A 115,343-nucleotide genomic window follows, 5' to 3' on the forward strand; every position below is an offset into this window, starting at 1 on the left:
AGCGGTTATGACGTGGTATCGGTCGGCTTTCCCGGCGTCGTGCGCAAAGGGGTGATCATCACCGCGCCGAATCTCGGCACCAAGCAATTGAAAGGCTTCAATCTACAGATGGCGCTCGAAAAGCAGCTCGGCAAGCCGGTGCGCGTCCTCAACGATGCCGACATGCAAGGCTTCGCAGCGATCAAGGGCGAAGGCGTCGAGATGGTCATCACGCTCGGCACAGGCTTCGGCACGGCGCTCTTTCTGGATGGCGAGCTGGGGCCGCACCTTGAGATTTCGCATATCCCGTGTCGCAACGGCGAGGATTTCGACCAGCAGATCGGCAATGAAGCGCGCAAGAAGATCGGCAAGAAACGCTGGAACCGTCGCGTCCAACGCGCCATCAAGGTGATGCGCATCCTGACGAATTTCGACCGGCTCTATATCGGCGGCGGCAACTCTGATAAGTTGACCTTCAAGCTGGAACCGGATGTCGAGGTCGTCTCGAATGAATATGGCGTCCGCGGCGGCGCATGGCTGTGGCGATCAAAAGTGACAAGTGACAAGTAACGAGTGACAAGACGGTGTCGCGCCGCATCCTGGTGAGCTTTGGCCGGCGCAATTCTTCTTGTCACCTGTCACTTGTCACTCGTCACTTGAGTTAAGGGGTGGAGGGATGTCTACGAAGATGTTGAACCGTTCGGACGCGCAGGTGCGCGTCTACCGCGACGCGCAGGAAGTGGCGCTAAAGGCAGCGCGCCACTTTGCGCGGCTGGCCGATCAGTATGTTGTCGGCTCGGGCCGTTTCACCGTGGCGCTGTCGGGCGGCTCGACGCCGCGCGCCATGTTTGCCCTGCTAGCGGAAGCGCGGTTTGCCGATACCGTCCCGTGGGAAGCGATCCATTTCTTCTGGGGCGACGAGCGCTGCGTGCCGCCTGACCACGCCGACAGCAATTACCGCATGGCCAACGAGACCTTGCTTTCACGCGTGCCGGTGCCGGCGGAAAACATCTATCGCATCCCGGCTGAGATGCCCGACCCCGAGCGAGCCGCCGAGGAGTACGCCGAAACCTTGCGCGCTTTCTTTGCCCGGCAGGCGTCCGCGTCAGGCACGGCACCGCTCATCGATAGGCCGCGATTCGATCTAATCTTTTTAGGGATGGGGCCGGACGGCCACACGGCGTCGCTCTTCCCCGGCACCACCGCCTTGCAGGTCACCGACAAACCGGTCGTCGCGAATTACGTCGAAAAGTTCAGCGCCAACCGCGTCACGCTGACCGCGCCGACGATCAACAACGCCCGCAATGTTACTTTCGTGGTTGCCGGTAGCGACAAGGCCGAGCCGCTTCACGAAGTTTTGGAAGGCGACTACCAGCCGGAGCTTTACCCGAGCCAGCTTATCCATCCGCAACACGGCTCGCTGCTCTGGATGGTTGACGAAGCGGCAGCCGCGCGGCTCGCGCAGCCACACGCGGCAGAATCTTAGCAGCTCACCACCTGGGCATCATGAATCGAGCGATTCGATTAATGGCTTAACATAAACCCACAACGTACCGCCGCCGGCGGCAAAGAGGATGACAATTATGACTGCACAGAGCAAACCTGAACTCGCCAAAATTGGGATGGTCGGGCTCGCCGTCATGGGCGAAAACCTCGCCCTCAACATCGCCCGCAACGGCTATCCCATCGCCGTCTTCAACCGTGACACCACCAAGGTGGACAAGTTCCTCGACCGCGCCAAGTCGCACGCCGAAGGCCAGCAGGTCATCGGCGCTTATTCCATCGAGGAGTTCGTCGAATCCATCGAGCGCCCGCGCAAGATCATCCTGCTGGTCAAAGCCGGCGGTGCCGTGGATGCGGTCGTCGAACAGCTCAAGCCGCATCTCGATCAAGGCGACATCATCATTGACGGCGGCAACTCGTATTTTAAAGATACCGTGCAGCGCGAAAAGACGTTGAAGGGCGAAGGCTTCAACTTCATCGGCTGCGGCGTCTCGGGCGGCGAGAAGGGCGCGCTCTGGGGGCCATCTTTGATGCCCGGCGGCGACCGCGAAGCTTACGAAGAGCTGCGCCCGATCTGGGAAAAGATCGCCGCGCAAGTAGACGACGGCCCATGCGTCACCTACGTCGGCCCGAACGGCGCTGGCCATTTCGTCAAGATGGTTCACAACGGCATCGAGTACGGCGACATGCAATTGATCGCCGAAGCCTACAGCATTCTGCGCTCGACGCTCGACCTCGAAGCCGCGGAGCTTGGCGACATCTTCGCCAAATGGAACGAAGGCGAGCTGAACTCGTTTCTGATCGAGATTACCGCCAAGATTTTCCAGGTGAAAGACCCGCAGACCGGCCATGCGCTGGTTGATCAGATTCTCGACGTCGCCGGCCAGAAGGGCACAGGCAAGTGGACCTCACAGGTGGCGCTCGACTTCGGCGTGGTGATTCCGACCATGCAGGCGGCGGTCGATGCGCGCGTGATGTCGGGCCTGAAAGATCAGCGCGTCGAAGCGAGCAAGCAATTGCCGGGGCCGACGACGCGTTACGATGGCGACAAGCAGGCGATGATCGACGCGGTTCACGACGCGCTCTATGCCTCGAAGATTTGCTCGTACGCGCAGGGCATGAACTTGATCCGCCGCGGCTCGGAGGAGTACGACTGGGGGATCAATCTCGGCGAGTTGAGCCGCATCTGGAAAGGCGGCTGCATCATCCGCGCCCAGTTCCTCGACAAGATCAAGCAAGCCTATCAACGCCGCGCCGATCTGCCGAACCTGCTGATTGACCCGGATTTCAAAGCCTGGGCACTGGAGGCGCAGCCGCGCTGGCGGCAGGCGGTGACGACCGCCCAGAACATGGGGATTGCGGTGCCGGCGATGTCGGGCAGCCTCTCTTACTTCGATATGTACCGCACGGCGAGCCTGCCTTTGAACCTGACGCAGGCGCAGCGCGACTTCTTCGGCTCGCACACCTACCAGCGCGTGGACGACCCGAACGGCCAGTTCGTTCACACCGAATGGGAAGAAGACCTGGAGAAGCAGTAGCTAGCGGCCAGGAGGCAGGAAGCAGGAGGCAGGAGGCAGTCCTGAGGACTTGCAAACTGTACTGATGACCAGTGGCGAGCAACGACCGGCATCCACTGCCTCCTGCCTACTGCCTCCTGCTTCCTGATCACTGACAACTGATAACTGATCGAGGATTGAAACCATGTCGAGCACGAATACAAACGACAATCCATTGCGCCAGGGCATCCGGCTTGAGAAGACGGCAGAGCCGTGCGTTGTTGTCATCTTCGGCGCGTCGGGCGATTTGACCAAGCGCAAGCTGGTGCCGGCGCTCTACCGCCTGGTGCAGCAACGGCTGTTGCCGGCTGAGTTCGGCATCGTCGGCGTCGCCCGCTCGGCGATGAGCGATGACGAGTTCCGCAACAAGATGAAAGATGCGGTGATGACGTTTTCCGAAGCCAAGAGCGTAGACGAGTCGGTCTGGCAGAGCTTCGCGCAGGGCATCTACTACGTCGCCGGTGACATCAACGACCCGAAGACCTACCAGCAGCTCAAGGAGCGGCTCGAACAGATTGACGGCGAGCGCGGCACCGCCGGCAACCGCGTCTTTTATCTCTCGACCGCGCCGTCGCTCTACAGCGAAGCCATCGAACAGTTCGGCGCGGCCGACCTCGCGCGGCCCAAGGAAGGCTCGTGGGTGCGGATCATTATTGAAAAGCCGTTCGGCCATGATCTGCAAAGCGCCAAAGATTTGAACAAGGACGTTGCCAAGGTCTTTGACGAAGAGCAGGTCTACCGCATTGACCATTACCTCGGCAAAGAGACGGTGCAGAACCTCTTGGTCTTCCGCTTCGCCAACGGCATCTTCGAGCCGATCTGGAACCGCCGCTACGTTGACCACGTGCAGATCACCAATGCCGAGGCGCTCGGCGTCGAAGGGCGCGGCGGGTATTACGATCAGTCGGGCGTGCTGCGCGACATGATTCAGAACCACGTCTTCCAGGTGCTGTCGCTGGTGGCGATGGAGCCGCCCATCAACCTGTCGGCCAACGCGGTGCGCGACGAGAAGATTAAAGCCATGTACGCCGTCCATCCCATGCCGATGGAGCAGGTCGAACAGTTCGCCGTGCGCGGCCAGTACGGGGCGGGATCGGTCGCAGGCAAAGAGGTGCCGGGGTATCGCGAAGAGTCGGACGTGAATCCTGAGTCGAACACCGAGACTTACGCGGCGCTGAAGCTTTACTTCGACAACTGGCGCTGGGCCGACGTGCCTTTCTACATTCGCTCAGGCAAGCGCATGCCGAAGCGCGTCACAGAGATCGCCATTCAGTTCAAGCAAGCGCCGCTGCAACTGTTCAGCAACATTCCCGACCAGCAGTTCGAGCCGAACGTCTTGATCGTCCGCATCCAACCTGACGAAGGCATCACGTTGAGGATCGGCGCCAAGATTCCCGGACAGACGACCAGGATTCGCTGGGTCAACATGGATTTCCGCTACGGCGCGTCGTTCGGCGTGTCGTCGCCGGAAGCCTATGAACGCCTGCTGCTCGATTGCATTCTCGGCGATTCAACGCTCTATGCGCGCCGCGACATGACCGAGCGCGGCTGGGAGATCGTCCAGCCCATCCTCGACGCCTGGGCCGCTAAGAAAGCCGGCTTCCCGAATTACCCGGCGGGCACCTGGGGGCCGAAAGAGGCCGACGAGCTGATTGAGCGCGACGGGAAAGAATGGCGGCGTCCTTGACGATTTGAAAACTTCGGCTGAAGGCTTCAAATTGTTATCGAGGGGAAACACATGAGTGCTACATCTACTATCAACGTCGGAGCCATCGAGAAAGAATTAACCTCGCTGTGGAAGCAGGCGTCGGAAGACGAGACCGGCGGCGTCGTGCGCGCCTCGATTCTCAACCTGATCGCCTTCGTGCCCGACCCGGCAGAGATCGCCGCGGTTGACGACATCGTGATAGACGTGACGGCGTCGCATCCCTGCCGCGTCATCGCGCTGGTCGCCGACCGCGCTTCTCAGGAGTCGAAGCTCACCGCCGAAGTCACGTCGCGCTGCACGCTGCCGACGCCGACCTCGAAGCAGGTGTGCTGCGAGCAGGTGACGATCACCGCCAGTCAGGATCACCTGGACGAAGCGCCGAGCGCCATCGTGCCGTTGCTGATCGCCGACCTGCCGGTCTACCTCTGGTGGCGCGCCGAGCCGCGCGCCGAAGACAAAGAGCTTTACGGCTGGCTCACAGACATCGCCGACCGCGTGGTCATCGATTCGGCGAAGTTCAACGAGCCCGAAGGCGACCTGGCGAAGATGGCCGCGGTGCTGGGCGGCGGGCATCGCGGCCCTGCCCTGAGCGATATGAACTGGGCGCGGCTGACTGCCTGGCGGGCGCTGATCGCAGGCTTTTATGACGTGCCGGAGTATCGCCCGCTGCTCAAGCAGATCGAGCGCGTGACCATTGAATACGCGCCGCCGGCGGCTGACCCTGCGGCGATTTCGACGCGCGCCCTGTTGCTCGGCGGCTGGCTGGCGAGCCGCCTCGGCTGGCAGTTCAACCCGGCGGCGACGGTGCGAGAAGATGGCGCGGCGCGATTCGAGTTCAGCGCCTATGGCCGCACGGGTCAACTTGAGTTCCGGCACACCGAGCGGGCAATCGAGCCGGGCCATCTGGCGCTAGTGACCATCGCCAACGCCGATGACTGCGATAAGGCGTGCGCCTTCACCGTGCGCCGCAGCGCCGACGGCACGCGCATCGAAACCGGCGTCACCCTGGATGAAGCGAAGCGGCCCAAGCGCGTCTTGAGTTATGAAGGGCTCGACGAAGGCGCGCTGCTGGCGCGCGAGCTTGAGATACTCGGCAACGACCGCGTCTATGAAGAAACGGTCAAGGCCGCGGGCGCGATGATTAGAAATCATGAGGTATAAATGATGATGATGAGCTACCGGAGCGAGCGCCCATCACAGTAGGACTTGTCTCTTTAATTCACCAGTCATCATTTATGCTTCATCATTTTGGGGACACTGAATGATCCTTGCCGGAGACATTGGCGGAACCAAAACCAATCTCGGTTTGTTTGACACAGCGGACGGCGCGCTTTCCCTCGCCGCGCAACAGAGCTACCCGAGCCGCGGTCACGTCGGACTGGAAACCATCGTCAGCAAATTCCTCGAAGACAAGACGGTGCGCATTCGCGCCGCCTGCTTTGGCGTCGCCGGCCCGATTGTTGACGAGCAGGTGGTGACGCCGAACCTGCCGTGGATCGTCAGCGCCGACGGCCTGTCGCGCGCCCTCGGGCTAGAGCGCGTGACGCTGATCAACGACCTCGAAGCGACGGCGCATGGCATTGCAGCGCTCAAGGCCGACGAATTTTTCACCCTCAACGAAGGCATCGCGACGCCGGGCAACGCGGCGCTGGTGGCCGCGGGCACGGGCATGGGCGTCGCTTCGCTCTTCTGGAACGGCTACAGGCATGTGCCCTCGGCTTCTGAAGGCGGCCACATCGATTTCGCGCCGCGCAATCCGATGGAAAGCGAGATGTTCCGCTACATGCTGAAGAAGTACAGCCACGTCAGCGTCGAGCGCATCGTTTCCGGGCCGGGATTGTTTAACGTTTACGAATTCCTGCGCGATTCCGGATACACGGCGGAGTCGGCAGAGGTGGCGGCGCGCTTTGCCAATGAAGACCCAAGCGGTGTGATTTCGAAAGCGGCGCTCGCCGGCACGTGCCGGATGTGCGCCAAGGCGCTCGATATGTTCGTGGCGATTTATGGCGCGTTCGCCGGCAACGTCGCGCTGGTCTTGAAAGCGACGGGCGGCGTCTTTATCGGCGGCGGCATCGCGCCGAAGATTTTAGAGAAGCTGAAAGACGGCACTTTCATCGGCGCTTTCATGGAGAAGGGCCGCATGTCGTCGCTGGTGGCGACCATCCCTGTGCGCGTCATCCTGAACGACAAGACGGCGCTGCTGGGGGCCGCGCGCGTCGCCGCTGAGAACCAGTAGGCAGGAGGCAGGAAGCAGGAGGCAGTCCCGTAGGGACGCCATGTTTATAGTCACCGGCGCAGGCAAGAACCCAAGCCCCGTAGGGGCGCAATGTTGACATTCCGCTCCTAACGGAGCTTGAAGAACAAGCCAACCCGTTAACTATAAACATGGCGCTCCTAACGGAGCTTGGTAAACTGCCTCCTGCCTCCTGCTTCCTGCCTCCTTTTACTGACTACTGCCTTATGAAAAAGCTCGCCCTACCGATCACCGCCAGCCTGCTGCTTCTGGTCACTTATCAACTGCTGAAGTATCTCTATCCCGGCATGTCGGACATCATCTGGTTGAAGTACGTGCTGGCGGCGGCGCTCGTCGGCGTGACCATCATGTTCGTGCGCGCCATCGGCTACGTGATCTTCGATGTCGCCTTTGTCAGGCGCAAAGGCCGCGAAGCGCCCGACCTTTTGCGCGGCGTCCTGTCGCTGGTGCTCTATTCTATCGCCTTCTTTTTCATCTACAGCCGGGTGATCGAAGGCGGGCTCGGGCTCGGCATCGTCGCCACGTCAACGGTGGTTTCGGTCGTCATCGGTCTGGCGCTGCAAGACACGCTGGGCAATTTCTTCGCCGGCATCTCCATTCACATCGAGCAACCATTCCACATCCTCGACAGCGTGCGCATCGGCACAGAGATCGGGCGCGTCGAAGCCGTCACCTGGCGCACGACGACGATTCGCACCAACAACAACACGGTGATCATCTTCCCCAACAGCCGCGTCGCCCGCGAGCAGATCGAGATTTTCCCGTTCAACAATCTCAACCGCCGCGTGCTGCGCTTCCCCGCACCTTATGGAATCGCGCCGGAGACGGTCATCCCGCTGGTGCGCGATAGCGTGCGCGCCATGCCGAATGTCGCGCCCGAGAAAGTGCCCATCGTGCGCATCGCCGAGTTCCATGATTCGAGCATCACCTACGAAGTCCTCTACTGGATTCGCGATTACATGCTGACGCCCGACATGGACGCCAAGATACGCGAGCACATCTGGTACGCCTACCGCCGGCATGGCATCCAGATTCCCTTCCCCATCCGTCACCTGCTGATGGAGCAGATCGAGTCGAGGCCGCAGCCTACGGGCCACGACTCCGAAGACAACGAGCGATTCATCAAGTCTGTGCGTCTGTTCGAGCCGCTCACCGCCGAAGAGCGCGCCCGCATTGTTGCGGCGCTGGTCAAGCATCTGTACGCGCCCGGCGAGTTGATTCTCAGGCGCGGCGACGCCGGCGATTCGATGTTCATCATCAGTCAGGGGCGCGTCGACGTGCGCTTGCCGCAGGCCAATGGCGGCACGCAGCAAGTGGCGGTGCTTGAGCCGGGCAATTACTTTGGCGAGATGGCGCTGTTTACAGGCGAGCCGCGCACGGCGGACGTTTATGCGCTGGAAGAGGTCGAGGTATTGGAGATTCGCAAAGCGGCCATCGAGCCGCTGATGCACGACAACGCGCGATTGGCCGAAGCCATCAGCCAGCGGGTCGCCGAGCGCCAGGCCGAGCTGATCGCCCACACGCGCAATGTCCCCGAAGAAGAGAAGCAGCAACAGAGCGCCAACATCCTCAGGCGCGTCAAGCGCTTCTTCAGTCTGAATTGACCAACCGAGGGATGACCATATTGATAGCTACGGCTGCGCTTAGTATATCAATCATGGTATTGTAAGCATCCCTATGCTGCCCCCTGGACCTCATCCTATAGAGATTCGGACCTACCTGACCGCCGTGCGAGCTCTCGCCTGTCTTTGGGCGCTGCTCGGCTTGAGCCTCTGTACGCCGAGCGCCCGCGCTCAGTACCGTTTCGATCACTGGACGGCGGACAACGGGCTGCCGCAAAACTCCGTGCGCGACATAGTGCAAACCCGCGATGGCTATCTCTGGTTGGCGACCCTGGACGGATTAGTGCGCTTTGACGGGGTGCGCTTCACCGTCTTCAACAAGAGCAATTCACCCGGCATCATCAGCAACCGCTTTTTGCAGCTTTACGAAGATGGGCAGGGCGATCTGTGGGCCAGCACAGATCGCAGCGACTTGACGCGGCGGCATCAGGGGCGCTTTACCACGTATACGACGGCGGACGGCTTGCCGGACTACGCCATTAGCAGCATAGGCGGCGATGGGCAGGGCAATCTGCTGATGTTTTTCGGGTTGCGCCTGATCCGCTGGATCGATGACAAATTCCAGCCTGCCGATGACCTGCGCCTGACCGGCACCCCTTTGCCGTCGGACATGGCGCAGCACCCGCCTGGGTTTATGACCGCGGGCCAAGCTGTCTTTTTCGTGGGCGGACAGTTGCACCGCTGGACGACAGGGACTGACTTGCAGTTCCGCCTGCGCACGCCAGCGCAAGATCACAAAGGCAATCCCTGGTTCGGCTCGCCGACAGGCTTGCTCCGCTTCGAAAACGGGCGCGCGGTCAGAATCCAGCAACGGGATGGTCTGCCGGACGCGCAAGCGCAGTTCGTTTACGGCCAGACACCAACTTTGCAAGCCTTCTCCCGCAAAAAAGATGGCAGCCTCTGGCTGACTGATCTGGATTCCATGCAAAGCCAGCTTGTGACGCAAGAGTCCCCTGAGGGGCTCGACATTTTCATGGCCTATGCTGATCGGGAAGGCAATTACTGGTTTGGCACGTGGCTCAACGGACTGTATCGCGCGCGCCGCCAGGCCGTCACGCCTTACACAAAAGCGCAGGACCTGATGGCGAGCGAGGTTTATCCGATTCTCGAAGACCGCGCCGGAACGATCTGGATTGGCAGTATCGGAGATGGCCTGTTCCACTATCAGAACGGCGTGTTCAGCCAACTCCCTGACTCTAGTCGGCTTCAAACTTCTCTGTTTGAGGATCGAGCCGGGCGTATCTGGGCAAACGGGCAACAGCAATACGTTGACGGGCGGTTGGGGCGCGGCCCCACGCCCGAAGCTTTGCCGCCGGAAATAAGCAATTGCTGGACAATGTACGAAGACCAGGAGGGCGCGTTCTGGTTCGGCACTGAGCGCGGCGCGGTGCGCTACAAAGATGGCGTGCGAACCTACTTTACGATCAAAGACGGGCTGGCTGGTGATGATGTCAAAGTCATTATCGGAGATGGCGCAGGCGGCCTCTGGCTAGGCAGCTACGGCGGCTTGACTAAGTTCAGCGATGGACGCTTTACCGCCTGGACCGAAACGCACGGGCTGCCGGGCAATAACGTGCGGGCGCTCAGACAGGACAGCGATGGCGCGTTGTGGATTGGCACCTATGACAGCGGCCTGGGTCGCTTCAAGGACGGGCGCTTCACGCACTACACGACGAAAGAGGGGCTTTTTGACAACGGTGTGTTTCAAATCCTGGAAGACGACTTCGGACGGGTCTGGATGAGCTGCAATCGCGGCATCTATCGCGTGCGCAAACAGGAATTGAACGAGTTTGCCGAGGGGAAAATCAAAACGATCACGTCGGTCGCCTTTGGCAAGAGCGACGGGATGGAGAACGTCGAATGCAACGGCGGGCGCTGGCCCGCAGGCATCAAGGCACATGACGGCAAGCTCTGGTTTCCGACGATGGGAGGCGTCGTGGTAATTGACCCGGCGACCATTACGACCAATGCGCAGCCGCCACCCGTCGTGCTCGAAGACCTAAAAATTGATAACCGCTCCGTGGCGCTTGAAACGTGGGAGGCCGCGCTTGGCGGTCCGCGATCTGCAATCGAAATCAAGCCGGGACAGGAGAACTTCGAGATCGAGTATACGGCGCTCAGCTTTATCAATTCCGCCAACCTGCGCTTCAAATACAGGCTGGAGGGGCTCGACCAGGATTGGGTGGAAGCGGGGACGCGGCGCACGGCATATTATTCTTATGTGCCGCCGGGCGCTTACACTTTCACCGTCATCGCGGCCAACAGCGACGGCGTGTGGAATAAAGAAGGCAAAAGTGTCCGCATCACGGTGCTGCCGCCGTTTTATCGCACGTGGTGGTTTCTGACGCTGGTCACGTTGGCGGCGGGCGGCGCCGTCTTTGCCGCTTTCAAATCCCGCGTCGCGCAGATCGAACGGAGACAAGCCCTACAGCAAGCCTTCGCGCGCCAGTTGCTCGAATCGCAAGAGGGCGAGCGCAAACGCATCGCCGCCGAATTGCACGACAGTTTGAGCCAGAATTTGCTGGTCATCAAAAACCGCGCGCAACTCCGGGCGCTGACTTTGCGGGACGAGCAAGCCCGGACGCAATTCACGGAGTTCAGCGATGCCATCTCGCAAACGCTCGACGAGGTGCGCGCCATCTCTTACGACCTGCGCCCGTCGCATCTCGATCAACTCGGCTTGCGCACGGCCCTCGTGGCGATGATTGAAAAAGTCAGCGCCAGCTCGACGATTCAATTCACGTACGCGGTTGACGACTTGGATGGTCTTTTGCAGCCCGGTGACGAAATCATGCTTTATCGTATCGTGCAGGAGTGTCTCAACAACATTCTCAAACATTCCGGCGCGACCAAAGTGGCGCTCACCCTGGCGGTACACCCCGGCGAGCTGGCGCTCACGATTCATGACAACGGGCGTGGCTTCACGCCGGAAGACATACACCAGCGCGCTGGACTCGGCTTGCAGGGCATTCGGGAACGCGCGCGCATTCTGGGCGGCACGCATGCAATCGAATCCGCGCCCGGACAAGGCACGACCGTCACCTTGAGGATCGCGTTAAAGGACAAGCAACGATGAATAACCCGATTCGCATTCTGATCGCCGACGATCACCCGGTCTATCGGCAGGGCTTGCGCCAGATCATCGAGACCGATCCGCAACTCAAAGTCAGCGCCGAAGCGGCTGACGGCGAACAGGCGCTCGCCCGGTTGCAAGATACACCTGTGGACGTTGCCATGCTGGATCTGACCATGCCGCTCAAAGACGGCTTTGCCGTCGCGCGGGCGGCCAGGGAGCTACGCCTCACTGTGCCGCTCGTCTTTCTGACCATGCACAAGGACGAACATTATTTGTATGCCGCACTCGACCTGGGCGTCAAAGGCTACATCCTAAAAGACAGTTCGATCACCGAGATCGTCAGTTGTCTGAAGGCGGTTGTCGCCGGGCAGGATTACATCAGCCCGGCGCTTTCTTCGTATCTCATCCGGCGCAGCAGCCGCGCCGCCACGCTCGCCTCAGCGAAACCCGCGCTCGAACAACTCACGCCCAGCGAACGCCGCGTCCTGAAACTGATCGCTGAAGGACAAACGAGCCGAGAGATCGCGGCTGAACTGGGCATCGGTATCCGCACCGTCGAACATCACCGCAACAACATCGCGAGCAAACTCGAACTGCACGGCAGCCATGCGCTGGTCAAGTTCGCCCTCCAGCATCAGGCAGAGCTTTGAAGGGATGAGGGCGGAGGGATGAGGGATGAAGGTAGGATGCCGAAGCCTTTTCATCCCTCTGCCCTCATCCCTCTGCCCTCATCCCTACGCCCTCATCCGTAGAACTACCCAAAAAATTCGCAGACCTACCTATAGATTTTTCGTAGAACGCTCCATTCACGCCGCCCGCCGGTTAGCGCATACTCCCCCCGTCAGAGAGATTCCGAACTGGCTATGAGATGAAAATCATGATCGTCGAAGACAACCCGCAGATGCGCCAAATGATTCGCGAAGTCGTGGCCGACCTGGCCGAAATCGTGATCGAATGCGCGGATGGCCGGGAGGCGGTCGCGGCTTATAGGGCGCAGCAGTTCAGCGAGGACGACCGGGTGCTGATGGATTTGCAGATGCCAGGCGGCGGCGGGCTGGAGGCGACGCGGCGCATTCGGGCAGCCTTTCCTGATGCGCAAATCATCATCGTCACGCAGCATGACGATCAGCACTGGCGCACGGCGGCAACCGAGGCGGGAGCCTGCGGCTATGTGCTCAAGGGGAACCTGCTTGAACTGCGCGAGATGCTGAAAAAGCCGCCCCAAGACACAATTTGAGAAGACTATTCAAATACCTGATTGACGCTGTGTGTTATGCGGCGTGAATGGGTAAAGTCGAGCTTAGTTCTAACAATGTGGTTTGTTTACCAACGGCTCTTGTTTTAGGAGCCCTAAAAGGAGGAGCGACATGGCGGACCCTGGACTCGAACAAGTCAATGAGAACATCTCCCTGATGATGTTACACGCGCAGTCACAAATGCAGCCCGAACAGGCAAGCGCCTTCGCGGGTGCGGTAAGTCAGATACAGATGAAATATGAGGACGCGGTGAAAACATTAGCAGACAAAAACGCGTCTGCTGACAAAAAGAAATATGCGAAGGATGTCACGGACGCAATAAACAAGAACTTGCCTAACATGACCAAGGCTGTGTTGTCAGCGGCCTCGGCCTTCAAGTCCGGCGATTACATCAACGGCAGTGCCGCGATCATGGACATTTGCGCCTCCGGGGCGCAGATGCTCGGCAGCTTGTCTGCGGCGGCCGGCCCTTATGGTGCGGTGTTCGGGGCAATCTTCACCATAGTCGGTCAGCTCCTGACCTACTTTGGGCCGAAACAACCCTCTTTGAAGGATCAGATTATAGAGGCGATAAGAGGCATGGACGCAGATAAGAGGCTCCAGCACACCAAGGCGGATGGCGATGCCGTCGAGGAATATACGACTACGATCTACAGGCTGAAATCCTTATTGCCCAAACATCTGAACCTGCCTCTTAAGAAAGAATCGGACCTCTCGGATTTCAGGACATATCTCAAAGATGACCTGATATCAATTAGGGCAGCCTTTGATAAAGTCTCCGCGCTCTATAAAAAGTGGGAGACAGCAGAATGGCTAAAGGACGAGAAAACCCAGGATCTGGAAAAATGGCCGGAGATCTTAGGGGTTTTCTGCCGGACATATTCCGATTCGCTAGTTGCCAATATGGCGCTAGCTTCCATGGCCAACAAGCAGTTGTTGGATCAACGGTTAGAAGATACCTCTAGCAGTAACCCTATCTACGAACAGCACAGGCACGACTTTGACAAAATCAACGATTTGTTGATTGATCTGAGGGCCATCGTGCTCGCACTTCCCGAGGTATGGGACGATGGTAACGACATGATGCGGCAATTTCTTCAGAAGGTCAGGCCGGTAGCTCAGGACCGGGGGCTGTTCGTCATTCTTGGCAACGATCAGAACCTATATGCTGCCACCGGGAGAAAGGGGATTCAGTCTGACACGTGGAAGCCTCTACCGATAGGGTACGGCAATCGTGGTCGCAGGTTCTCAATCACCGTTCCCAAGGAAGATGCGGGCTCACTTAAGCCAGAGTACCACGTCTTTTTTTGTCAGAAATGGATTGCTTCAGACAACGGCGACGTCGAGCACGGAAGGATTAAGCCGTCCTCTCTAGAAATTTCTGGTCAGGGCATGATCACCGGCGATCAGTATTCCGACGTCTGGGCGCTCCCGTCCCCTCGCGGTGGGGGAGCCAGCTTCGTTTACGCCGCACACAATGGTGGGGCCGATGGCAATGTGAAGCTTTTTGAGATGGACGCGAGAAACCAATTGACGGATGGGAACTGGCAGCCTGCTACCAAATCCGGGGTGGTGAATGTTCGAGCTGTAACCCATCCGCCAGCAACATTATCCGATGATCCTGACAAAGATGGGATGCCGCCGGGGTCTTTACTGTTGGGAGGTGTCAACCACTACAATTCCATCGTCTACGGAGCACTTGGCTCTTCATCTGAGATTTACGTTGACCAATCAAACACGCGTTGCTACGTGCCGTCTCCATGGGCGACTTACAGCGGAATAGATGTTGATCCGTACTACCTGTGGGTATTCAGACCGCAGGGTTTCGCGTGTGCCACGCACGCCTCGGTAATAAGCTGCATACTAGGTAAACGTCAGACTCCCAGGTGGATGGAATACTCCCCCACTGAACTCTTGGGAGATCAGTCTAATCAGGGCAACGGAAACTTTTGGTTGGTGAATGGTCAGGAAACAAAGCCTAGGCCTCCTCTGGTAGGGCTGACCTCTTTGTCCCCGTGCCAAGATGGAACCCTTTTCGCCAACATCTTTACACGAACTGTTAGTCGGTATAGCACCGGAGACCATTGGGTATTTGCGGCGACGGATAGTCCTGCCATGTATACTGCGGTTTACAGCATCGATCTTAAAGAAGGGAGGATCAATGTCGATCCCTGGGTGAAAACTGGAGGCCATGGGCCTCAGAGCCAAAAGATGCCGATTCCGTGCTGGTCACTGTTTGAGAGTTTGAACGCAGATCTGCAACAAAAACTGAAGACGCAATAGAAGACGTGAGCAGCTCTAACATTCCTCAAGCTGCGGCAGTAGACTAAAGCGTTAGAGCCTGGGGCGTATGCTCCAGGCTCTAACGCCACCCTTCGCCCAATTCCGATGGCGCCGAGCCGATGTGCTTGGCCAACTCCGAAAAAAGGATACCGCCCGCCGCTCAAACCTCGTCACTTGAGGGGGTCGGTGTGGCGCGTGCGCGTCTGGGCTTCATTCCAGAGAACTTCGAAAATCTGCACCACGTGGGCCTTGCCTTTGACATAGACCTCGCCCGCCGGGCGCACAGGGAAGTCATCGCCGATGATGTCGCGTGTCGAGCGGCTGATGATGATCTGCCCGGCCTGCGCCTGCTTCTCTAGTCTCGCCGCCAGGTTCACGGCATCGCCGATTGCGGTGTAGTCGGTGCGCTCTTCCGAGCCGATGTAGCCGACCGTCACCGTGCCTGTGTTGATGCCGATGCCGATAGCGATGTCCGACATGCCCATTGTTCGCAGGTCGCGGTTGACCGCCGCCATGCGTCGCTGCATGGCGACGGCCGCGGCAACCGCATTGGTCGCCGCGTCGGCGCATTGCAGCGGCACGCCGAACAGCGCCATCAGCCCGTCACCCATATACTTGTCGAGCATGCCGCGATGCTCGAAGACGATGGGCGTCATGTCGGCGAAGTATTCATTCAAGATCTGCACGACTTTGTCCGGCTCAAGGTCTTCGGACATCGTGGTGAAGCCGCGCACGTCGGAAAACAGCATGGTCACACACGAGTTCGTGCCGCCGAGGTTCAAGGCGTCGGGGTTCTTCAATATCTCGTCAACGACATGCGGCGCCATGAAACGCCGATACTTGGCGCGCGCCAGCTCTTCCCTGACCAGTTGCTTGTGCGTGATGGCGTTGTCGACGGCGATTGACGCCTCGGCGGCCACCGCGTTGAGCAGGTCGAGATCGTCTTCGCGCAGGATCTTCATCGGCTCGGTACAGTCAACGTAGATGACGCCGAGCGCCCCGGTCCTGCCGAGCAACGGCGCGCACATGACCGAGCGAATGTTGTGCATGATGATCGACTGCGCCGCCACCAGCCGCTGGTCGAGCGTGGTATCGAGCGAAAGCAGCGAAATGCGCTCCTGCAAGACGCGGTCAACCACGGTGCGGCTGATGCTGATCTCGCCGGCGGTGGCGCGCGCCGGGTTGCGGAACTCGGTGGCGATGCGGTCCAGCCCGCCGCTGTCGGCGTCGCGCAGCAGCACCAGGAAGCGGTCTGCCGGTGTCAGGCGGAAGACCATCTCGCTCACCTTCTTGAAGATCGCGTCGAGCGCGAAGTCGCCGCTGAGCATCTGGTTCAGCTCGTAGAGGCGCGACAAGGTTTCGGCCTTCTTGCGCAGCGTCTCGATATACGTGTAAAGCGATTGCCCGCTCGGATCAGCAGCGCCCAGGGCCGTGCGGTCAAGTTTCGGCACGCTGCCGGCCAGCTCATCCGGCTTGCGCATAAAGACCGTGCCGCCGATGGCCTGGTTCTCGTAATTGATCGAGGTCGTGTCGCCGCCAAGCTTGAACTCGAAGTTGTACTTGCTGATGGTGAACTTGTCACCGTTTGAAAGGGGCTTTTCCTTGACGCGCTGGTCGTTGATCCAGGTGCCGTTGGCGCTTTCGAGGTCAACCAGCGTATAGCCGTTCGCCGTGCGCTTGATGAGGGCATGGGCGCGCGACACCTGGCCATCGTCCAGCACGAGGTCGCTGCGGTCGCCGGCCCGCCCGATGCGGATTTCGGCGCGCGTCAGTTGAAAGTCAAACGATTGATTGGTTCGGGTGTCCGTGACGATCAGTTTTGAGGCCATACTTCTTCTACGATAATAAGAGTGGTTTCGCTTACCATTCGTACACGCGGTCAATTTCGCCGACGCCGACCTTTAGCATTTGCAACTCGCCGAGCTGACGAATCACCTCTTGCCGGTTGGTCGGTTTGATATGGACGGCAAAAACTTCGACGTCGCGGCCGAGCTTGCCCAGCTCAGAAGCCAGCAACTCGGGCGTCAGGTGCTTGGACGCCTCGGCCAGCCAGCCCAGCTCATTCGGGAACGACACATCAACAAAGACGGCGCGCAGGTGCGAGCGCTCTTTCGCCGCCGCCCATAGCTCATCCGTGCAGTAGGTGTCGGAGGTGAACAGCACCGCCGCGTCGTCATCTTCGACAATCAGCCCGGCGTTGGGGACGACATGATTGACCGGGATCGGCGTCACGCGCAGGCCGGCGATCTCGACGGTTTCGTGCGGCACCAGGACGCGAAACTCAATCGTCGGCTGATCGCTCGCGGGCAGCAGGATATTGCGAAAGTCCGGCCATATCTGGTCATTGAAGACATGCTCTTTGAGCGCCTCGACGACCGGCTCCAGCCCATAAATGACCACCGGCCCTTCGAGCACGGTGTAGGCTTCGGCGACATAGATGGGCAGCGAGGCGGTATGATCGCTGTGCGCGTGCGTGATGATCACACAGTGCACCTGGCCCATCTCTTCGGGCTTGAGCGCAAAGCCGAGGCTGCCCGCATCAACCGCCAGGCAGTCATTGATGAGGAACGAGGTCAACGCTTGCAACTGTGACTTGCGTCCGGCGGCGCTCGGCAGTAGCCTGACTTTCAAACGGCTTCTCCTTCATCTCGGGGTGGCGCAGGGCTTTCGCCCGTACATCTTCGCAGGTTTCATGGCAGAATGCCACAGCGCTCAACCGATCTTGATGCCCAGCCCTTCGAGGAACTTCGTCGGCTTCTCGCCGCCGATCAGCGCAAAGATGTAATCGTTCTTCAAGCGTTCTTTCTCCTCGTTCGAGCGCGAATCAACGAGGATGACTTCGTCGGCCTTGATCTCTTTGATGGCCCGCCGAACCAGCATCTTGATCTTGCCGGCATCGATGCAGTCATAGAGGTTCATCTTATTGCCGAGCTTCAAGTCGCCTTTCAGGTCGCTGCGCACCAGCAGGGTCACTTCGTTGTCGCGAGTGAAGGTGATCTGGTCGCCGTCGCGCTTGAATCCCGACAGGTCAACCGCCGCCTCGATGGCCGAGTTGCCAGCGCCGACAATGATACAGCGCTTGCCTTTATAATCGTCCGGGTCAGAGAGTTTGTACTTGACCTTCGAGTCGTCGAAGGCCGGGCGCACCCGCGACGGGAACGGGCTGCCGCACTTGGGGCAGAACTGCTGATTGCCGGTGCGCGACGTGCCGCACTTCGGGCAGTGCTTGGCGACGATGGGTTCTGCCGGCACGGGAATCTTCATCTCTTCGCCGGGGACGCGCAGCTTCTGCGGCGTGCCGCGATTGCCGATGGCCAGGATGACGCGCCGTGCTTTGTAGCTGACGATCTCTTTCTCTTTGCCCTTTTCGCTGGTCACGGTAAAGATGCCGTCGGCGCGCTTGATGTCTTTGCAGCTCTCTTCCTGGTTGATGACCACGCCATTCGACAGCATCGTCTTGGTCCAGCCGTCGAGCATGGATTCCTTCTTATCGCCGACGCCGGGCAGCGGGATGCCGCCTTTGGCATCGACGGTATCGGGCTTGAAGAAGACGTACTTGCCCGCCGGGTAATTGGCGATGGTGGCAACGATCTGATCCTGTTCAAGCGCCACGTAACGCAAGCCGCGTTGCTTGGCAAGCACGGCCGCCGACAGCCCCGCCGGGCCGACGCCGATGATGGCCACGTCGTAATCGGCGTTGCCATTCGCGCCTTCTTTCTTGAGATCCTCGACGACGTAATCGATCACCTGGCCGCCTTCGTTGATGGCGTTCTTGATGAGCGGCACGCCTGACACGTCGCCGACCATGTAGATGCCCTCGACGTTGGTCATCAGCTTCTGATCGCGCGCCGGCACTTTGCGCTTGGCAATCTTCTTATCCGTGTTGATGACGATGCAAGCCTTTGGACTGGTCGGGCACTCAACCGTGCAGGCGGTGTCTTCCATGCACTGGTCGAGCGCGATGGGTGTCGAAACCCCATTGACGATGGCCAGCACATCGTGCGGGCAGGCTTCGACGCAGGCGTGACAGCCGATGCACAGCACAGGGTCAACCACAGGGTGCGGGTAGGCCGGCCCTTCGGCTTTGGCTTTCTCCAGATCAATCGAGCCGGTGCGCGGCAGCGGCACGGTCGGCTGCTTTACGACTGCCGTCGCCGCCGCCAACTGCGACTTGCGCCGCGCCGTGCCATAAGCCATTACCGCCAGCGCGGCAATCGGCACCAGGCCCACGAGCCCCGCCCAGACGTACCACGGCAAGCCGCCGAACTGCCGCGGCGCGCGGGTGTTGATATTGGCCTTGTTCTGGCGCTGGACTTCAGCCGGCCCCGTGCCGGCAAAGACTTTATCTATTACCTTCGGCTGCTGCTCTGCCGGCGGCACCTTGGCGTTCAGCGTTGCCAGATAGGTCTTTAGCTTCTGCGGGTCTTTGCCGCTGTCTGTGACGACGCGAGCCAGGTCGTTCTTCTGCCCGTGCTGAACGTGGCAAGTATTACAATTGACCTGCGCCGTGGTGGCGCTGGTCGCCGCAAAGCTGACGCCGTGACACTTGGCGCACTCGTCTTTCGGCGATCTGAGAAACGCTTCGTCGCCGGTTGCGCCGCGCGTGTGGCAATCGCCGCAGCTCATGCGCCCGGCCATGCGGCCCCATTGATGCAAGGCATGGAACTGGTCGCGCGGTTCGTACTGCGCCCAGGCGTCAGGATAGCCTTTGCGCTTGACCTGATCCGGCGTCAGCTTCCACTGCCACTTGTCGTAGACGACCGGATAGCCCACCTCGCCGCCGTGCGGCACGGGAAGCAAACGGCCCGCGCGCTCGCCGGTTTTGATCGTGTAGTTGCCGTTGTGGCAATTGGCGCAAAGCTGATAAGCCACCAGCCCTGCGTGAATGTCTTTGCCCTGATGCTCTGTGTGACAGCTCGAACAGACCATGCCTTCGCGGTCGTGCGCGTCGTAGATGGTCGGCGCAAAGGCGGCAAGGGGGGGCGAAGCCTGTGTGCGGTGACAATCGATGCACTTATCCTGCATGCCCGTGGTGACGCCGTGACAGTTCGAGCAGGAATTGCTATTCGACTGCATGGCGATGTTGCGCTTGCCGAGATCATTGGGCGCGAACAGGCTGGCGTGGGCCGAAGAAACCGGGCCGGGCGAATAAGCCGACTCGTAGATCAGGAACGCCGCCAGCGACAGCAGCAGGACGGCCGCCGCCCCGACATAGAAGTAGGACTTGCGCCACAGCCGCGCCAGGTCGCGCGTCGGTCGCCAGTTGAACTGGAACTTGCCGAGCCGCTGGCCGCCGCGCGGGTGCAGTAATGTGCGGGCGGCGATCTTGCCGGCTTCGCGCTTGCGGTTCTTCCAGAAGAGGTCGAGCGCCTGTTCGTCCTGCGCCGGCATCACGGCGCGCAGCAGCCCCGTGCCTTCCTGTCGCTTGGTGCCGGCGAAGGTCATGCTTTGCGACCCGGGCTTCGGCGGTCGCTTCATGATGATCGTCGAAACGCCTTCTTCGCTGAGCCCCGGCCCTTGCGCCTGCGGCACGGCCCCGGCCTCCCACTCAGTGGTGGAGTCGACGGCGCGCTCGACGGCCAGCGCCAGAGCGTTCTGCACGTAGTTGACCTGAATCAGGAACGGGCCGATGCGAAACACGTCGCCGTCGGCGAGCGCCGTCTTCTCAACCAGCTCGCCGTTCAGCACGGTGCCGTTGGATTGCGACAGGTTGAACAGCCAGAACTCGCCGCGAATCTCTTTGATGCCGGCGTGGGTGCGCGACACGGCGCGGTGATTCAGCACCAGATCGTTGCTGACCAGCCGCCCGATGGTCAGGCCCTCGCTTTCGAGTACCACATCATCAACCGCGCTGTCCGTGTCGCGGCGTCGGATGAGGAAGCGGTTTTTTGAAGTCTCAATCTTGGCAGCCATATCTTTCATTACCATTACCGCGAGGCGTAATAAATCACCTGAATGATGTGAATGACCATGAGCCCCAGCATCACCGACGTCGTCGCGACGTGCGGCGGCAGCCACCACTTGCAGACGCGGTGCAGGAAGATCAGCGCATCGACGCGGCGCATCGTCACCGCCGCTTCAATCGCCTGCTCCAGCCGGTCGCGGTCTTTTTGATTCTGTAGCTGCTGATATTCGGCGCCGGCGCCGCGCTTCGCCGCGTCAATCACGGCATCGAGCGGCTCGCGCTTCAGAAATTGCCTGAGCAAAAAGCCGAATGAGGTGAAGCGCGGGATGATGCGGTTGCGCACCAATCCGCGCAGCGGTTCGGCGGGCGTTGCGCCGATCTCGGCAAGCTCTTTCTGCAATTCGTCGCGGCGCTGCAAGAGGTCGTCAATCAGCAACGGCGAGCCTTCGATCTTCGTCAAGATTCGCGGCGCTACCTGATAGGCGAGGATGCCGAAGAGGCCGGTCAAGATCACCAGATCGAAGCTGATCATCAGCGCCCAAGTCAGCGGCCCGCCCGCGTCTGTGCCGCCGTGCAGCAAGATCATGATGCCGCCGATGACGCCCAGGTAAAGGTGCGACAGCAGCCAGTACCTGAGCGGCCCCCTGCGCCGCGTGTAAACCTTGCGCCGCATCGGATAGAGCATGACGCCGATGATGCCGAGCAGCCCGACGAGCCCTGTGATCCAGCGCATGTTCAGGAAGCTCACCAGCCGCTCGCCGAGCCCGTAGCGTTGCAGGCCATAAATGGTCCCGGCAGTGAGCAGCACGGTCAGCACGATTCCAAGGATGTGGCTCAATAGGCGCGGCGGGTCCGAGCGATGGATGTTGCGCCCCATCGCATGCGTCCGATCCATCACCATCAAGCCCTGAATGGCGCCGATCTCGTCGAAGTATTGAATCGGGCTGACGCGCGCCAACGCCCCCGTCGGGCAGTTCTCTTCGCAACTGTAAGCCTGCCGCTTGCTGCCTTCGGGGTTGATCGTCGTGTTGTTGCAAAGGTTACATTTGACGGCGACGAGGTCGTCGGTCGCCTCGATGGCCGGCGGCAGCGGGTCTGTGCCGATGCGCATGTAATCTTGCAGCTTGGTGGCAAAGGTGACTTTCTGTTCGCTCGCCTTGTCGCGGCGCGGGATCATCGAGATGGCATTGTACGGGCATTGCGTGGCGCAATCGCCGCAGCCGATACAGGTCGGTTTATTGATGTCAATCTGGCCGTTGCCGAAGCGCCCGATGGCGCCCGTCGGGCAGCCGGTCAGACATTCGGGGTCTTTGCAATGCATACAGACCGCAGGCGACAGAATGCTCTGCACGGCGCGCGGGCGCGGCGCCTCAAGCCGCGTCACCTGTATGCCGCGCCGCAGCAGCCGCGACTGGCCATGAATCTTGTGGCAAGCCAGCGAGCAGTTGCCGCAACGCACGCACAAGTCCATGTCCATCACCAGCAGGTTGGTGCCATCAACGAGGCCCGTATCGATCAACGCCTGCTGCGCGGCGAGCGTCTTGCCGCGCACGGCCGGCTTCGGGCTGACGCGCGCCTGGGTGGCGGGCGGCGCAAGCTCGTCGAGGCCGCGCGCCAGCGCCTCGCGCAGCACGGTGTTCTGGCGCAGCTTGGCGATGGATATTTCCAGCACCTCTGTGCGCCCCATCAGCGTCACCGTCCACGGCCAGGTGGTGTTCTTCAGGATGCCGTCTACGCCGAAGGCGAAGCCGCGCCCGAGATAATCCTCAGTCTTCTGACCGTTGGGATAATTGACGCGCCGCAGCCAGCCGCTCTGAATGATATAGACGCGATCAGCCGCCGCGCCTTCGCGGAAGAGGATGTGGTTCTTCGAGAAGACGCGGAACAGTGACATGTTCTTGAGTTCCTGCACCTGCTCCGGGGTCAGGTTGAGGCGCGTGCGCAGGGCGTCGAGGATGTTGTCGCGCCCGTGGCGGCGGTAGGTCGTATCGAGCGAGTCGGCGAACGACTTGATCTTGCGCAGCAGGCGCAAGGCGGGCCGCTGCACTTCCATGATCTGCGTCGGCTGTTTAGCGGCGGCGCAGACCGTCGCATTGCGCGGCACGCCGGCCAGCACGCTCATCTCGCCGAACTGCTGGCCGGGAGCCAGTTCGCTGACCTTCAAGGGCTGACCGTTCGGCGCATTAATGAAGACATCGGCGTGCGAATTGACGACGATGTAAAACGTGTTGCCGCCCCAGTCGCCGGCACTAATGATCGGCTCGCCCGGCTCGTAGGTCAGCAGACGCACGTAGGGTCCGACCTTCTTGCCATTGTAATTGCGCCCGTAGACCGAGACCTCCAGATCAAGCTCATGCTCGAAGTGGCCCTCGTTGACGGCCAGCAGATCGCGGATCGAAGGCAGCGTCTGAATGGCGTTAAGGACTTCGCGGCGACTCTGATGTTCTCGCGGCATAGACTACCTTTTCATAAAAATGGATTCGTATGAATGATCTTCCAAAGCCTCTGTGGATCGGCTGGTCAGAGAGTATACACCGATTGAGGATGACGGCGGAAGGATGAATCCGCGCATCCTCTCACGAATAACTGAATGGGAATTAAACACGCAGACACGGAGGCACGGAGATACACGCGGAAGCCTCTGTGCTTCCGCGTCTCCGTGCCTCCGTGTTCAACTTTACATTCACGCTTTGCCGAATTGAATGGCTCTGCCGCCCCTCGGCTAGAATGGCACTGACCCCTTATGACACTTGGTGCAAGCGGTTTCGCGCGCCGCAACGTGGCATTGCCAACAGGTCGAATGGTGGCGTTGACCGCGCGCCACGTTGATCTCGGCGATGTCGGCGCGCGCCTGGGCTTCGGGCACCTCGGTCGTCTTGTGGCACTTGCTACAGTCGCCGCTCTTGGCCAGATGCGGCCCGTGGCGGAAGTTGTAAAGCGCCAACGCCGGTCCTGTGCCACGAGTAAACGCCAGCGCCTGGTCTTTCTTGACGTGACAGGTGCCGCAATCGCCGAGGGTCTTGCTGACCTGCCCGACCTGCGTCGTCTGATTCGCCTGGTGCGCGTGACAGGCATAGCATTCGGGGTGATGCGGGAAGGCGGCGACGACCTTCGCCTGATCGAAGCTGTGGCACTTGTCGCAGGCCGGCGCGCCGGGGCTGTCGGCCATCTGGCCCTTCATCTTGTCGGCGTCGCCGTGCTGACGGTGCGAGAAAGCCTTGAGGCCGAACTCCGATTGTTTCTTCGGGAACTCGATGAGCGTGCCCTTGGCGTCCACAGGCGTCGTGTGACAGACCTCGCACATGCGGGATTGCCGGTTAGTAGAATCCTTCTGGTGACATTCCATACAGGCCGGGTGGCTCGGAAATATGGGCGTCGCGTTGTTGTCTTTGCGCTGATGGCAAAAGGCGCAATCCTTGGTCCTGGTCTGATGCTCCTTGCGGTTATGGTCGAAGGGCGAGACCTTTTCGATCACCTTCGAGTCAACAATATCGAAGGGCGACTGGCTGACAGGCTGAGCCGGGGCCGCGGCGTTGGCGTTGTCGGGCGGCTTGTTGAGGTTCTGTTTCGTGCTGCGACATGCCGCGAGGCTGACGAACAGCGTCAGGGCGAGCATCGCGACGACGAGCTTGAGCAGTTTTGCGGTGTCGTTTTTCATTCTCAAAAAGTCTACCGAGTCTGCCGAATCTGTAGCGCAATCTGTTAGATTGCGCGAGCCCGTACGCAAGCTAACCGCCTTGCGCTATACCCGATTGAAATCCGCTCTAGGTTACGGTCGCTTGCCCAGCTTGTTCAAATCCTGCGCGCTCAGCCGGTCGGGCAGGCCCGGCTTCCTCGCCTGGTGGCATTGATTACAATAGCCGGCCTGTGGCAAGGTGATCTGGCTGAGCGCCGTCGTTTCGCTGATCGGGCTGTGACAGTCCGAGCAAAGATAATCGTGCGCCACGGGCGGCGTCCAGGGCTTCTTCTTCGGGCGGATATCGATGTCGTGATCGATGTAGTGCCGGAACTTTTTGATTGACCCGAACAGCTCGACGCGGGCCGCCCCCGCCTCGCCTTCGATCAGCCCGTGACAGCCCTTGCAATCGTTTTCATAAGGAAAGCGGTTGATCTCGCTCAACGCCCGCAGCTTCGTCGAAGAGCCGCCGTGACAGACGAAGCAGGTCGGGTGGTCCATCTCTGTGCGCATGTCTTTGGCATCGTCGGAAGCATTGCGGATCGGCGCATGGCAACTGGTGCAGAGCGGGCGCGAGCCGACGCTGAACTGCGCCCCGCCGGCAACAGGCCGAAGCTGAATGTCAGAGCGGACGGGCTGCTGGTGCGCTTTGTGGCCGAAGATGTCTTCGAACTCGGTAAAGCGCTTCATCTCCGGGCTGGTGAAGTCTGTGCGCAAAGATTCGGGGCTCGCCGCCGTACGCCCGGGCATATGGCAGATGCCGCAGAAACGATTCGAGCCGGCGACGCCGTACTTGAAGAATTCCGCCGCGAAGTTCTGGTGACAGCCGACGCAGGCGGTGTGCGGGAAGTCTTTCGCCACCGGGCGGTCGCTCTGCGTGGCGTCTCGTTTAGCGCCGAGGTGACAGCTCGCGCAATTGACGGTGCGGTGCTTCTCCTGTTTGTGCGGAAAGCGCGGCGGCCCCGCCGGGCGCGCGCCGCGCTGAGGCTCGGGCAACCGGGATTCATCGGCGCGCGAAGGCCGCGACCCGATAAACGCCGTAAGCACCAGCAGACAGCCGAGCACGAGCACGCTACTTTTAATCCCCGCTCTCGCCAATGGCTCCTCCTTGATTACTGACTACGGACCGCGCGCGGCACCCCGGTTCCCGGCTCATGGCATTCGGTACAGGCGACGGGCGCTTTGCAACGGCTATCGGCCTGCGCGTTGGTCGCCTGATGACAGCCGATGCAAAGTTCGTGGAAGACGCGCTTGTTATACATCTCGTCGCCTTCGTGATTGCGCGGGTTGGCCGGCGTGCTTTCGGTGCGGTGGCACGAGTCGCACTTCCACAGCGTCGGCGCATCGCTCACCTCGTTGCGCCGGTGGTGACAGCCGATGCACTCGGCGCCCTTCGCGGTCGTATGGACGAACTCCGAATCGGGATTGATGTACTTCTCGTGCGTCTTGTGCGCGAAGCAGACTTTGCCCTGAACGCCCTTGAGGTCGAGCGTGATGACGTGATTGGCCGCGTCGCCGCACTTGCCGGCCTTGTCGCAAGCCGGCTTCATGGCATTGTCCTGCGCGGGCGCGGACCGAACCACGAACGCCGCCGGCGCGGCCATCAGCAGCAAGTAGGCGATCAAGGTTGCCAGCTTCAGCTTCATTCGCTCTCCAACCCCCAAGCAATGAACATCACGCCTCATCTTTGCGGCGTCGCACCTGCACTAGCCGCCGCGTCCGTCATTCGCGGCGAGCCGTAGACGCGCCGGATGTCGCGGTTGTTCTTGTTGTCGCGATCCTGTATGTCGGGGACCGTGAACAGATTGCCGTTGAGCGTGTACATCCGCAGCAGCTCGGTGAAGTTCAACGGGCGCGCGCCACGGCGACCGAAGACCGCCAGTTGATTGCCGCTCTCATCAATGGCGCGGTCGCGATCAATGCCTTCTGAAACCGCCAGCGCCGGCCCCTTGGTGTGCGCCGAAGCGATCAACTGCGGCGTCGGGCGCGGGCTGAAACCGTAATTGGTCGGGCGCGTTTCGGGCGAAGTCAACTGCACGACGCGCAGGCCGTTCTTGCCGTCGGCGACGTAAGCGAAGAGGCTCACGTTGGTCATGCCGACCTTCACGTCGCGGGTGTCGTTGAGCTTGCCGCCGGCGTCGAACATCTGATCGAGGCGCGGCTTTTCAGGATTCTCCACGTCAAGGATGGCCAGCCCCTGACGGCCGGCCGCGACGTAAGCATAGGTGCGTACCACATAAATGTTATTCGCTTCGGCGAGCGGCACCACCGCGCCTTCGACGGCGCGCGGTTTGGCCGGATCGGTCACATCAATCACCTTCACGCCGTCGCTGTCGCAGACGAAGGCATAGCGGAATTGAATCTGCACGGCGCGCGGATTCTTCAACGCCGGGGCGCCGACTTCGGCGACCACTTTCGGCTCGAACGGATTGTTGATGTCAACGATGACCAGCCCGCGGTCACAGGTGATGTAAGCGTGGGTGCCGGCAATCGTGATGTTGTTGGCGCCGTTCAGCACGCCGTTCGGATTCCATGTCAGCGCCCGCCGCAGGAAGTTGTTCTGCGGGTCGCCGTCGAGCAGCGTCGCGGCGACGACCGTAATCAGCCCCTCGTACTTGTCTGTGACGTAGAGGAAGGCGTAGAGCGGGTGGATCGGCTGCTTGTCGTCGCGGTAAACGGCCTCTTCGTTTTCGGGACGGTGGATGCGCAGCTTGTTGACGCCGTACTTCTTCAGCAAATCGGCGGGCAGCGATGCCGTCGGGTCAACCGCCAGCGTCGAAGGCGATGCCACGGCGGTCGCGTACTTCGTCTTGACGTAGAAGCGCTGGCCGAGCGGCGAAAACGGCGCGGTCGTCATGCGCTCTGAAAAGCCCTTCTGATCGATGTTCGCCACATCGTAAACCCGCAGGCCGCCCTTGCCGGTCGCGGCGTAGAGGTACTCGCCGCGAAGCTGCACGTTTAAGACTTCGGTCTGTTCCGGGGCGAGCGGATTCAGCCCGCGCAGAATGTCATTGCCGGGGTGTTCGTACGCCGTCTCAAGCTCCTGATGATGCGCCTGGTGTTTCTCCCACTCTTCGGGGAAAGCCAGCTTGTGCAGGAAACTGCCGATGACCGCCTGCGGCTCGTCGCGCTCGGTGACGACGATGGATTCAAACCCTTCATGGCCTGTGGCGACGTAGCAATAGCGGCCTATCCAGTTATAGAAGTTCGTCCCCTGCATGTAAGTCATCGCCAGGTAGGCGTTGTTATCGTTCTTCTCTGAGAGGTGACAATCGGCGCAGCCGCGCGTTTCGCGTGTGCGGACGGTGTGCGGGAAGGATGAGCTGAACGATTGGCCGCTGTAGCCTTCTTCGGACACGGTCTGCTGCTGCGAGTAAATCCACTCGCGGTTCTGGTTCTGCGAGCTGACCAGGATGGCGCAGGCCGAGCGGACGGGCGCAAAGCGTTTGCCGGTCACCGTGCCATCGCGGCCAAGCAAGAAGACATCGTCGCGCAGCGTCTGGAAGTTGTATGACGTCCAGTTGCGCAGTTCTTCCTCGCCTTCGTTGTGCTGCATGCCGCGCTCTTGATTCGCCTTCATCTTCAAGTGACAGCCGAAACAGCTCGGCGTCCACGACGTGTGACAACTGAAACAGGTCATGGACGAGTTGGCATGCGCAAGCTTCGTTTCGTCCGCGGGCACGCCGCCCCAGGTCTTGTTGTCCGTCTGGATGGTCTTGGCAAGCGCCGCCTTCTCGTTATAGTCGGGACTGGCCGGGTTGACGGTGTCAGCCACCTGCTTGACGCGCCAGACGACGGGCTTGCCGTCGGCATCGCGGCTGACGGCGGCGCGCTGCCAGAGGTTGCCCTGTGCGTCTTTGAAGAAGCGGTCTTTGCGCCACTGTAGCTCGCGGTAATCGAGCAGGCGTGTGCCGGATTTCGCCGCGTCCTCAACGTCTTTCTGGGTGAAGCGGTCGGGCATCAGCCGGTTGCCGGCTTTCGCCCTTTGATATTCAGCCGAAGTGCGCGCGTTCGGATTGGTCGGGTCGGCGCGCTCGCTGATCGTGCCGTGACAGTCTACGCAATCGATCTCGACGGCGTTGCGCACCTCGCCGTAGAGCTTGCCGTTGCCGTGATTGTCCTGCTTGAAGTGACAGTCGACGCAATGCATGCCCTTTTCGATGTGGATGTCTTTCAGGTGAACCGGCAGGCCGGCTTTCGCAGGCCCTTCGGCGGCCTCTTTGAGCTTCGCCGCATTCACATCATTAACGACATCGCCATTGGCATCGAGGAAGTTGCCCTTGCGGTCGGTCTTGTAGACATCGCGGAAAATCCAGCCGTGGCCGTTGAAGTCCGCGAACTGTGTGCGCGTCAGCTTCGGGTTGACCGAATCGCGCAGGCCGCGCAGGAAATCCACGGAGCCCCAGTTGCCGCGCAACGACGACTCTTCGGGATTGCGCATCAGGGTGGCCTGTTCTTCGCCGGGCGACAGCTTCTTGGACTTTTCAGGGTACATGCCCTTGTCGCCGTCGGTCTCCAGGTCCCACCACGTCGTGCCGTAGAAGCTCATCATCACCAGCGTCCCCGGATGCATGTGACAGACGACGCACTGGCTCGAAGGGATAGCGCGAGTGAACTGGTGTTTGATGGGGTGGCCGGGCTCGCCGCTGTCGCGGGCCTCTTTGAGCGCGATGTCATCAGTATGGGTCGCGCCGTCGTGGCCATACTTCTCGGCATTCGGCCCGCCGTGCAGCGGGTCGCGGTCGTTGGCATAGACGACGTGACAGCCGGTGCAGCCCGACGAGCGGTAATCGCCCGGCTGATCGTTGGTGCCCAGCATGCCCAGCATCGGGTCGAGCAGGCGTGTCTTTTGCAGCCCGAGGTAGACCGGGTCGGTTCTGAGCAGCGTGCCGAGGCCGCGCGGGCTCAAGAGGTTTTGCGTCGGCTTGCCGGGCGACTCTTCTGAAAGCGGCAGCCCGACCTCGGCGGCTTTGCGCCCGCCGCGCTCGAACGTCCGCAGGATGTTGCCCATGTGCGTGATTTCCCAGCGCGGCAGCGGGTCGAGGAACGGCAAGACGCCCTTCTTCTGCGTCTCTTCGGCAGTCGGCTGCGGGATGGTGATGACGCGCTGCGGCTTGCCGTCGGGCGAGAAGCTCTCGCCCCAGCGATAATTCTTGAACGGGTAGCCGCCGTTGTTATACAGCGCCGCGCCCCAGAGCATCGCCCCGGTCGTCATCATGCTCTTGCCGACGTTGTGGACTTCGCGGGTGTGGCACTCACTGGTGCCGCAGCTCATCGCGGCAACGCGCAGGTCGCCGGGATTGACGAAGCGCACGAAGGCCGGGTCTTCATTGTTGATCTCGGCATAATTGCGCACAGGGTTGGCCGCCGTCTTCCACATCGAAGCGTTGCGCGGCAGGACGTGCGCTTTGTCTTGCAGGGCACGGTATTCGGCAGAGCCTTTCTGCACGCCGTCGGGCCGCCGGACTTCGGCGTGGCCGCCGTGACAATCGATGCAGCCGAGATTGACTTTGTAGTTGTGAATGTCTTCGATGCCGCGGTGACAGGTGACGCAGCCGCTGCTGCGGCATTCGGCTTCCGCCGGCGTCATGCCGAAGAGCGAAGCCTTGACCGCCGTCGGGTCACAGGGCGCGGTGGCTTGCGGCGCAGCATCCGTCAGTTCCCCGTGTGCGGGCGTCGTTGAATCGCTGGCGGACGGCGGGCTGGCGGGCTTGCCCGAATCGGCAAAGCTGACGAACGAGTACAGGCAAACGAGCGTCAGGGTCACAATCAGTTTTAACGCGCTGCGATTCGCTGCTTTCATCTTCACTCCCGCCGATGGTCTCTGCTTGATCTGTCCGCGATGGCCGATCAACCCTCAATAAACGAACTTCAGCTTCACAAAGGCCGAATAGAGCACCTTGCGCTTCTGGCCGCAATTCTGGCCGTTGCAATTCGAGCTGTAGATGTCTGTAAAGCCGCTTCCCGGTATCAGCGACGAATAGCCCGCCGAAACGATCCAGTTCTCGCTCAGCAACGGGCGGTACAGTACGCCGACGCCGTAATCAAAGCCGATGCGCTTACGAATGTCCGGCTGGAACAACAGCTCCGACAGCGGCTCTGTGTGGTGGAAGTGCGAGTAGTTGGCATTCAAAATGGCGCGCAGCTTCGGCGTCAGCTCGGCCTCGGCGCCGAGATTGTAAAGGAACAGGCCGGGGTTGACGAAGTTCGACTGGCCCTGGGTCTTGCTGCTGCGCAGCGCCGGAAGCAAACTGCCGGGCGTCGTCAGCAGCACCGCGGTGTTCGTAAGCGGAATGGCTTGCGAGTTGAAGAAGCTCAAGCCGCCGCCGGCAAACTCCTGGTGATCGAGAATCGAATCGAAGCCGCGCCCGGTGCCGTCAAACGGCTGCTTGTCGCCCGAGGCGAAGAAGAACGAGCCTTTGAAGCGCAGCCAGTCGCGGTCTAATGACAGCTCGACCGCCGCCATCTGCGCGTTGATGTTAATCTCGCGGCCGGCAATCGGATTGTCCGAGTCGTGGCCGAGCGCCTGGTAGAGCGCATGGGTGATGTTCCACTTGCCCATGTGACCGTCGCCCGTCCAGCCCAGGTAGTACGACTTGACGCCGTGCGGGCGGACGCTGCCGATCAAGGCCGGGCGCACGAGAAAATCATTCTCATCAAAGTGGCGGCTCGGACGGTCGTCGTTGTAGTGGAAGCTGAACTGCGACGTGTAGCCGTGCCAGTGCGTGTCCTGCCGGAAGAGGTTGGCGATCAACACCGTCTGGTCGCGGAAGTGCGGCGTGTTCAGATCGCTGTTGGTGTCCTTCTCCAGCATGTAGAAGTAGGCGATGTTGTACTGGTAGCGATTGTTGGCGTAATTGCCAAACAGGCGCGCGCCGAGATTCACGTCGCTGAAGATGAAGCCGCGGAAATCCGAGATGAACGGCTGAATGCCCGCACGAATCGAAGTCGTGTCGAAGAACGGGCTCTTCTTGTCGCCTTTGCGCCCGCCGCCAAGGAAAGGAATCACCTTCGTCGTGTCGCCCAACCGATATTCGCCGAAGGCTTCTTGCAGGGCGATGTAGCCGTCTGTGCGGGTGTTCAAGCGCGCCGGGTTGGCGTTGACCAGCCCGTTTTCCTGCGTGTGCAGGTAGTTGATGTTGAAGACCGGCGTGACGTGGACGCGCCAATCCACGGGCTTGAACGAGGTGTCGCCGTTGAACAACTCCATCGACAGGATGAAGTTCTGGTTGAAAAAGTACGCGCCGCCGCGCCCGAAGAACTCTTCGCTGTCGGGCCGTTGCGCTGCGACGTTGCTCGGCACGGGGATGCGCTTGGCGTTCAGGAACGACTCGCTCTCGGCGGTGAGCAAGAAGAAGTTATGCTGGCCGAGTATCGGATAATCGGCCTTCAAGATGTTCTGGCGATAGGGGTTGTAGATATGCCCCTGCGCGTAACGCGGCTCGACGTCGTGACCGGGAAAGCCGATGCGCCAGCGGTCGGTGATGGGCTCGAAGTTGCCGCTCTGCTGTGCCGGCGTGCCGATGCGCGACGGGCCGGCATAGCCCGGCGGGTCGTAATGCGTTGTCGGCACGACGGGCGCTTTGCTGTAATCCGGCGGCCACGGGCGGTTTTCGTAAGGCACAGCGTCGGGCTCAGGCTCAGGACGCCGGCTGCGCGCCTCGTACTCTTCGTCGCTCTGGCCGAGCTTGTGGCACTCGCTACATTTGATAGGCAGCCGATCAACGACCTTGTACTCGCCGCGCGCCACCATCTCCTGTTTCTGCATGTGACAGCCGATGCAGAGGCGGTGATAGGCTTCGCGGGCGTTGAGGATGTAGCCTTCGCGATCAACGAACTGTGTCGGGTCGGCCTCGTCAACTTTGTGGCAGGCTTTGCAGTTTTGAAACTGCTTGCGGTCGGCGACGTCTGTGGTGTCGGGCTGTGCGGGGTCTGCGGTGTCGCGGCGGTGGTGGCAAACGACGCAGTTCATCGAGCCGGCCTCTTTGTTGAGGTACGGCGCGTCGAAGTTGCTGCGAATCTCTAACGATTCATGGCCGCGATGATGGAATAAGACCAGGCCGCGCCTGCCATTGGTCGCGTCGAGGCTGATGGCGGGCCGCTGCGCCGCGTCTTGCGGCACATCCACTCGCTCGCCGGAATCAGCCGCCGTGTGGCGCAAGCCGACGGCGAGCGCCAGCGCCAAGAATATATACAGTGCAACAACAGTGAGCTTGAATCGCATTCAATCCCTCTCAACCGCGAACGCAACTCAGGGACAGCCGCGATCTAAACCGGAGTGCCGGTCAGATAAGGTACAAGAGAGTGAGGAACTTCAATCTTTAGACGAGTTCCATATCACGAATGACCTGTTTTTATAAACTACTCTACTGCAACACTGCTGGGTGATACGCGCCGGAAAATATCATTTCAATTTTTCAAAGTCAAGCGCGACCGCTTACAGAAGTCGGCAATCGCTCGCTGATAGCCAGAGGCATAAGGCTTGCTGTAAGTCTTGACCCTTGAATCTTTCAAAAGCCATTGGCGCGCAAGCCGCCGTTTGATCGGGATCCATAGTTAGCGCAGGGCCTATTCATTCTCGAATAGCCATCGGATATAAACCGCCAAGACGCCAAGACGCCAAGACCGCCAAGAGGAACTTTGTGTTCTCTTGGCGGTCTTGGCGTCTTGGCGGTTCAAGTTCGGAGAATGAATAGACCCTGATAGTTAGCGGTCGCCGCTTGCAACTGAAAGCGACTTTGAGTAAACTTGCCGCCGTTTGGTCATCAGTCGTCATTATGTATTTTCCACTGTCCTCAACTACACGGAGCGCAAAGATGTTCAGAAGACTCACATCGCTCAAACTGCAAAGCCTGTTATTTGTCGCCGTGCTGATCGCTTTCACCGGTCAGACGCTGGCTTCCCTGACCCAGACGGCGCAATCGCCGACGATCAACGTCCAGGCTAGCGCCTTTGACGCCGGCCAGGGGCGGCTGGTCATCAAAGGCTCGAATTTTCAAAAGGGTGCCAGCGTCAGCCTGCGTTCAGCCACCGGCCAGACGCTCGCTTTTGGCAGCGTCAAGGTCAAGAGCGCGTCGAAGATTTTTGTCAATGGCGTCGCCGAAAGTGATCTCGCGGGCGGCATAGACGTGACGATCACCAACCCCGATGGCAGCACCGTCTCGGCGCACCTCGAAGTCGCGGCCAGCGACGACGGCCAGCTCACAGACGCCGACGTTAAGCAGATCATTGCCCAGGCTGCCGCCCAGGCCGACGCCAGCAGCTTGAAATCGACCATCGCCGTGGTTGACAAAGAAGGTAATGTCCTGGGCGTCTTCACGATGAATGGCGCGAATGCCAACACGACGGTGACTTTGCCGAACCGCGGGCCGCGCGGCGGCATCGAAGGCGTCACCGTGCCGGCATGCGCGGCGGCGATCTCGAAAGCCGTGACCGGCTCGTTCCTGAGCAGCCAGGGCCACGCCTTCAGCACGCGCACGGCCAGCTTCATCGTTCAGGAGCATTTCCCGCCCGGCGTCCACTTTCAAGGCAGCGGGCCGCTGTTCGGCGTGCAGTTCTCGCAGCTCCTATGCAGTGACGTCAATGCGCGCTCACCGCTCGGCCTCTCTGCCGATCCGGGCGGGCTGCCGCTTTACAAGAATGGCGTCAAGGTCGGCGGCATCGGCATCGAAGGCGACGGTCATTACACGCTCGACCCGGACCCTTCGGATAAAGACGTACCGCCGGAAGAACTGATCGCGGTGGCGGCGACGCGCGGCTTTGAAGCGCCCGCCGCGATCACCGGCGATAAGATCATCGTCAACGGCATCCGTTTCCCTTACGTCAACGCCCAGATGCCGGCGGCGGCGGCGGTGCCGGGATTCAATCAGCTCAATGGCTCGCTCAACACCTGCCTCGGCCTTGCGCCGGCGGCGGTGCTGCCGGCACAGCCCTCTAGTTTCCAGGTCATCACGCTCGACCCATCGATCCCGGCCGGCCGCGTGCGCATTGAAGATGCGACCCATCATTTCTATCCTTTCCACAGCGGCTCGGCGTTGAGCGCAGGCGAAGTCAAGACGCTCATCGTGCAGGCCGCGGCCCAGGCGTTCAAGACACGCGCCGCGATTCGTCAGCCCGAAAACAGCCCGGCTGAAGTCAACATCACCGTCTGCGACGTGGACGGCACAATCCTCGGCATCTTCAGCACGATTGACGCGCCGATCTTCGGCTTCGACGTCTCGGCGCAGAAAGCGCGCACGGCGGCTTTCTTCAGCAACGCGAACGCGGCGACGCGTTTGCGGCAGGCGGGCTTCAGCAATTATGTAGATGCGGCGGCCAAAGACGGACTCAGGCTCGACGGCTCGGTGGCGTTTTCGGATCGCGCCGGCGGCTTCCTGAGCCGCCCCTTCTTCCCGGACGGCATTGACGAAACCGAGCACGGGCCGTTCTCAAAGCCCATCGAAGAATGGAGTCCGTTCAACGACGGCTTGCAGCTCGATCTGCTGCTCGATGAATACTTCCTCAACATCCTGCGCGGCATCGGCGGCAACACCGCGGCGCTGACGAATGCGCTGACGCCGCCGTGCCCGTCAATACCGGCAATCGCCAACGGCATACAGATCTTCCCCGGCAGCGTGCCGATCTACAAAGGCGGCAAGCTGGTCGGCGGCCTCGGCATCAGCGGCGACGGCGTTGATCAAGACGACATCATCGCGGCGATGGGCAGCACAGGCTTGGAGTCGCCGCCAGAGATGCGCAGCGACCGCATCTTCGTGCGCGGCGTGCGCTTGCCGTTCGTCAAGTTCCCGCGCCATCCGGATCGTTAGCGCCGGCTCACGGTTTTCTGCCACAAAGGCCCGAAGAATCACGAAGGAACATCCGTTCCGTCTTGGTGATTCTTCGGGCCTTTATATTTTTGTGGCGAAGCGGATTCGGCGGGCCAGTATCAGGAAGCGTTGAAAGGGATTTCGAGCGTCACGCTCAAGCCGCCTCTCGCGGTGTTGGCCAGGTCGAGCCGCGAATCATCTCCATAGAGCTGCTGCAAGCGCGCCTGTGTGTTGGCCAGGCCGACGCCCTCTTTCAGAATCCGCCCGTTGTTGCCGCTGGTGACGAGGCCCGGCCCGTTGTCGATGATCTGCACCTGCAATGAGCCGTTGAAGCGGCGCGCGGCGATCTCGATGCGCCCGGCGGCGATGTGCGGCGCGATGCCGTGACGGATGGCGTTTTCGACAATCGGTTGCAGAATCAGATTCGGCAACCGCGCCTCTAAGGTCTGCGATTCGATGTTCATCTCGACGCTCAGGCGGTCTTTGAAGCGTATGCGCTCGATGTCGAGATAGGATTTCAGGAATTCGAGTTCCTGGCGCAGCGGCACTTCCTGAACGCCGGCGCTGTCGAGCGTCAGGCGCAGAAAGTCGCCGAGCCGCGCGATCATCTTATCCGCCGCCTGCGGGTCTTTGTGAACCAGCGCCGAGATCGAATGCAGGGTGTTGAAGAGAAAGTGCGGCTGCAACTGCATCTTCAACGCGTGCAGTTGCGCCTGCGCGAGCTGCGCTTCCAGGCGCGTGGCGCGAATCTCGCCGGTGCGATAGCGGCGGTAATAATTCGTCGCGTAGCTGACCAGCAGCATCAGCCAGTAGAGCAACGTGCCGTAGTCGAAGAAGAGATAACCGTTGAAGAAGAGCTTCGTCCACGGCAGCGCGCCGTCGTAGCCCGAGACGAAGTAGACGAACGTCAAATCGCGGAAGGCGCGCGTCGCAAAGCCGAGGATGATCGAGGCGAGGACGTGCACCGTGAGGCCGCGCGTCAGGCGTCCGCGCTCAAGCGGGTAGCGGCGCGCCAGCCACAGCACCAGCGGCGTCAGCGCCGCCCAGATGTAGGCGAACGACATCTCGACAAGCAAGATGCGCTGCCAGCTAAATGGGCGGACGCTGCGGCTGAAGGCGAGCGTGGATTGACTGGCGAGGAAGACGCCAAACAGCGTCCAGACGCCGATGATGAAGAAGGCACGTAACCAGCGGCGGTCGAATAATCTTCCGGCTTTCATAATGCTTTCCACGCCACGGGGCCAGTTAACCATAGCACAGCCCAGCGGCGCGCGCCTCACAACCTCGATTGCTGGACTGAACGGACGGCTTTATTTGCTTGGACGCACGCGACACGAGATCGGCTGCGTGACTCTCGCGGCAGCGTGGTTGCTGACGTAATCCGAACAACACAACTGGTGCAGCCGACTTATTCTATGCTGTGGGGCGAAACATCCAAACAACTTGTGACGAACCGGCCTGATCGCGTGACGAAGCGGCCCGGTGGGAAGGCAAAAGTAAAAAGTAAAAAGGCAAAAGTGGCAGAGCCGGATTAATAGATAGAAAGAGGCCCCGGCGAAAGTACCCGATCCTATCTATTCATTCCCCTGCCGCACTTTTGCCTTTTTACTTTTTACTTTTGCCTTCACTCGCGCCCGACACCCAGGGCGTCGGCGACCCGATTGATGTAGTTGAACCACGACGCAATCAAGGTAATCTGCAAAATGGCGCGGTCGTCAAAGCCGACTTCGCGCAAACCGGCGTGGTCGTCGGGCGAGATGCGCGTCGCGTCTCTGGTCAACTGGATGACGTAATCGAGCATGCGGCGGTCTTGGGCGGCGAGCGGCGCGTTCTCGTAATCTTCCTTGAGCGCCCGCACCATCGCTTCATCAAGGGTGACTCGACGCAGAAACTCTGCGTGCGATTCGATTCAGTAATGGCAGCGGTTGGTCACCGAAACCATCGTGGCGATCATCTCGTGCTGCGCCCGCGTCAGCGGCAGGTCAGGCGACATCAGCGCGCCGAAGGTCGAGAAGGCGTGGTAGAGCGCCTCGGGGATCAAGGTATGTGAAGCGACGATGCCCGACGTGCCATCGCCGGTCGGATGCACGGGCGTCGCGTACTCTTGCGGGTAGAGCAACTGCTCCATCTCGATGGCGCGGCGCAGGCGCTCATCGGCTTCATCCATTTTTACGGTTTTGATCCACGTCATTGGCCTGTTTCCTTTCCCCGAAAAGTAACCAGTAGACCGGCAAGCCCGAGGCGACGACGGCGACGCCGAGTCCAGCTTGCAGCGGATTGCCGAGCGCCAGCAGCAGCGGCAAGATGACTTCGCCGACCACGAGCATCGAGGCCGACCAAAGCCTGAGTTGCCGCTTAAGATGGGGTGCGGTCTGAGTTGCTGACACGATTGGCAAGGATAGATCAGGCGGAACGCGCCGGACGCTCGCTTCTGTTTGCTCTACAGAGGCCGGCGCGTCCGCCTGATAGCTTTAAAAAGTGAAGCGCGCCGCGAGCTGAACGGCGCGCGGGCCGCCCGCGCCGAAGACGCCGCCGGCGGTCGTCGTCGGCTGCCCGAAGCTTGATGACTTCAGGTACGCGGCGCTGCCCGAATCGTTGCTGTCGCGCACCAGGGCGTTGGCGCGCCCCGAGTAATTGACCGTCGAGACGCCGAGAATGTTGGTGACGTTGAAGACGTTGAACATCTCGATGATCGGCTCAAGCTGAACGCGCTCGCCGAAGCGGAAGCGCTTCGACAGCCGCAGGTCGAGCGAGTTGAAGCTGTCGTTGAAGCGCGCCTGATCGTTGACCAGCGGCAAGGGCTGGCCATTAATACCGCCGCCGGAATTGACCTCACGGATAAACCCATTCAGCTCGGCGCCGCTGTGAAACAACCGGCCACCGGCATTGCGCTGCAAGCTCGGGATGCGCCGGCTGCCATCGGGCAACAGGATGTCCATCGGCACGCCGGAAGCCAGCGTCCAGATGGGCGCCAGCAGCAAGCCTGCGGGCAGCTCGAAGATGCCCGAAAACGTGAAGCGGTGCCGCTGATCGTTCGGCGTCGGGCCATATTCGAGTTGCAGGTTGTTCGGGTCAATCGGCCCGCTGGCAAACGGTATCTGATCGTCGTTGGCGTAGTTGAAGGCCTTGGCCAGGGTGTAGGCGGCGCGCAGTTGATAGTGATGCGCGAAGCGTTTTTCGAGGCTGACGAGCAGGCCATCGTATTTCGTCTTGACGCTCGATTCGACGTTGACGACTGAGTCCGGGCCGCCGACCACAGGGTTGAAGACGGCGCCGATAGTCCGCCCGATGATGAAGTGCGTGCCGAAGTTATGCAGGTAATCCGCGCGCAGGACAAAGTCGCGCGCCAACTCTGCCTGCATGCCGATATCGGTCTGTTGCACCATCGGATTCTGCAAGCGGTTATCGATGATGTTGATGCCGCCGGCGCCGGCGCCCGGCAGGATGAAGCCGGTGAAAGGATGGCTCACGGTCGGCGCAAACGGCGGCAAGTGGCCCGTCGGGTCGAGGAAGAAGAGGTTGCCGGCGCGCACTTCAATCGGCAGCGACCGCCCATCCAGACCGCGTTCGAGCGATTGAATCTCCAGCGTCACGCGGTCGTAGTAGATGCCATAGCCGCCATGCACGCTCAGGCGCGCGCTCGGCGACCAGTTGAAGCCCAGGCGCGGCGCGAAGTTATTCTTGTCGCGGTGGCGGCTGCCGGACAGGAATGGCCGGATCAACGGATTCAGCTCGTCGGCGCGGCTGACGTTTTTGACATCCGTGTCCAGCTCGTAGCGCAGGCCGAGGTTGAGCGTCAGCCGCGGCGACAGCTTCCAGTCGTCCTGCGCAAAGAAGGCAACATAGTTATTGTCAGCGTCGGGGATGACGAGCGGCGAGGTCGGCTTGCCGCTGCGCAGGGTCACGGCAAACAACAGGTCGTTGTCATCAATGCGCCCGTCGCCGTTGTGATCGAAGGTCGGAAAGTCTTCGACGAACTCGATGCGCCCCGATTGAAAAACGCCGAGGTTGAAATCCGCATCAATGCGCTGAAACTGGCCGCCGAGCTTCATCGTGTGCGTGCCCTTGACCCACGCGAAGTTGTCGCCGAACTGCAACCGATTCATGCGCGTCTGCTGCGGCACGCGGAACGACGCGCCCTCTTGCAAACTGGGGAAAGTCAGTTGCGGCCCCGGCGTCACCGGCACCGTGCGATTGATGAAGTTCGTAACGCTGAAGTCAACCTCGTTGGCCATCGTCGGCGAAAGCAGCCGGGTGTAGCGCGTTGCGAACAATTGATAGTTATTCTTTGAAGCCTGTCGTTCGGACGCCGAGCCAATGGGGCGAATCAGCGAACTCGCGGTGGTGTGATCCACGCGCTCGATGGAGTAGCGCAAGGCGAGCCAGTCCTGGCTGGTGATGTTCCAATCGCCGCGCCCGTTGGCGAGCAGGTCGTTGAGCGGCGCGTCGGCAAAGCCGCGCCTGATGGTGCGCGTCGCGGCGTCGCGCTGGCCGACCAGAACGGCGCCGTCCTGGTTGCGGTACTCGAAGGCGGCGAACCAGAAGAGGCGGTCTTTTTTGATCGGCCCGCCCGCCGCAAAGGCATACTGCTGGCGATCAAACGGCGGCGTCGGGTTCGAGCGATCAAAGGTCGCCGGCAGACCTTGCAGCTTGCGGTCGCGGAAGAAGAACGAGGCGGAGCCGTGATGCTCGTTCGTGCCCGACTTGGTGACGATGTTGATGACGGACGAGCCGGAGCGCCCCTGTTCGGCGGCGAAGCGGTTGGTGGCGATCTGGAATTCCTGCACGGCCTCCTGTGAGACGTTGATGAGCGAGCCGCCGACGACATCGTCGTTGTTGTCGGCGCCGTCAATCGTCACGCTGCTGCCGCGCCCGATCTGCCCGGCGGACGAGATCAGCACGGTCTCGGTCTTCGTCGGATCGAAGTTCGGCGCCGGCGCGTTGCCCGGCACCAGCAGCGCCAGTTCGAGGAAGTTGCGCCCGTTGAGCGGCAGGTTCTCGATGGCGCGGCGATTGATGACGTTGTCGACAGTAGACGTCGTCTGGTTGATGAGCGGAATGTCCGCAATCACAATATCGCCGGTGATAGCTTCCACCTGAAGCGTCGTATCAAGCGTCACCGCCTGCCCGACTTGTAGCGTCGCCGGGCGGGTGATCTTCTTAAAGCCGGGGAACTCGAACGTGACTTCATATTCACCGGGCGTGAGGTTGGTCAGCGTGAATAAGCCGTCGTCGTTCGTCTTCGTTTCGCGCGCAAAGCCGGTGTCCTTCTGCGTAGCCTTTACTTGCACCCCCACCATCACCGCGCCTTGCGGATCGACCAGACGCCCGCCGAGCGTCGCCGCCGCCTGTTGGCCGAGCGCCGTGAGCGGCGCGCTGCTGCCGACAAGTATGCTCAAGAGAATAATCGCAACTCGTTTCAAGCTTTCTGTCTCCCGCTTCCCAAAGGGGTTTGCGCTCGCCGGTCGCCTCGGCTTCCGGCCACACAGGGCACACGGCTACTGACTGCGAAACCAACGCTTCGCAGCGCTCAATGGCACAGCGATGGTCGAGGGATGCCCGCTTGTCAGGTTCAGCTACTGGGACAACTTGTACTCGAAGACGAAACGACCAAACTGCATAAACCCTTTGCCGCTGCCGTAGGCCGCCGGGCTGATGTAAAACTGGCGGACGCCTGTGCGCCGCGTGTCGAGCTTGGCCATCACCCGGCCAAGCAATCGCTCGCTGGCGGCTTCATAAAACTTCACTTCGACCACTTCGCCGTCAACGCGCTTCGAGCCGAAGACGTATTCGCCCGGCTGGAGCAGCATATCGCCGATCCGCAGCGGCACCTGTGTGATGATGAAGTGTGTATATTTGCCCTCGGCCTCATAGCCGGTGACGATCATGAAGACGCCTGCGACATAGCGGCTACCGTCGGTAATGCCGGAAGCGGCGCGGAATTCGGTCTCAATGCGCTCTTTGCCGACCGGGGCGCGCGCCGGGATGATTTGCCGCAGCTCGGTTGTCGTTGCCTGACGCCAGAGCGGGCCTCCGGCCAGAGCAGGTGTACAGCACAACAGAACCCATGCCAGAGCAAAGCGTTTCATAAAAGTTCAGAAACTGGCGTTCGCAAGAAGTCTCGCTACACAGAACGCAGAGAAGATATGGGCTTGCGCCGTGCGCTTGAGACGCCTCCCCTGCATCCTTCAGGGCACTGGCACATCCGCGATCAAAGAAGCTGCGGCTCGCGAGCAGGCCGCCAGAGCGATTCCATCTTGTTTTTAGTTATAAGAAAAGGTGCAAGAGCCGTGCCCTTACACCTTTTAAAATCCGCTCTAGAACTTTGAGGTTACCGTTAAGTACGCGGTAAGAATACCGGCAAAGCGCCCGCCTGTCATTAAACCAGGGTATAAGGTTTGACTATATCTTTAGTTATAGTCGCTGGGAGCGCGGGCGTCCCGCCCGCCGCTTCGCGCCGGCGCAAGATTGCCGGCGAGACGCCCGCGCTCCCAGGCTTTTAATCCAGGTGGATGATGCCGCGCTGCAAGGCGAAGGTCGCGGCGTGGGTGCGGTCGCTGACGCCGAGCTTGCTCAGGATATTGTTGACGTGAATCTTGACCGTGCCTTCCGAAATCGACAGGTCGGCGGCGATAATCTTGTTGCTCTTGCCCTGGGCGATGTGTTTCAAGACTTCAAGCTCGCGCGCCGTCAGCTCCGTGCGGTTCATGCGCTCGGCCAGCCGGCTGGCGACTTCGGCGGGGATGCGGCGCTGCCCTGCGTAGACGGCGCGGATGGCTTCAACCAGCTCGTCGCGCAGCATGTCCTTGAGCAAGTAAGCGCGCGCCCCGGCTTGCAGGGCGCGGTAGATGTCTTCGTCGCCATCGTAGGTCGTCAGGACGATGAAGCGGGCGTCCTGGTAATCTTTGCGGATGGCGGTGATGGCTTCGATGCCGTCCATCTCCGGCATGCGGACGTCCATCAAGACGACATCGGGCCGGTGCTGGCGGTACATCTCGACCGCCTGTTTCCCGGAGGTCGCTTCGGCAATGACCAACATATCAGGCTGCGTGTTGACGACCGCCGCCAGTCCCATGCGGACGACGAAGTGGTCGTCGGCGATCATCACGCGAAGCGGTTTCTCTTTGCTCATAAGCCATCCCGTCTGCCGAGCATTGTACCCATCGCCGCCCGGCTTTGAAAGGCGGCTGTAGGCGGCGCCGCTTGCCTGATGGCGGCGATTGCGATATTAAAGAAAGGCGCAGTCGCGCGCTTTCACCGGACATAAAATCATGAACAGACCACTCTATTGCCTCGCCCTCGCCGCGTTTGCCGCGCTCTCATGCGCCGTTCAAGCGAGCGCGCAGACGAATCAAACAATCAAGCTCTGGACGGATGCCGCGCCCGGCGCTGTGGGCAGCGAGCCTTCGGATGTGCCGACGCTTACGCCTTACCTGCCGCCGCGCGAGCGGGCGACCGGCGCGGCGGTCATCGTCTGCCCGGGCGGCGGCTACCAGATGCTCGCGGATCACGAAGGGCGGCCCGTGGCCGAATGGCTCAACACGCTCGGCATCGCCGCCTTCGTGCTGAAGTACCGCATCGCGCCGCGCTATCACCACCCTGCAATGATGCTCGACGCGCAACGCGCCATGCGATTGGTGCGCGCCCGCGCCGGCGAATGGGGCATCGATTCGCGCCGCATCGGCATCCTGGGATTTTCCGCGGGCGGCCATCTCGCCTCGACCGCCGCGACCCATTTCGACGCCGGCAAACCGGATGCCGGCGATCCAATCGAGCGCGTCAGCTCGCGGCCCGATCTGGTCATCCTCGTCTATCCGGTCATCACCATGCGCGAGCAGACGCATGCGGGCTCGAAGCGCAACCTGCTCGGCGCGCAGCCCGACCCGCAGATGGTCGCGCTGATGTCGAACGACGAGCAGGTGAGCAAAGATACGCCGCCGGCTTTCTTGATTCACACGGTCAACGACGCGGCGGTGCCGGTCGAAAACAGCCTGCTCTTTGCCGCCGCCTTGCGCCGCGCCGGCGTGCCTTACGAGATGCACCTGTACGAGCGCGGCCCGCATGGCTTCGGGCTGGCCCCGAATGATCCGATCCTGTCGAGCTGGCCGGCGCGCTGCGCCGACTGGCTGCGCCTGCACGGCTTTGCCGCGGCGCATCCGTCTAGCCCTGCCAGCAAGTGAGCAGGCGGCTGATGGTCAGGCTGCAATCAGCTCACTTTGACTGCGCCGCGAGCATGGCGTATCTTAACGACAATCCGCTGTCAATCCGACGAGCAAGAAAGGAGTCAGGAGAATGAAACGCTGGTTTATTATCGTCGCCCTCATCCTCATCAGCATCTCTGCGCCGGCGCAGGACAAGGAGAAAGAGAAGAGTAAGGATAGCGGCTCGCGCCTGGTCTACGCCGATTTCGAGCAGCTTAAAGAAGGCCGCGCCGTGAGCGCCCGCGGCGGCCTGGTCCTGCTCAGCGGCTATCAGGAGAATCCGGCGATTACGGTGTCATTCACTAACTCGGACAAGCCGTGGCCGCAAGCGCCGCTCGTCATCCCGGCGGCGCAAGCCCACAGCCAGTTGATCGCCTATAGTTTCAGGATTCCGGCCCCGAACCAGTGGGCCGGCGTCACCCTGGAGATTCGCGGCTTGCCTGACAAAGATGGCAAGCAGGTCGGCGAAGACCTGAGCGCCTACCGATATATCTCGTTCGACATTCAGGCGCAGGGGACGACAACGATGCGGGCTGAATTAATCAGCAAAGACAATGGCGTCGGCATTCCCGATGGGCAGAATCATAGCTTCCCGTTTAACCTGACATCGGGCATGCACACCTACCGCCTGGAGCTGAAGAAATTCTCGCAGCCGAACTGGGATACCGTCACCCGTGTTGACGTCAAAGAGGTGCTCAAGCACCTGACGGCTATTCATCTGACCACCACCACGGTGCCGTCGAACGGGCAGATCGTGGTTGATAACGTCGCCTTTGAAAAATGAGCGCGACAACGAACCGAGCAAGAATCGAAGGAGTGTGAAATTTGCTACAAGTCATCAACTCGGCAAAAGTCTATGATGTGATCGTCATCGGTTCGGGCGCGTCGGGCGGCATGGCGGCATGGAACCTGACCCGGCAGGGGATCAATGTGCTGGTGCTTGACGCCGGCCAGCGATTCGACCGCAACAGCTTCTGGTCGCACGTCTTCCCTTACGAGTGGCGCGAGCGCGTTCGCAACGGCGAGACGCCGCCGGAGTTTTACCTGAGCTTGAAAGAACAGCCGGTCATTACGCCGCAGGGCCAGCCCTTCGAGCTAACGCGCGTCTGGGGACTCGGCGGCAAGACGAACGTCTGGGGCCGCGTCAGCCTGCGCTATTCCGACATTGACTTCAAGGCCGCCGAGCGCGACGGCTGGGAAATCCCCTGGCCGATCTCCTATAAAGACATCGCGCCTTACTATGACAAAGTGGATCAACAGATCGGCGTCTGCGGCGGCGATGACGATTCGGACGTGCTGCCGGGAAGCCGTTATCACCAGCCGCCGCCGCGCCCGCGTTGTGGTGAGGTGCTGTTAAAGAAAGCCGCCGGGCGGCTCGGCATCCCCGTCGTCAGCGGGCGGCGGGCGGTGCTGACGCAGAATCATAACGGCTTTGCGAAATGTCACTACTGCGGCAACTGCGGGCGCGGCTGCGACACATCGAGCTTTTTCAACGCCGGCGATTATCTGATTACCCCGGCCTTAAAAACCGGCAAGCTCGAAGTTCGCAGCAACGCCGTCGCGGCGCGCATTCTGGTTGATAAAGAAGGCCGCGCCAGCGGCGTGCAATACTTCGACCGTCGCAGCAAACAAGAGCATCAGGTGCGCGGGCGCGTCGTCGTCTTGGGGGCCTCGGCGATTGATTCAACGCGCATTCTGCTCAACTCGAAATCAGACATCTACCCGAACGGCATCGGCAACACCTCGGGGGTCATCGGCAAGTACCTCTGCGAGCAGGTGCGCAGCGAAGCCTTCGGCTTTCTGCCGGAGCTATACGGGCGCGAGACGACCAACGACGACGGCATCGGCGGCGAACACATCTACCTGCCGCGCTTCAACCATCGCGGGCGCAAGCGCGAATACCTGCGCGGCTTCGGCATACAGTTCTGGGGCATCGGTTGTCAGCCGGGCGTCGGCAGCTATGCATGGAATGTTGATGGGTTCGGCTCGTCGTTCAAGAAAGAGGTGAAGCGGCGCTATCCGGCCTGGATCGCGCTGCACCCGTTCGGCGAAGTCCTGCCGCGCGCCGAGAATTACGTCACCACCGAAGGCACGCCGACGGATCAATATGGCGTGCCGCTGCCGAAGATCGTCTACGCGACGGGCGAGAACGAGCGCCGCATGGTCTCGGAGATGTACGACACGATGGAAGAGATCATGCACGAAGCGAAAGCCGAAGTCTTCACGCTCGACCGCACGCGCACGGGCGCGAACGGCTCGGCCATTCACGAGCATGGCACCTGTCGCATGGGTGACGATGCGAAGCGCTCGGCGCTGAACAAGTTCAACCAGATGCACGCGGTCAAGAATCTCTTCGTGGTTGACGGCAGCGCCTTCCCGACGGCGACCGAAAAGAACCCGACGCTGACGATCCTGGCGCTTTCGTGGCGCGCCACCGACTACCTGGCCGACGAAATGAAGAAAGGCAATCTGTAAAAAGTGACAAGTGACAAGTGACAAGAAGAACGTCGCCGACCCGGCCTTGCCAGAAACCAGAGTGCCAATGTCTTGTCACTTGTCACTTGTCACTTGTCACATCAGCAGGCGTTGCGAGCCGCCGCGCAATGGCATCTGCTTGCCGCGCCATTCGATTCTTCCCTTCAGCGAGCGCGGCAGGGTCACCGCGACATTCAAACGCTCGCCGGCGCGTGCGAGCGTCAGCGTGATGTCGCCCCGCGGGTGCGGCATCCGTGCCGACACACGTTTCAACGCGCCGAGGTGCGGGCGGATAACGATTTCATGAAAGCCCGGCCCGGCAGGCTCGATACCAGCAACCGTCGCCAGCAAGTCAATGTTCGGATGGGCGCTCCAGGCGTGACAGTCCGAGCGCGCCGGCTCGGGCGTTTCGGCCCAGGTTGTCAGTCCGAGCTTCAACATCTCGCGCCACGGGCCGAGTTGATTCAGGTACTCATCGCCCAACCCCGCCTTCGTCATCGCGCGAAACAGGTAATAGCGGAAGTAGTAGGAGCATTGCGTCAGCGTCGTGTCGCTCAAGACCTGGCGCATCACCGCCGGCTGTTCTGCGACCGGGATCACGTCGAGCAGCACGGCCAGGATGTTGGCGTGCTGGCTGAAAGTCTGTTTCGCCGGCGTGTCGCTGACCAGCCGCCGCGATGCATCCCGGCATTGAGCCCGCACGGCGTCGGCGACCTTGTTCGCCAGCTCGCGGTAATGACCGGCGCGCTCAGCGATGCCAAAGGCTTGTTCGAGATCGGCGGCCTCGCGCAAGGCGGCGACCATTTGCAGGCTGAGAATGGCCGATTGCCCATCGGTTGTTTGCGGAGGCACGCCGTCTTTGAAGCCGTTTGTCCAGTCAACAAAATTCCAGAACTCCGGCTTCGCCAGTAAGCCCGATGGCGCGAGCCGCGCTTCAAACCAGTCGAGCACGCCGCGTGAGCCGGTCAGCAGCGGCTTAAGAAATTGCTCTTCGCCCCGGTGCATCCACAGGTCATGCATCATGCCGATCCACAACAGCGAGAAGGTCGGGATGTACTGCGGTAGCTCGGACGGGTAACGGCTCTGCGTCAGACCTTCGGGCGTGCGCGATTCGTCTATCAATTCGATGGCGTTCTTGACCAGCCGCGCATCACCAGTGGCATAAAGCGACAGCAATGCCTGGATGCGCGTGTCGCCGACGTATTGAAGCTGCTCGTAGTACGGGCAGTCCATGTAGGTCTCGTGAGCGCACAGTTGCGCCGTACGCCAGCCGACATCCCAAATCTCTTTCAAGGTCGGGTCGTCGCTATCAAAACTGGCGCGCACGACGAACGGATAAGCGGTGAAGACGGCGCGCAAGTCTTCGATGGTGAGCGGCTCGGCGCGCGTTTCGATGTCGAGTTGCAGGTAACGAAACGTCCGCCACCAGAGCGGGCGAAACAGCCTGCGCCGACCGCCGTCCGTGATAAAGCGGTCGCTGAGGCCGTGCATGGTTTTGCCTTCGACGTCGTTGCGGTTTCCCTTCTCTCTGCCTTTCCAGAGCGCCTCGGCATACGTGATGGCGACGGTTGAATCGCGCCCGCCGCTGGTGATCAGCTCAGGGTAAGCCGTCGTCAAATAACTTTGATCGATCAAGAGTGTGGCGCGACTGTTAGCCGGCACAGTGAGCGGCGCGCGGCCTTGCAGAAAGCCGTCACTGGCCGAAACGCCCGCCGCGCGCGCGACGCGCGCCAGCCGCTCTGTCTTTTCTTCCATCATCGGAATCGTGCGCGGCACCAGGAACCAGCGCGACGGGCTGTCTTGCAGCCCGCGCGGCCCGCCGTCTGACACGGCGATTGCCGCTTGCCACGCGCTGTCATCGTAATCAGCCGCCTCCCAGCCCCACGGGTGTCGCGCGGCGTTGTGAATCTCGCCCGGCCCGGCGACGTAATAGCCGCCCGCCGTCGCAAAGTCTATAGGCTTCAGCTCGACGGCGCTGCTGCGATAGGCTTTCCAGCCGGCGTCGGTGTTGACGGCGGCTTCGGCACTGCTGTCGCCTTGCAGGATGAAAGCCGTCTCGTTGCCCATCTGCGCCATCGGCGCAAGCGCCGCAAAGTTCCAGACGACCGCCGCGACGAGGTTGCGGCCCGCCCGCAGGTGCGGCGCGATGTCTACGCTATCGAAACGCCAGTGATTGAGGTCGCCGCGTGCGGGGCCTTCGGCGACGCGCTGGCCGTTGACGAAAAGTTGATAACGCTGATCGGCGCTGACGTGAACGACGTAACGCGGCGGCGCGGCGGCGAGCGTAAACGATTTGCGAAAGTGAAAGACGCCGACCTCGCGCCTTGAGCCTTCGGGCGCGGCGATCCACCGGGCTTTCCATCTAGTGCTGAGCAGGTCGGGGTTGATGGCCTGACTCGCGGCCCTGTGATCGAGGGTCGCAAGCAATAAGATCATTGCCAGGCAGGCGCGAAATGATGACCGTCTTTTCAACGTTGCCGTTCCTTTCTGTGCATGAATCAACCTGAGCCGATGATGCGATAGATTATCGTATAGACGACGGCGGCACGAATTGATAACGTCATGCCTGCGGCATTATAAGCATGATCGCCGCCGTCAACAAATTCAGGCGAACGCGCCCTTGGAGAAACCCATGAGAAGAATTCATTTGCTGACCGGTCTGCTGGTCGCGCTGCTGGCCGTTATGCCCATCGCGGCGCGGCAGCAGGCGACACAGGCAGAGCCCGGCAGGCTCACGCTCGATAATGTGTTCACCTACGCGCCGCAGCATCCCGGCGAGCTGCAATGGCAAGCGGATGGCAGCGGCTACCTGATGCTTGAGCCATCGGCGGTGAAAGAACGGCTCGACCTTGTGCGTTATGACGCGGCGACCGGCGCGCGGACCATCCTGGTTGCCGCCGATCAACTGGTGCCGCGGGGCGCTGCCGCGCCGCTCCAGATCGAGCAATACGACTTCAGTGCCGACGGTCAGCTAGTGCTGATCTTCACCAACTCGGCGCGCGTCTGGCGCAGCAATACGCGCGGCGATTACTGGGTGTTCGACCTGAAAAGCCGGCGGCTGCATAAGCTCGGCGGCGACGCGAAACCCTCGACGCTGATGTTTGCGAAGTTCTCGCCCGACGCCTCGCGCGTCGGTTATGTGCGCGAGAATAATCTCTATGTCGAAAGCCTCGCCGATGGCCGCATCACCCGCCTCACCAGCGACGGCACGCGCTATATCGTCAACGGCACTTTCGATTGGGTCTATGAAGAGGAGCTGTTCTGCCGTGACGGCTGGCGCTGGTCGCCGGACGGCAAGCAAATCGCTTACTGGCAGCTCAACTCGGAAGGCGTCAAAGAGATGTCGTTGATTAACAACACGGCGGCGCTCTATCCGATCATCACGACTTTCCCTTACCCGAAAGCCGGCGAGACGAATTCGGCGGCGCGCGTCGGCGTCATCAACGCGCAAGGCGGCGCGACGCGCTGGTTCGATGTGCCGGGCGACCCACGGAACAACTACCTGCCGCGAATGGAGTGGGCGGCGAGCAGTGATGAAGTCATCATCCAGCAACTCAACCGCCTGCAAAACACCAACGTCGTCATGCTCGGCGACGCGCACAGCGGCCATGTGCGGCAGATTCTGACCGAGAAAGACGACGCCTGGGTAGACACCGCCTGGGGCGACATTGATTGGGATAAGCACGGGCTGGCGCGCGGCGATGTCGAATGGCTCGACGGCGGCAAGCGTTTTCTGTGGGCGAGCGAGCGCGACGGCTGGCGGCACATCTACTCTGTGTCACGCGATGGCCAGACGGTGCGCCCGGTCACGCCCGGCAACTACGACGTGATCGGTGTCGAACAGGTTGACGCAGCGGGCGGCTGGCTCTACTTCTCGGCTTCGCCCGACAACGCGACGCAGCGTTATCTCTTCCGCGCGCGCCTCGACGGCACAGGTACGGCTGAACGCCTGACGCCGGCCGGCGAGCCGGGTAACCATTATTACATTTTCTCGCCGCGCAGTGACCTGGCGATTCACACCTATTCGACCTTCACGCGGGTTCCCGTCATTGACGTCGTCCGCTTGCCGCAACATGCGAGCGCGCGAACACTGATCGATAATCACGACCTGCAAGAGCGGCTCGGCAAACTGAAGCAGTGCCCGACCGAGTTCTTCCGCGTAGACATCGGCGAAGGCGTCCAGCTCGACGGCTGGATGATCAAGCCGCCCGACTTTGATGCGAGCAAACGCTACCCTGTGCTGTTTTACGTTTACGGCGAGCCGTGGGGGCAGACCGTTTTGGACCAGTGGGACGGCGGCAATCGCATGTGGCATTGGATGCTGGCGCAGCAGGGTTACCTCATCGTCAGCGTAGACAATCGCGGCACCCCCGCGCCGCGCGGGCGCGCATGGCGTAAATCCATCTATCGCCGCATCGGCCTGCTCAACTCACAGGATCAAGCCAACGCCGCTCGCGCCATCAGCAAGTGGCCGTTCGTTGACCCGCACCGCATGGCGATCTGGGGCTGGAGCGGCGGCGGTTCGTCAACGCTCAACGCGATGTTCCGCTACCCGGACGTGTATCAGGTCGGCATGTCGGTTGCGCCCGTGCCAGACATTCACTATTACGACACGATCTATCAGGAGCGTTACTGCGGGCTGCCGCAGGATCATCCCGAAGAGTACAAGCAAAGCTCGCCGATCACCTTTGCCGGCCAGTTGCGCGGCGAATTGCTGGTGGTTCACGGCACTGGCGACGACAACGTGCATTATCAGGGAACCGAGGCGCTGATCAATGCGCTGGTGGCCGCGGGCAAGCCATTCACGATGATGGCTTACCCGAACCGCTCGCACGGCATTTATGAAGGGCCGGGCACGACGCGCCATCTGTACACACTGCTGACCCGCTATTTCAACGAAAAGCTGCCGCCGGGGCCGCGCTGAGTTACTTGCCGCCAGTCGGCTGCCCGCCGCCAGCCGGTGGTTGGCCACCAGTCGGAGGTTGACCGCCCACCGGGGGTTGACCACCGGCAGGGGGTTGGCCTCCCGTCGGTGGTTGACCGCTCGCCGGGGGCTGACCGCCGGCGGCGGGCGTGCCGCCCGGGTTCGCAGGTGGCTTGGGCGGAGCAGGTGGCGGCGGCGCAGGCGGGGATTCCTTGTAGGTGAAGCCGCCCGTGAGCGTGGCGCTCTGGGTGTCCGGATTCGTCACCACGACATCGACTATCCCCGCCGCGTGCGCCGGCGTCTTCGCCTTTATCGTCGTCGCATTGCTGACGACAATGTCTGTGGCATCGTTGCCGTCAAACTTCACGGTAGCGCCGCGCACGAAGTGGGTGCCGGTGAGCGTCACGTCCGTACCGCCCGCCGGTGGCCCGAAGTCCGGGGTCACGCTGCTTAAGGTCGGTGACTGCCGCAGTGGCTCTTGGTCTTCGCGCAATTTGTCGAGCGCGTTTTGCATCTGCTGCACCCAGCCATCCAATTCCGACTGCAACACCTGCTCGGTGTGTTCGACCAGCAAGTCGAGGTTTTCCTGTTTGGACTGGTCTTCAGCCGGTAGCGCGGTCCACCACGCCTTCACATTCGTCAGGTCGGTCGCCGCCTGGTTGTACTTCGTCAGCGTGTTCTCGGTCTGCGTATAGGCCAGGTAGGTGCCGAGGGCGGCGACGACGGCGGTGGTCAGCGCTACCCACACCGCCTTGTCAATGGCCGCCAGGTAGGTGCCCACGCCGCCGACGATGAAGGTCACCCAGGACAGCCACCGCAACCGCCTTTCGAGGGAGAGGGACTTTTTGCGAAAGTAGTTTTTCTGATCGCCAAGCCTGAACTTGATGTAGCGGTCAGGGGTCAAGATACTGAAGCCATCATCGCCGCCCTGCGCGGCATACATGTAAGGCGGGAAGCCCTGGTCTTTGTCGTAACGCCGCAGCGCCGTCGCATTGACTTCGGTTCGCATGGTGCGCCGGGTGACATCTTCGACCTTTTGCGATAACTGCTGCTCGGGATTCTCCTTGTAATACATCGCCCGTACGCGGTAGCGATAAATCTCGCGCTTGATGGATTCGGCGCCGGCGCGCAATAACAGCCACTTGTTGCCCTGTTTGAAACGGTTGGCCACCGTCACCAGGACGGTCAGCGCGATGGGGATGACGATCAGGGTTCGCATGAGTATGAGGTAGCCGAGGGGCTCCTTGCCGCGCTCGACCTCCCCCCAGGAGACTTGTTTGACGATGGCCAGGGTCGTCGCTAAAAGGCCGAGGACGAGAATTGCCAGTTGGAGTCGGTTGAACCGCGTCTGCTGGAGTTTGGCATTGAGATCGTAATCGGCGAAGGTCTCCCATGCTTGTAACAGCACGTCGTCGCCGCCCAACTCGCGGACAATCAGCCGCTCGATGCCTTTGACAGGGTTGCTTAACAGGTGCAAGTGAATCTCGCCGTCGTCAATGATCTCGGCCATCACCGGGTCGTCCGGGAGCGTCGGGCGTGCTCGCCAGGCGGCGGCAATCTCGTCGGCCAGCCCGCCGCTGCCTTCGATGACGATCAGCGAGAGATTCTGGCGCACGGCACGCAGCACTTCATTTCTGGTGACCGGCCCGCCGCCGGCCAGGATCGCCACGGCTAACTTTTTCCCGTCCGCCTTTTCAGCGTCTTTCTGAGGCCCCTTGCCCACGGCCTGCGGCGCGGTCTCGCGTTGGCTCGCGGCCTCGGCCAGCGCGAAGAGGGTCGCCGTCTCGCTGCCCCAGGCGTCGCCTTCGACCAGGACGAAGTGCGAATGGTTCGGTTCGAGCCGGACGTGGTCGGCCAGTTCGTCCGGCGGGTAGGTGACCAGGTCTTTCGGCGCGACGCCGACCAGCGGCGTCTTATAGCCGCGGCCGGCGACGCCTTCGCCCATCAACTTCATGACGCCGGCCTCAGTGCCGCCGTCAAGAATGAGGGCGCGGGCTTCGACGGCAGCGCGCGCGATGCCGCGCCCGAACAACTGCGTCAGCCTGGGGAGCAGCTTCTCATCAATGCTGTCGGCGCCGCCGAGCACGACAATGACGGCTTCGTAGGCCGGCAGGCCGAGCGCCATGACAATCTCTTTCGCCGCGGCGTCGGCGGGCGGGAAGACCGCGGCCGCCTCGTGGTGGTTCGAGAAACGGATGTTTTTCTTGTTCATGGCATTAGCAGACATGCGCAGCCTCCGCTCCTTTGGTCTGGGCGTTACAACCTGACCGCCCGATGGGTAATGATAGGAGTTTGGCGATGGTATCCCTAATCGCAATTTCTTGCAAGAATGAATTCGATAAGGCGATGGCTGGACGAGGCGTGGGTTAACCGTCCCTTCCGAGAAGTGCTGGCTGACTACCCGGCCAGCGATGAACGATCAACCAGAGAACAGCGGACGAAAGGATGAGAGATTAAACCATAACTTCTTCGACCAGGCGGCGCGGCGTGTGTGCCGCTTCCGCATCGGCATAGCCCAGCCGGAACGGTTGCTGTGCAACACCATTCGCAAGCGGTAACAGGCCCGGCAGCTGGTCGCGGGTTGCCGGCACCGCGACCAGTTGGCTGAGCGGTTGCAACCGCAGGCCGAGCGCCGTCGCCGTCAGATAAATGCGCTCGAAGGACTGGCCGACCATCACCTGCGAGCGGCGGGCGTTTTCTTGCGAGCCGAGCAGGCCGAATACCGGCGCATTCATCAACACCTCGGCATCAGGCTTCGCGGCAAACCCGCCGAGGTTGAGGTAGCCTGAGGCCAACTGCGCCAGCTTCGCCAGCAACCACGGCGTCCCGAAGGCCCCTTCACCGATCCAGTAATCCAACTCTTCGCGGAATCCGCGGTCGGCGAACTGGTAGGCGTCGGCACGATTCGTCAGACAATCAATCCGCCGCTTGATTCCAGGATCATCCGTCAGGTAGAGCGTGACGCCTTCTTCGACGACGGCGGCGCGCAGGCGTTCGAGGTCGGCAGCGGCGACGGCGCGCGCTTCATAGCGTTTGTGGTTGGTGTGCCGGCTGTTGATAGCGGCAAAGAGCTCGGGCGGGCGGAAGGGCGCGGGCCGCCCATCGGCCAGGAACTCGATGGCGGCGACCAGTTGCAGGTTCGACGGCTCCGGGAAGTAAGTCACCTGATGGCAGTAGCCGAAGTGTTCGGCGGCGATCAACAGATTCTCCAAAGCGCAGCCGAGACTGGTGTATAACTCGCGCTGGTCGGCGTCAGCGACGCGCAGCCAGCGATCTTTGTTGACGAACACGGCGATTTCGTCGTGGCCAATGGCGAACTTCCACGGCTGCGTATTGTGGCTCGACGGCGCCAGCACCGCGTAACGCAAGAGGAAGGCGAGGCGCTGCTCGGCATCACGGTTGCGCGGAAAGTTGGACTCCATGACTTGCCAGCTATTGATTTGCAGGTCGTATTTTCTCACCGGCCTATTCTCCTGAAGGGCAGCTGCGAGGCTCTAAGGCAAGCCGTATTCCGCTTGGCGACGGCGCTGCCGAATGAGCGGGCCTCGCGTCATTCATGCCGGTCTTCTTGTCGCAAAATGTCTCGCCACTGAGGCAAGAGCAACCGCCAGGCTCGCACACAGGTGGGTGAGAAGAGCCATCATTGCCACAATGGCTCGCGGAATATTACACAGCCGGTGTGTAAAACTTCCCGCACATTTAAGCGGCGGAATAACCGTAGCCGAATAAGTCCCTAGAAATACCGCGACCACGCCAGTCGCCGAGCAGGCATAAAGCTTGCTTCAAAATCATGGTTCGCGGAGCTATGTTCAATTGTGACTCGCAAGCGACCCGGCTTAGCCAGGGGGTAATTGTCACATGACGATCAGAAACGAGGCTGACGTAAAAAGCAACGTCGGGGCAGCCGGCGGCCACTCCGGTCGCGCCGCCCTTCCTTTCATTCCCAGGCTGGATAAATGGATCCAATGGCGAGCAGAAAAGCTGCAAGGCGTGCGGCAAGAGATCATCGCCAGGACCCGACCGGCGCACAACTCCAAACCGGCTGAACGGGCGCGGGCCGCAGGGCGCGGCTGATGTCGCCCGGCCAAAACATTTCTTAACCCACGGGGCGGTTTCGCGGCGCTTGCCAGAAGCCGCTGCCGACATCAAACGTCCACCGCGCGCCGCCGAGCGCGCCCCCTTATAACTCAGGCAAGCTGATTGATCGGTCCGCAACCATCCCGCCTCGCCATGCGGCTCGGAGCTGCCGAGCGATGTTGTTGACCGTCTGTTCTTCAGAAAGGAGTAAACACGATGCAACCAGCCCAAGAGCTACAACCCATCCATCCGATCATCGTCGAGGCCGTGACGCTATTCAATCGGATGGAAGAGATTCAACAGGAGATTGCCCGCCAGGCTTACGCGCTGTTCGAGGCGCGGGGCGGCGAGCACGGGCATGACTTCGATGACTGGGCCGCCGCCGAAGCCGAGCTGCTAGCGCCAGTCGCTATCGAAAAAAACGAAACCGAGGACAAGCTGGAAGTGACTGCCGAGGTCCCCGGCTTCAACGAAACAGAGATCGAGGTCGCCGTCGAGCCGCGCCGCCTCTTCCTGAGCGGCAAGCAGGAGAGGACCAACGCGGCGGACCCTGCCGACACAGAGGCCACCGAGCGACAGACGAAGATGTTTTTCCGGGTCATCGATCTGCCCGCAGAGATTGACACCGCGCAGGCCAAAGCGCGCTTCAAAGATGGCCGCCTGACGCTGACCTTGCCCAGGCTCAAGGGAGAAGCCATCGCCGACAAGAAGCCGGCTGCCGAGATACCCATCGAATAAATCATCACTCCCTGAGAGGAGAGGCCAGAGGCTAGAGCGGTTTTCGATTGTGGTTGCCCTGTGGCGCAATCTGTTAGATTGCGCTAGCCAGTGCGCAATCTAACAGATTGCGCCACACCCGATTGAAAAACGCTTTAGGCCCCTGGCCGCTTGCCGCAATTCCCTTCCTTCGTGAGATTTCCCGCAGCCGTGTGGGGAAGTTTGCGCTGCCGCGGCGCGGCGAATCCGGCGAAAACCTTGAAAAACAAGGCCGAGCGGGCTGGCATAGGTGTTGCCCAACTAGGAAACTGGCGCCGCTCGAAGCCGCAGGGTGAGCCTTTGTAGCCATCTCGACAGGCACCCGCCTGGGCATTGAGCGCGGCGTGATGTAGATCAGACCGGCAATTGGCAAGTCATCGCGGGCGCAGAAACCGACAGACGGGAGAGAGGCGATGTTAGTTGAATTAAGCACAAACCCGGCTGGTTATCTACGAGCGGCGTTCCGCTTCTCTGAGCCGCGCTCGATGCGCGTCGAGCTCGACATCAGCATGATCGGCGATGATAACCATGACGCCACGACGACGCTGGCCAGCATCCGCCGGCTGATTGACGACAGCAGTCATTCGCTCGCTTCACACGAGCAATGCGGCGAGTGCAACTGGTATGGATTGATGGCGCTGGTGCGCCGTTGCCACGAGCAGGCGCGCGCCCTGTCAACTCACGTCATGACGACCGTGCATATCGAGGACGAGGAAGACGAAGAGATCATCGCCGCTACGAGCAAGCCGGCTCACCGCATCAACAAATTCGCCCGCCCTTAGAGCAGTTTTCAAATGGATGTAGCGCAATCTAACCGCATTGCGCTACTAGGCAAACGCAATTGAAATCCGCTCAAGCGCGCCCCAGCATTTCGGCAATCGCTTTTAAGAGTCTTTCTGCCGTGTAAGGTTTCGACAGGAAGATTTTGACGCCCGCCTGGGTGGCTTCGTGGTGCCTGCCGTTTTCGGTCAGGCCGCTTGAGGCGATGATGCGCACCTGCGGGTTGATCTTTTGCAGCGCCCGAATGGTCGCCGCGCCATCGAGGTACGGCATCATCATGTCTGTGAGCACGACCTGAATGAGGTCTTTGTTCTGCGCGTACTGGGCGATGGCTTCGGTGCCGTCGCTGGCGGTCAGCACGCGATAGCCGAAGGCTTCGAGCGTACTCTTGGTGATTTCGCGAATGGCCATCTCGTCATCCACCACCAGCACGACCTCGCCCTGCCCCACAGGCATATCCGACTGCGCCTCTTCCAGCACCTGACTCTGGCCGACCGTGATGGCCGGCAGGAAGATGCGGAACTGCGTGCCGCGGTCGATCTCGCTGTAGACGTTGATGAAGCCGCCGTGGCCGCGCACGATGCCCGAGACCGTCGAAAGCCCCAGCCCTGTGCCCTTGCCGTGTTCCTTGGTCGTAAAGAAGGGCTCGAAGATTTTATCGATGATGTGCGGCGGGATGCCTGTGCCGGTATCGGCGACGGTGATGACGGCGTAACGTCCCGGCCTCGCCTCAAGGTGCATGCGCGCATAATTCTCGTCGAGGTAAGTGTTCTCGACCTTGATGCTCAGCTTGCCGCCGTCGGGCATCGAGTCGCGGGCGTTGACGCAGAGGTTCATCAACACCTGATGAATCTGCGTCGCATCGCCGAGAATCGGCCACATCTCTTCGGGGGTATCGTAGGTCACCTCAATCGATTTCGGCAGCGTCTCGCGCAGAATCTTGACGATCTCTTTGACCAGATGGCGCGGCTGCAAGGTGATATGCTCGCCGGTGACGCCGCGCGCGAACGACAGCACCTGCTTGACCATGTCGGCGCCACGCTCGGCGTTGATCAGCAAGGTGCGGAGCATCTGCTGGCTATCGGCGTCGCGGGCGCGGCGCTGCAACAACTGCACCGCCATGAGGATCGGCGCAAGGATATTATTCAAGTCATGGGCGATGCCGCCGGCCAGGGTGCCCAGGCTTTCCATGCGCTGGGCGCGCAGGAACTGGGTTTCGAGCTTCTTGCGCTCGGTGATATCGGTGTTGATCGCCAGCACGGATTTCGGCTTGCCGTCTTCGGCGCGCACCAGCGTCCAGCGCGCCTCGGCGATCTTTTCCGTGCCGTCACGGGTGCCGTGGCGCATCTCGCCCATCCACTCGCCGCGCGCCATCAACACCAGCATGGCCCTGTTGTATTCGTCCGTGCCTTTGGCGTAGAGCAACTGCCGCACGTCGCGGCCCAGGACTTCATCAACCGCCCAGCCGTAGATGCGCTCGGCGCTCTTGTTCCAGAAAAGCACGCGGCCTTCGAGGTCGCGCACGAGAATCGCGTCCTGCGCGTGATCGAGCAGGGCGGCCTGCTCGCGCAGCCGCGCCTCGGTCTCGACGCGTTGCGTCAGGTCGCGCAGGATGACGGTGTAGAGCCGCTGGCCGCCGGCCTCGATGTAAGAGATCGAGGCTTCGATGGGAAACTCTTCGCCGGTGCGGCGCAGCCCGTAAATGGCGCCGAGCGCACCCATGCGCCGTTTGGTGACGTGCGTTGCGCCGAAGTTCGGCACATGCGTCTGGTGCGCGGCGCGGTAACGCTCAGGAATGAAACGGTCAATAGACTGGCCGAGGGCGTCGTCCGCCGAAACGCGAAACATCTTTTCAGCGGCGCTGTTGAAGAGGACGATGCGCTGCGCGGAATCTATGGTGATAATCGCGTCCATCGCCGAGGCGATGATGCTGTAGAGGGTTTCGCTATCGAGCGCCGCGCGCCGCTTCGGCTCGCTGAGGGCTTCGGGCATTCCGACCTGAGGCGAGGAATTCAGGGCGGTCGTCTCTTCTCCCATTCGTAGCCTCCGAACCTGACGGTTGCCTGAGCAGATCAAGACGAGAGCCTGTAGAGGACAGACCGCTTAATCACACTCGCGCCGCGTTGAGCTTCGTTTAATCGCTTGATTGCGCCTGGACAGGGGCCGCGCCCCATGTCTCAGGTCATGGTACAAAAGCAGCGCGGTTGATACAAGCAGAAGATAATTGAAGATAGGCATCTAAGGGCAGTCGGCGGTCAGCTTTCGCAGACGCCGCTCATCTCTTCGACGTGGATGCAGAAGACAATGATTGACGATTGCCCGTCATGCACGGGGACGGATTCAACCGGGGTAAGATGTGGAAAGCGGGCCAACAAGCGCTGCACGGCCCGCCGGCGCTCGTCGGCGTCAGTAATCTCTTCGTAACGACCGAAGGCGATGGCGCTGCGCCAGTTGTATTCATCCTGAATCTCTTCGACCTGCAAGCAGGCGCGCGGATTCTGGCGCAAGGCGCGAATTTTGTGGCCGACGAACGAATGAACATAGATCGTCGTGCCGTCCAGCATATAGCTGACCGGCACGACGTAAGGCGTGCCTTGAGCGACACAGCCGAGATGCCCGACGCGGGCAGCTTCGAGCAGCGCCCGCGTCTGGTCAGGGCTCATGGGCCGGATCATCTTTTTTCCTTTCTCGCACCTGCCGACTGCACCCGTTCAATCGTGCTCGGGACCGCGCACGATCTCTACCGAACAGCGCGCGTGCGCCGCCACGGCCTGCGACACAGAGCCGAGCAGCAGGCGCTTGAAGCCGCTGTAGCCATGCGAGCCGACAACAATCAGATTCGCGCTCCATTGCTCGGCTTCGTCTAAAATAACTTGTTTCGGGTAGCCTTCGTGAATTTCCGTGGTGAGCTTCAACGACGGCGTGCTGGCTTCCTTGAATCGCAGAACGGCGGCGTCGAGCGCGGCCTGCGCCTGCTTGGTGGCCGCGAGCCGGGCGTCGTCCCAGTAGTTGTCGGGCAGCACCCATGTCTCGGTCATCATCGTCGCCATCGGCTCGACGACCGAGATGATCTTGACCTCGGTGGCGGCGGGCCAGGGCCGATGCACGACCTCTTGCACGGCCCGGTCGCTGAAGATGGAACCGTCAATGGCTAACAGGATTTTCATGATCGCACCTCCAGAGGCAAAGCGGTCGAATGCATCATTTGAGCGAGCAAGGTTTGTGCCGCTTAGCGCAGGCTTGAATGGCGTCATTTACGGTGCAGGGATGCGAAATATGGCGACGCCACCGGGGAGATTTCCACAGCGTCGGAGCAGTTTTCAATCAGATGTAGCGCAATCTGTTAGATTGCGCACTGGCTCGCACAATCTAACAGATTGCGCTACATCGGAATAATCGCGGTGCTTGCAAATGCGGTGATGGAAGTCAGGTGCGGTGTCGAGCCACTCAGGCGGTTGGCGGGGCCGCTTCTTCCTGGCCGGCGCTTTCGAGCTTCTTCAGGCGATAGCGCAACTGGTCGCGCGAGATGCTGAGCAATTCCGCAGCCCGCGTCTGGTTGCCATGACTGAGTTCGAGCGCCTGCTGCACAAGCGACATCTCCAGATCATCCAGCACGATACCTTCGGGCGGCAACGTGAAGATCGGCGCCGTTGACTTTGACGGCAGCGCGGCGGCGGGCGCGGCGGCGCTCCTTTCCGCCTCGTCGTGCGCCAGGCCGCGCGGCAGGTAATGTGGCGTGATGATCTCGCCATCTTCCAAAATCATGACCCGCTCGATGACGTTGCGCAGCTCGCGGACATTGCCGGGCCAACTGTAGCGCCGGAAGATGTCTAAGACTTCCGGCGTCAGCCCGCGTAGGCGTTTGCGCAGCCGCTCGTTGAAGTAACGAATGTAATACTCGGCCAGCAGAATCACGTCGTTGCCGCGCTCGCGCAGCGGCGGGATGTCTATCTGAATCACCGACAGCCGGTAGTAGAGGTCGAGACGGAAGCGGCCCGTGGCGCTCTCGGCTTTGAGGTCACGGTTCGAAGCGACGAGAACCCGCACATCAAGCGGAAGGTCTTTCAAGCCGCCGACGCGGCGGAAGCTGCCCTCTTCCAACACCCGCAGCAGCTTCGCTTGCAGACTCAATTCCAGCTCGCCGATCTCGTCAAGAAACAGCGTGCCGCCTTCGGCTTGTTCAAACAAGCCTTCCTTGCGCGCCTTGGCGTCGGTAAACGCGCCCTTCTCATAACCGAACAGCTCGGACTCAATCAGGGTGGCAGGGATAGCGGCGCAGTTGATGGCAATAAACGGCGCATTGGCGCGGCGCGAGCCGTAATGGACGGCTTTCGCCACCAGGTCTTTGCCGGTGCCCGATTCGCCCTGCAACAGCACCGAGGAGACTTCGCTGTCGGCGACCTTGCGCGCCAGCGAGATCATCTCGCGCAGCGACGGCGATTCGCCGATGATCTGGTCAAAGCTGAACTGGCGGGCGCGCTCGCGGCGGTAGCTGCGCACTTCCTTGCGAAGCGCCTGCGCCTCGATGCCGTTGCGGATGGTGACTTCTAGCTCGTCGAGGCTGACCGGCTTGCCGATGAAATCGTAAGCCCCGCCGCGCAGCGCGGCGATGGTGTTTTCGATGATGACATCGGCGGTGATCATAATCACCACGGCATCCGCGTCGCGATGTTTGATCTCGCGCAACGCGTCAATGCCTGAGCCATCCGGGAGGTTGATGTCGAGCAGCACGATGTCGGGATGCTCGGCGTCAAAGGTAGCAAGCCCCGCGGCCACCGTGCCGGCTTCCGAGACGCCATAGCCCCAACTGCGCAGGGCTTCGGTCAGCGTGTAGCGAACCATCTGCTCGTCGTCAACGACCAGTACTCTGTCTTTCGTCCGTCTCTCAGCCATTCAGCCTGCCTCGAATCGAGAATCGCGCAGCCGTGTGCATCATAGCAGCGCCGCAAACCCGATCACAAGAATGCGCGCCGCGCAGCCTGCGCGATTGAAATCATTTGACACGCCGCATTGTGCGGCAAATAATCGCTACCATCCGAAGAGAGGGAGAACGACGCACTATGCCCAAGTTTTGCCCGCGATGCGGCACGGCTGTAGAGGGGACGGCGCAATTCTGTCGCGCTTGCGGCAGCACCTTGCCCGCCACGCAAGCCACCTCTGATCAACCAACCACGGAATATCCGCCGAGCTTTGAGCAATCACAGCAGAGCTATCCGCCGACCTACGTGCCGCCTGCCGGTTATCCGCCGACCACGCAGAGTTACCCGTCGCCATACAACTACGCACAGCCGGGCGCCAAGCCCGCGGGCGCCGACAAGAAGCTCGCCGCCGGGCTGTGCGGCATTCTCATCGGCAGCCTCGGCGTTCATAAGTTCATCCTCGGCTACAACAACGAAGGCATGATCATGCTGCTGGTGACGCTACTGACGTGCGGGCTGGGCGCCATCGTCACCAGCCTCATCGGCATAATCGAAGGCATCATCTACCTGACCAAGAGCGACGAAGATTTCGTCAACACCTACGTGCTGAACAAAAAGGGATGGTTCTGACCCGCCTGCGGCGGGAAGTAAAAAGTAAAAAGTAAAAAGGCAAAAGTAGAGACATCCATCTGCCTTACTTTTTACTTTTTACTTTTTACTTTTGCCTTGCGGCGCAGCCGCGTATGACAGGCCATAGCCGTATTTGAAGAGCGGGTCGTAATTCTTGTCGCCCCAGTTGATCGGAATCTGCGCCATCGAGCGCGGCCACGAGCAAGAGAGCTTGCCGGTCGGGTTGTAATCGCCGAACAAGACATCGGCCACACCCGCGCCCTCCGTCCCCGGCAGCCATGCCGCGACCAGGGCATCCGCTTTATCGATCACCCGATCAATCATCATCGGGCGGCCCGACAACAGCACGACGACGACGGGGATGCCGGCCCGTTTCATGGCCTCGACCGCGGCGACGTCTTCGGCCGAAAGCTGCAAGTCTGTGCGGTCGCCGCGCATCTCTGCGTAAGGCGTTTCGCCGATGACGACGATGCCAACGTCAGCGCCCGCCGCGCCCGAGCCGTCTTTCGAGAAAGTCACCTTTGTCGTCTTTGCCACCGTGTTCTTGATGGCCTTCAAGATCGTCGTGCCGCCGGTCATCACGTCGCCCGAGCGGCCTTGCCAGTCAATCGTCCAGCCGCCGCACTGATTGCCGATGTCGTCGGCGCCGCGGCCCGCGACGTGAACGCGCGACAGCGTTTTTGCCACCGGCAGCGTTTTATTGTCGTTCTTCAACAGCACGAGTGATTCGCGCACACACTGGCGAGCGACGGCGCGGTGCGCGACAGAGCCGAACGACTTTAGCAGGCGGCGATCCGCCAGCGGCGAGCGGCTTTTGTCCATCAAGCCCATCGCGAATTTGACCCGCAGGATGCGCCGCACGGCGTCATCAATTCTCGTCATCGGCACGCGGCCTTCTTTAACCAGTTCGTGCAGTAGAGTGTAGAACTGCACATACCTGGTCGGCACCATCACCATGTCCATGCCGGCATTGATCGAGGTTTCGATGTTGCTCTTGAAATCGCCTCCCAGATCGTCAAGCGCGTTGTAGTCGGAGATCAGGAAGCCTTCAAAGCCCAGCTCGTTCTTGAGAATCTCGGTCAACAGCCGGTGACTGGCCGAGCATTTGACGCCGTTCCAACTGCTGTAAGACGGCATGATGGTGCCGACGCCGGCTCTGACCGCCGTGACGTAGCCTTGCAGATGAATCGCGCGCAGCTCGGCTTCGCTCAAGCGCGTATCGCCCTGGTCGAGCGGGAAACGCTCGTCGCGATCTTTCGGGCGGCCCGTCCCAAAGCTCGTGCCGCCGTCGCCGACATAGTGCTTGGCGCAGGCGACGACGCTCAAAGGGCTGCTCAGGTCGCTGCCCTGAAAGCCGCGCACCGCCGCCGCGCCGAGGGTGCGGGCCAGCTCCGGGGTTTCGCCGAAGCCTTCATAGGTTCGGCCCCAGCGCTCGTCGCGCGGCACGGCGACGCAGGGCGCGAAAGCCCAGTTGATGCCGGTGGCGCGGACTTCTTCGGCGGTGACGCGCGCCGCCTGCTCGACGAGCCTGGCGTCGCGCGTGCAGCCCAGGGCGATGTTGTGCGGGAAGATGGTCGCGCCAAGCACATTGTTGTGGCCATGCACGGCATCTATGCCGAAGAGGATGGGGATGGCGAGGCGCGTCTTCAAGGCATGCTTCTGGTATTCGTCATACATATCTGTCCACGCCTGCGCGCTGTTGCCGGCCTTCGGGTCCGAATCGCCGCCGCTCAGCAGCGAGCCGAGAAAATACTTCTGGATGTCGTTGACATCTTTCAGGGCACTCTGCTCGGCCTGAGTCATCTGGCCGAGCTTCTCTTCGAGGGTCATCTGCGCCAGCAGTTTGTTGACCTGCGGGTCGAACGATGAGAGCGCGCGTCGCGCCGGCGTTTTCTTCACCGGCGCGGCGGTCGAGGCGCTCGACGGCGCGCCGCGAAAGGACAGACTGACCAGCACGATCACCAGCGCAATAGCGAGCTTTTTCATTTCACCTCTCCTTTGGAAGTTGCTGGATTATATTTCACAGTTGCGGCCACACAACTGCTGCGCGGCGGTGATGGATGGCTGATGTGGCTTGCGATCACATACGCGACGTGCGGCGGCAATACTCGCTTATCTGTTTATGCGGTCGGCAGCGATTCGTCAAGGGCGGCAACCGAATCAAGCAGTTGGTGTGGGGCAACGGGCAGGGCATTCAGTTCTGCAAAATGGGATGAAAGAAAAACACAGAGGCACGGAGGCACAGAGGCACGGAGAACTCCTCTGTGTCCCTCCGTGCCTCTGTGCCTCTGTGTTTAATCATCTTTTGAATGTCAAGATCTGTGTTTAATTCATCTTTTGAATGTCGAGAACTAAATGGCCCCTGGTAACGGGGCAGGCGAAAAGCGACGCGGCGGGCCGTGTTAGTCGTCCTGCTCTACAGTGATGATGATTTTCCCTCGGGCGTGACCTTCATCCAGATACCGCATCGCCTCGGGGACTTCGCTCAGCCGGTAACGCCTGTCGATGACCGGCATGATCTTTCCGGCCCTCAGGAGGTCGCCCAGAACGGCCAGGTCCTCTGGCTTCCGCCTCGCGACAAACATGCCGAACTTCTGGCTCACGACCCATGACAACAGCAGCGCTTTGAGCGCAACCGTCAGGATAACCCGGACTTTGCTGAGGCCCCCGGCGATGACACATTTTCCCCTGGGGTTTAAGACGCGCCTGATTGCTGACAACGAATGGTTACTGATGCAGTCGAAGATGAGATCGTAGCGCGGCGTGCCTTTCGTGAAGTCCTCGCGGGTGTAATCAATGACCCGATCCGCGCCGATTGATCTCACCATCTCGACATTTCTCGTGCTGCACACGCCGGTCACTTCGGCGCCGAATGATTTGGCGACCTGCACCGCGAACGTGCCCACGCCGCCCGCCGCGCCGTTAATCAAGACCTGCTGCCCCGGTTGAAGCTTTCCCTTGTCGCGGAGCCCCTGCAATGCGGTGAGTCCTGCCACCGGCACGGAAGCCGCTTGCTCGAACGTCACATTATCCGGCTTCATCACCAGCGCCGTTTCGGCAGCACAACCGTACTCGGCGAAAGCCCCGCGGCAGACGCCGAACACCGGGTCGCCGGGCTTGAAGCGGCTGACTTTAGCGCCAACCGCTTCCACCTCGCCGGCCACGTCATAGCCGAGGCGTGTGTCCTTTGGCCTGCGCAGCCCGGTCATCAGGCGAGCGAGGTACGGCGAGCCGCGGTAGTGCCGGTCAACCGGATTGACGGAGGCGGCGCGGACTCTGATCAACACTTCATCATCGCCGGGAGCCGGCTTAGAGACCTCTTCACACTTGAGGACGTCGGGCGAACCGTAGCGGTGATAGGCAATGGCTTTCATAAAGGCAAATCATTTCCGCGGCTGTGGCATGAACTCCGGGTCGCTGCTCGGCGGCACGATGTTCTTCATCCGCAGGTAGACGGTGAGGTTGCCGTAGTGCTCGATGGTGTGCGCGTTGTTGGTCGTCAGCATGAATAGCTTGGGCGCATCAAACCCGCGGAACTTCACCATCTCCGCACTGCCCGCCGCGTCGGTCATGCCGTCGTAGGCCTTGTCGCAGTAGGCGAAGGCGTCTTTGAGTGCGGCGATCAGATCAGCCTTCGAGGTTTTCGTCCGCTCGATTCTCAGGGCCAGGGCGGGATTCTTTTCGCCGCGCACGATGGAACAAAACGTGTAATTCGCATCGGCGATGTGGCCAATGAGATGGCCGAAGCTGCGGACGACCCATGTGGGCTTGAAGTTGTAAGACTCCTCCGGCATTTTCTCGGCTGAGCTGAGGATTGTGGCCTTCAAGAATCCGTAAACTAATTTGGTGGAGGCGCTCATCGGGTTACCGGGATTGGCGGCGGCGGTGGATTTCTGCGGCTCCTGAGCCAGGGCGGCGCTGGCCGGCAGCAGAAGGCAGAGCAGAGCTGCCGGCAGAAGGTTTCGCATTGGTCTTGCCAGCCGCTTGGAGGGCCGTGCGATAAAACGGTGAGCAGAATCATGAGGGGTTCCACCCGCACGATCTTCTTGAGCAACATTGACAGTGTCTTGCATTTTCGTTTCCTTTCAATGGCGATTAGGCTTCGTCCGTTCTTTGTTCATTTCGTTATTGACGGGCGGCCCGGCGAGCCACATGGCTTTGGGCTGACGACGCGGCCTCATAGCTCCTTCGTCTCGCCCGCGGATGGATCATATCCCCAACGGGCGCGCATGCGCTGGCGGAATTGCTCGCGCTCCTCAGGGGTCATCTGCTCGTATTGCTTTTCCACATGACGACGGTAATTCGAGCGCATGGAGCCCTGCCATCCGGACCCGCCGAAGAGAATCCGGCACAGCGCCAGGAGCCCGAGCGCTTGCCAGAAGGTGATCTCGCGCAAGCCGAGGAGCGGCGGCATCAGCCAATTCCACAGTTGCATCACCAGCGCGCCGCCGATGGCAATGAATGCCAGCATCCCTAAGAGCGCCAGCGGCGCTATCCGAATCATTCGCTTCACTCTCGGTTTCATCTTCAGTCCCTCAGCCTTTTGTGAATTCGTCATAGACGCTTTGCAATCGCCGGCGCAGGTGCAGCACCGCATAGCGTTTGCGCGAGAGCAGCGTATTGACGCTGAGGCCGGTCTCGGCGGCCACCTCCTTGAAGCTGCGTCCTTCCAGCTCGTGCGCGACAAACACCTCGCGTTGCTCTGCGGGCAATTCCTCGACCGCCGCTTCGAGCGCGGCGAGAAGCAGGCGGCGGGCGTAGAGCGCCTCCGGTCCCGCATCGGGCGACGGCAGCAGGTCGCCTAACTGCATCGCTTCGTCGTCTTCGTCCGCGTATGCGGCATCGCTCAAGCTCGCCGCCTGCTTCTTGCGGAGAAGGTCCGTGATGCGGTTGCGCGCGACGCGAAACAGCCAGCCGGAGACGTGTTCGATAGGCATCAGCAGGCGGTTGGCTTCCACCAGCCTGTAGAAGACGTCTTGCAGAACGTCCTCGGCGTCTCGCGGGTCAGGCACACGCCGGCGGATGAAGTTGTGCAGCCGCGACTGCTCGCGCTCGACCACCTCCGCGATCCGCTGATCTTCTTCTGCCATCGGCCACTGTTCCCTAAGGGCTTCAGCCATCTACTCACTGTAGACGCACGGGCGGGAAAAATATTGTGGGTTGGGTGATTTTTTTTCGAGGCCGGCGCGAGTCACTTAATCAACCGGCGCGATGACGCTAATGCGCGTGCCCGTGCCTTCGCCGCTATCGATCTGGAGCTTGCCTTTCAACCGCTCGGCGCGCTCGCGCATGCCGATCAAGCCGAAATGCCCGTCGCCCGACAGCCGATCATTCTGGGTGTCGAAGCCGTGCCCATCGTCGGTGACGCTCAAGGTCACATGCTTGGGCGCAAAGGCCAGCTCGACGCGCAGGTGGCGCGGGTGGGCGTGCTTCAGGGCGTTGGTCATGGCTTCCTGGCCGATGCGCCAGAGATTGGATTCAACCGTTGCCGGAAGCTGCCGTGGCGTGCCCGTGACCTGAAACTCGGACTGCACCGCGGTGCCCGAAGTCAGCTTCTTTGCGGCGTCGGCAAGCGCCGTCGCCAGGTCGGTGTTCTCAAGCGCCTGGGCGCGCAAATCCCACACCGAGCGGCGCGCTTCGGCAAGCGAGTGCGTCACCATCGTCTGTGCCAGATCAAGGTGCTGTTTGGCGCGGTCGGGCGACTGGTCGAGCATCTTGCCGACGGCTTCGAGTTGCAGCGAGATGCCGACAAAGCCCTGCGCCAGCGTGTCATGAATGTCGCGCGCCATGCGGTTGCGCTCGGCCAGCACGGCAGCGAACTCTGCGCGCACGCGGCGGATGCGGCGGCGATAGATCGCCCAGGCAATCGCCCCGGCCAGCGCCAGCAGCGCCACATAGAACCAGACGGTTTGATAGAAGCGCGGCCTCAGATAAAACGACACCACGGCACCCGTCGCATTCCAGACGCCGTCATTGTTGGCCGCCAGCACACGAAAGGTGTAATGGCCCGGCGGAATGCTCGTGTAATAAGCGGTGCGCCGCGCCCCTGCATCCACCCAGTTTTGATCGAAGCCTTCGAGCTTATACTTGAAGCGAACCTTCTCAGGCGCGATGAAGCTCAGGCCGGTATAGTGAAACTCCAGCCGGTAGACGCCTGCCGCGAGTTCGATATTCGCCGTCTTCTCGACGGGCTTCTCGTCAACGATGATCTGCTCGACGACCACCGGCGGCGGCTCCGAATTGGTCTTCATATGCTCGGGGTCGGCGACGGCGACGCCTTTAATGGTCGGGAACCACAGCCGGCCATCGCGGCTGCGCCAGCCGGCGGGCTGACCGCCGCCCGTGCATTCGCGGCTCTCCATGCCGTCGGCCGTGCCGTAGGCAATCGCGCTCACGTCGGCCACGTTCCGCTCGGCAAAGGCGTTGAGCTGTTCGCGGCTGACGGCAAAGATGCCTTTCGTGCTGCTCATCCAGAGGTTGCCCTTGCCGTCTTCGAGAATCTGAAAGACGCCATCGTCGGCCAGGCCATTGCGCGCCCTGATGGCGACGAAGCGGCCATCTTTGAAGCGGTTCAAGCCGCCGCTGCGCGTGCCGACCCAGAGCGTGCCGTCGCTGTCTTCGTAGAGCGCGCGGACGCTGACGTCCGACAATCCCTGCTCGGCGGTGTAGGCGGTGAAGCGGTCGTCTTTGAAGCGGTTCAAGCCGCCGTTGCGCGTGCCGATCCACAGGCTGCCGTCACGCCCTGCGCGCAAAGATAGGATGGCGTCGCTGCTCAAGCCGTTCTGCGTGGTGTAGATGGTAAACTTGTCGTCCTTCAAGCGCGTCAGGCCGGCCAGCGTGCCGATCCACAGGCTGCCATCTATGCCTTCTTCGATCACCGACACGGCGTTGCTCGACAGCCCATCGAGGTCTGTGTAGGTCGTGAATCGGCCCTCGGCAAATCGGCAGAGGCCGGCGGGCGTGCCGATCCAGAGGCGGCCTTCGCGGTCCTGGCACAGGGCGCGCACCACGTCGCTCGGCAAGCCATCTTTCATGGTGTAGGTCTTATAGACGCCGCCGCGAATTTCAGTGAGCCCCGTTTGCGTGCCGACCCATAGCGCGCCGTCGCCTGACTCGCGCAGCGCCCACACCAGATCGCCGGCCAGGCCGTCGCCGGCGGTGATACCGGTGAATTTCTTATCGCGAAACAGATTCAGCCCGCCCGATTCGGTGCCGACCCAGAGGTTGCCTTCGCGGTCTTCGATCATGGCCAGCACGCCGTTGCTCGACAACCCGTCGCGCGCCGTGTATGCGATGAGTTGTCCCGCCTGCATGCGCGACAGGCCGCCGGGCGTGCCCAGCCACAGGCTGCCGTCGCGGCTTTCAATGATCGAATAGACGCTGTTATGTGCCAGCCCGTCGGCGGTCGTGAAGGTCTTGAAGCCGGATGCGGTCAGGTGGCTCAAGCCGCCATCGGTGCCGACCCAGAGCGTGCCTTCACGATCCTGGCGCATGGTCCAGACCATGTTGCTGGCCAGCCCATCGGCGGTGGTCAAGGCGACGAAGCGCCCGTTGTTCAAGCGCGCCAAACCGCCCGGCGTGCCCACCCAGAGGGTGCCGTCGCGGCCTTCGTAGATGGCGTTGGCGCCGTTGCGCGGCAGGCCGTCGCGCATGGTGTAGGCGGTGATCTGATCGGCGCTGAAGCGCACCAGCCCGCCGGTCGTACTGGCCCAGAGCGCGCCACGGCTGTCGGCAAAGAGCGCGCCGACGCTGTTGCTCGGCAAGCCGTTGTCGGTCGTGTAAGTCACAAAGCGGTTGCCGTCGAAGCGGCTCAAGCCGCCGGGCGTCGCAATCCACAATCGGCCCTCGCGGTCGCTGGTTACCGCGGTGACGCGGTCGTCGGCCAGTCCGTCTTTTGTCGTGTAGGCCACAAAGCCATCGTTCTGGTACCTGAGCAGACCGTTGTCCGTGCCGATCCAGAGCGCGCCGTCGCGGTCTTCGTAGAGCGTCAGGATGGCGCTGCTCTTTATGGCCGGGGTGTTCTGGCGGTCGAAGATCGTCAGGCGGATGCCATCAAAGCGCACCAGGCCGTCATCGGTCGCCAGCCAGATGTAACCGTCGCGCGTCTGCACAATGGCGCGCACAGTGTTTTGCGGCAAGCCGTTTTCGGTGCGCCAGACGCTATGGCTGAACTGCCCGAGCGGCTTCTCGGCGGCAAACACCAGCGCGGCACAGACCACGGCAATGGCGCAGATGAAGGTGATGAAGCTGAGTGTGAGCGTCCTCATACGTCAATCTAACCTGGGAGCGCGGGCGTCTCGCCCGCCTTCATTCTGCTTCATACATCGGCTGCGGGCAAGATGCCCGCGCTCCCAGTCGCACGTCCGGCGGCTGCGCTTGCAACCTGCGGGCGGCGGCGATATCATCGCCTCATCAATACTTCCAAAATGTCTTAAGGGTAGGGGAGGCGTCTTTATGCACCACATCACTCGCAGGAAGTTCAGCGGCATCTTGCTCGGCGCGGCGGGCGCCGGCCTGTTGCGGCCATTCGATAAGGTCAAGCCGTCGGTCGTCAGCGGCGTCGAGATCGGCGTGCAGAGCTACACCTTTCGCAAGTTCACCATCGAAGGGATGATCGCCGAGATGCAGAAGGTCGGCCTGAGCAGCGTCGAGCTGTGGAATGGCCATCTCGACCCGATGAAAACCTCGGAAGCGGAGTTCAAGGCGGTAAAGAAAAAGTTCGACGATGCCGGCATTCGCGTCAGCGCCTACTGCGTCAACTTTCCTAAGGACTCCAGCGACGAGCACCTCGACCGCGGCTACAACGGCGCGCTGCTCCTGGGCACGCGTGTGATGACCGCTTCGGTGCAGAAGTCCATCGTGCCGCGTCTCGACCAGTGGAGCCAGAAATACAAAATCAAGATGGGGCTGCACAATCACTGGTTTGGCGAAGAGTGGTACAAAGGCGACCGCACACAGGAGTACGAAACGCCGGACGATTTTCTCAACCTCTTCAAAACTACCTCGAAGTATATGAACGCCAACCTCGACGTCGGTCACTTCTCTGCCGCGGGTTACGACCCGGTCGCCTTTCTGCGGCAGCACCATGACCGCATCGTCAGCTTGCACGTCAAAGACCGCGACAAAGACGCCAAGCGCACCAACCGGCGCTTCGGCCAGGGCGCGACTCCTGTGGCCGAAGTCATGCGGGCGGCCAGAGAGGTCAAGTTCAAATACGCGGCCAATCTCGAATACGAGATCGAAGAAGACCACCCGACCGCCGGCCTGCGCGACGCCTTCGAGTACGTCAAGCGGGCGCTAGCATAAATCAGGAGGCAGTAGGCAGGAAGCAGGAAGCAGTCGTTCGGAATACCTGCCTCCTGCCTACTGCCTACTGCCTACTTCTTTCAAAGGGGAATCATGGGCAAAGAGATCATCTACGACGCAGTCATTGTTGGATCGGGCGCGACCGGCGGCTGGGCCGCCAAAGAGCTAACCCAGAAAGGCTTGAAGGTCGCCGTGCTGGAAGCCGGGCGCAAGCTCGATCCGCTCAAGGATTATACCGAGCACACCTGGCCTTACGAGCTTAAGTACCGCGGCTTCGGCGACCAGCGCGATATGATGCGCACCCAGCCGATTCAATCGAAATGCTATGCCTGCAACGAGTATGGCCGCCAGTACTTCGTCAACGATCAGGAGAACCCTTACACGACGCCGCCCGACAAGCCTTTCTACTGGATTCGCGCACGGCAGGTCGGCGGGCGCTCGATCCCCTGGGGCCGGCAGACCTATCGGCTGTCGAACTACGATTTCAAAGCGAAGACTCACGACGGCTACGGCGACGACTGGCCGATCAGCTACGAAGACCTCGCGCCGTACTACGACAAGGTCGAAGAGTTCATCGGCATCAGCGGCGCTTACGAGAACCTGCCGCAACTGCCCGACAGCAAATTCTTGCCGCCGATGGCTTACACCTGCGGCGAGTTGATGTTGCGCAAAGCCGTCGCCAAGCTGGGCGACCCGCACCGCCGCGTCACCATCGGGCGCTGCGCTATCCTGACCAAGCCGATTCATCAGGGCACGCCCGACGCGCGCGCCGCCTGTCACTGGTGCGGCCACTGTGATCGCGGCTGCACGACCGGCTCTTACTACAGCAGCCCGGCCTCGACGCTGCCCGCCGCCGCCCGCACAGGCAATATGACCTTGATTACCAACGCCGTCGTCAGCCACATCGTCGTTGACGCTAACACCGGCAAGGCCAAAGCCGTGCATTATGTGGACTCGGTGACGCGCAACCACCGCGAGGTGATGGCCAAGGTCGTCGTCCTCTGCGCCGGCACGATGGAATCAACCCGCATCATGCTGAACTCTGTGTCGTCGCAATATCCGAACGGCATTGCCAACAGCTCAGGCGTGCTCGGTCATTACTTGATGGATCACGTCGGCGGCGGCGGCGCTTCGGGCAGTCTGCCGATGGTTGACGCGAAAGAGTTCGCCCAGGACGGGCGAGCCAATGGCATTTACATCGCGCGCTTCCGCAACCTGACGACGAAGCACGGCAAGTTCATTCGCGGTTACGGCTTCCAGGGCGGCGCCGGCCAGCCGCTGTGGGAGCATGCCAAAGGCATGCCGGGCTTCGGCTCCGGCCTGAAGAAGATGGTGCGCGAGTATCATCCCTGGGGCATCGGCCTGGGCGGCTTCGGCGAATGCCTGGCGCGTTATGAAAATCACGTGCGGCTCGATAAAGACGTGGTTGATGCCTGGGGCATCCCTGTCTTGCACATCGAAGCGGCGTTCGGCGACAACGAGCGCGAGATGGTCAAAGACATGGGCGACACGGCAGCCGAGATGCTCGAAGCCGCCGGCGCCAAAAATGTTCAGGCCAGCCACGGCCCGACTTCGACGCCGGGCATCCTGATTCACGAAGTCGGCACCTGCCGCATGGGCGCCGACCCGAAGACTTCGGTGCTGAACAAGTTTAACCAGGCCCATGAAGTCAACAACCTGTTCGTCACCGACGGCGCTTGTTATGTGTCGAGCGGCAACCAGAATCCGACCTTAACGATGATGGCCATCACGGCGCGGGCCTGCGATTACATCGCCGATCAGTACCGCGCCGGTCGCCTGTAGAAAGGAGAGCGTCAACCATGCGAAGACTATTTGTGTTGGTCATTACACTGGCGCTGCTTTCGGCGGCGGGCGTGTCGGCGCAGAGCCGAGGCGGCAAGCGACGCGGCGCGGCCACTTCATCAACCGGCGCCACTGTCGCCAGTAGCGTCGAGCCGCTGCGCAGCATCGCCGGCGAGTTGAACGGCAGCACGGTCAACGGTGACTTCAGGAGCAATGGGCGGCCCATGTCGTTCACCTTTATCTTGACGCGGGCCGACATCGTCGGCGATCAGGTCGTGATGAGCGGCAACTTCCAGCTCAACGGGCGGGTCTCGCAAAAACTCCAGAGCCGCTTGATCGGCACGCTGGCGACGGCGGACAACCCCTGGCCGAGCGCGCGCGACGAGGAGCCGCAGGAGAAGCCCAAAGCGAAGCCGAGTGCTAAGGCCGCCGAACAGAAACAGGGCCGCGAAGCGAAGAACCCTGAAACCACGGCTCAACTGGGCGAGCTGTCGCAGGCGACGCAGGACACGGCGCGCAAAACGCCGGCGGCGCCCGGCGAGCGCACAGAGCAGACGCAGTCGCTTTATGCGCAGGCCGCCGAAGGCGTCGGCTGCGGCGCGTTCTACTTTACGATTGAGCTGCCGCTGCAACTGCGCGCGGCGATGGGCGCGGGCTCGCAGCCTGTACAGATGAATGTCGTGCTGGCGACGATAGACAACCCGCGCGGCGAGCAGATCAGCCGCCTCATGTGTCGCGTCCATCGGTTTGCGAGCGACCGGTCGGCGGGCGACCGTACAGGCGGACTTGAGAAATTGAACCGCTTGCTCGATTCATCCAGGTAACCGGCAAGCGGCTGGCACTCTTCAATCTTCTATTGTCGCCAATCCAACGAAGGTCGGGCGCAGGGCGGCGTAGAGATTCCGATAATGCGGATAGAGCGCCGCGTAGCGGCATACGGCTTCAGCATTCGGCGCGACAGCGTTTTCGGTCTTGATCGTTTGCGCGCAAGCCGTATCCACATCAGGCCACACGCCCGCGCCGACGCCCGCAAGCAAGGCCGCGCCATAGGCCGCGCCTTCCGTCGTGTTCACGGTCACCAGCTCGACGTTCAACACGTCGGCGAGAATCTGCCGCCACAACGGGCTCTTCGCGCCGCCGCCCGAAACTCGCACCTGCTCAATCGCGCCGAGCCCCGCGCTCTGCAACAGCGCGAAGCTGTCTTTCAAGCCGAACGCCACGCCTTCAAGCACCGCTCTTGTCAGATGCGCCCGCCGGTGTCTCACCGTTAAGCCGACCCACGCGCCGCGCGCCAGCGGGTCGGGATAAGGCGTGCGCTCGCCGGTCAGGTAAGGCAGGAAGATCAAGCCTTCGCTGCCCGCCGGTGCCCCTGTCGCTTCGGACACCAGTTCATCAAATGGGGTCTGCGGCGCGAGCGTGTCGCGATACCATTGCAGGGAGCCGGCGGCGCTCAACATCACGCCCATCATGTGCCAGCGGCCTGGGACGGCGTGGCAGAAGGCGTGCAGCCTGCCCTGCCCTTCGATGAGCGGCGCGTCGGTCGAAGCGAAGACGACGCCCGATGTGCCGAGCACTAGCGAAACGACGCCTGCGCGCACCGCGCCGACGCCGACCGCGCCCGCCGCCTGATCGCCACCCCCGGCCATCACCGGCGTCCCGGCGCTGAGTCCCGTCGCCGCCGCGGCCTCAGCAGTCACCTGGCCGGTCACCTGCGGCCCCTCATAAGTCGCCGGCAGCCAGCCGCGCGGAATCTCTAAAGCATCGAGCGCCTCCGCGGACCAGTCACGCGCCGCCAGATCGAACAGCATGGTGCCCGAGCCGTCGGCTTTATCCATGGCCATCGCGCCGGTCAGCTTGTAGCGCACATAATCTTTGGGCAGCAAGACGTGGCGGGCGCGGGCGAAGATTTCGGGCTCGTGGCGCTGCACCCAGACGATCTTCGGCGCGGTAAATCCGGTGAGCGCGTCGTTACCTGTGAGCTGAATCAGGCGCTCAAGGCCGAGGCGCTCGCGGATCAAGTCGCACTCTGCGCCGCAGCGCTGATCGTTCCAGAGAATCGCCGGACGCAGCACCTCGCCGCGCTCGTCAAGCAAGACCAGCCCGTGCATCTGGCCGGTCAGGCCGATGGCCGCGACCTGATCGCCTGTGACGTTGGCTTCAGCGAGCGCCTGGCGAATGCTTGCGGCAATCGCTCGCCACCAGTCTTCCGGCTGTTGCTCTGACCAGAGCGGGCGCGGCGTCGAAAGCGTCAGTGGATTTGAAGCGCTCGCCACCACGCGCCCCGCCTGGTCGGTGAGCAGCGCCTTCGCGCCGGTCGTCGAGATGTCGATTCCAAGTAGCAAGGTCATAGCCACTCTCAATTATCACGCCGCGCGCCGGGCCGCAAGCGGCAAAGCCGAATGACGGGCGATCACCGCACCAGCATGTTCAGCGCACGGCTCATTTCTGACTCGCGGATGTGGCCGGCGACGACGATGTTGAGCCGGCGCGCTTCGTCCAATACGGCTCGCCACAGCGGCGGGGTCAGCGCGGCTTGAACTTTGATGAAGTCAACGCCCTGCGCTTTCAGCTTGCGCACCGCCTGTCGCGCTTCGTCTTCGTTGCTGACCGGCAAGACAACAGGGCTCGCCGCCTGCGGCCCGTCAACGAAAGGCCCTGGCGTGAAGATGCGCGGCCCGAGCGTTTGCCCGCCGGCAATCTCGCTGCGCAACATTTGCAGGCGTTGCCAGTCGCCGCCCATGTCGCGCACGCCGGTGATGCCATAAGCGACGAGCAGCGGCGCAATGATCTTGCCGGTGATTTCCTGGTCGGGGATGATCGTCAGGTGGAGGTGCATATCCCAGAGGCCAGGAATCAGAAACTTGCCTCTGCCGTCAACGACCTGCGCGCCTTGCGGCAGGCGAACTTTGTTTGATTTGCTGACTGCCGCAATGCGATTGCCATTGACGATGACCGTCATGTCAGGCCGCGCTACGCCGCCAGCCACATCAATGAGGGTGATGTGAGTTATGGCCAGCGGCTTTGAATCAGCCGATTGGGCTTGAGCCGATGACACGCACAACAGGCATGCGAGCAGCAGAGGGAGAAGATATCTCATCGCTTGGGTTCACCGAAATGGTAAATGATGTTGGGCGCGTTCGACTGACCAGTGGCGCCTCTGACCTTAGCCGGCCTTGCGGCGCACGTCAAGGCAGCGGGCAAGGGTTGGAAGCGGCGACAGTGCCGCTGCCCGGAGCGCGTCCGCGGGACCACCCTTCAGGTCCGGCCCACCGTCAACGAGCCGGGCGGCTTTCGCGGCAGCCAAGTCGTTATCACGTCGATTTCCGACCGACAAGTCCGCGGAGGCGCCGAAGCGGTGTAAGGCATACTTGACTTGTATTGAACGCTATAATAGCATTCTGCCCGCGTTTACATTCACCATAATCGGGAACTCCCGATTTCTCAAGTTTAGGCCGAATTCGTTAGCTTATAGCACAATAGACGGAGGTAAACCTGATGACTAACATCTTAGTAGGGATGCTGCCGCGGCGAGTCTTCCATTTGTTTGGTTGCGGCTTACTATTGTTGATCATGGTGGCCGGCTTTGGCGGAGAGGCCAAGGGGCAATGCCTACAGGGGGCCGCAAACGTCAGTCGGATCATGAAGACTACGGGAGATCCGCGCCTGGATACGTTGCTGAACCAGGAGGGGAACTTGATCTACTCGGTTTTCGGGGTCAACCCCAACATGTTCCTCTTCGATGACGGCGAGGCTCCGAACGCGTTCGCGTCGCCCACCTCCACCCTCAACGGCTATACCGGGACCGTCTATTTGGGCACCGGCCTGCTCAGGACGGAACTCTGGAGTATGAACAAGGGGGGCTTTGCCGTTGCGGGCGTCATGGCCCATGAATTTGCGCACATCCTGCAGATCGCTATGCAATCAAGGCTGCCGGGGAAGCTCAGAGAGTTGCATGCGGATTTCATGGCGGGTTATTACTTGGCCAGAAAAAGCTACATCGCGCCGACCAACATCCGGGCCTTCGCCCAGAGCCTCTTTGAGAAAGGCGATTATGACTTCTGGAGCCCATCACATCACGGGACCCCGCAGGAAAGGGTGGGGGCGATGCTGGCCGGCTACCGCTCCGGCAACCTCGCGGTGCGAGACGCCTACTATACCGGCGAGCGGTGGCTGACGGGGCGGTAAAATTTGCAATGCGCCGGACCCGCCACCGAGTTGAGAAACCCAGGAACACACCGGGCCTGCCCCTGGAGGTGACCCCATGAGGACCTTCCTGACGACCAGTGCGGCAGCCGCCTTCTTCCTGCTCGCCACGGGCGGCGCTTACCAGGCCGCTGCACACCCACAGGGCGATGGGACGGCGATGCAAGTCCCACAAAAAAAGCGGCCCATCCTCTATGTCGAAAAGGCGATTGATGATATTGCCGTCGCCGCGATGGAGGGCGACAAGCAGGTCGTCTATGTGAACAAAGAAAAATTGGACAAGTTGCCGGCAGCCGCCAGGACCTTCGTCCTTGAGCATGAATTTGCCCATCATGTGCTCCGTCATGTCCAGGCCCTTTCGACCTCGGGCGGTTTCCTAAACGCACAATTCCGCAGGGACCAGGAAGAGGAGGCCGACTGCTACGCCGCCCGCACCTTTATTGCCCGGAAGAAGGCAGACGACTTGAAAGAGGTTCTCGCCTTTGTGCAGACTCTGCCCACCACCACCGACCACCCCTTGCCGTCCTGGAGGCGGGACCAAATCAGCGAGTGCGTGGGCAAGGCGCAGATCAACAATGACGCGGAGAATGACCCCCGCGCCGACGAGTACCTCATCAACGACCAGATAGAGATCGACTGGCGTACCGAAGGCACGCCCCCGAACGTCGGCTATACTTTCACCTACCGCAATGGCGGGACCATCCCTTTGCGGTGTGCCATCGTTGTCTCTTCAGGGCATGTGCCGCGAGACGCCGCGAAGCGGGATTATCAGCGATGGCTGCCTTTCGACACGACCATCCACCGCTTCACCCTCGCGCCCGGCGAGCGCTACTTTGCGCGAGGCCGGCTGACCTGGTTCAGACAGGACGACACCATGCCCCGCTTGCACTACGCACACACCGACAATGGCGACGACACGGAACTGAAGCGTTGCACGTTTCTGCCAGGTTATGAGAAACCGCCGGCCCCAGTCACTTACGGCTTTTCGGTGGCCGTACCCAAATTGATTGAAGCAAGCCGCAATGAGTTCCGCGGCCTGCTCGGCCCCATGCAGGCACGCAACGTCACTCACAAGGCGTTGGTCTTACTGCCCGGCACCCAGACGTGTGAGGTTGAGTTGAAGAGTTCGGATGCGGCTGAATACTCCTGCGAGACGCCGGAAACGAACGTACTGAAAGTCGCTGAAGATCAATACAGCTTCATCGTCGAAGAGATCAAAAAGCTACTCCCCCCGGGTTGGCAGTTTGAGGAAGAGATCAACCGGGATCAGCACAAAGATTTCTCGGCGTCCCCGAAAGACAAGGACATTTTCGGGCCCAGCATCCAAGTGACCATCTTGGACCGGGAGGACCGGGACCAGAAAAAACAGAGGATTTACACGGTGTGGGTGCGGTTCAAAGGGCCGGGCCTGTAGCCGGTCCGGCGACAGCCCGCGGGGTCAAAGCGGCGGCCCCTCTCGGAAGCCGATCAGGGTGAACGCCGCCGCCAAGCTATTAAAAATCGCCTGGTAAATCAGCAGCAGCAGGATGGTTGTGAAGGTCAGCGCGAAGCTTGGCATCTTGGCGATGGCCTCACGAACTCCCATGATGCCATACTCACCGATTGCTGCGCTCCTACCACCGGAAAGAGCAACCAATTCGGCGGCCTCGCCGCTCAGCCATAAGGGGTAATAGACCGTCCCCCGCGGCGGATTCTCGACGATGCACAAATTGTAGAGCAACAGGTAAATCGCCAAAGACACGAAACAGAGGGCCGCCAGCCTGACCGACATCCGCGTCGCCTTGCGCGCGGTAAGGCGCACGATCTTGCTTTTGTTCGCCCACAAGAGTACCAGAGTCAGCGCCCCGAAGGCCTCTACGCAGCCGCCAAAAAGCACGCTGTAGGAAGGTGGGGTCCCGAGCCCCGTCTGGATGATGACAAGGCCGGGAATCGCCGCGAAGATGCCGGAAGCGGCGACGAATAGTTTCTTCATGGTTCCCTCCAGGCAACCTTCTCGGCCCACAGCCGCCCGCTAAGGGGCCGGGAACACGATCTTGTAGACGTTGGCCTTGCCGGCGAACACGTCGACCTTGAGCGGCAACCTTTTCCCTTTATACTCAAAGAGCGCGTAATAAACTTTTTGCAGGACCTTTCCCGACGCCGGCGTATTTCCACCCTCGAATTTAAATGGCGCCAGGGCCTGGTCATTGTTGGCCAGCTCAGGGATGGTCTCCCACTGCCGCCGCGGGATCAAATAGACCACGGCATTGGCGGGCTCCGATTCCAACTTGATGTCAGTCAATTCCCAGCCGCCGCCGTCGGCGCCGAAACCAATGCCGGCAGCCTCTAAAAGGGTGGTCGAGACGTTCGCCGGAGCCAGAGCCGGCGTCCCCTTAAATGGCCTGATTATCTTCCCTTGTCTATCGACATACTGATGCCGGCCATACACGCCATCGACCACTCGCGTCAGGGCAGCGTCGAAGGGATTGGCCGCAGCAAATTGCGGAGGAATCTTCCAGTCGCCAGCGGGGGTAATGAATCCCCACTCCTTATCCAGCTTCACGGCCGCCAGGCCATTCCTAAAGCTGCGAGCCTGGTCAAACGTCTGCGAGAAGGCCGGCGTCCCATCTGGGTTGATGTACCTCCACCTGCCCTTCTCCTTGACGGCGGTGAGTCCTTCGGAAAAAGGGAGCCCGGCCTCATAGATTGCGGGTATCTTCCAATGTCCCGTCTGGTCGATGTAGCCGACTTTATTAGCGTCGCTGACCACGGCGGCCCGGCTCTCCGAAAATCTCGTGCCGCCATTAAACTGTAACTCGATGCGGATGGCCCCAGTGGTGTCGATAAAGCCGTAGCGCCCCGCCTGGTCGGCGACCAGAGCCAGCCCGTCCGAGAACGGGCCAGCCTGAAAGAATTGCGGCTCGATGAGGCGCTTGCCGCTCTTGTCGACGTAGCCCCAGTTCCCATACTCGTTGGCTACCGCCGCTTTCGACTCTGAAAATGACTCGGCCTTATAAAACTGTAGTGGGATAACCAGTTTGCCGTTGAGGTCGATGTACCCGTACTTCATGTGGTGCGCGTTGGCCGCCTCGACGACGCCGACCAGCGCCCGCCCGTTCGAGAAGGGGGCGGCGTAATCGAATCTGTCTCTTGTCAGCTCGCGCCCTAACGGGTTGATATACCCCATCCGCCAATTCTCACCCCTGCGATACCCTACAATGGCGGCGCCTTCATGGAACTCGGAAGCCCAGTCGTAAGTCGGAGGAATTCTTTCGCGGCCCGTTGCGTCGATATAGCCATACTTCCCGCCCGCGGAGAAAGGGAAAAGGGCCGTCGCCTGTGATCGCGAGAAAGTTGAGGAACCACTCGCGCCAATCAAGAATAGGAAAGCGCCGACAAGCCATAGCTGGGTTGATGATCGTCGTCCTCTCATGTATCTGCCTTAGATGCGGAAATGCCGCCGACTACTGATTAATCTGAAGCTAACCCAAAGATAGGCCCCACACATTAAAACGGCCTAACATCTTAAGTCAAGTAATCGTAATCGCCAAGACGGCGGGCCGGCGCCTCAGGTGCGAGGTTCGGTCACACGCCTTTGGCTACAGGAAGCTCCCCGCCCAATCGATTCGCGCCTCGGTGAGGCGGGAATCCGACCAAACGGCGCGCCGCGCGCCTCTGTAAGATGGAGGGTAGGCCAAGTTTAGTTTGGCGACTTCTCCCTGGTGTCGGCGGTCGGTTTGTACTTCTCTTTCTCGCGCTCGCGCTCAAGGTAAGGGATGCCCTTCTCCATCCATTCGGGCGCCGGCGCTCCCTTCAAGAAATGATCGAAGTACTGCTGCAAGCGCATCGCGTAATCTTTCTGGTTGGCGCGGCGGCGCAGGCCGTGCGGCTCGCCGTTGTAGCTGAACAGGTAGACCTCTTTGCCGAGCCGGCGCAGCGCCAGGTAATACTCGATGCCCTGATACCACGGCACCGCGTCGTCGTTGTCGTTGTGAATCATCATCAGCGGCGTCTCGACGCGCGCCGCGTGAAAGACCGGCGAGTTCTCCATATACACCATCGGCGATTCGTAGAGCGTCGCGCCGATGCGGCTCTGCGTGTGCTCGTACTGGAACTGGCGCGGCAGGCCCGTGCCCCAGCGAATGCCGCTGTAGGCGCTCGTCATGTTCGCCACCGGAGCGCCCGCCGCCGCCGCCTTGAACCGCTTCGTCTGCGTGACCATGTAAGCGATCTGGTAACCGCCCCAGCTATGCCCCTGAATGCCGATGGCGTCTTCATTGACGAAGCCTTGATCCACCACCGCCTGCACCGCCGGCAAGACGCACTTGAGCGCGCTCTGGCCGGGATAGCCGATGGTGTAAACGATGTCGGGCATCAGCACGAGATAGCCGTTGCTGGCATAGAGTGACGCGTTGATGTTGTGGCCGGGCCGCGGGTCTACGAAGCGGTGCAGGTTTTCCGACAGCTTCTCGTAGATGTAGACGATCATCGGGTACTTCTTCGTGGGATCGAAGTTCGCCGGCTTGATCAGCATCGCCGAGAGCGGCACACCGTCGGCGTTCTTGAAGCGAATCAGCTCCGAGGTGCCCCAGGCCAGATTGGCCTTCTGCGGGTTGGCGTCGCTGACTTTCTTGAAGTTGCCGAAGGCGGCGTCGGTGATCAACAGGTCGGGAAATTCGCTGAAGGTCGAAGCCGTCAGCGCGTAGACCTCTGCGTCTTTGGCCTTCACGGGCGGCGCGAAATACTTGGCCGCCATCACCAGTTTTTCAGGCGCGCTGCCGCCCACGCGCCCGCGATAGAAGCCCGAATCGCGCGTCCACTCGTTCTCGGCGCGCAGCAGCAGGGGCTTGTTCGGATCAATCGCTTTCTCTTGCGGATCGAGTTTCAGGTAGCGGAATTCCGTCTGCTCTTTGCGGCCCACGCCGCCGGTCAGGTTGCGGGCGCTGCTGCCATCGGGCGCCACCTGCCAGATGTCATAGCGGTCGTACAGCAGCACGTATTTTTCGTCCGCCGTCCACCCCCCGTTGCCGTAAGCCGATGGCGTGCTCGGCGAGTCATGGTCTTCGGTGTAAAACTTGACGCCGAGCTTTGCGGTCAGATTGCTCACCTTGCCGTCGGGGACTGAAATCGTGTTCCAGTCCTTGCCGTCATAAAAGAGCGCGTAATGGCCCGCCGGGGACCATGACGACGGGAAGCGTTGCCGCCTCGTCAGCAATCGGCGCGCGCCGTCCGTGGTGTTGACCAGATAAACATCCGTCGAGTTCGAATCGTCGTCGTAGCCAACCATCGCGCGGTAGGCGCGGTCGTCCATGCCGAGCGCCCAGCGGCCATCGCTTGCCGGCACGATGTCGCGCATGGTTTCGTCGGCAAGCTGCACGAAGCGTTTTTCCTTGAGGTGATAGACGGCGCGGTACGAGCGGTTGCGCTCTTGTTCGGCGCGGACGCGCTGCATCGGCTGAATGTAATCGTCCTTCCAGTGCCAGAGATCAACCAGCACCTTGTCATCGGGATTCTCTTCGTCATCTTTTTCGGGCGGCGGTGGCGGCGCGGTGCCGAAGAAGAGTTTCGCGCCGTCGAGCGAAAACGCCATTGCGCCCTTATCGCTGATGACGCGGTTTTGCGGGAAGCCGGCGGACGCGGTTGAAACGGCTTCGCTGGCCGCCGCACTGTTGCGCGTCCAGTGATAGAGCTTGAATTGTGGCTGCGTCGCCGCCGCCGTATCGCGGTCGCTCAGGAAAGCCAGTTGCGTCTGCTTGTCGTCCCAGACCAGCTTCGTATATTTGCCTTTGCCAGTGAGCAGAGCCGTGGGCGCATCAGCCGAGCCGGGTATGGCGACGAATGCGCCATTCGCGTCTTCGTTCTTTGACGACACGGCGAAAACCAGTGAGCGGCCATCTTTGCTCAAGGTATATTCGGTGACGTCGGCAAGCGCGCGCTCGCTGCGGTCGCCGAGATTCTTCAAGACCAGCTCGCTGCCGTACTCTTTCTTCTTCTCTTTTTTCTTATCGCCAGCCGTCGTCGCATCAGGCTTCTTCTCTTCTTTCTTCGGCTCTTTCAAATAGGCGACCAGAGCCGGGCCGTTTTCCGGCACCTGAAAACTCTTCACGCCCTCGACGCGCTGAGTCTCGCCGGTCGTCAGATCGATGATGCCGAGCGCATTCTTGGGCATCTCTTCAGGCTTGCGCTTTTCGCGCTTGGCTTTTGCGGTGTCGGCTTTCGACGGCAGGATTTGAAAGACGACGAAGCGGCTGTCGGCGGTGAAGACCGGGCGACCGATGAACGGCGGCGGGCCTGTGGGCGGCTCGGCGCCGGGGGCAGGTTGCGGCGGATTGACCGGCGCGGCGCCGCGCCCGGCACGCCACTCTTTGCCCGACTCCAGATGGCGCACGACGATTTCGCCGTCGCCGTCCTGCGGCACCAGCGCGTAGGCCACGTACTTGCCGTCACGCGACAGCGTCTGCCCTTGAATGCTGCGCCATGCGTCATAATCGGCAGACGTCAGCGGGCGCTTCTGCTGCGCCAAAACAACCGACGAGAGCAACAGCGCCAAGACGCAGGTAGCGGCGACCTGCCGCCGCAAAGTTGCAGTGCGGGGCCGAAGAAATAGTCTCATAACGATTCCCTCTATCAATTTCTAAAACAGTCTGAAATGGAGTTGCAGTCGCAGGATTTCCACTGGACCTGATGACGATAATGCAGAGCAGGCGGGCGCGTCCAGTCTGGATGGCGGGATGCTTATCTGACTTTTTTGAGCGTGACGCGAATCGAATCTTTCCCTCGCGCGCCGTCGATGAGCAGCTGATCGGGCGCGGTGACTTCGTAATGACCTTCGAGAACCGTGTCGCCTGTATAAAAGTCGATCCAATGGAATGACTTGGAACTTAAATCGAGCGCCACGTCCGATTCGACCTCTGCCGGTCGCCCTTGCCCGGTTTTAATCGACAGTGTCTTGTCCGATTCGATGTACAAGCGGCGCCACGCACTCTCATCACTCGGCGGCTGATTGACGCCGTTGAGTTGGTATGCCTCCACTTCCCAGGTGCCGTACAGCGGCGTGGTCGTCTTGGCCAGGGTCAGGTAGTTTCTGTAGTTCTCGCCGACGGCAAAAGTAATGATAAACGCAATGAGCAAAGCCTTGGCATATCGCCATCGGCCTCCCGCGTAGAAGGTTGCAACCGGGCGCGCCGCGACCGCCGCGTGGTCCCAGAAGACCGCCTTTAGCCTGCCGATGTCAGCCAGCAACAAACTGAACACCATCAGCAGCAGAGTGATGGCTTCGAGCCTGACCGGGATGTGGTGCGTGTAATTGATAATGACAATGTTGCTGATGATCGGCAGCAACATGGCGGCGGCCAGCGTTGTCGTGCGCCGGAAGAAAAGCAGTATCGAGCAGAAGATCTGCGAAGACGCTATGAACAAGGTGTAAACATACGAGTAGCCGAAGAAGCGCCAGGCCAGCTCCAGGCCCGACAATTCACCTACAGGCGTGTCGAGCGTGCTCAGGTTGCTGAAGAACTGCTGCTTGAAAACTTTGGCGAAACCGTACTCCAGAAAGACGAAGGCCAGGATGTATCGCGTGGCGGCTTGCAGCCAGTAGTCGTAACGTTCGCGCGCCTCTGGCTTCCTCGTCGCGCGGTACGCGGCCAGTGCGACGCCCGCCGCTGGCGACACCAGGCAAGTGATTAAATCGAGGTGAACATTTTCAGTGAACTGGAAAAACCGCCTGGCCCAGTCAATGGAATGCAGAGAGGCCGCGAACAGGAGGAACAAGCCGACGAAGAGAAAAACGCCGAGGCTGAGCGCGGTCGCGGCGAACCAGTCCGTGAAGACGCGGGACAGACGGCTGCGGGCCGGTGACTCCTGTTGCAAAGCGGCTTCGACCATTCCTAATCCCCTCCGATGTCAGGCTGAGCACGCCGAGGACTACGGCAGGAGGGACAGTTTGGATTGACGCGCATGAATAAATCAGGTGACTGTTGCCGAGGCTACCGGCTGATGATTATTTGTCGCCTTCGCTTGCTTTGCCCAGCGGCGCAGCAGCCACAAGGCGATCACGCCGATTATGGTTGCTTTTCTCCGGGATGATAGGCGCGCTCGGTGTGCGCCTTGATCTCGTCGAGCGTAAACCACGCGGGCTTGAACTCGCCTCTCACAAAGAGTGGCGATTGATCCATGTAGTGCGGCGATTGCGGGTCGCTGCTTTCGCCAAACGGAATGACCGATTGCGCCCGCAGTTGCGGGCCGAACTCGACGACGGCGACGTAGCTGTGGCCGAGGAAACCATAGCACCGCTTCTGCCCCGGCGCGGGCCGCGAGTAGAACGAAAACATGATGCCGAGCTGCCCGTTGGCGCCGGCGACCGGCAGGCTCGGTCGCGCATCAGAGAATGGCGCGTCGCCTGCCGCGTCGGGCCTCTGCAAGCGCGTCCGCTCGCCCCACGCGACGCGCCAGGTTCCCCAATCTCTTTCGAGCGCCACGAGCGTCTCTTCAAGCGCCTTCACTCTCGCGCCGGCTTTGACCGGCTGTGAATCGGCGGCGAAGAAATACGACTGCGGACGCCATTGATAGCCGTCATAGAGCCGGCTGTGATAGACGGCAAACAAAGTCATCGCGGTCGAATCAATCGTGCTGATCTGATTCCACGCCCGCAGCGCTTCGACCGCCGGGCGCAGATGCTCGGCGCGCGCCGCGTCGCTCTGCTGCAACGCTTCCCACTCGGCGAACAAGAGCGGCAGTTCCTTTGCCGCTTCGTTGACGCGTGTGTCAAAGGCCAGCCGCATCAGCCCATCGAAAGAGATTTTATCCGCGCCTGTGAGCAGCTTGCGCGACAGCCGTGCGCGCTCGTTATCGCTTTCGCGCACCATGTAAGGCGGGTAGCTGGCTGTGTTCAGATTGTCGCGGTCGAGCGTCGTGAACGGCGACGAGTTGCAGTTCTGCACCCAGCCGCTTTTCGGGTTGAGCAGTTGCGGCATCTCGGCCATCGTGTGATAGCCGCGCCACTCGGTTTCGGGGTTGCTGCCGTCAACCGGTTGCGACCAGTCGAACCGCGCCGAGCGCCGCGGCACCGCGCCGCCATAGTAATAGAAGATGTTGCCGGCCCGGTCTGCATAAATGATGTTGTGATAGATGTGTCCTTGCTGGGCGAGTGCGGCCTGAAATTCTTTGAGCGTGCGCGCCCGGCCCATTGCATAAAACTGCTGGATGAAGCCGCGGTCGCCTGCTTCATACTTCGCCAGCTTGATGGCGAGCGGGTGGCCGTCGCGCGCGGCGATGATCGGCCCGTGATGCGTTTTGCGAAACGTGAATGGCTTCTCCTCGACGCCCGCCGCGGTTTTGACTTTGACCGTCTCGCGCCATTCGGTCGCCAAGCGATAGCCGCTGCCGTAGCGGTACGCCAGTGGCCGGCGCGGGTCGTCAAAGGTCTCTGCGTAGAGGTCACCGACATCCGGGTAGTTGTTCGTCAGCGTCCAGCCGAGATGCTCATTGAACCCGAGGTCGGGCAGCATCTCGCCGACAAAGACATCGCCGGAAACGTTCCATCCCTCTTCGCTGTGCAGGTGCATCTCGTATGGCGTGACGCTGAAGTACTCGTCGTGCGGGTTGAGGAACAACAAGGCATGGCCGGTGGCGCTCTTGGCGGGCGCAATCGCCCAGCCATTCGAGCCGTGCCGGTTGTCGTGCTCCGGCAGAACGACACGCGCAATCTTCAGCTCTTCGTCTTTCAATCCGCTCAGGAACCCAAGGTCGCCGACAAACCAGCTATAGCGGTAAAAGGCCAGCACGTGCCAGCCTTCAAAGTGCGTGATGAGTCGCGGGCGGGCCTGCGGGTGATGCGCGAGAAAATAGTTCAAGCCTTCGGCGTAGGCATCGCAGAGCGCGCGCAACGCAACCGGCATCTGCTTGTAAGACTGCTGCGACAGCCGCACCGCTTCCATGGCGCGGTTCAACAGGTCGGCTTGCAGCTCCTTCTCGCCGTAGACTTCGGCGGCGCGGCCCAGGGCGCGGAGGTAGCCGTCTTCGATCCGCTGGAAATCATCTTCGGCCTGCGCGTAGGCGATGCCGAAGACGACGCTCGCGTCCGTTTTGCCGAAGACATGCGGCACGCCAAAGCTATCGCGGTAGATCGTCACCGCGTCGGCCAGCCGTTCAGCCATCGGCATGAGGCGGCGGGTTGCGGGCGATGTTTGTGATGCGCCGGGCACACCGAGCGCGAGCAGCATCACGAGCGCGGCCAGTTTCTTCAAAGCGTCCTCCAGAGGGTGTGGAATCGTTTTGAAGCTTACGGACGCGGCGCGGCGGCGGATTGCCGCTAGCGTATGGGTTTGCCCCACTCGGTCTCTCGTCTGAGGACGGGCTTGAGCATCTTGCCGCCGGGATTGCGCGGCATCGGCTCTTTGCGAATGAAGACGTACTGCGGCACCTTGAAATCGGCTAGCAGCCGGCGAGCGAAGGTCAGCAGGTCGCTCACATCCAGTGACTGACCGGGGCGCGGCACGACGACCGCGCCGACCTTTTCGCCCATCATCTCGTCGGCCACGCCGATGACCGCGACCTCAAAGACTGCCGGGTGTGCCGCCAGCGCGTTCTCGACTTCGACGCAATAGACGTTCTCGCCGCCGCGACAGATCATGTCTTTCTTGCGGTCAACGATCTGCACAAAGCCATCGGCATCGAGCCTTGCCATGTCGCCGGTGTGCAGCCAGCCGTCAACGAAAGTCTCGGCGGTCGCTTCGAGTTTGTTCCAGTAACCTTTGACGACGTTCGCGCCGCGAATCAATAACTCGCCGATGCCGCTCTGCTCGTCCGGCTCGAACAGGTCGAGATCAACGACGGGCGCGGCAAAGCCGACCGTTTCAGGCCGCAGGTGCGCGTACTCGTGCGGCAGGAAGGTCGCCACCGACGCGCATTCCGTAAGGCCGAAGCCATTGCCGACGCGCGCATTGGGAAACGATTCCATGATGCGCGCCACCAGATCGGGGGCGATGGGCGCGCCGCCGTACGACACCCATCTCACCCGCGAGGTGTCGAGGTCTTTGAAGTTCGGTTGATTGATGGCGAACCAGTAGACCGCCGGCACAGAGGTGAGCAGGTTGATGCGCTGCTCGTCAATGGCTTTCAAAAACGCCTGCACTTCAAACGCCGGCATGATGACCAGCGTGTCGCCGGTTTCGACGGTCGGAATCAACTGGCTGTTGCAGCCGGTGACGTGAAAGAGCGGCACCGATACGAGATTGCGAATACTGCCATCGGTCGGCAAGCTGACGACACGGCGACAGGTTTCCGAGTTGGTCAGAAAGTTCTCGTGCGTCGTCATCGCGCCTTTGGGAAAGCCGGTCGTGCCGCTGGTGTAAAAGATCGCCGCCACATCCGGCAGTTGCAAATCGTCAACCACGAACGGCTCGCCGTCAGGCAACGCTGCGTCGGGCATGAAGACATAAGCCGCGCCGCTGTCGTTGACAACGTAATCCACTTCGCTTTCGCTGAAGCGGGTGTTGACCGGCACGGCGACCGCCCCGGCCATCTCGACACCGAAAAACGCCAGCACCCAGCTCAAGCCATTGCCCAGGCGAATCGCCACGCGGTCGCCTCGCGCCACGCCCGCGGCGCGCAATCCACCGCTGACGCGTGCCGCGCGTTCCCAGAGCTGGCGATAATTGATGCGCTCGCCGCCGATCTCGACGATGGCTTCGTGGTCGGGCGAGCCTTCGACGGTCAGGCGCAGCATCTCGACGAGCGAGGCGGGCCGGCTGTCGTAATGCGCGATGCCGCGCGCGTCGCGAGTAATGCCGGAATAATCAAAGGGTCGAATCATCGGTCTCCTCAAAATTGCGCTGGCCTGATTCTCGCTGCAAGCGCCAACGATTCTACGCGGTCGCCGCCGCTTCATGGAAGCTCAGTTTGAGATTCTGATACGCCCCTTTACGGGATGGTTCGGTCACGAAAGTATCATCGCCGGATGATGAGTTGTCGTTTGAATAGCCTAGCGAGATGGCCAGGCCGCGCAGGTGCGCGCCGGGTTGATAGCCTCTGAGCGGTGAAGCGTGGGCAGCGCATCGAGCATCAAGGACACACGGTCTGAATGGCCGGTGCGCCCAACTTTGAGATCAGGCTCCTGACCCATAATTTTCAAAATTGAACCGTACAGTCAAATTCTTGCTTTGGCTAGCAACAGTAAAGTCTATTAGAAGATATCGCTATAGACCCTACCATTAAACAGAATAGTTATTCCGTTCAATTCTTAATCATCCCTTGTAATTCTGTTTTATTGCTAAACCTTTACTGTTGAAACAAATCGGATTCAGTTCGGCCTAGCCCGGCATAGTCAAAAGGCAAAACCGCCGCTTTAATTGGCCTGCTTACAAAACTGTTCTGACCTAAATACTGCTGGCTCTTTATAACTTGCCGGTTGTCCTGGCCAAACCCTCTATCACTGTTACAAGCTCATTAACTTCTACCGGTTTAGCGACGTGAGCATCATACCCTGATCGGAGCGCCCGCATCCGATCTTCAGCTCTTGCGTGTGCGGTGAGGGCTATCGCCGGCAACCGGCTTGCCCGCGCTTCAGTCGAGCGAATCTTCTGGATTAGTGTGTATCCATCCTCTTCCGGCATCTCAATATCTGAAATCAAAAGGTCCGGCTTCCACTCCTCTACCTCCTGCAACCCTTCTTTCGCAGAGCCGGCGGCCTTCACCACAGCTCCGCATTGCTCAAGCATAAGCTTTAGAAGATCACGTGCGTCCGGCTCGTCTTCCACTACCAGCAGTCTCATACCGGCCAGCGACTGCGGGCATTCAAAGGGGACTGAAGTTGAGAGTGTCTGTTCTCTCCCCTGCAGCGGGCTGGCTGCATAAGGGACAGGCGCGTGGATTATCATTAGCGGGAACTTCACGGTGAATGTGGCCCCCTGGCCTTCGCCGCCGCTGTAGGCTGATATACTGCCTCCGTGCAACTCGACCAAGTGGCGCACGATCGCAAGTCCCAGGCCCAACCCGCCGTGCTTCCGCGTGTAAGAGGTGTCGGCCTGGCGGAAGTGGTCAAACATGAAGGGCAGAAAATTGGGAGTGATCCCCTCTCCGGTATCGCTGACTGTAACCTCGACGTGCGAGTTGAGCCGCTGCAGTCGGACCTGAATCCGACCCTGCTTCGGCGTAAACTTCACCGCGTTGGATAAGAGATTCCACAGCACCTGCTGTAGCCGTTCCGGGTCGCCTGACACCAGCCCGGCATCCGGGTCGAGGACTACCTGCAGCTGAATGTCTTTAGCCGCTGCGGCGGGCCGGATCACATCCACGGCGGCCCCCACGACGGACGATAGCTCGATGGGCTGGACGTTGAGGCGCAGCTTGCCGGTGATGATGCGCGAGATGTCCAGCAGGTCCTCTATGAGCTTCGCTTGCGACCGGGCATTGCGCTCGATGGTTTCAATGGCACGATCCCGAATCTCCTCATCGACCTTGCCAGTGCGGAGCATAGCGGTCCAGCCCACTATTGCATTGAGCGGGGTGCGCAACTCGTGCGACACCATGGCCAGAAACTCGTCCTTGGCTCGGCTGGCCTCCTCCGCCTGCTTCCGCGACCGGCTCTGCTCCTCATACAGCTCTGCCGTGCCAATCGCCGCCGCGGCGAGGTTAGCCAAGGCAGAAGCAACTCGCACGTTCGTTTGGTCGAAGTGATGCGGTTGTCTGTAATAAAATCCGACCGTGCCGGCGCTCTCTCCATGGATGCTCAACGGCACAACCAACAAGGATCTGATCCCTTCAAGTTGGTGCGCCTCCAGTCTTCCCCGGAGCGCCTCGTCCTTCGTCACATCTTCAGCGATGATCTGCGGTATCTGTGCGGGCTTGGCGCTTTGCAGTATGGTGCCTGCGTTTTGTATGTACCCTTCCGACAGGCCATCGGATGACATGAGCCGCCAGAGGCTATTTGAATGAGTATAACGCCAGACCGCGTAGGCATCGGCTGCCAGCACTTGCTTTGCCAGGTCGATGATCGTAGACAGAATCGTGTCCACGTTGAATGTAGAGAGGAGTACCGCTGAGGCGTCAACCAGATGGGTCAACCGTTCCTGCATGAGTTGGTGTTTCTCAGCCGACGCCAGAGCGGCGGCGTGCGCCGCCTGCTCGCGAGCTAACAGTTCCTCCCTCTCTCTTTCTAATCTCCTCCGCTCGGTTATGTCGCGGGCGACCGCCGAAGCGCCGGTTATCTCCCCTTTGGCATTCGTTATAGGAGAAATGGTCAGAGAGACATGGATGATCCTTCCGTCTTTGCACCTGCGTTCGGTCTCATAATGCTCGGCCCGCTCCCCGCGTCTCAGCGCCTCCATAATCTTTGGGAAATCATCCTCGCGCTCGGGCGGCATCAGTAATGATACTGGCCGGCCCTTTACCTCATCTGCCGTGTACCCGTAAAGCCGCTCCGCACCCTTATTCCAACTGAGTATTATTCCGTCCAGGTTCTTACTGAGGATCGCATCGTCTGATGACTCGACGATAGAAGAGAGCAGGTGCATTGCTTCTTCGGCCTTTTTCTGCTCAGTTATATCACGAGTGAAACAGCGCGTATGGACAAACTTGTCCCCCTCCCACAACACGTTGGAGTTGACGAGCACGTCACGAATCGAACCGTCTTTACACCGCAGCCTCGCCTCGTAGTTGTGTAGCGTTTGCTTGTCGGAAAGCCGGCGGAGCATGTCGCGAATCTTGTCCTCATCGACATGGAACTTGGATATAGGGTGTCCTATGTACTCGTCGCGAGAGTACCCGAGCAGATCCATCTCGGCTTGGTTGGCCCAGAGAATAATTCCGTCCGGCCCGACCCAGTGCATGCCGATGGAGGCGTTCTCAACGAAATCTCTAAGCTCCTGCTGAGTGCGGCGCAAGGACGCCTCGGCCTGGTTGCGTTGGAACAAGATTGTCACCTGATTAACAGCGACACTTAATAAGAGACGGTCAGTTTCTGTGGGGAAGTCCGGCCTCGTTGAGCCAGCTACCAAAGCTCCGTATTCTTCCTCATGTATGAGCCCGATGGGGATGATGGCCAGCCGCACAGTTCCGCCCCCTAAAGGGTTCGGGATAGATAGAGGTGGGCCGGATGCGTTGGATTTAAACCAGGGCGCGACCGCCGCCGCGATCTCTCGTGTGTGGTCGGCGGCGTTCGCCCCTTGTTTAGGTCTGATCACCTCGATTGGCGCTTCATCTGAATGGCCTCTAACCCGGATATAGATGAAGTCCGCACGTAGCGCACTCAGCAGCACATCCGCGAGGCTTTCGGCAATCTGCGGCGGGTCATAGCCTATCCATACTGCGGGCAGCGCCGAGATCGCGACTAAATCTCGAACGCGCCGGCGAAGGGTTTTAATCTCTTCAGGAAGCGTCTCCATCGTTATTGTCTGGCAACGTCGCCCCAGTGAGTGATGTTTTCAGATTAATCGGTCGGACGCCTTACGCCTGCGCTCATGTAATTCTTTGAGAAACTCTTCGGGCGGCACGAAGAAAGGGTTCTCTTGAAGCACTCCGCCAATGATTACCATCGGGTGAGTGCGGAGAATGTCCATCACGACGCCCCCGCCAAACTTGGCGAGATCGTACGTTCAGACGACCGCGTCATCGTACTTCGGCAGAATGAAGTTCAGCCGTGTTTCATACTCGACGATGTCATCAACCCCTGGCCGGTCTTCAAGCCCCCACTCCATATTGGCGACCAGACGGGTCAGTGGAAAGCCCTGAGCCTTTCCGCCCCTCAGCACCTCTTCGATTAAGGCGAGCATCGCATCCTGGTCAAAGTGTCCTTCACGCAAATAAGCATCCTCCCAGCGTCGGACCTCAAGCTGACCACTGCGCTCGGCCTCGACCACGTCAATGCCGGCCTCACTGAGCCGACGCAGATGCTCGTCACGGTGCGCCGGGTCAACGATGTGGAATGCTTTATGACCTTGCTCGAACCCTTCTTTCACAAAGGGTAGAAGAACCTGATATTCCTCATCCTTTTTATGAAAGAAGGCGCAGACATGTCGGGAGCGGTGGAGGTCAGACCCGGCCAACCGCACCGCTTCTTTTTGCTCGTCCATCATGTTCCTCCTTTTATGATGACTGCTCGCAGGTAGCTTTCGAGACAGTCCCATGCCGCGCAAATATCTTGCCGATTTCTCAATTGACTATTTCATATCGGTGAGGATAGCAGGTACAGAAGCCCTCGACAAAAATAGTAGCTACAAACTCACAAGCGTTTCTGTACTTTTATTCGTTTAACCGGGCTTCGTCAAGCAATAAAACTGAGGCGTACTATGCAGCGACGGACTCCTGCATCTCCCTATCAATTCAGACCAAAAACGCTTGTATTAACCGATCAAGACGCTTTGAACCTCGTTTGGGATTGCCCGTCTATTTGCTATACTATTGAACACAAGGGTTGAACTGTTCAATTTGGAGGTCTGACCCAATGGCCGAGAATGAATAGGCCCTGCCCGATTAGGACTGTCGCGCATTTCTGATCTGAACTTGTGAAGAATCAGTATGCCCCCTGCCTTTCAAAAATTCGCCGCGGGTTTTCCACTAACATCTGATGCAACTGCTCGTCGGTGACGCCGCGCGCCTTGAGCGCCGGGATCACGTCGTTGTGAATGTGCAGATAGTGCCAGTTCGGCAACACTACGGGCAGCGCCGCTTCCGGCAGCCAGTCATTGAAACAAGCGGCGTCGTGCGACAACACCATCTTGTCTGCATGACCCAGCTCACACATTCGCGCCACGGTGTTGACGCGGTCTTCAAACGGCAGCAGCACGTCAATGCCGAAGCGATCCATGCCGATGTACGATCCCCTGGCGATCAGCTTCTCCAGGTAGTCTGTGTCGGTGGTGTCGCCCGAATGGCCGATGACGACGCGCGACAGGTCAACGCCTTCTTCTTCGAAGATGTGCTGCTGTTCGAGGCCGCGTTCGGTGTGCGCGTGAGTATGTGTTGAAATCGGCACGCCGGTTTGACGGTGCGCGTGGGCTACGGCGCGCAGCACGCGCTCGACGCCCGGCGTGACGCCTTGCTGATCGGTGGCGCATTTCAAGATCGCCGCGCGGACGCCGGTGCCGGCGATGCCTTCAGTGATGTCGCGCACAAACATGTCGGCCATGAACTCCGGGCCGCCAAGCTCTGTGCCCGGCCCTTGAAAGTGAAAGTACATCGGCACGTCGTTGTAGGTGTAGACGCCCGTGGCGACGATGATATTGAGATCGGTGGCGGCGGCGATGCGCTCGATGCGCGGGATGTAGCGCCCCAGGCCGATGACCGTGAGGTCAACGATTGAGTCCACGCCGCGCGCTTTCAACTCGTTAAGTCGGGCGATGGCATCGCTGACGCGCCGCTCTTCATCGCCCCAGCCTTCGGGATAATTCTGCATGATCTCCGCCGAGAGAATGAATACATGCTCATGCATCAGCGTGACGCCGAGACGCTCGGTGTCAACAGGGCCACGCACGGTGTTGACTTGTGGCATATCGCCTCCCAGGTGTGACGGTCAGAATAGCGCGATGAGTCTAATCGTCGGCGGCGCGCGCGGCAAGCCGCAAGCTCTAACCGAGGATTCGTCAAAGGGAGTTTCGTGGTATGATTGGCCCGCGAGGATCCATTATGACCACGAAAGTCGAGGCGACTATTGAAGATCTTTATCTCATCCCCGAACACGGCAAGGCCGAGCTTGTCGACGGAGAGATTATACGTATGTCACCCACAGGATTCTGGCCCAGTCGCGCCGGCGGCGAGGTCTATGCGAGCCTCCGCCAGCATGAGCATAAAACGAAATCAGGCTATGCAGTCCCTGATAATGCCGGCTTCATCGTGAATCTACCGAACCGCAAGTCCTTCAGCCCCGACGCGGCGTGGTACACCGGCAAGCCGACACGGATGAGATTTCTCGAGGGGGCGCCCGTCTTTGCCGTCGAAGTTCGCAGCGAAGAGGACTATGGGCCAAAGGCTGAACGAAGGATGGAGACAAAGCGCCGGGATTATTTCGCCGCCGGCACACTCTGCGTGTGGGATGTTGATCTGCTCAGCCCCGACGTCATCAAATCTTATCATCACGATGATCCAGATAATCCGATCATCTTTCGCCGCGGCGATATGGCCGATGCCGGCGATGCCGTGCCGGGCTGGTCAATGCTGGTCGCTGATCTCTTGCCCGAAGACGAATAGCGATGCGCCACTCTCCAGGTCGAACGCCGCCGACCCCGCCCGATTAACTAGCTGCCTTTTTGTTTCACCATGAAAATCTGATTGCCGACGCGGATGCGGCCTTTGCGCGCCACGCCCGTTGAGTTCGGCGCGACCGTGTAGTTCACCACTCCATTGCCAATGCCCGGGCTGCCTGAGCTGATCGTGATCCAGTCAACATTCGGCGTAGCTTGCCAGGCGCAGTGCGCGGCGGTGAAAACGCTGAAGCTGAAGCTGCCGCCCGCCGCCGAACTTACACGGCTCACCGGCGAAAGCACATAATTGCAGTCCGGCATCCCCGCGTCTTGAATCACCGCATAGCTCTGCCCGGCAATGGTCAGGCTTCCCTGCCGCGGCGAGCCGGTGAAGTTCTCGCGCACCTCAAAATGGATAACGCTGCTGCCGCTGCCGCTGGTCGCCGAGGTCAGGATGATCCAGGCGTCATTGCTCGCCGCCGCCCAGCCACAGCCCGCGCCGCACGTCAGCGCGACGCTGCCGCTGCCGCCGCTTTCTTTGAAGAAGCCGCCCGATGCCGCTAACTGATAGCCGCAACTGCTGCCGACGCGCAAGCCGTTGCCGAAGCTGGTCACCCAGATTTCCGCGGGGTTATAAGGATTGAAAAAGACGCGCTCCGGCTGGCGGAAGGGGTACGAGGTGACGGCGCTGAAGGTCGGCTGTGCGGCGCTAATGTTGTTGGAATACCACAGCCCGTTGGTTTCGGTCGTGAGATACATCTCATTCGGGTTGAGCGGATTGATGGACACCGAGCCGACACGGTCGAGGCTGTTGATCTTTGTCCATGACTGGCCGCGATTCGTCGTGCGGTACAGCCCGCCTAAACCGTTCGGCGGCCCGCCCCAGCCGCTATACACACAGACATACCATGTGCTCTGCGTCGCGTCGTTCGGATCGATGAGAATGTCTTTTGTCCAGTAACGCATCCCTGTGTCGCTGCGATCCAGCCAGGTCGCGCCGCCGTCGGTGCTGAGGAAGACGCCGGAGCTTGCAGTAAACGCGCCCGCCGAGTTGCGGCGGCCCGAATAGGTGCAGACGATGGCGCTGTCGTTCAGCACATAGACATTGAACGGGTGGCCTTCGGTGCGCGGCGGGCTGGCGAGCCTGGTCCACGTCGAAGCGCCGCCGTTTTGAATGTTGCTCGAAACGAAGATGCCGCCCTGCGTCGAATGAATGACGCTGGCGTACATGCGGCTGGCGTTCGTCGGGTCAATAGCGAGGCCGATGACCGGATGCGCAAAGTTGTGCAGCCGCTGCCAGGTCGCGCCTTTGTCTGTCGAGTAGAGTAGCTCACCGCTGCCGCCGTTGAGCGTTGAATCCGTCAAGCGCGTGCTCTGATACATATCGTGAACCGACGACGTGCCGACATAGAGCGTGCCGGTCACGGGATGCTTCAGCGATTGATAGGTCGAGTTGTAGCCCTGGCCGCTGTAATTGAATGACCAGCCCGCGCCGCCATCTGTGCTGCGCGTCCCTTTGATGTCCGAGTAGGAAGCAAACAGGTTGCTGGCATCGCTCCAGGTCAGCCACCAGCAGGTGGTGTCTTCGAGGCCGACGCTGTGATACGTGTGCCCCTTGGGCGTGAGCTGGCCCGCGGGATTCTGGTCAGCCGGCGCGACGTACATCTGTCGCCAGGTCGAGCCGCCATCGGTCGTCAGGTGCGCGAATCCCAGGTCTGTGTAGACGACGCGGTTGACATCCGTGGGCGCTACCGTGAAGCCGAGCGCCCCCGCGCCATAGCTCCAGTCGCGGTCGCCGCCGCGCCCCGACCAGCCGGTCGAGATGTTCTGATTGTTCGTCGTTAAAAAAACGCTCTGCCAGCTCGTGCCGGCGTTGGTCGTCTTGTAGATGATGGGGAACTCGTTCGCCTCCTGCTGTCCGGCAACGTAGGCCGCCGAGATGTTGCCGCGCGCCATCACCACTAAGAATGGGTCGTCGCCCGTGGCGATGCCCGATGTCTTTAACGTCCAGTTGGCCTGCCCCCAGTCGAGCGCGTAGATGCCCGCATAACTCGCGTAAGAGCCTTCGGTGAACAATCCCGGATAAACATCTGTTGAGTTGAGCGTCACGGCAAAGAAGCGCGTCGTCGTGTTCTGCTTCGCGCCGGCAAACGAGACGATGGCCTGTCCCGCGGGTATGCCGCCGACGCTTGCGAGCGCGAAGCTCGCGCCGCCGTTGGTTGACACGAGCAAGCCGAGATTGGTGCCGACATAGATATTCGCGCCGTCAAAGAACGCGCCGGCGACAAAGCAGCCGTTGCCGCTTGCGGTCGTAAATTTCTGCGCGAAGCTCGCGCCGCCGTCGCTCGAAAAGTAAACCGTCGAATAATCCGAGACCAGGACGCGGCTCGTCAGACTGTCGTCAACAAAGAGCGCATAGGCGCCGCCATCGGTCGGGTCGCTCACCAATTGATGCCAGGTCGCGCCGCCGTCTGTGCTGCGCGATGGCGTCGTCAGGTCGCCCGTGTAATCGAGCGCATAACGGATTGCCGGGTCGCTCGTGAAGCGCACCTGGGCTTCACGGTTGCCTTGAATCTGGCGAAAGTCAGTGACCGCCCACGACGCGCCCAGATCGGTCGAATGGAACTGCTCGCTCATGTCGCAGGCGAGATAGATTTCGTTAGCGTTGTATGGGCTGAAGATGGGCGCGAACAGCGCGCCGCCGCCGCCCGGCCCGCGTGGCGACCACAGTGCCGGCGGCTGCGCCTGCGCGGCGATCACCGTGACGGCCAAGACGGCCAGCAGGAAAATGATTGAGCGGTGCGGTCGTAAATCCCCTCTTTGCATAAGCGGTTCCACCATGCGCAGTCTCGTTCCGAAGCAGGCAAAGCAACGCGCCTGCCACGATCTCAAGATTGTTTTCCAAAGCAGTTATGCCGCGTGAGGAGGGGCGAACTGACGAAATTTAGCTTAACAGACGTAAACTTATGACACAAAGTGGAATCCAGGGACAAATATCATTTTCAGTAAGCTCAGAAAGGAGTGTGCGCGTAACCGGCAATGAAGAGGCCGATCTATAACATCAACCACACCACGACGAAGCGCGCCGATGTGGCGCTGCTTTTATTGATCGCACCGCTCGGCGCTGTAGCGCAGACCACGCCGCGTCAATCCGCCGCGCGCACGCCGCAAACGGCAAGCCCGCGCCCGACCGCTGCGCACACTGTCAAGACCGACCGCCGCGTCTATGCCGAGCCCGCGCCGCCGCCGCTGCCTGAAGCCGGCGGCACTTTCGTTGATCCGGTTTTCGGCACGACGCTGATTCGCGTCACCGATCAGCGTGACGGCAAGTTCGCCGAAACGCCTTACTCTTACTGGCCGACGTTCAACAAAGACTCGACGCGCCTCTACGTCAAGATCGATGACCAGGCGATCCTCTTCGGCTTCGACCCGGATAACTTCGGGGTGACGACGCGGCGCAAGCTGTTTCAACACCCGCTGCCCGAAGGCGGTTATCCGTGGGCCGACGATGTGATCTGGAGCGGCACGGATAATAATCTGGTCTATTGTCATTCGGGCCTGCGGCTCTACAGCTACAACGTCGTCATGAACAATTATGAGCTGGTGCATGATTTCGCCGGTCAGGTGCCGGGCGACACCATCTGGCAGATGAGCCGCTCGCTCGACGACGACACCTTCGCCTTTCACCTGAAAAGCTCGCGCAACGATTACAAGGTCGTCGGCTACGCGGCGTGGAAGCGCGGCACGAACGCGCTCTACGCCATCAACGAGCCGCAGGTCAATGAAGTGCAGGTGGACAAGACGGGCCGTTATCTGGTCGTGACGATGGAGCTGCCCGACCCGCCGCCGCCACCGCCCGACAGCGGCATCGAAGTGCGCGTCGTCGATTTGCAGAGCAAACGGATCAGCGACCTCAAAGACGGCGGCCCGGACTTTGCGCCCGGCCATCACGATTGCGGGCGCGGCACGATCATCGGCGCAGACAACTGGAATAACCGTTACACCTTTCGCCAGCTTGCCAGTCCGCACCGCTTCAACACCGCCGTCGGCTTCGGCACGGATTGGAGCTTGAGCGGCCATGTGTCGCTGCTCGCGGACGACGAAAACTGGGCGCTGGTCAGCACCTTCCTCGCCAACAAGCTGCCAAGCTCCGGGGTCTTCAAGAACGAATTGCTGCTGGTCGCGACTGACGGCTCGGGGCGCGTCCGGCGGCTGGCGCATCATCATTCGGTTTATCGCGACTACGCCGATTCGCCGCGCGCCAACCTGAGCCGCGACGGTCGCTTCGCCGCCTTCACGAGCAACTGGGGCTCGGCATCGCGCCGCGATGTCTTTGTCGTGCAGATTCCGCCGATGTCAGGGCGTGAGCAATATGAAACCACCGCGCCGCCGCCTGACACCCCGGCGAGCGCCGCGACGCGATTGCCCGCAAGCACCGCGCCCGCCCGCCCTGCCGCGCCGCGCCGCAATGTGGCCACTGTCACATCATCCGCCACGCCGGCAACCGCGAGCGAGACTCATTCGGGCGCGACACAGCCGGTGACATGGACAGGCTTATTGAATTGCGCCGTCAAGGGCAGCGGTCTGGAAAAGACGACCGGCAGCGATAGCCTGGCTGATGCTGAAGCGCGCTCCGAGCAGCGCCTGTCAAGCGGCAACGGCTACATCGAATTCACCGCGTCCGAGACCGACAAGACGCGCATGGTGGGGCTGACGCGCGACCCTTCGGAATTAAACTTTGCCAGCGTAGACTTCGCCATCAAGCTGACCGCCAAAGCGGTGGCCGAGATTCGCGAGAACAACGCCTATGCCGGCGAAACCCCATACGCCGCGGGCGACGTGTTTCGCATCGTCGTCGAAAACCACCAGGTGACCTACTACCAAAACGGCAAGCTCCTGTTCACCAGCCTGAACGCCGCCGCCGACACCCTCTTCGTCAAAGCGGTGCTCGTGCACCTCGGCGCGCGCGCCACGGACGTTCGCATCGCCATAGCGGGAAAGCCTGTCCCTTGAAATGGCCCGTCAGACACCGAGCAGTTTTCTTTCAACGCCTTTACACCTGTGCTATGCTACGCCCGCTTCAATGTGACGATCTTCTCAATGTGTGACCGTGCCAGGGGCCCGGTTTATTTTTGGTTTATCGTTTGTGCGAGTTGTCCGGGCGGGTTCAAGCCAATCGCTATTCACGCTGCTTGAGGCCAGACAATCGCATGAAGGAGGTTCTGCCATGCACTTCAACATAAAGACTCTACTGGTTGTCGGACTCCTGACCGCGAACCTGCTCTATGCCGGTCCCAGAGTCCAGACAGGCTCCGAACAACAAAAAGACCAGAAGGTGGTGGTTAGCGGCGTCGAAGTTCCGGTTGATGTCATCGTTCGAGACAAGGCCGGGCGTCCGGTCAAGGGGCTGACGGCTGCCGACTTCGAAGTTTATGAAAACGGCGTGCTTCAGCCGATCACCTCCGTCCGCCTGGTGACTCGTGAACTGGCCGAAGCCGAAACGGCAGCGAAAACCGCCACGCCATCTAAGCCGGTGAGCGGATCGCCGGCATCGAATGATGTTTTAGCCGGGATGACCACGACGGCCCTGATTTTTGATCGCCTGACTCCCGAAGGCCGCCCGCGGGCGCGCGACGCGGCGTTGAACTACGTCAATGAAAACATGAAGTCGGGCAGTCGCATGGGCGTCTACATCACCGGCCTCGCGCTGCAAGTCCTGCAACCTCCGACGCAAGACGCGCAACTCGTCAAGGCGGCTGTCGAGCGCACAGGTGAAGTCAGCGGGGCCATTTACCAAACCAACATACAAGAGTCCCGGCAGGTGAGAGACCAACTGTCCGGCTTCGTCCAGGGCTACAACCCGGCCGCCCGGCCCGAGGGCGACCCATTCTATCTGTCCAAAAAAGACATGCTGACGTTGCAGCTCCAACTGTCGGAAGGCTTCGAGGCGCTACAACGCGAACAGCAGGGACATGCGACGATCAACGGCCTGACTGCGGTCGTCAATTCGCTGCGGGCCATTCCGGGCCGCAAGGCGGTGATTTTTTTCTCGGAGGGGATCGCGCTGCCGTCGAACGTCGAACCGTTTATGCGCGCGCTCATCAGCACGGCCAATGCCGCCAACGTCAGCATCTATACGATTGACGCGGCGGGGCTGCGCGTCGAAAGCGCCCAGACCGAGACGAAAAAGGAGATCGAATCGCGAAGCAACTTGCGCATGACTGAGCTGGCGACCAGCGCGGATCACACCGGGCCGATGACGAAAGAGTTGGAGCGCAATGAAGATATTCTCAGGCTGGACCCGCGCAGCGGCCTCGGGCTACTGGCCGACCAGACGGGCGGCTTCCTGATTAATAACACTAATGATTTCAAGGGCCGCATGGGCCGCATCGACGAAGAGCTGCGCACCTATTACATGTTGAGCTACGCGCCCAAAGACCAGGCGGCAAACGGGCAGTTCCGCCGCATCGAAGTGAAAGTGAAACGGTCAGGCGTGACGGTGCAGGCTCGCAAAGGTTATTACGCCATCAATTCGGTGTTCGACTCGCCGGTGCTCGAATATGAAACCCCTGCCTTAGCGATTGCCGCCAGCGGTCGCGGGCCAAAAGACCTGCCTGTCCGCTCGTCGGCGATGAGCTTCCCCGAAACGACGCGCACCGGGCTGGTCACCGCTGTAGCCGAGGTTCCGATGCAAGCCCTCGCCATTCGCACGGATGAGAAAACGAAAACCTTTGCCACAGATTTCTCTGTCGTGATGACCTTCAAGAGCGCCGCCAACGACACGGTGACAAAGATGAGCCACCATTATGCGTTGACCGGCCCAATGGCCAACCTTGCCGCCCTGCAAAAACAGGACATCCAGTTTTACCGCGAGGGCGAGCTTGCGCCCGGTCGCTATCAGGTGCAGACGGTGGTTTACGATGCGTTGGCGAAAAAGGCAGGGGTTCTCGAAGGCACCTTTGAAGTGCCGGCGGCCAGTGACACGGACCTCCGGCTCAGTGACATTGTGTTCATCAAGCGTACCGAGCGTTTGAATGCTGAGGAACAGAAGACCTTCAATCCGTTTCACGTTGGCGAATTGCTGGCCTACCCGAATCTCGGCGAGGTCGTGTCAAAGGCAAAGTCCAAGCAGTTATCCTTCTTCTTCACGGCGTATGTGCCCAAGGGAAGCAGCGCCCCGCCGAAGTTGATGCTTGAGTTGTCGCAACAGGGGCAGACGCTGGCGCAACTCCCCGCCGAGCTGCCGGCTGCCGACGCCACAGGCCGCATTCAATTCGCCGGCGGCTTGCCGTTGGAGAGCATCCCGCCTGGCACATACGACTTGAAAGCCATTGTCACGAGCGGCGGCAAGAGCGTCGCGCGCTCCGCCCGCTTAGTCATTGAATAGACCCAGGCGGTAATCAAAGCCTTAACCGCCAAGACGCCAAGATCGCCAAGAGGACACAAAGCTCTTCTTGGCGATCTTGGCGTCTTGGCGGTTAAAATTCTTTCAAGCTCGGATAACGCTTCGCCGGGGTGCCGCGTCTTTATGGACGAGCGAGGCGGTGAATGAGCGCATTGGAGACGGCAGGCAAGGTATTGAGTCTGGCGAGTCTAATTCAACCCGCTGTGACGAGCGAGCCGGTCGCGTCTACGGAAGTCGCGCTGGTCGAAGCCGTGCGCGCCGGCGACCGCGAAGCCTTCGGGCGGCTCTATGCGCTGTACGCGCCGATGGTGCATGGCGTCTTGCTGGCGCGCGTGCCGTACCGCGACGTTGACGATCTGGTTCAGGATGTTTTTCTGTCGGCGCTCAAACGTCTCGGCTCGCTGCGCGAAGCGGCGGCCTTCGGCGGCTGGCTGGCAATGATCGCGCGCAACCGCGCCGTTGATTATTACCGCCGGGCGCACGAGACCGAAGAGTTGACAGACGAGATGCCGGTCACGAGCCACTGCGATACCGAAGCCGAGCACGAAGCGGCGCGCATGCTCGAAGTCGTGCGCGGCTTGCCCGAAGCCTATCGCGAAACGCTGGTCTTGCGACTGGTCGAAGGCATGACGGGGCCAGAGATTGCCGGGCGAACCGGCATGACACCGGCTTCGGTGCGCGTCAACCTGCATCGCGGCATGAAGTTGTTGCGCGAAAGGCTCGGTCTGGAGGAACGGGCATGAAAGACGATTATTTGTGGGATGGGTCGGGCGAGCCTGACCCGGACATCGAAGAGATTGAGAAGGCGCTCGGCAGCCTGCGCTTTCAGGCCCGCCCGCTGGATGCGCGCATCGAGCAACAGTTGAGCGCGCGCCGCCCGTTTTTTTGGCTCAAGTACGCCGCTGCCGCCGCGATACTCGTGATGGCTGTGGCCGCTGCGTGGCTGCTGCTCGCCCCCGGCAATCCGCCGCCGAGCGAGCTGCACGCCATCCTCAAGACGCCGGAAGCCGCGCCGCCGCCGCCAGGCCCAGTAATCAGTGACGCCGCGCCAGTCCATCCGCCGGTGACGGCTTCGGTTAATGCGCCGCCAGCCGGCAAGCGCAGTGCGGCTCCGGTTCATGTGCCAGATCATGTGAATGTCAGAAAGCATGCGCCGCAAGCAGAGCCCGATGTCATCCATCAACCGCCAACGAATGAGGCGGCCCCGGTCGCAAGCGAAGTGGCGATGGCTTCGCCCATCGCTAATCCGTTCGTTGATGCCGACACCGGTCGCCACATCGAGCGCGCGCAAATGCTGCTGCGCTCGTTCCGCAACAGCGAAGGGGGCAGCGCGTTCGATCTCGCTTACGAGCGGCAGAGCGCGCGGCGGTTGCTGGCTAACAACGTGCTGCTACGTCGCGCTGCCGAAGCTCGCGGCAACCTGCCGGTCGGCGATCTGCTCGGCAGCCTTGAACCGTTCCTGCTCGACATCGCCAATCTGGCGGACGCACCGGTGCCCGACGACGTGCGCACGATCAAAGCGCGCATGGAGAAGAAAGAGATCATCACCGCCTTGCAGGTCTATGCGGCACCGACCCTCAGCCGGGCGTTTTAATTCATCGAAGGAGCCATTATGTTTCGCAATTATCTGAATCAGATCAGCCGCCGAGGCACACGGACACGCAACCAGGAGAGCATTCCGACGCGGCGCTTTGCTGACGCCGCCCCGGCTTCACGCCGCATGGCGACCCGCCGCCCGAGCCTGGGCGCGCTCATTATGCTGGCGCTCGCCATCAACGGATTGTTTACGCTGGTCGGCATCATCCGCCCGGCGCGGGCTTACAATCAAGAGCTTGAGAAGCTCAACCGCTTCGTGCAGACCTCGAACGCTTCGAGCGACGAAGTGGCCATCTTCCGCCAGGGGCGCGACCTGATCGCCGACGAATCGTGGGAGAAGGCCGCCGAAAAGTTCGGCCAGTACATCGAGAGGTATCCGAAGGGCAAAGAGGTGGATGCGGCGCTCTACTGGCTCAGTTACGCGCAGGTCAAAGAAGAGAACTTTGACGCTGCCAACCGCACGATTGCGCGCCTGATGTCGCAGTTCCCGAACTCGCGCTGGCGGCGCGACGCCGAAGCCTTGCGCTTGCAGACGCCGACGCGCCAGCCGGTCGGCAACATTGACAACATCGAAGGCGATGAGACCAAAGCTATCGCTTTGCAGAGCCTCTTCATGGGCAATCCCGAACAGGGCGCGGTGCAGGCAGCGATCATCCTGCGCAACCCGAACGCCAGCCGCCACCTGAAAGAGATGGCGGTCTCCTTGCTCGGCCAGCACCGCTCGGCACAGGGCAAAGAGATGCTGGTTGACATTGCGCGCACCAACACAGATTCGCACCTGCGCAAGACGGCGATCTTCTGGCTCGGCCAGACCGGCGACGAGAACGTCCTCGACCTCCTGAAAGAATTCACCGCCTCGCCGGATGAAGAGGTCAGCAAAGCGGCGATCTTCGCCATCTCGCAACACAGCAGCCCGCGCGCCGATGCCCTGCTCACAGAGATGGCGAAGTCGGGCGCGTCGCGGCGGCTGCGCGAAGAAGCCATCTTCTGGGTCAGCCAGCGCGACAATCCGAGCAATGACCAGTTGCTCATGCAAATCTTTGACGCCGACCCGGACCCGCAGATTCGCAAGCGCGTCATCTTCGCGCTGACTCAGCGCCATTCGGATGCGGCGCGCGCCAAGCTCTTCGAGATCGCCCGCAGCGCCACTGACAAAGCGTCGCGCCAGGAAGCCATCTTCTGGGTCGGCCAGCGCGGCGGCGACCAGGCGGCGGACGAGCTGATCAGCCTCTACGACGGCGAGCGCGACACAGAGATTCGCAAGAAGATCATCTTCTCGCTCTCGCAGATGAACAATCAGAAGGCGCGCGCCAAGCTCATGGATATCGTGCGCAGCAGCGACGATACCCAGGTGCGCGGCGAAACCGTCTTCTGGCTGGCGCAGACCGGCGGCGAAAATACGGTGGATTTTCTCGGCCAGCTCTACGACGCGGAAAAGACGATTGAGGTGAAGAAGAAGATCATCTTCTCGCTCACCCAGGCGCGGGATAAGAAGGCGGCGCTGCATAAGCTGATGGCCATCGTCAAATCTGACGCCGCGCCGGAACTGCGCAAGGAAGCGGTCTTCTGGATCGGCCAGAGCCGCGACCCGGAAGCCATCAAGTTTCTCGAAGACCTGCTGAAGTAACGTTTAATTCATTACCGCCGATGTGACGCAAGCAGATCGCTTGCGCCGCACGGCCTGGCGCAAGCGATCCGCTTGCGCGTCAGGAAAAATTTGTCTATGCACACTTGAATCTCGCGCCAGTGTGCCGCCGGGGTTCACGCCATCGAAAGGAGATCATCATGAAAAAGATTCTTTACACCATCGCCCTGCTCTTCGTGGTCAGCCTGACGGTTGCCGATCACACTTACGCACAGCGCGGCAACTTCACGCCGGTTGATGGCGCGAGCCTGCGCGGCAAGCTCGACAACGCCATCAGCCGTGGCCGCGCGGCGCAATCGCGCTTCTGGGCCGGTTATCAATTCGACGTGCGCCCGGGCGTCTGCGTCGATCTCGAGTTCAACAACGATCACGGCGGCAAAACCATCGTTAACGGCATCGTCTATCAGAAAGGCCAGCGCATCGAGACGCGCAACCTCGGCGTCTTCATGCAGTATGACGCCGCCGGCACGACGCTTGAGCGCGTCGAGCTGTACAACCTCGACCGCGAGCATAGCTTCAGCGGCTACCCGGTCTACTGGATGGGCCGCGCCACCGCCGACGAAAGCCTGGCGCTGCTGCGCGGCATCGTTGACGGCAATAACTCGACGAAGACCGCCGAGAATGCCGTGATCTCTATTGCCATGCATGACGACGCGCGCATCGAGGGGATCATCGAAGGCTTCGCGCGCAACTCGACTAACAACAAGGTGCGCCAGTCGGCCGTCTTCTGGATGGGCCAGTTGCCGGGCAGCCACCCCTATCTCGGCGAAGTCGTCCGCAACGAGCAGGAGAATACCGAGCTGCGCAAGCAGGCGGCCTTCTCGCTCGGCATCAGCAGCGACCCGCAGGCAATGACCACCTTGCAGAGCATCTATGGCACGATCAACAACCACGAGGTGAAGAAGCAGATTATCTTCGCCGCCTTTGTCAATAAAGATAGGGATGGCGACGACGACCAGAAGCGAAGCGGCAGCGACGAGGGCACCAACTTTCTGATCCGCGTCGCCGAAAGCGACAGGGACAACGACCTGAAGAAGCAGGCGCTCTTCTGGGTCGGCCAGCGCGCCGGCCAGCGCTCGCTCGACGTGCTGGGCAAAACCGTCGAGAGCGAGGACGCCGACACAGACGTGCAGAAGCAGGCGGTCTTTGCCATCAGCCAGCGCCCGAGAGACGAAGCCGTGCCGCTGCTGATCAAGATCGCCAAAACCCACGCCAAGCCTGAAGTGCGCAAGCAGGCGATGTTCTGGCTCGGCCAGACCGGCGACCCGCGCGCCCTTGAATTCTTTAAAGAAGTATTATCGAAGTAGGCAAGATAAGCACGCATGCGCCGAGACACGCAGGAGGCGCGGAATTTTCTCCGTGCCTCCTGCGTGTCTCGGCATTCGTTTCGTTATTGCGGGTTGGGAAGCGGTCCCGTTGAGCCGCAGTTCGCCACGGCAAACGGCGCTTGCTGGATGGCGCACAGGAACGAATATTCTTTCTTGCTATTCGCCAGGCCGGTGTAGCCGTTGCCGAGCAGCCCGAAACTGTCTTCGGTGTTGAGCGACCAGTAAGTCCAGTTCAGGTACGACACAGGCACACCCGAATAGTTCCCCCCGCCGGTCACGTAGCTGCTCTGAATGAAGTTGACCATGTCGGTGAACCACTGGCCCTGCGAGCCCGCGCCCGCCGAGACGATGTCGGCGTCGGTCTTGCCCGTGCCGAACTCGCCGATCCACATCGGCGCTTGCGTATAGCCGCCGTGGCCGGTGTTGCCCCACGGGTAGGCCGTGTTGTTCGGGCCGACCGGGTTGACGCCGTTCGTCAAGTTGAGGTGCGCCCAGAACTTCTTCCAGATGTCGGCCAGGCTCGATGACGAGCAGCCGCTGAAGTAGCAGGTGCCGGCGTTGAACCACGGCTGCTGGTAAAGGCTCGGACCGTAGTCGTGCGCCGAGTAGACCACTTGATTATTCACCGCCGGGCCGAGGCCCGAAGCGCTGCCGCCGGCGTTCAAGACGATGGGCGCGCCGGGGTTGTTGGCATTGCCGTTGACGCCCAGCAGGTTGCCGCCATTCCAGTACCAATCATACGGCCCATTGGCCGGTGTCCCCGCGGCGGTCGGGAAGGTGCTGACGCCTTCGACAAAGATGAGCGGGTAGTCCCAACCGTTTCTGAAGGCTTCGCCGAAGATGGTGTCGCCGCAACGCTCCGCCGCCAGCCGCCAGTCATGACAACTCCCCGTCGCCACACAGGACGGCGTGAACGGATTCGGATTCGGGTTGGTCGCCGGCGAGATGCCGTCGCCGCTGCCCCAGGTCGCGCCACTCAGATAAGCCGTCCGCGAAGGGGTATGCGGTTCATTGCGCAGGTCATAACCCAACACAACGGGGAAGCCGTCCGAAGCCAGGTAATTGACAACGACCGTGTCGGTCGCGCCAAGCGTCTGCTTAATGCCGTGCGCCCACTGTTGGGCGCTCACCCAGTCGTTGATCCATTTCTGCTCGGTGTACGAGTTGCCGCCCGACGTGTAGTACCACAGCCCATTGCCTTCGGCGGAGTTGCCGGCTTCGGAGCGGTGGTTGTCGAGGATCACATGCAGGCCGAGGGAGCCGGCGTAGTTGACGATCATGGCCAACACGTCGCGCACGTGCTTGCCCTTGCAGCTCGCGCAGGCGCTCGACGTGTTCGAGTTGGGGATGGGGTCGGTGTCCCACATCTCGTTCGAGAACGGGATGCGGATGGTGTTATAGCCGTACTGCTTGATCTGATTAACGATGTACGCGTAATCCTGGGCGTAGAGGCCGTGCGCGGTCTTATCTCTGGTCTCGAAGCCGTACCAGTTGATGCCGGCAATAACGAACTGCCCGCCGGCGGGGTTGACGATCTTCGGCCCATTCGTAGACCAGCCAGCCGCTTTCACGGCTTCCGCCGACTCGAACATCAGGAAACTGAGCATGAGCAAAGCGGCAACGCTTACGACGGTGCTCCTGATCTGCATAGTTTTCTCCACGAGGTTAGAGTCTTGCTGCCAAAGGCGTCCACAAACTCGGCCATCCTACTGCTGCCGAGATAATAAATCAATGTAATGCCGGCCCCGGACATGCTCAGCTTGCGGCGGCCCGGCGCTTGATGGCGGGCGGCGTTTCTGGCATACAAGCATCAGCCATGAACGACGACTTGTCTTACTATCACGAGCTCATCAGCGACCTCATTAAACTGCCGCGAACGGCTGACGAGTGGGCGGGCTACCGGCTGAGTGACGAGCAGGTCGCCTTCTACGAAACCAACGGTTATCTTGCGGGCGTTCGCATCCTGACAGACGGGCAGGTTGAAGTCTTGCGCCAGGAGCTTGTCACGCTGGTTGACCCGGCGCACCCACGGCATCAGCTGTTTTATGAATTCCACTCAAACGAATCCGCCGACCCTGACACGACGCTCTTTCATGCCCTCGGCGCGTGGCGCATCGCGGCGGGCTTTCACGACGTGCTGTGGAATCCGGCATTCACCGTGCCGGCGGCGCAATTGCTGGGCGGCGCGGTGCGCTTCTGGCACGACCAGTTATTCTCGAAGCCGGCTTCGCACGGCGGCGTGGTCGCATGGCATCAGGATTATTCTTACTGGACGCGGACGCAGCCGCTGGCGCATCTGACCTGCTGGATCGGCCTCGACGACGCCACCCGCGACAATGGTTGTCTGCATTACATTCCCGGCAGCCACCTCTGGCCCGACCTGCCGGTCACCGGACTGGCCGGTAACATGGACGCCATTCAATCGGTGTTGACCGATGAGCAGCGCCGGCAGTTCAAGCCCGCCGCCATCGAATTAAAGAAAGGCGAAGCAGCGTTCCACCATCCACGCATGATTCACGGCTCGTTCGCCAACCTGAGCGACCGTCCGCGCCGCGCTACGGTCATCAACGTCTTCCGCGATGGCGTCCGGTCGGCCAGCAACGCGCCGCTGCTCGAAGGCGTGCCGGTGATTCCGAGCGGCGAGCCGATGGACGGCCAGTTCTTCCCGCTCCTGTTCGATCCTACAGCCGTGGGCCAATAAAAGGGCGGCGACCCTTGCGAGCCGCCGCCCCTGCATTGCGTCTTCGTTGAGAGAACCAGACGCAATCTTATGACGCCACTCGACTGCGCCGGCGTTGCAACGCCATAACCCATCGTTTGTCGAAAGACTCAAACCCAACTTCCGCGCCTGACCAGACGGCCAGCCGCAGCGTCTCGGTTGATTGTGGCGCTTCGCTTCTGGCCAGCGTGCCGGTCGTCGCCGCGATCAAGGCGTTGGCGATGGTGCCGCTCAACGGAATGAATGCCGCTTCGACGATCAGCGGATAGCTGACGGCGCGCGTGCTGCTGTAGAACGCTGTGCCGTTCTTGTAATACTTCACCACCCCGCCTTCGATGCTGATGCAGAAGACATCGCCGGTCGTATAAGGCAACTCCCACTTGTAGACATTGGCTTCGCGCACTTCGGCGACGCCGTAATCCGTCAGCTTGATGGCGAAATCGATACCCGCGTAATCGGGCACCGCGGGGTTGCGGGCCAGTCCGCAGAACCGCAGCTTGTTGGTCTCTTGCGCGGTGAATTGCAGGTAGCCGTCGCCCGAGGCGAGCGATTGCTGCGAGCGCGCTCCGGCATCGGCGGAATCATCGCGCCCGCCGTTTTTCTGCAAGCTGTTGCCGCTGGCGGCGCAGTTGACCATGCCTGTCCAGACGACATTCTGCGGCGTGCCGCCGGTGCCGCCGCCACCGCCGCCACCGCCACCGCCGCCGCCACCGCCACCACCGCTACTGCTGCCAGCGCTCGGTGTGGTGAAGAGCATATCGCCGGAGGTCGCGAGGTTGCCCGCCGCGTCGCGTGATTTAACGCGGAAGTGGTAAGTGGTGTTTGCCGCAAGCCCGCTCAAGCTGGCGCTGTGCGAAGTCGCCTTCGTCGAGTTGAGCGCCGTGCTGCTGCCATAGCTCGCGGTCGCGCCATAATCAACCTGCGTGTCGCTCGCTTCATTGGTCGCCCAGTTAATCGTCGCCCCTGTGCCGGTGACGTTGGCGCCGCCAACCGCGCTGACGACCGGCGCGGTGGTGTCGCTGCCGCCACCGCCTGAAGCCGGCGGAATCTTGACGATGAAGACATCGCGGCGCGACGTTGAGCCCCAGTTGCTCGTAAAGATGGCGAACTGGCCATCGCGGCTCAGGTCAGCACGCGGCGTGTCCCAATAATCACGATAGACCGAATGATGATGGGCGATACGGCGGACGCGCTGCGAGCCGTCGGTCGAAACCAGATACAGCTCGTTCTTAAACACGCCGCTGTTCGGCAGCGAGTTGGCGAGGAACATGCTGACTAGCAGCCAGCCTTCGTTATCGCCGAGGAACGAGATGTGATTGCTCTGGCTCCAGTCGTTAGCCCAGCTCAAGACGGTCGTGACTTGATGCGGGTTGGCAAGCGGACGAATGTTCAGCGAGTTGTTCCAGTGATCGGAGCCAATGACTGTGCCCTGGCCGCAATCCTTGTGGCCCGGCGAAAAGTCTGGCGCGCCGTCCGTCAGGTTGACCACCTGCTTGGCTTGCAGGTTGATGACCTTGCCGTTGATGGCCGAGGCCGACGATTGATCGCCGGTCAGCACGTAGAGGTACTGGCCGCTCTTATCCACCTGCACTTCGTCAACGGCGGTGGTCTGCGCGGTGTAGAGGTTGTTCTGCGCTCGCTGCCATCCCATGTAACCGATGACATTCCAGTTGGCATCCTTCAGCGTGAAACCGAAGGCGTTGTCGTCGAGCGACTTCGCCATCTGAAACAGGTTCGCGCCCGGCGCCTGACCGGCGAAGTCTTTGACTAGCGTGTAGCTGTTCGAGACGACGTTGTAGGCATAAAGCTTCATGCCCGAGTGGCAGTAGATGACATCCGCGTCGGTGCCGCTCCAGTTGATGTCATCGTTCCACGGATAGCCGCCGCCCGGCATCGGCACCGCAAACAGGTTGCGCTTATTCGCGATGCGGAAGTTGACCGGGTCGAAGTCATAGAGCGTCGGGTTGCCGTTGTTGACGAAGACCACCAGCCGCGTACTGTTGCGGTTGAGGCTCGGCCAGTAAGAGTAGCTGTTGGTGTTCGAGCTGCCATCGCGCTCGTCTGTAACGCGCATGATGGTTGTGCCAAACACCGGGTCAACCAGGGTGCCGCCAGCCGCGGGCAGTGCCGGCGGCGCGGGCTCTGCATAGACGTTCTTATCCGTCTTGAGCGGGTCTGTGCCGGTGCTGCCACTGCCGCTGCTGCTGCTCGCGTTCGAGCCGGTCATGAAGGTCTGGTCGCCCGAGGTGACGAGGTTGCCCGCCGCATCACGCGATTTGACGCGGAAGTGATAGACCGCGCCCGCCAACAGACCCGTGAGGCTGGCGCTGTGCGCCGTCACCTGCGCTGAGTTGAGCGCCGTGCTGCTGCCATAACTGGCCGACGCGCCGTATTCAACCTGCGTGTCGCAGGCTTTGTCGGTCGTCCACGACACGGTCGCGCCACTCGTCGTCAGGCCGCCGGTCGAAATAACGGAGATGACCGGCGCGGTTGTGGTGCCGCCGCCACCGCCGCCGCCGCCGCCGGTTGAAGCCGCCGTCGTAAACGTGTAATCGCCCGAGGTGGCGAGATTGCTCGACGCATCACGCGATTTGACGCGGAAGTGATAAGTCGTGCTTGCCGCGAGCCCCGTGAGGCTGGCGCTGTGCGTCGTCGCCTTCGTTGAATTGAGCGCCGTGCTGCTGCCATACGCCGTCGTCGTGCCGTAGTCCGCCTGTGTGTCGCTGGCTTCGTCGGTCGTCCAGGTCACGGTCGCGGCGTTCGCGGTGATGCCGGAACTGGCGACGGCGCTGATAACCGGCGGTCTGGTGTCGCCGACAGATTTGACGGTAACGGTTGCGGTCGCTACGACTGGCGGCACGGCGGACAGCGTCGCTGTGACCGTGTAGGTTCCGGCGGTCGCCGGGGCGGTGTAGAGCCCGCGGTCGCTGATCGTGCCGCCGCTGGCTGACCAGTTCATGCCCATGATCTGCGCGCTGGTGATGAGCGCCGCGAACTGCTGGCTCTGCCCGGCGTCGAGCACCGCGCTGGTCGGGCTGAGACTGACTACCGGGCTGAAGCCCGCGCCGGAAACCATCACGTTGTCTACAGACGACATGGTGTTGACCAGCGACGCCGTCACCAGCATTGGGTAGACGGGACGCGACTGGCTGGTATAAATCAGGTCGCCGTTTTTGTAGTAATGAACGGCGTTCGATTCGATGGCGATGCGAAAGACATTCTTCGGTTTGTATTTGACCTTGGCTTTGACGCTGCCGTTCTCGATGACGAAAGCCTTGCGCGCGCTGTTCAGCTTGATCGCGAAGTTGATGTCGTCAACGGCGGTATGGATCGCATTGCTGTTGCTCAGGCCGCAGATGCGCTCCTTGTCGTTATCAATGGCGGTGAACTCAACGTAGGCATCGCCATTGGCGACGCTCTGCAAAGAGGTGGCGCTGGCGTCGTCGGCGTCGTTCTGGCCGGCGGTCTTCTGCACGCTATTGCCGTGCGCCGTGCTGTTGACGAGGTTCGTCCATTCCAGCGTTGAGGCGGCGGTCGGCGGCACCCCCGCGATGAAGACATCCTGACGCGCGCCGCTGCCGCTGCCGAAAAGCGCAAACCGCCCGTCGCGCGACAGCCGCTCGCGCGGCCAGGTGTTTGCCGCATCATTAGCGGTACTCAGCACGTCACGCCCGCCGCTCTGCGCCGACACGGCCGCGCCGGCCTCAGGCTCAAGCTGTACCGCGTCGTGCGCGGATTCTGTCGCAAAGCGCCAGACGCGCGTCGTCGCGCCGTTGATGACCAGCGCTTCCGCCGATTCATTGAAACGAGCGTTTGTAAAATTCGCTACACCCGCCGCCGGGTCGCTCAGGTCGTAGGTATAGAGGTTGTCGCCGGTGCGATCCCAAACGATGACCGCCTGCCAGCCGCTCTGCCCGGCTTCGCGCCACGCGAAAGCGAAGCGGTCGTCGGCAGACGGCGACTTGCTCAAGCGCGCCGCTTCACCGCGCCCAAGCCGGGCGGAAAAGTCCTTGATGATCTGGCTGCGCCGGCTCACCGTGTCATAAGCGACAAGCCGCGCCGCGCCGTCCGCCGTGTCGAGGCCGAAGATCGTGTTGGCGTCGGCGGCTGACCACGCGAGCGTCTCGGCGGCCAGGCCCTGGCCGTCAAACAGCGGCCCTTCTTTCAAGAGATTCATCGATGCCGCGTCGAAGCGGTAGAGCGTCGCCACGCCATCGAGGTTGACGATGAAGCGTGTCCCGTCCGCGTTAAAACTGGTCGTTGAAATGACGCTTGCGGTAAGCGCGTCGTTCTCGTCGGTGACGCGCAGGACGCGGGTGTGGCGCAGGGCGTCTACGTAGACGCTGCCGGCGCGTGGCAGGATGGCTGCGTGGTTGTCGTTGCGGCGCGCGGCGCCGAAGATGACGGTCTGCTGCGCGATCATCAACACGATGATTGAGCAGACGCTGAAAGACTTGGATCTCATACCCACCTCACTCTTCACTTGTGACCGGTTGCCGAATGAGGGCCGCAACACTGAAGTCGAGTTGTGTTTCTGGTCTATTGAGGGGCCAGTCGTCTGAAGCGCGGCCAATCGTCTCGCAGGGACTTGAGCCGTTGACCACCCGAGGGGCGGGTAGAGCTATCGCTTCAGTGTCCGCGCAAGGCGTGCGCGAACCGACAGTGAAAGACCTGTTGAAGCCGCTCGTGGCTTCTTGAAAACACAGTCTGTCGTGAGCGTGAGTAAAGGTGGTGAATGCGGAGGAGTCGTTCGCTGTTTCATCTCATAACCTCATCTTTATCGCCTGTCTGTCGTGGCCTG

Annotated in this window: 76 protein-coding genes and 1 pseudogene (1 of these 77 only partly in view); 34 read left to right on the forward strand and 43 right to left on the reverse strand. The window is 61.1% G+C overall.

The window, feature by feature from the left end; translation table 11 throughout:
- The 11 genes from VJ464_02260 to VJ464_02310 all read left to right on the forward strand — a co-directional run.
- Nucleotides 1-549, forward strand: partial view of an ROK family protein gene (locus VJ464_02260; protein ID HKQ03927.1) — the 3' portion only. Its footprint begins 213 nt before the window's first position; only the last 549 of its 762 coding nucleotides appear in the window; the start codon falls outside the window, past its left edge; it ends in the stop codon at nt 547-549.
- A 106-nt stretch (nt 550-655) separates the two neighbouring features.
- Nucleotides 656-1,465, forward strand: coding sequence for a 6-phosphogluconolactonase (gene pgl, locus VJ464_02265; protein HKQ03928.1), 810 nt, complete (start codon nt 656-658; stop codon nt 1,463-1,465).
- Between the two features lie 97 nt (nt 1,466-1,562).
- Complete coding sequence (gene gndA, locus VJ464_02270) at nt 1,563-3,020, forward strand: NADP-dependent phosphogluconate dehydrogenase (GenBank protein ID HKQ03929.1); 1,458 nt, start codon at nt 1,563-1,565, stop codon at nt 3,018-3,020.
- Between the two features lie 163 nt (nt 3,021-3,183).
- Nucleotides 3,184-4,725 carry a glucose-6-phosphate dehydrogenase gene (gene zwf, locus VJ464_02275; protein ID HKQ03930.1) on the forward strand — a complete coding sequence of 514 codons (1,542 nt, stop codon included), beginning with the start codon at nt 3,184-3,186 and terminating at the stop codon, nt 4,723-4,725.
- A gap of 51 nt (nt 4,726-4,776) precedes the next feature.
- Nucleotides 4,777-5,907 carry a glucose-6-phosphate dehydrogenase assembly protein OpcA gene (locus tag VJ464_02280; GenBank protein ID HKQ03931.1) on the forward strand — a complete coding sequence of 377 codons (1,131 nt, stop codon included), beginning with the start codon at nt 4,777-4,779 and terminating at the stop codon, nt 5,905-5,907.
- Between the two features lie 100 nt (nt 5,908-6,007).
- A complete protein-coding gene (gene glk, locus VJ464_02285; GenBank protein HKQ03932.1) occupies nt 6,008-6,982 on the forward strand; it encodes a glucokinase in 975 nt (324 codons plus the stop codon).
- Between the two features lie 224 nt (nt 6,983-7,206).
- Nucleotides 7,207-8,604 carry a mechanosensitive ion channel family protein gene (locus VJ464_02290; protein ID HKQ03933.1) on the forward strand — a complete coding sequence of 466 codons (1,398 nt, stop codon included), beginning with the start codon at nt 7,207-7,209 and terminating at the stop codon, nt 8,602-8,604.
- Between the two features lie 73 nt (nt 8,605-8,677).
- Nucleotides 8,678-11,698 (forward strand): two-component regulator propeller domain-containing protein, encoded by a 3,021-nt coding sequence (locus tag VJ464_02295; protein ID HKQ03934.1) that lies wholly within the window; start codon nt 8,678-8,680, stop codon nt 11,696-11,698.
- The gene (locus tag VJ464_02300; GenBank protein HKQ03935.1) at nt 11,695-12,348 is read left to right on the forward strand and encodes a response regulator transcription factor; all 654 of its coding nucleotides are present in this window, start codon (nt 11,695-11,697) and stop codon (nt 12,346-12,348) included. The genes VJ464_02295 and VJ464_02300 overlap by 4 nt, the downstream gene beginning before the upstream one ends.
- Before the next feature lie 227 nt (nt 12,349-12,575).
- Nucleotides 12,576-12,935, forward strand: a complete 360-nt coding sequence (locus VJ464_02305; GenBank protein HKQ03936.1) for a response regulator transcription factor — start codon at nt 12,576-12,578, stop codon at nt 12,933-12,935.
- Nucleotides 12,936-13,065: 130 nt separating this feature from the next.
- Nucleotides 13,066-15,237 (forward strand): hypothetical protein, encoded by a 2,172-nt coding sequence (locus VJ464_02310; GenBank protein ID HKQ03937.1) that lies wholly within the window; start codon nt 13,066-13,068, stop codon nt 15,235-15,237.
- A 170-nt stretch (nt 15,238-15,407) separates the two neighbouring features.
- On the opposite strand, the gene VJ464_02315 is transcribed toward VJ464_02310, so the two are convergent.
- The 9 genes from VJ464_02315 to VJ464_02355 form a co-directional block, all read right to left on the reverse strand.
- Nucleotides 15,408-17,066, reverse strand: a complete 1,659-nt coding sequence (locus VJ464_02315; GenBank protein ID HKQ03938.1) for an adenylate/guanylate cyclase domain-containing protein — start codon at nt 17,064-17,066, stop codon at nt 15,408-15,410.
- 31 nt (nt 17,067-17,097) lie between these two features.
- Nucleotides 17,098-17,868 carry a 3',5'-cyclic-nucleotide phosphodiesterase gene (locus VJ464_02320; protein ID HKQ03939.1) on the reverse strand — a complete coding sequence of 257 codons (771 nt, stop codon included), beginning with the start codon at nt 17,866-17,868 and terminating at the stop codon, nt 17,098-17,100.
- Between the two features lie 81 nt (nt 17,869-17,949).
- A complete protein-coding gene (locus VJ464_02325) occupies nt 17,950-21,150 on the reverse strand; it encodes an NAD(P)-binding domain-containing protein (GenBank protein HKQ03940.1) in 3,201 nt (1,066 codons plus the stop codon).
- Nucleotides 21,151-21,164: 14 nt separating this feature from the next.
- Nucleotides 21,165-23,597, reverse strand: coding sequence for a cyclic nucleotide-binding domain-containing protein (locus VJ464_02330; GenBank protein HKQ03941.1), 2,433 nt, complete (start codon nt 23,595-23,597; stop codon nt 21,165-21,167).
- Nucleotides 23,598-23,864: 267 nt separating this feature from the next.
- Complete coding sequence (locus tag VJ464_02335; GenBank protein ID HKQ03942.1) at nt 23,865-24,800, reverse strand: hypothetical protein; 936 nt, start codon at nt 24,798-24,800, stop codon at nt 23,865-23,867.
- Nucleotides 24,801-24,911: 111 nt separating this feature from the next.
- Nucleotides 24,912-25,916: a hypothetical protein gene (locus VJ464_02340; GenBank protein ID HKQ03943.1), complete on the reverse strand. Its 1,005-nt coding sequence runs from the start codon at nt 25,914-25,916 to the stop codon at nt 24,912-24,914.
- Between the two features lie 14 nt (nt 25,917-25,930).
- Nucleotides 25,931-26,464: a cytochrome c3 family protein gene (locus tag VJ464_02345; GenBank protein HKQ03944.1), complete on the reverse strand. Its 534-nt coding sequence runs from the start codon at nt 26,462-26,464 to the stop codon at nt 25,931-25,933.
- Between the two features lie 35 nt (nt 26,465-26,499).
- Nucleotides 26,500-30,621 (reverse strand): hypothetical protein, encoded by a 4,122-nt coding sequence (locus VJ464_02350; GenBank protein ID HKQ03945.1) that lies wholly within the window; start codon nt 30,619-30,621, stop codon nt 26,500-26,502.
- Nucleotides 30,622-30,675: 54 nt separating this feature from the next.
- The gene (locus VJ464_02355; protein HKQ03946.1) at nt 30,676-33,042 is read right to left on the reverse strand and encodes a cytochrome c3 family protein; all 2,367 of its coding nucleotides are present in this window, start codon (nt 33,040-33,042) and stop codon (nt 30,676-30,678) included.
- Nucleotides 33,043-33,634: 592 nt separating this feature from the next.
- Here VJ464_02355 and VJ464_02360 point away from each other — a divergent pair.
- Nucleotides 33,635-35,623: a heme-binding protein gene (locus VJ464_02360; GenBank protein HKQ03947.1), complete on the forward strand. Its 1,989-nt coding sequence runs from the start codon at nt 33,635-33,637 to the stop codon at nt 35,621-35,623.
- 119 nt (nt 35,624-35,742) lie between these two features.
- Here VJ464_02360 and VJ464_02365 read toward each other — a convergent pair whose 3' ends face one another.
- The 7 genes from VJ464_02365 to VJ464_02395 form a co-directional block, all read right to left on the reverse strand.
- Nucleotides 35,743-36,843 (reverse strand): histidine kinase, encoded by a 1,101-nt coding sequence (locus tag VJ464_02365; protein HKQ03948.1) that lies wholly within the window; start codon nt 36,841-36,843, stop codon nt 35,743-35,745.
- Nucleotides 36,844-37,247: 404 nt separating this feature from the next.
- Entirely contained in the window at nt 37,248-37,484 is a 237-nt protein-coding gene (locus tag VJ464_02370; GenBank protein ID HKQ03949.1) for a hypothetical protein, read from the reverse strand.
- Between the two features lie 48 nt (nt 37,485-37,532).
- Nucleotides 37,533-37,814, reverse strand: a complete 282-nt coding sequence (locus VJ464_02375; GenBank protein HKQ03950.1) for a hypothetical protein — start codon at nt 37,812-37,814, stop codon at nt 37,533-37,535.
- Nucleotides 37,783-37,950: a hypothetical protein gene (locus VJ464_02380; protein HKQ03951.1), complete on the reverse strand. Its 168-nt coding sequence runs from the start codon at nt 37,948-37,950 to the stop codon at nt 37,783-37,785. Before VJ464_02380 ends, VJ464_02375 begins: the two co-directional genes overlap by 32 nt.
- Nucleotides 37,951-38,094: 144 nt before the next feature.
- Nucleotides 38,095-41,046 carry a TonB-dependent receptor gene (locus VJ464_02385; protein HKQ03952.1) on the reverse strand — a complete coding sequence of 984 codons (2,952 nt, stop codon included), beginning with the start codon at nt 41,044-41,046 and terminating at the stop codon, nt 38,095-38,097.
- A 153-nt stretch (nt 41,047-41,199) separates the two neighbouring features.
- Nucleotides 41,200-41,712, reverse strand: a complete 513-nt coding sequence (locus tag VJ464_02390; GenBank protein ID HKQ03953.1) for a hypothetical protein — start codon at nt 41,710-41,712, stop codon at nt 41,200-41,202.
- A gap of 410 nt (nt 41,713-42,122) precedes the next feature.
- The gene (locus VJ464_02395; GenBank protein HKQ03954.1) at nt 42,123-42,755 is read right to left on the reverse strand and encodes a response regulator transcription factor; all 633 of its coding nucleotides are present in this window, start codon (nt 42,753-42,755) and stop codon (nt 42,123-42,125) included.
- Nucleotides 42,756-42,894: 139 nt separating this feature from the next.
- On the opposite strand from VJ464_02395, the gene VJ464_02400 reads away from it, so the two are divergent.
- From VJ464_02400 to VJ464_02410, 3 genes are all read left to right on the forward strand, one after another.
- Nucleotides 42,895-43,803: an alpha/beta hydrolase gene (locus VJ464_02400; GenBank protein HKQ03955.1), complete on the forward strand. Its 909-nt coding sequence runs from the start codon at nt 42,895-42,897 to the stop codon at nt 43,801-43,803.
- A 112-nt stretch (nt 43,804-43,915) separates the two neighbouring features.
- Nucleotides 43,916-44,608 carry a hypothetical protein gene (locus tag VJ464_02405; protein ID HKQ03956.1) on the forward strand — a complete coding sequence of 231 codons (693 nt, stop codon included), beginning with the start codon at nt 43,916-43,918 and terminating at the stop codon, nt 44,606-44,608.
- Between the two features lie 41 nt (nt 44,609-44,649).
- Nucleotides 44,650-46,299 (forward strand): GMC family oxidoreductase, encoded by a 1,650-nt coding sequence (locus VJ464_02410; protein HKQ03957.1) that lies wholly within the window; start codon nt 44,650-44,652, stop codon nt 46,297-46,299.
- A gap of 96 nt (nt 46,300-46,395) precedes the next feature.
- On the opposite strand, the gene VJ464_02415 is transcribed toward VJ464_02410, so the two are convergent.
- Complete coding sequence (locus VJ464_02415) at nt 46,396-48,771, reverse strand: alpha-L-rhamnosidase C-terminal domain-containing protein (GenBank protein HKQ03958.1); 2,376 nt, start codon at nt 48,769-48,771, stop codon at nt 46,396-46,398.
- A gap of 160 nt (nt 48,772-48,931) precedes the next feature.
- Here VJ464_02415 and VJ464_02420 point away from each other — a divergent pair, with 160 nt between their 5' ends.
- The gene (locus VJ464_02420; GenBank protein ID HKQ03959.1) at nt 48,932-51,223 is read left to right on the forward strand and encodes a S9 family peptidase; all 2,292 of its coding nucleotides are present in this window, start codon (nt 48,932-48,934) and stop codon (nt 51,221-51,223) included.
- A gap of 1 nt (nt 51,224) precedes the next feature.
- On the opposite strand, the gene VJ464_02425 is transcribed toward VJ464_02420, so the two are convergent.
- Nucleotides 51,225-53,450, reverse strand: a complete 2,226-nt coding sequence (locus VJ464_02425; protein ID HKQ03960.1) for a DUF4231 domain-containing protein — start codon at nt 53,448-53,450, stop codon at nt 51,225-51,227.
- Between the two features lie 226 nt (nt 53,451-53,676).
- On the reverse strand, nt 53,677-54,684 hold the full coding sequence (locus tag VJ464_02430) for a nitroreductase (protein ID HKQ03961.1): 1,008 nt from the start codon (nt 54,682-54,684) through the stop codon (nt 53,677-53,679).
- 397 nt (nt 54,685-55,081) lie between these two features.
- Between VJ464_02430 and VJ464_02435 the strand changes: the two genes are divergently transcribed.
- The 3 genes from VJ464_02435 (at nt 55,082) to VJ464_02445 (ending at nt 56,838) form a co-directional block, all read left to right on the forward strand.
- Entirely contained in the window at nt 55,082-55,297 is a 216-nt protein-coding gene (locus VJ464_02435; GenBank protein HKQ03962.1) for a hypothetical protein, read from the forward strand.
- A 219-nt stretch (nt 55,298-55,516) separates the two neighbouring features.
- Nucleotides 55,517-56,038, forward strand: coding sequence for an Hsp20/alpha crystallin family protein (locus VJ464_02440; protein ID HKQ03963.1), 522 nt, complete (start codon nt 55,517-55,519; stop codon nt 56,036-56,038).
- 431 nt (nt 56,039-56,469) lie between these two features.
- Complete coding sequence (locus VJ464_02445; GenBank protein ID HKQ03964.1) at nt 56,470-56,838, forward strand: hypothetical protein; 369 nt, start codon at nt 56,470-56,472, stop codon at nt 56,836-56,838.
- 70 nt (nt 56,839-56,908) lie between these two features.
- Here VJ464_02445 and VJ464_02450 read toward each other — a convergent pair whose 3' ends face one another.
- From VJ464_02450 to VJ464_02465, 4 genes are all read right to left on the reverse strand, one after another.
- Nucleotides 56,909-58,873, reverse strand: a complete 1,965-nt coding sequence (locus VJ464_02450; protein HKQ03965.1) for a PAS domain S-box protein — start codon at nt 58,871-58,873, stop codon at nt 56,909-56,911.
- A gap of 218 nt (nt 58,874-59,091) precedes the next feature.
- On the reverse strand, nt 59,092-59,511 hold the full coding sequence (locus VJ464_02455; protein HKQ03966.1) for a pyridoxamine 5'-phosphate oxidase family protein: 420 nt from the start codon (nt 59,509-59,511) through the stop codon (nt 59,092-59,094).
- A 36-nt stretch (nt 59,512-59,547) separates the two neighbouring features.
- Nucleotides 59,548-60,003 (reverse strand): universal stress protein, encoded by a 456-nt coding sequence (locus VJ464_02460; GenBank protein ID HKQ03967.1) that lies wholly within the window; start codon nt 60,001-60,003, stop codon nt 59,548-59,550.
- Between the two features lie 280 nt (nt 60,004-60,283).
- Nucleotides 60,284-61,729 (reverse strand): sigma-54 dependent transcriptional regulator, encoded by a 1,446-nt coding sequence (locus VJ464_02465; protein HKQ03968.1) that lies wholly within the window; start codon nt 61,727-61,729, stop codon nt 60,284-60,286.
- A gap of 167 nt (nt 61,730-61,896) precedes the next feature.
- Here VJ464_02465 and VJ464_02470 point away from each other — a divergent pair.
- Together VJ464_02470 and VJ464_02475 are read left to right on the forward strand one after the other, a co-directional pair.
- A pseudogene (locus VJ464_02470) lies at nt 61,897-61,965 on the forward strand (zinc-ribbon domain-containing protein).
- 96 nt (nt 61,966-62,061) lie between these two features.
- Entirely contained in the window at nt 62,062-62,385 is a 324-nt protein-coding gene (locus tag VJ464_02475) for a TM2 domain-containing protein (GenBank protein HKQ03969.1), read from the forward strand.
- Nucleotides 62,386-62,463: 78 nt separating this feature from the next.
- Here the strand turns inward: VJ464_02475 and VJ464_02480 are convergent, their stop codons facing one another.
- The 6 genes from VJ464_02480 to VJ464_02505 form a co-directional block, all read right to left on the reverse strand.
- Nucleotides 62,464-64,371, reverse strand: coding sequence for a glycoside hydrolase family 3 N-terminal domain-containing protein (locus VJ464_02480; GenBank protein HKQ03970.1), 1,908 nt, complete (start codon nt 64,369-64,371; stop codon nt 62,464-62,466).
- Between the two features lie 416 nt (nt 64,372-64,787).
- Nucleotides 64,788-65,759 carry an NAD(P)-dependent alcohol dehydrogenase gene (locus VJ464_02485; protein ID HKQ03971.1) on the reverse strand — a complete coding sequence of 324 codons (972 nt, stop codon included), beginning with the start codon at nt 65,757-65,759 and terminating at the stop codon, nt 64,788-64,790.
- Between the two features lie 9 nt (nt 65,760-65,768).
- Complete coding sequence (locus tag VJ464_02490; GenBank protein ID HKQ03972.1) at nt 65,769-66,458, reverse strand: DinB family protein; 690 nt, start codon at nt 66,456-66,458, stop codon at nt 65,769-65,771.
- 104 nt (nt 66,459-66,562) lie between these two features.
- On the reverse strand, nt 66,563-66,910 hold the full coding sequence (locus tag VJ464_02495; GenBank protein HKQ03973.1) for a hypothetical protein: 348 nt from the start codon (nt 66,908-66,910) through the stop codon (nt 66,563-66,565).
- A gap of 10 nt (nt 66,911-66,920) precedes the next feature.
- Nucleotides 66,921-67,475: a sigma-70 family RNA polymerase sigma factor gene (locus VJ464_02500; protein ID HKQ03974.1), complete on the reverse strand. Its 555-nt coding sequence runs from the start codon at nt 67,473-67,475 to the stop codon at nt 66,921-66,923.
- Between the two features lie 105 nt (nt 67,476-67,580).
- Nucleotides 67,581-70,652 carry a two-component regulator propeller domain-containing protein gene (locus VJ464_02505; GenBank protein HKQ03975.1) on the reverse strand — a complete coding sequence of 1,024 codons (3,072 nt, stop codon included), beginning with the start codon at nt 70,650-70,652 and terminating at the stop codon, nt 67,581-67,583.
- 187 nt (nt 70,653-70,839) lie between these two features.
- On the opposite strand from VJ464_02505, the gene VJ464_02510 reads away from it, so the two are divergent.
- The 3 genes from VJ464_02510 to VJ464_02520 all read left to right on the forward strand — a co-directional run bounded on the left by VJ464_02510 (nt 70,840) and on the right by VJ464_02520 (nt 74,318).
- Entirely contained in the window at nt 70,840-71,691 is an 852-nt protein-coding gene (locus VJ464_02510) for a sugar phosphate isomerase/epimerase (GenBank protein HKQ03976.1), read from the forward strand.
- A 93-nt stretch (nt 71,692-71,784) separates the two neighbouring features.
- Nucleotides 71,785-73,494, forward strand: a complete 1,710-nt coding sequence (locus VJ464_02515; protein HKQ03977.1) for a GMC family oxidoreductase — start codon at nt 71,785-71,787, stop codon at nt 73,492-73,494.
- Between the two features lie 17 nt (nt 73,495-73,511).
- Nucleotides 73,512-74,318: a hypothetical protein gene (locus tag VJ464_02520; protein HKQ03978.1), complete on the forward strand. Its 807-nt coding sequence runs from the start codon at nt 73,512-73,514 to the stop codon at nt 74,316-74,318.
- Between the two features lie 21 nt (nt 74,319-74,339).
- On the opposite strand, the gene xylB is transcribed toward VJ464_02520, so the two are convergent.
- Both xylB and VJ464_02530 read right to left on the reverse strand, forming a co-directional pair.
- Complete coding sequence (gene xylB / locus VJ464_02525; GenBank protein ID HKQ03979.1) at nt 74,340-75,842, reverse strand: xylulokinase; 1,503 nt, start codon at nt 75,840-75,842, stop codon at nt 74,340-74,342.
- A 62-nt stretch (nt 75,843-75,904) separates the two neighbouring features.
- On the reverse strand, nt 75,905-76,591 hold the full coding sequence (locus VJ464_02530) for an amidohydrolase family protein (GenBank protein HKQ03980.1): 687 nt from the start codon (nt 76,589-76,591) through the stop codon (nt 75,905-75,907).
- A 398-nt stretch (nt 76,592-76,989) separates the two neighbouring features.
- Between VJ464_02530 and VJ464_02535 the strand changes: the two genes are divergently transcribed.
- Nucleotides 76,990-77,679 carry a hypothetical protein gene (locus VJ464_02535; protein HKQ03981.1) on the forward strand — a complete coding sequence of 230 codons (690 nt, stop codon included), beginning with the start codon at nt 76,990-76,992 and terminating at the stop codon, nt 77,677-77,679.
- A gap of 76 nt (nt 77,680-77,755) precedes the next feature.
- A complete protein-coding gene (locus tag VJ464_02540; protein HKQ03982.1) occupies nt 77,756-79,111 on the forward strand; it encodes a hypothetical protein in 1,356 nt (451 codons plus the stop codon).
- Between the two features lie 24 nt (nt 79,112-79,135).
- Here the strand turns inward: VJ464_02540 and VJ464_02545 are convergent, their stop codons facing one another.
- The 9 genes from VJ464_02545 to VJ464_02585 form a co-directional block, all read right to left on the reverse strand.
- A complete protein-coding gene (locus VJ464_02545; GenBank protein HKQ03983.1) occupies nt 79,136-79,669 on the reverse strand; it encodes a hypothetical protein in 534 nt (177 codons plus the stop codon).
- A gap of 39 nt (nt 79,670-79,708) precedes the next feature.
- Nucleotides 79,709-80,863 carry a WG repeat-containing protein gene (locus tag VJ464_02550; GenBank protein HKQ03984.1) on the reverse strand — a complete coding sequence of 385 codons (1,155 nt, stop codon included), beginning with the start codon at nt 80,861-80,863 and terminating at the stop codon, nt 79,709-79,711.
- A 513-nt stretch (nt 80,864-81,376) separates the two neighbouring features.
- Nucleotides 81,377-84,289 carry a prolyl oligopeptidase family serine peptidase gene (locus VJ464_02555; GenBank protein HKQ03985.1) on the reverse strand — a complete coding sequence of 971 codons (2,913 nt, stop codon included), beginning with the start codon at nt 84,287-84,289 and terminating at the stop codon, nt 81,377-81,379.
- 122 nt (nt 84,290-84,411) lie between these two features.
- Nucleotides 84,412-85,560 (reverse strand): hypothetical protein, encoded by a 1,149-nt coding sequence (locus tag VJ464_02560; protein ID HKQ03986.1) that lies wholly within the window; start codon nt 85,558-85,560, stop codon nt 84,412-84,414.
- 176 nt (nt 85,561-85,736) lie between these two features.
- Nucleotides 85,737-87,920: a penicillin acylase family protein gene (locus tag VJ464_02565; GenBank protein ID HKQ03987.1), complete on the reverse strand. Its 2,184-nt coding sequence runs from the start codon at nt 87,918-87,920 to the stop codon at nt 85,737-85,739.
- A gap of 65 nt (nt 87,921-87,985) precedes the next feature.
- Entirely contained in the window at nt 87,986-89,488 is a 1,503-nt protein-coding gene (locus tag VJ464_02570) for an AMP-binding protein (protein ID HKQ03988.1), read from the reverse strand.
- A gap of 580 nt (nt 89,489-90,068) precedes the next feature.
- Nucleotides 90,069-93,056, reverse strand: coding sequence for a PAS domain S-box protein (locus tag VJ464_02575; protein ID HKQ03989.1), 2,988 nt, complete (start codon nt 93,054-93,056; stop codon nt 90,069-90,071).
- A gap of 210 nt (nt 93,057-93,266) precedes the next feature.
- Complete coding sequence (locus VJ464_02580; protein HKQ03990.1) at nt 93,267-93,746, reverse strand: MEDS domain-containing protein; 480 nt, start codon at nt 93,744-93,746, stop codon at nt 93,267-93,269.
- Between the two features lie 437 nt (nt 93,747-94,183).
- On the reverse strand, nt 94,184-95,161 hold the full coding sequence (locus VJ464_02585) for a phosphotriesterase-related protein (GenBank protein ID HKQ03991.1): 978 nt from the start codon (nt 95,159-95,161) through the stop codon (nt 94,184-94,186).
- Nucleotides 95,162-95,295: 134 nt separating this feature from the next.
- Between VJ464_02585 and VJ464_02590 the strand changes: the two genes are divergently transcribed.
- Nucleotides 95,296-95,856 (forward strand): Uma2 family endonuclease, encoded by a 561-nt coding sequence (locus tag VJ464_02590; GenBank protein ID HKQ03992.1) that lies wholly within the window; start codon nt 95,296-95,298, stop codon nt 95,854-95,856.
- A 47-nt stretch (nt 95,857-95,903) separates the two neighbouring features.
- Here VJ464_02590 and VJ464_02595 read toward each other — a convergent pair whose 3' ends face one another.
- On the reverse strand, nt 95,904-98,675 hold the full coding sequence (locus VJ464_02595; GenBank protein HKQ03993.1) for a BACON domain-containing carbohydrate-binding protein: 2,772 nt from the start codon (nt 98,673-98,675) through the stop codon (nt 95,904-95,906).
- Between the two features lie 213 nt (nt 98,676-98,888).
- On the opposite strand from VJ464_02595, the gene VJ464_02600 reads away from it, so the two are divergent.
- From VJ464_02600 to VJ464_02625, 6 genes are all read left to right on the forward strand, one after another.
- Entirely contained in the window at nt 98,889-100,862 is a 1,974-nt protein-coding gene (locus tag VJ464_02600) for a hypothetical protein (protein HKQ03994.1), read from the forward strand.
- Between the two features lie 214 nt (nt 100,863-101,076).
- The gene (locus VJ464_02605; GenBank protein ID HKQ03995.1) at nt 101,077-103,236 is read left to right on the forward strand and encodes a VWA domain-containing protein; all 2,160 of its coding nucleotides are present in this window, start codon (nt 101,077-101,079) and stop codon (nt 103,234-103,236) included.
- 161 nt (nt 103,237-103,397) lie between these two features.
- Nucleotides 103,398-103,997: a sigma-70 family RNA polymerase sigma factor gene (locus tag VJ464_02610; GenBank protein HKQ03996.1), complete on the forward strand. Its 600-nt coding sequence runs from the start codon at nt 103,398-103,400 to the stop codon at nt 103,995-103,997.
- The gene (locus tag VJ464_02615) at nt 103,994-104,848 is read left to right on the forward strand and encodes a hypothetical protein (GenBank protein HKQ03997.1); all 855 of its coding nucleotides are present in this window, start codon (nt 103,994-103,996) and stop codon (nt 104,846-104,848) included. The genes VJ464_02610 and VJ464_02615 overlap by 4 nt, the downstream gene beginning before the upstream one ends.
- Before the next feature lie 18 nt (nt 104,849-104,866).
- The gene (locus VJ464_02620; protein HKQ03998.1) at nt 104,867-106,477 is read left to right on the forward strand and encodes a HEAT repeat domain-containing protein; all 1,611 of its coding nucleotides are present in this window, start codon (nt 104,867-104,869) and stop codon (nt 106,475-106,477) included.
- Between the two features lie 158 nt (nt 106,478-106,635).
- Nucleotides 106,636-107,802, forward strand: a complete 1,167-nt coding sequence (locus tag VJ464_02625; protein HKQ03999.1) for a HEAT repeat domain-containing protein — start codon at nt 106,636-106,638, stop codon at nt 107,800-107,802.
- A gap of 83 nt (nt 107,803-107,885) precedes the next feature.
- Here VJ464_02625 and VJ464_02630 read toward each other — a convergent pair whose 3' ends face one another.
- Nucleotides 107,886-109,472 carry a cellulase family glycosylhydrolase gene (locus VJ464_02630; GenBank protein ID HKQ04000.1) on the reverse strand — a complete coding sequence of 529 codons (1,587 nt, stop codon included), beginning with the start codon at nt 109,470-109,472 and terminating at the stop codon, nt 107,886-107,888.
- A gap of 167 nt (nt 109,473-109,639) precedes the next feature.
- Here VJ464_02630 and VJ464_02635 point away from each other — a divergent pair, with 167 nt between their 5' ends.
- Nucleotides 109,640-110,524, forward strand: coding sequence for a phytanoyl-CoA dioxygenase family protein (locus VJ464_02635; GenBank protein ID HKQ04001.1), 885 nt, complete (start codon nt 109,640-109,642; stop codon nt 110,522-110,524).
- A 67-nt stretch (nt 110,525-110,591) separates the two neighbouring features.
- Here the strand turns inward: VJ464_02635 and VJ464_02640 are convergent, their stop codons facing one another.
- A complete protein-coding gene (locus VJ464_02640) occupies nt 110,592-115,007 on the reverse strand; it encodes a fibronectin type III domain-containing protein (protein HKQ04002.1) in 4,416 nt (1,471 codons plus the stop codon).
- Nucleotides 115,008-115,343 lie beyond the last annotated feature (336 nt).

It is taken from the genome of Blastocatellia bacterium (assembly GCA_035275065.1).
GTDB lineage: Bacteria > Acidobacteriota > Blastocatellia > UBA7656 > UBA7656 > DATENM01.

What these genes read in the sequence shown, in the direction of transcription:
- VJ464_02620 (HKQ03998.1), top strand. Translation starts at nt 104,867, where the DNA reads ATGTTTCGCAATTATCTGAATCAGATCAGCCGCCGAGGCACACGGACA.
- VJ464_02455 (HKQ03966.1), bottom strand. Translation starts at nt 59,511, where the DNA reads ATGATCCGGCCCATGAGCCCTGACCAGACGCGGGCGCTGCTCGAAGCT.
- VJ464_02390 (HKQ03953.1), bottom strand. Translation starts at nt 41,712, where the DNA reads ATGAAACGCTTTGCTCTGGCATGGGTTCTGTTGTGCTGTACACCTGCT.
- VJ464_02495 (HKQ03973.1), bottom strand. Translation starts at nt 66,910, where the DNA reads ATGAAACCGAGAGTGAAGCGAATGATTCGGATAGCGCCGCTGGCGCTC.
- VJ464_02625 (HKQ03999.1), top strand. Translation starts at nt 106,636, where the DNA reads ATGAAAAAGATTCTTTACACCATCGCCCTGCTCTTCGTGGTCAGCCTG.
- VJ464_02605 (HKQ03995.1), top strand. Translation starts at nt 101,077, where the DNA reads ATGCACTTCAACATAAAGACTCTACTGGTTGTCGGACTCCTGACCGCG.
- pgl (HKQ03928.1), top strand. Translation starts at nt 656, where the DNA reads ATGTCTACGAAGATGTTGAACCGTTCGGACGCGCAGGTGCGCGTCTAC.
- VJ464_02535 (HKQ03981.1), top strand. Translation starts at nt 76,990, where the DNA reads ATGACTAACATCTTAGTAGGGATGCTGCCGCGGCGAGTCTTCCATTTG.
- zwf (HKQ03930.1), top strand. Translation starts at nt 3,184, where the DNA reads ATGTCGAGCACGAATACAAACGACAATCCATTGCGCCAGGGCATCCGG.
- VJ464_02490 (HKQ03972.1), bottom strand. Translation starts at nt 66,458, where the DNA reads ATGCAAGACACTGTCAATGTTGCTCAAGAAGATCGTGCGGGTGGAACC.
- VJ464_02375 (HKQ03950.1), bottom strand. Translation starts at nt 37,814, where the DNA reads ATGACGTGGATCAAAACCGTAAAAATGGATGAAGCCGATGAGCGCCTG.
- VJ464_02555 (HKQ03985.1), bottom strand. Translation starts at nt 84,289, where the DNA reads ATGAGACTATTTCTTCGGCCCCGCACTGCAACTTTGCGGCGGCAGGTC.
- VJ464_02425 (HKQ03960.1), bottom strand. Translation starts at nt 53,450, where the DNA reads ATGTCTGCTAATGCCATGAACAAGAAAAACATCCGTTTCTCGAACCAC.
- VJ464_02345 (HKQ03944.1), bottom strand. Translation starts at nt 26,464, where the DNA reads ATGAAGCTGAAGCTGGCAACCTTGATCGCCTACTTGCTGCTGATGGCC.
- VJ464_02315 (HKQ03938.1), bottom strand. Translation starts at nt 17,066, where the DNA reads ATGGCCTCAAAACTGATCGTCACGGACACCCGAACCAATCAATCGTTT.
- VJ464_02590 (HKQ03992.1), top strand. Translation starts at nt 95,296, where the DNA reads ATGACCACGAAAGTCGAGGCGACTATTGAAGATCTTTATCTCATCCCC.
- VJ464_02380 (HKQ03951.1), bottom strand. Translation starts at nt 37,950, where the DNA reads ATGCTCGTGGTCGGCGAAGTCATCTTGCCGCTGCTGCTGGCGCTCGGC.
- VJ464_02365 (HKQ03948.1), bottom strand. Translation starts at nt 36,843, where the DNA reads ATGAAAGCCGGAAGATTATTCGACCGCCGCTGGTTACGTGCCTTCTTC.
- VJ464_02480 (HKQ03970.1), bottom strand. Translation starts at nt 64,371, where the DNA reads ATGAAAAAGCTCGCTATTGCGCTGGTGATCGTGCTGGTCAGTCTGTCC.
- VJ464_02305 (HKQ03936.1), top strand. Translation starts at nt 12,576, where the DNA reads ATGATCGTCGAAGACAACCCGCAGATGCGCCAAATGATTCGCGAAGTC.
- VJ464_02580 (HKQ03990.1), bottom strand. Translation starts at nt 93,746, where the DNA reads ATGATGGACGAGCAAAAAGAAGCGGTGCGGTTGGCCGGGTCTGACCTC.
- VJ464_02640 (HKQ04002.1), bottom strand. Translation starts at nt 115,007, where the DNA reads ATGAGATCCAAGTCTTTCAGCGTCTGCTCAATCATCGTGTTGATGATC.
- VJ464_02540 (HKQ03982.1), top strand. Translation starts at nt 77,756, where the DNA reads ATGAGGACCTTCCTGACGACCAGTGCGGCAGCCGCCTTCTTCCTGCTC.
- VJ464_02370 (HKQ03949.1), bottom strand. Translation starts at nt 37,484, where the DNA reads ATGGTGCGGGCGCTCAAGGAAGATTACGAGAACGCGCCGCTCGCCGCC.
- VJ464_02530 (HKQ03980.1), bottom strand. Translation starts at nt 76,591, where the DNA reads ATGAGATATCTTCTCCCTCTGCTGCTCGCATGCCTGTTGTGCGTGTCA.
- VJ464_02610 (HKQ03996.1), top strand. Translation starts at nt 103,398, where the DNA reads ATGAGCGCATTGGAGACGGCAGGCAAGGTATTGAGTCTGGCGAGTCTA.
- VJ464_02445 (HKQ03964.1), top strand. Translation starts at nt 56,470, where the DNA reads ATGTTAGTTGAATTAAGCACAAACCCGGCTGGTTATCTACGAGCGGCG.
- VJ464_02465 (HKQ03968.1), bottom strand. Translation starts at nt 61,729, where the DNA reads ATGGCTGAGAGACGGACGAAAGACAGAGTACTGGTCGTTGACGACGAG.
- VJ464_02615 (HKQ03997.1), top strand. Translation starts at nt 103,994, where the DNA reads ATGAAAGACGATTATTTGTGGGATGGGTCGGGCGAGCCTGACCCGGAC.
- VJ464_02355 (HKQ03946.1), bottom strand. Translation starts at nt 33,042, where the DNA reads ATGCGATTCAAGCTCACTGTTGTTGCACTGTATATATTCTTGGCGCTG.
- VJ464_02360 (HKQ03947.1), top strand. Translation starts at nt 33,635, where the DNA reads ATGTTCAGAAGACTCACATCGCTCAAACTGCAAAGCCTGTTATTTGTC.
- glk (HKQ03932.1), top strand. Translation starts at nt 6,008, where the DNA reads ATGATCCTTGCCGGAGACATTGGCGGAACCAAAACCAATCTCGGTTTG.
- VJ464_02570 (HKQ03988.1), bottom strand. Translation starts at nt 89,488, where the DNA reads ATGATTCGACCCTTTGATTATTCCGGCATTACTCGCGACGCGCGCGGC.
- VJ464_02560 (HKQ03986.1), bottom strand. Translation starts at nt 85,560, where the DNA reads ATGGTCGAAGCCGCTTTGCAACAGGAGTCACCGGCCCGCAGCCGTCTG.
- VJ464_02600 (HKQ03994.1), top strand. Translation starts at nt 98,889, where the DNA reads ATGAAGAGGCCGATCTATAACATCAACCACACCACGACGAAGCGCGCC.
- VJ464_02350 (HKQ03945.1), bottom strand. Translation starts at nt 30,621, where the DNA reads ATGAAAGCAGCGAATCGCAGCGCGTTAAAACTGATTGTGACCCTGACG.
- VJ464_02550 (HKQ03984.1), bottom strand. Translation starts at nt 80,863, where the DNA reads ATGGGGTATATCAACCCGTTAGGGCGCGAGCTGACAAGAGACAGATTC.
- VJ464_02515 (HKQ03977.1), top strand. Translation starts at nt 71,785, where the DNA reads ATGGGCAAAGAGATCATCTACGACGCAGTCATTGTTGGATCGGGCGCG.
- VJ464_02400 (HKQ03955.1), top strand. Translation starts at nt 42,895, where the DNA reads ATGAACAGACCACTCTATTGCCTCGCCCTCGCCGCGTTTGCCGCGCTC.
- VJ464_02510 (HKQ03976.1), top strand. Translation starts at nt 70,840, where the DNA reads ATGCACCACATCACTCGCAGGAAGTTCAGCGGCATCTTGCTCGGCGCG.
- VJ464_02500 (HKQ03974.1), bottom strand. Translation starts at nt 67,475, where the DNA reads ATGGCAGAAGAAGATCAGCGGATCGCGGAGGTGGTCGAGCGCGAGCAG.
- VJ464_02440 (HKQ03963.1), top strand. Translation starts at nt 55,517, where the DNA reads ATGCAACCAGCCCAAGAGCTACAACCCATCCATCCGATCATCGTCGAG.
- VJ464_02330 (HKQ03941.1), bottom strand. Translation starts at nt 23,597, where the DNA reads ATGCCGCGAGAACATCAGAGTCGCCGCGAAGTCCTTAACGCCATTCAG.
- VJ464_02435 (HKQ03962.1), top strand. Translation starts at nt 55,082, where the DNA reads ATGACGATCAGAAACGAGGCTGACGTAAAAAGCAACGTCGGGGCAGCC.
- VJ464_02635 (HKQ04001.1), top strand. Translation starts at nt 109,640, where the DNA reads ATGAACGACGACTTGTCTTACTATCACGAGCTCATCAGCGACCTCATT.
- gndA (HKQ03929.1), top strand. Translation starts at nt 1,563, where the DNA reads ATGACTGCACAGAGCAAACCTGAACTCGCCAAAATTGGGATGGTCGGG.
- VJ464_02420 (HKQ03959.1), top strand. Translation starts at nt 48,932, where the DNA reads ATGAGAAGAATTCATTTGCTGACCGGTCTGCTGGTCGCGCTGCTGGCC.
- VJ464_02310 (HKQ03937.1), top strand. Translation starts at nt 13,066, where the DNA reads ATGGCGGACCCTGGACTCGAACAAGTCAATGAGAACATCTCCCTGATG.
- VJ464_02450 (HKQ03965.1), bottom strand. Translation starts at nt 58,873, where the DNA reads ATGGGAGAAGAGACGACCGCCCTGAATTCCTCGCCTCAGGTCGGAATG.
- VJ464_02585 (HKQ03991.1), bottom strand. Translation starts at nt 95,161, where the DNA reads ATGCCACAAGTCAACACCGTGCGTGGCCCTGTTGACACCGAGCGTCTC.
- VJ464_02290 (HKQ03933.1), top strand. Translation starts at nt 7,207, where the DNA reads ATGAAAAAGCTCGCCCTACCGATCACCGCCAGCCTGCTGCTTCTGGTC.
- VJ464_02520 (HKQ03978.1), top strand. Translation starts at nt 73,512, where the DNA reads ATGCGAAGACTATTTGTGTTGGTCATTACACTGGCGCTGCTTTCGGCG.
- VJ464_02460 (HKQ03967.1), bottom strand. Translation starts at nt 60,003, where the DNA reads ATGAAAATCCTGTTAGCCATTGACGGTTCCATCTTCAGCGACCGGGCC.
- VJ464_02575 (HKQ03989.1), bottom strand. Translation starts at nt 93,056, where the DNA reads ATGGAGACGCTTCCTGAAGAGATTAAAACCCTTCGCCGGCGCGTTCGA.
- VJ464_02505 (HKQ03975.1), bottom strand. Translation starts at nt 70,652, where the DNA reads ATGAGGACGCTCACACTCAGCTTCATCACCTTCATCTGCGCCATTGCC.
- VJ464_02595 (HKQ03993.1), bottom strand. Translation starts at nt 98,675, where the DNA reads ATGCAAAGAGGGGATTTACGACCGCACCGCTCAATCATTTTCCTGCTG.
- VJ464_02325 (HKQ03940.1), bottom strand. Translation starts at nt 21,150, where the DNA reads ATGGCTGCCAAGATTGAGACTTCAAAAAACCGCTTCCTCATCCGACGC.
- xylB (HKQ03979.1), bottom strand. Translation starts at nt 75,842, where the DNA reads ATGACCTTGCTACTTGGAATCGACATCTCGACGACCGGCGCGAAGGCG.
- VJ464_02280 (HKQ03931.1), top strand. Translation starts at nt 4,777, where the DNA reads ATGAGTGCTACATCTACTATCAACGTCGGAGCCATCGAGAAAGAATTA.
- VJ464_02335 (HKQ03942.1), bottom strand. Translation starts at nt 24,800, where the DNA reads ATGAAAAACGACACCGCAAAACTGCTCAAGCTCGTCGTCGCGATGCTC.
- VJ464_02300 (HKQ03935.1), top strand. Translation starts at nt 11,695, where the DNA reads ATGAATAACCCGATTCGCATTCTGATCGCCGACGATCACCCGGTCTAT.
- VJ464_02295 (HKQ03934.1), top strand. Translation starts at nt 8,678, where the DNA reads ATGCTGCCCCCTGGACCTCATCCTATAGAGATTCGGACCTACCTGACC.
- VJ464_02630 (HKQ04000.1), bottom strand. Translation starts at nt 109,472, where the DNA reads ATGCAGATCAGGAGCACCGTCGTAAGCGTTGCCGCTTTGCTCATGCTC.
- VJ464_02545 (HKQ03983.1), bottom strand. Translation starts at nt 79,669, where the DNA reads ATGAAGAAACTATTCGTCGCCGCTTCCGGCATCTTCGCGGCGATTCCC.
- VJ464_02405 (HKQ03956.1), top strand. Translation starts at nt 43,916, where the DNA reads ATGAAACGCTGGTTTATTATCGTCGCCCTCATCCTCATCAGCATCTCT.
- VJ464_02395 (HKQ03954.1), bottom strand. Translation starts at nt 42,755, where the DNA reads ATGAGCAAAGAGAAACCGCTTCGCGTGATGATCGCCGACGACCACTTC.
- VJ464_02485 (HKQ03971.1), bottom strand. Translation starts at nt 65,759, where the DNA reads ATGAAAGCCATTGCCTATCACCGCTACGGTTCGCCCGACGTCCTCAAG.